Source organism: Tatumella sp. JGM118, assembly GCF_018257515.1.
GTDB lineage: Bacteria > Pseudomonadota > Gammaproteobacteria > Enterobacterales > Enterobacteriaceae > Tatumella > Tatumella terrea.
This window is the reverse complement of sequence record NZ_JAERJR010000001.1, coordinates 57,672-173,014: the sequence shown is the minus strand read 5'-3', so window position 1 is coordinate 173,014 and position 115,343 is coordinate 57,672. Positions and strand designations below refer to the sequence as shown.

Sequence of the window (115,343 nt, the reverse complement as noted above, 5' to 3'; positions counted from 1 at the left end):
ATGCCGGGCGCTTATATTGATATGGTGTGTAAAGTGTGTATAATTTATTCGTCAGCAGGGAGAACGGAGGGACGTTGAAAAGTTCAGAGCTGATAAAACTACTTGAGAAGAACGGCTGGCAACTTGAACGTGTCAGAGGCAGTCACCATCAGTTCAGCCACCCGTCAGTGTCCTATGTTATTACCGTCCCGCACCCCAGAAAGGATCTCAAGCCCGGTACGCTGAAACAGATACTCAAAGCGGCAAACCTTAAACCCTGACGGCACCCTGCTGCCTGATACCTGACGAGGTCACTATGTTATTTCCCGCCTTCGTGGAAGTTGATAAAGATAAGACAGCCAGTGGCTGGTTTCCCGATATTCAGGGATGCATCTTTGCCGGAGACACTCTCGAAGAGGCTTATGAGGATGCAAAAACCGCTATCTGCGCACATCTGGAGTTACTGGCTGATAAAGGATTGAGTCTGCCCTGTGCGCAACCTGTCGAATTCCATATGGCCGCGAGCCCTGACGACTATGAAAATGGCCGCTGGCTCTATGTCGATGTGAATATGGATAAGTTTGACGGACGCACTGAGCGTATCAATGTGACCTTACCCAGACGTCTCATAGATAAAATCGATAGTCTGGTGTCTTCGGATACCCGGTATCCCAGCAGAAGTGCCTTTCTTGCTGATGCTGCCCGCAAACAAATGACGAAGGTTTAATCCCTGTGCATGGGAGGATGGCTGTACTGCGCAACAACCTCCCTGACTGTCACATCGAATCGTTCACTCTCGAGTTCCACCCCTAATGCCTGGCGACCGCAGTGTAATGCTGCTTTAATAGTTGAACCTGATCCCATAAAGAAATCAGCCACCAGCTCACCGGGCCGGCTGCTGGCCAGGATAATATCCCGCAGCATATCCGCAGGCTTTTCACAGGGATGTTTACCGGGGTAATACGCAACCGGCGGGTAAGTCCAGACATCCGTATACGGCACGGCAATCGACACTACAAAATAGCGTCTAAGCGACTTGAGTATTTCTGAGCGTGCTTTGTATTCCGTGAAGAGTTCGTGGTAGTTGCGGTTCAGGATCCCGGCATTAGTCGTCTTTGTTGAAGTAAAAACGTACTCGCCGGCACTCTCTGCAAATAGTCTCTGCAGATTGAGATAATCCTCTTCTCCCGGCAGATACCACTGTTGCAGACTGAACCAGTGTGACGCAGTTTGTTTTCCCGTTCGCCTGACAATCTCACTGACACTCAGCCCGGCCTGACTTCTGGCATTGCGGAAATAACTAATCAGTGGAGCCATCACTCCGGCTCTCAGAGAACTGCTGCGGGTATTATTGCAGTCTGCTCTGTCCTGAAAAGGACCAGGGTAAGGTTCAGCAAACAGAATACGTTCGGTGGAGGGAAAGTAACTCCGCAGGCTTTCTTTACAGCAACCCTTCCAGCGGCCGTTAGGCTTAGCCCATATTATATGGTTCAGAACATTGAAGCGGCGGCGCAACATGAGTTCGATATCGGCACTCAGCCTGTGGCCGCAGAAAAGGTAGAGACTTCCCTCGGGCTTTAGTATCCGGGCAAACTCCCCCAGACATTTGTCCAGCCAACACAGATAATCCTCATCCCCCCGCCATTGGTGATCCCACCCTTCCGGTTTTACTCTGAAATAAGGCGGATCTGTCACAATCAGATCGACTGAATGCTCATCCATCCCGGCCATCACGTCCAGGCAGTCTGCATTCACTAATTCAGCGCCGGTCACACTTACAGTACGTTTCATAGATCAGCCAGCAAAATTTACTACCCACAAAAAATGAAAAACCCGCACAGTGGCAGGTTGTTAGAATGTTTTATCCTTATTTTATATGTAACCTTTTCGAGTATACGTTAAGTAAACCACTTCATGGCTAATTGTGCAATATTTAAACAAGGCGTATTATGAGTAACATCACATATACCATGTGATTCATAAAATTCCCTCGGTCAGATTTATGAATGATCACTTCGGAACCGCCTGTGATCTTCAGCATTATCCAAAAGCCTCTTCCTTGAAGCTATTTATCAGCAAGATATCTCATAGTAGTTAGTCCTGACTAGATTTAGGCCTGACTAGATTTAGGCCTGAACCGTAAATTGAATCTATGAAGGTGTGCTATCAGCATTGATATGAGAAGATTTGATGTAAATATTCAGTATAATGATGGTATCAAACTATAGTTTATGAGTCCCGATTTGAAAGCGATTGATTTATTTGCAGGTGCAGGAGGATTCTCACTTGCAGCCTTTGATGCAGGTATCGAGGTGCAGGCTGCGATTGAGCTTGATATGCTTGCTGCAGAAACCTATCACGTCAACCTTGTCGATAAATACCATGTCAAAACACATGTTTTTTCTCAAGATATTTATGATGTTGACATTGATGCACTAATGAAGTACCAGGGCATAAAACAGGGTGAGCTGGATATTTTATTAGGTGGTCCTCCTTGCCAAGGGTTTTCTGTGCATCGAATCAATGATGCAGGGAAAGATGACCCTCGCAATAACTTACTTTTCCGGTATTTTGATTTTGTCGAAAAGCTGCGCCCAAAAGCTTTTCTGGTTGAAAATGTTCCAGGTCTCCTATGGCCAAGACATGCAGAATATTTAGATACATTTATGTCTCTAATCGCAGAGCATAGATATGTCATTCCTGGTGGTACTCCTGTCATACTCAATGCTAGGGATTATGGTGTTCCACAAAATCGAAAACGGGCATTCATTCTTGCTATTCGTAACGATATACCTACTGAAGGCATGGTTTGGCCTCCAGTCGCAACGCATCATAAATCAGGTCCAAATCCGTGGCTTACTGCCTCAACTGTGTTCGAACGGCCTCCGGAGGATATATTGAGTATATTCAAAGAGCGCCTTATCGAAAAATATCATTTTCCTGCATTGGCTGCAGAACACTGTATTAGTGGATTAAACTGGGGTAAACCTCTTGTTGAAGATGATCCTTGTAATATCAGAATGAAGCATTCACAGGAAATGCTAAACCTGTTTGCTAAAACCCCTCTCCTTGGAGACAGGAAGGAGTCAGGTCGCCAGTTAGCATGCCACGTTGCCCATAATGGACATAAAGATGTATATGGGAGGATATATCCGCATACACCATCAAATACTATGACTACTGGGTGTTACAACCCTTCTAAAGGCCGCTTTGTGCATCCCTGGTTACCTCACGGTATATCTTTGAGACATGCCGCACGACTTCAGACGTTTCCGGATGACTATATATTCAAAGGTGGCTCGATGGCTATCGCTCGGCAAATTGGTAACGCAGTACCTGTGAAATTAGGTGTAACTCTCCTCGAGACTGTTAAAGCACAACTGACAAGCCTGTGAGATCGGGTTTCAAAACTAATCCAACGATGAACTACGACAAGAGAGGAATGTGAATCATGACAAGGCATGTCACTTTTCAGACAAAGGCCAGAACCATAGACCATCTAGGTCGAGAACAAATTGCCGACTGCCCTACAGCTATATCAGAGCTTTGGAAGAATGCTTACGATGCGTATGCGAAAGAAGTCAGTCTACATATATTTGATGGTGAAATACCTGTAGCAGCACTTCTGGACGATGGACACGGTATGAACCGTGAAGAGTTTGAGTCAAAATGGCTAACTGTTGGTACAGAGTCTAAAACAAACGGATTTTTCCCGCAGAAAACGGATCGAAATGGGTTATCTGAGCGACCTAAACAAGGTCAAAAAGGTATTGGGCGTCTGTCATCTGCTGCTCTCGGTCCATTATTATTGTTAATTTCAAAACGTGAAAATCAGGATTATGTAGCAGCTCTTATTGACTGGCGTTTATTCGAAAATCCTTTTTTATACCTCAATGATATCCGAATTCCAGTTCGTGAATTCAGTGACAAACATGAGATTGCTGAGGTCCTTCCTCTACTTTTCGACCAGATGATGGGTAATATCTGGGGAGAGCCAGATGATAGCTCCCGAAATATTCGTCTTAACGAAGCCTGGCAGGCATTTAGTAAACAGGAAAAATTAGATGGTTTGGAGCATTCTACTCAGCAGAGAATAGAGCAAACACTAATAAGCGATGTTTTTCGGGAAAATCAGTTCAACCAATGGTCTGTGTGGGCTGGGACATCCAGCCATGGCACAGCGATGTTTATAGCTGATATTCAATATGACCTTGCAATTCAACTTTCCACCTTGCCTTTAATGCAGGCGGATGATACAGAAAAAAGTAGCCGTGATAGATTCTTTCAGACATTATCTAATTTTACCGATCCCTTTACAGATGTGAATGAAAACAGGGTTAAAGATTTTTCATATAAGGTGATTAGCTGGCAAGGAGTAATAGCTCGTGAAATTATTTCACCAACACGTGAATTTGACCTGAGGGATTTGGAAGATCTTGAACATATTATAGATGGGCATGTGGATACTGAGGGATATTTTCGTGGGAGGGTAAAAGTTTTTGGTAATTGGATTGAAGATTACGTAATTAAGCCTAAGCAGGATTATAAAACTAGAAAAGACAGCGCATTTGGCGAATTTCATCTACGTATCGGAACTTTCGAAGTTGAGTATAAGTCGTCATCCCTTAATGCTGTACAGCATGCACACTTCAAAGAGCAGTCAGAACGATACGGCGGTTTTCGTGTTTACCGCGACGGGCTACGTGTAATGCCATACGGGCGCGTTGACAGTGATTATTTTTCTATTGAAGAACGTCGTTCAAAAAATGCAGGGCGCAGTTTCTGGTCTAATCGAAGAATGTTTGGCAGAGTAGCCATTTCACGTAAAGATAATCCTAACCTAAAAGACAAAGCAGGCAGAGAAGGGTTTATTGAGAACCGAGCCTCTAAACTCTTCCGTGAGATCGTTGAGAAAATCTTAATTGATTCAGCTGAATCCCTGTTTGGTAGTAAAGCGAAGGATCGTAAGACGATCATTGAAGATATTCAAGAGCAAAAAGAAAAATTGAAAGCCGAAGAGGACAGAACTAAGTTATTAACAAAAGAGCGTAAAAGAATTCGAACGGCAATGAAAAAAAATATAAATGACCTTACATTGATGGTATCAAACTTATATGATTTTCAGTCTAACTTAGCAAGCCGTATTAGATTAAATTCCCTTGAAGAACTACATGCTCTAAAGATTGCTACTGATAATTATGCTGAAACCATTCAGACATACTCGTTGAGTCCTGTACCAACAAATTTAGGCCGCTTAGAAGATGATTACCGAGCTTATCGAAAAGAAGAGCTTCGCTGTAAAGATATTATTCGTGAAATTACAATTGCCATCAACGAAGCCATCACCGAATCAACCCAAAAAACAGATTTTGAAAAAGCTCAAGAAGTATATCGTAGTAAGCTTTCCGCTATAAATAATTCTATAACACGATATTTTTCACTCGGAAAAGCTATGCTTTCTCGTCAACAGGGCGAGTTTGATAGGCTTGTGCGCGAATGCCGTGAACAGTACAAAATTAGCATGAAAGATATGCTGGAAGATCTGAAGTTAAGTAAAGTATCACTCGCGAGTGTACTAAATCGTCTTGATTCAGAACAGCAACGGATAGACATTGAGAATGCTCAGAAACTTTCACCATACGTTACGGCACTTGAACGAATAAACGAGCAAATTGACCTGGAAAATCTGGCTATACACAGTATGAACGAAACGACACGCCATCGTGATGAGGTCGAAAGATTACACTCTCTGGCGCAATTAGGTATCACGGTAGAGATTATAGGTCATGAACTTGAAGGGCTGGATCAAGAGCTTAATCATTCGCTGAAAGCTATACAGAAACATCCCCTTCAACCTGCTCAAAGCCAGCATGTTAAACAAGCCATACAAACTCAAAAAATGCTAATGGAAAAACTACGTTTTCTTTCTCCACTCAAGGTTTCAGGGAAAAAGGAAATTACTAATATAAGTGGAAATGATATTGAAAAATATATAAAAAGCTATTTCTCAACACAACTAGCTACAACCAATATCCAGCTAATCTTTAGCTCTTCATTTAGGAAATTAAATTTATTAGAGTTCCCCTCTCGAATTTATCCTGTATTTATTAATCTCGTTAACAATGCCATTTTTTGGGTAAAGAAAACAACTAATTCTCAACCGACAATCACTTTTGATTGCAAAGGTTGTGACGTTTGGATAAGTGATAACGGCCCAGGAGTGGATAGGGATGACTTATCCAATTTATTCACATTGTTCTTTACACGGCGCCTAAAAGGCGGGCGTGGTATAGGCCTGTATCTCTGTAAACAAAATCTGATGGCTGGTGGTCACACCATCCGTTATCAAAGCCAATCTATGCATGGTGAACCTAATGGAGCCCATTTTGTAATGACGTTTAAAGGACTTAAAAATGACTGATGTAGTAGCCAGTTATGAAGATCTTATAAAAGAAACCTTTATATCTCCAATTCGAAGCGTTACGGTAATTGATGATGAATATCCAACATTTTCATCATTATTAGAAGGTAATACTAATCTTTCAGATAAGAGGCCTAATACGTCATTGGATGATTCTAATGTTGATAGGCTACGTAAAATAATTCAGATGTGCCATGCAAAATATTGCTGGAGCATTGATATATTTGACGGAAAAACACCAGCTCTGGGTAGTAACGAAAAGAATCCATATTTAAAAGATGAGAATTCTATCCCCGCACATATTCACCACAGCGATCTAATCATTCTTGATTATCACTTAGACGGAGATAGTAATATCGATGATGGCAGTCGCGCACGGAAAATAATAAAATCCCTTGATAGTAACAATCATTATAATTTAGCGCTTATACATACCAAAGGAAATGATGGCGATATCAAAAAAGTATTCACTGATATCCTTCTAGAATTTTTTACTCTTGCCCCTTCTCATTTTTTGAATACTGATGAATCAATATCAGAAAAGATGGATGATTGGTTAGATGAAAATAATGAAGGGAGAGGTCACCTCTGGATTACTGATAATATTCCATTGCTGAATATATTGGAAGTTTGTAAACAATTCTCTTCTGAAAAGGATCTGAATCCACTTAACCCTGCATGCCCACTACATGCATTTTCTTCAGAAATAGATTCATTAGCTAAGGAAATAGGTTTAGATAAAACAGATCTGGTTCGCTGGCGATTAACTAAACAGCTTAAAGATTACCACATCCGTCAAGATAATTCCTCACGTACTGATCTGCAATGGAATTGGGATGAAAGTACAAATTTCATTAGTACCAGCAAAATATTTATTTCTGTTGTACGTAAAAGTACAAATAACCCAGAAGATGAATTAATTGGTTCTCTCAGTAAAGCTCTTTGTCATCATAATGCTTCACCTATGCAGCTTCTCATGGCTAGAATGCGTTACGAACTTGATGAGCGTGGAATAGGCCAAGCTACAGAAATAATGAACAATCGGTATGCTCAAGCTGGCTGGCTTTTTGATTTACTAAAGAACGGTGAGAGTGATTATGCACACGAGAAAGCTATAAACTTACACTGGGAACAATTAGCTAATGCATCTAGAGGAGAACTACGCCAGTTCTCAAAACGTATATTGGCTGCAGTGAAAAATAAGCACAACTCTGATGAAAAGACAATTGTTAAGTCTTTTTTCAAAGAGTGCATATCTAAAAGAGATTTAACTCTAGGACACCTCAACGCATACTCTTGCTCAATGCCAGTACGAAACACTCATCTTGTCACGGGTACAGTTCTGAACATTGATAATGAAATCTGGATCTGTTTGAGCCCCGCATGTGACCTGGTACCAGAACAAAGAACTAATACCTGGAAACATCGTATTGGTGATAATCACCTTGTTTTCAGAGCCGTAAAATTCGAAAAGATAGATTTATGCACAGCAAATAATAGAGCCAACAAAAATAATTATATTTATATAAATATAAATAACTCACCTGAAGCTTACTCTATCGGGGATAGTAACCCTCACTGGGATATTTTCTATGCGGCTGACCAAGGACGATTCATAGAAGATACTTCTTTGAGCTTACTTTCACCTAGAATGATAGACCAAGACGAAACACCTGAACTGGTGATGAAGCCCCTAAAAGCAACGGCCATATCAGAATTACGCTATGAGTACGCATTGAACCTTTTACATAAGTTTGGTGTTTCTCAAACACGTGTTGGCCTAGATTTTAGGGACCAAAATAGTTTGTGGAATTAGTATTATATTAAATATGGCGTGGGCATCGTATCATTGATGCGATGTCCAATCGTCACAATGAGCTCAAATCGCAAAATTATAATTTGATAAAAGTCATTTAATACACATCGTGTTCTCCCTGAGCCTTTTGTAAAACGGCCCATACAGCGCAAACTCTGCCACATTCAGCCAGCAGTCTATACGGCGTCTGCAGGTGGCCAGGCTAAGTTCAGGGTGCTGAGCTAAAAGCTCCTCCGCCATACGGCGTTTACTTTTACCATGACCATCGTAACGTTGGTGCAGGATCTCTATCAGCCCCGGGGACGATGAAAAAACCTGACCGACAATTTTATCTATCAGCAATGCCTCATCATCAGAGCAGAACGACAGCCGGCTGCTTAACCGCCCTTTCACGATCTCCTCCAGAAAGACCTTCAGTTCCTGTTTACTGATGCCAGCCGCACTGATTTCGGCGATGGCCCGGTTAAGAGCCTTTTTGGTCATGACCTCTGAGGCCAGTAACTGGTTAAAAATATTACCGCCCCGGTGCTGAGCGATATAAGACCAGCGGCCCCACATTTTTAAACGCCCCTGTACCCAGAGTCTGTCGAGTGTGTTCAGCCGGCATGCTTCATCATTCTTTGCCACTGCTGTCGGATAAATCATAATCATCTCCTCCGGTATTATTTATCGGCCGTTTTTATCACCCCGATGGCCATCGCCCGGTCCAGGAACCTGAACAGTAACTGCAGCTGCGTCCCGTTCTTCTCTTCGAATGCTGCTGTATCAGCATGCAGCCAGTGATGACATTCCCGGCACAGCGGTATCACAAACAGGTCGTGGGCTTTGGTTGCCGTTCCACCAAGACCATGCCCGGTAATATGATGCGGATCGTCTGCCTGCTTCCGGCAACCGAGACAGACCTGATGTTTTACCCACCCGGTATAGCGGCTGTTTTCCCAACGGCGACGTTTCGGTTTCAGCATCATTGCATCCGGGCTTTCCGGATCAGCCTGCAATGTCAGCATCGTCTCTGTCGGCAGCTCAGGTTCATCCGGTCCTGATAACTCATTGTCAGGTATCAGTCCCGACGGTCGTCCCTGCAGAGGTTCAGGCACAGTGGATATCATCAGTTGCGGCTGGCGAAACAGCGGCAACAGGTGAGGCCCGGGCCGGAACAGGACTATCCCGGTCAGTGGCGCCACATCAGGGGTCAGTAATACACGCATACTCAGTTCCTCCGCTCTCCCCAGGCCGATTATCTGAAACCGCCCGGGCTGCTGTAATCCACATCCTGATAACTCGCCCGGAACGGCTCACTGGCTGACGGTGCGCTCAGATCATCCCACTTATCGCGGGGTAGCCTGCCACGTGCGTTCCATCGGATTGCGCTGCTGAAATAACCCTCAAACTTACCGGCCCGGAAAAGCGTCCGTGGCTGCATGTAGTCGTACAGCCGGGTGCCGCGCCAGTGCTCATGCTTGTAGTCCACTACCAGCTCGAGATCACAGACGCTGTACCCCTCCCGCAGTCTTGCCCGGATATATTCCAGACTCGACCGTGATTTTTGGAAACGTGAAGCAGCGATCCGGTTCAGGTGGTTCAGAACCCTGATGGCATGATCAGTGATTTCAATTTCCGGGTCGGGTTTAGGCGAAACCGGACAAAGGGGTTTTAGATCTGATGGATCATGTTTTGAATTTACTGACGGATCGGGTCCGGTTTTCGGACGGTGAGAATGACGTTTTTTCGGGTTTTCTGAACGTTCAGATTTCGGACCCTGAGAATCTGACAGTCCGGATTCGGGACCCTGATACTCTGATGGTCCGATTTTCAGACCCTGAGGTTCTGACGGTCCGGATTCCGGACCCTGATTATCTGAGGGTCCCGTTTTCATACCCTGAGATTCTGACAGTCCGGATTCCGGACCCTGATGATTGTGCAGAGACTGGCAGCCTTTCTCTGCGGCTTTGCGCAGCTTCGCTACGTTCAGAATATACAGATTACTCATATTACGCTGGCCCAGCCGCCTTTCCTGTTTCTCGAGCCAGCCACCTCTGGCCAGCTCACTCAGCAGGGCAATCACCGTACTTCTCCCGGCACCCAGTTGTCTGGATATCGTATCTATCCCCGGAAACGCAATTCCCTCATCACTGGCATAGTCCGCCAGCCGCAGCATGATCAGCAGTTTGTTTCCTTTAAGCCCGGCGGCTGAACACCCGTCCCAAACATATGCCGATAATTTTACGCTCATCGCCCTATCCTCCCATCAGTTCGGAGGCATAACGCTCAGCTATCCACTGAATGCCTTTCCCTGTCACCCTGGTCTGTACGTAGGTATGTCCTGTTTCTGCCGCGCCGGTCTTTACGGTAAATAACCCGTCACGCTGACGAAGCGCATGCGGCAAAAGATTTCCGGATAGCCTGAATAACACTTTGTCACGCAGCAATGTCTCAATCATCAGTTTCTCAGGCATGTTGAGTATCTTCGCCGTCTCACGCAGGCTTTTAGCACCGCTGCTTTCCATATAGTGATCCACAAAAGCTACCTTACGGGCGTCTTCCTGGACCCTGTGTTCAAGCTCTGCATTTTTCTCAGCCATATCTGCCGCCATACGTAGCGCTTCCGGGAAAGAATGCGGTAGATAACTGAGACCCTCTTCAAGTTCACGCAGCCGGCGGATAATCTTCATTCTCAGCGGTACGCTGTAACCGGCAATCAGGCATTCCGTATGTTCACGGTCAAGTTCATACTCCCTGTATTGCTGCCCATTCTGGGGGTGTATCCAGAACCGGATATACCCCTCCGGCGATTCGCCGAGCTGTTCCAGCATGACCTCAATATCACGCATAACATGGCCATGGTGTTTACCGGTAAGGCGGGCAATTTCACGACTGCCCATACGAACGATTCGGCAAACTAACTCCGGTGGTGATGCCGGGACCGGCGTACTGTTCAGTTGCATTTCCATTGCATCCCCCTCCTGTTGTAAATACGAGACAGTGCTCTGGCACGTCCCTGATTACAGGGGATCCATTTGCCATGTAAACAACGTTCGTAGCAGTAGCGGGAATGACCTGAGGCAGGTGTAGTCCGCAGGCGCGGAAGGTAGGTCCGTTCGGTGAGTTGCTTCATGCGACACTCTCCCTATTCAGAGTTTATTCTCTGGTATCCGGTACGCCTTTATCCGGACATCTCCTGTTGCCGGCAATACTCCCGGCGTACTAGCGTAATGAGCTCCTTACTTCGGTAACATTTATCAGGATGGCTTCTCAGCTACACCATAGTGATGAGAAGCTGACTGCGGATCTGCTGCACTCAATTCAGGCCATAATCTTTGCCAGTCGTCAGGGTGTAACCCCTTCCGGCTAACTGCACCGTTGCTTTCCACCTCGAGCAAAACACACAGAGCTGCGCCCAGAGACTGTTTACAACTGATAGCTTTGCGCAGATATGAAAGTGAGGTTTTGCATCTGGCCGCGTAGTCCCGCTGGTGACTGAGGGTAAGTGAGTTTAGATATACCTTAAGTTCTTCCATGATCACTCCTTTGTAGAACTCCACTATATACTTTCAGGTATATAACTATCAATACTCAAAGGTCATTTACCTATAAGTAAGGACTAGTAAAATCTAACTTTATGAATATTGACAACATCCCCAGCATTTTTGAGTCTCGCAGACTGCGACTTAAAAAATTAGTAGATGATTTCGAAACCCAAAGGGCTTTCGCAGAGAAGGCTGGCCTGGACACGACTGTCGTTTCCCGCATGCTCTATCCCGTAGGGAAACCGAATCGCCGAAACATTGGCGAAAAAGCTGCACGGGAGATTGAAAAAGCTTTGAACCTGCCCATTGGATGGATGAATGGTTACGATCATAACCATAATTCAGAACAAGAAACGTCGGTTTCATGGAGTTCGAGCAAACGGTATCCGGTTATAGATTCAGGCCAAGCCGCTAACTGGCCTTTATCCAGAGAAGATTCAATGCATCAGCATCAGGAGCAATGGCTGGAATCAGATGCACAGATTACTGGTGATGGTTTCTGGCTACGGATTGAAGATGAATCAATGACTTCACCCTCCGGTGTTAGTATCCCCGAAGGAACTTACGTCCTCTTTGATACCGGTCGTGAAGCCCGGAACGGTAATCTGGTCGCTATCCGTATAAGTGACGATACAGCTGTCACTTTTAAAAAATTGATACTTGATGGGAGAAAAAAATATCTCAAGGCTCTGAACCCTATCTGGCCTTCTATTTCAGAAATTGAAGGTGAATATAGAGTCGTCGGAGTAGCTGTAGAAACAAAAATGAAACTTCTTTAGGTTGCGCCGGATAAAAAAGTAACAGATTAATCATGTCAATTTAGTGAAATTTTCCATGACCTGACATCAATGATTTTACTTACTCTAAAAATATAAAAATTTTTATTATCTAAAATTGATAACCTCATAATTTAAGAAGTTTGAAAAATACAAATTATATTTTGTATGCACATCAAAGGAATTATCAATGGCATTATACAGCATTGAAGACAAAGTAATCTCAGGCTTAAAAAAAACAAGCTATTCTGTTGAGGGTTTACAGGAACGTTACGACTTACAATTTGCAATAAAAAACAACATTTCAATTCTTGACCCTGACTGCCTTATTATCTCAGAAGAGTTTTCTGACTGGGAGGATAGCCGAAGAAGAATCGATCTGCTGGCTATCGACAAACAAGCTAACCTGGTAGTAATAGAACTCAAACGTGATGAAATCGGAGCGCATATGGAGTTGCAAGCATTGAGGTATGCAGCGATGATTTCTACTATGAGTTTTACAAAGGCTTGCGAATACTACCAACAGTATTTATATTCAAATAATATCGAAGAGAATGCTAAAGAAAAGATACTTGAATTTATCGATCTCGATGAGACTGAAATAACAGAATTCGGTAAAGATATCAGAATAATATTAGCATCATCGAATTTTGGAAAAGAGCTAACTACAACAGCTTTGTGGCTGAGAGATAAAGCTGTTGATATTAAATGCATCAGAATTACACCGTACACATTCAAAGGCAACGTCCTTATTAATGCAGAGCAAATAATACCAGTGCCAGAATTAGAGGACTATCAGGTTAAGTTTCGCGAAAAACGCATTGAGCAAACATCTATTAGTCAACGAACAGAAAAAGATTACTCACGATATAAATATAAAAACATGAAGTTAACCAAAGGAAGGCTTATGTTTAACTTATTTTACGACTGGATTAAAAAACATCAGCCTTACGACCTCAATGAAATAAAAGATAAATTATCGGGAATTTCATCACCAACAAAATTTTCCATTGCAGATGAAATACCGAGCCACAAAAAGGGAAGATTTAATTTAAACGAAGATGATTTAATTGAATTAGCTTCGGGGGAAGTGGTTGCCATATCAAATCAGTGGGGGATTGGAAATATCGATAAACCTTTAGAGTTTATGAAGAATGATGGTTTTATTTTCGAGAAAATAGAATCCTGATTATAAATCATCAAGTCTATAAAAAAAATGGTTCACTACAGAAAACCTTAGGTATAAGGTTATATTCATTAAGTGAAATATTCTTAAACAGAGCCAATACTGGTAGTTTGAAATCGCCTATCAATTGATACATTTGCAATCTTCAAGCAGGCTGATAAGCCTGCTTATCTTATCTTGTAAGAGATATGTTAAGACATACGAAAACAGCGTTCTTTCTGACTTATCTTTATTTTAATACCTTACAAACCAGCGCTTTTACCTATAAGTATTTTTAAATAAATTACCTATGGATAAACAAAGGGATAAATGTTATAAAATTATGGAAGTCACGTGTTACCAGGTTTAGGTTCGGATTTTGTTGAAGATCCTTCGTTTCGTTCTTCTAATTTTGCGTAATTCTTAAGAGGGGCTTGACAGATAAATATGCCCTATTTCGAAATTAAAGAGTTTCCATGCCAAGGATGATTTCAGTGAGTGAATGGGCACAGAATGGGTTCGGCAGCTCAGTCCCGGCCCGCAAACACTGCCACGTTATGCCAGAGCACGGGTGGTCGTCCCACCGGCTTTGAAAGTCGGTTCATCACTGACTGGTCGCAAGGAAGCAAGGTTTGCAGATGGGCAAGATCCATATTGCCGCCTGGTGCTCATTTGAAGGGATTATCGAAGATGGCAGCCAGACCCGGAACTCACGATATCTCTTTCCTTATCTTTATCGCAAATCAGATAAGCGCACCTTTCATATTTCCTGGAAATTTAAGCATCCCCTAACCGAAAGCTTTCATAGCCTCAGGTTTCCTAAGAAAGATGATTAAACGAACAGGGCCATTTTTGTGAAGGATGCTGATTAAATCAGGCGTTTCAGCAGGTTTAAGGGAGGATAATCATGATACAGATGCTGACACTGGAAGAATGGGCTACGGAGAAATACAAAAGCAACCCTCCGAGCCTGTCAACTCTGAGACGTTACGCTAAACAACAGCTCTTTTTGCCACCGGCAAGCAAACAAGGCCGGTTCTGGCGCGTTCGTGAAGATGCTGAACTTGTCGGGGAATTAAGCATGCCCGAAGTGCGGAGGAATGATTCTCCCCTGTTACTGAGGATTCTTACCGATGGCTGCCAGACCCCGTAAAAATAATGTCAGCATCCCCAACCTTTACCCCCTTTATAGCCGTAAGGTGAACAAGGTCTACTGGCGATATAAACATCCGGTGACGGGTAAGTTCCACACCCTCGGCAGCAATGAAGATGAAGCAAAAGCGATAGCTATCGAAGCGAATATTCGCCTGGCAGAGCAGCGCAGCCGGCAAATCATGGCGCTCACGGACCGCATATCTTCAGTAAAGGGCCACGGTATCAGTGTCAACGGATGGATCACCCGCTATCGGCAAATCCAGGAAGATCGGCTGACCAGCGGTGATATAAAACCGAATACCTATAAACAGAAAACCAAACCCGTGGCCCTGCTTACTGAAAAGTGCGGACAGCAGGGGATTGCTGATGTTTCTGTAAGGGATATTGCGCAGATCCTTGATCAATACCAGTCACAGGGGCAGCACAGGATGGCCCAGGTCATAAGATCCGTTCTGATTGATGTTTTCAAAGAAGCACAACATGCCGGAGAAGCTCCGCCGGGACATAACCCTGCCCTCGCCACCAGACAGCCCAGAATAAAAGTTACCCGCCAGAGACTCAGCCTCGAAGAGTGGCATAAGATTTTTGCCATTGCTGATAGACAGCATAAATACATGGGTAACGCCATGCTATTGGCAGTGGTCACAGGCCAGAGGCTGGGCGATATTTCCGGAATGAAATTCAGTGATGTCTGGGATGGACACCTGCACGTTGTTCAGCAGAAAACGGGGACCAGGCTGGCTATCCCTGTCAGCTTACAATGCGATGCTTTAGGGGTGACTCTGGATGATGTTATCAGGCGCTGCAGAGATTACGCCGTCAGTCCGTTCCTGGTTCATTACTTCCGTACGACCTCACAATCAGAACGGGGAGCACAGGTCACACCGAATACCCTTACCACAAATTTCAGTAAGGCCAGGAATAAAGCCAATATTGACTGGGGTGCAGGAACGCCGGCTACCTTTCATGAACAGCGATCATTGTCAGAACGTCTGTATAAAGCTCAGGGGATAGATACTAAAAATCTGCTGGGTCATAAATCACAACAACAGACGGATAAATATCACGACGACCGGGGAAAAGAATGGATCACTATAGCGATTTAGGACCGGGTTTTGATAACTCATTTTGATAATATTTTGATAACCCTTAGCACGCTAATAAAAAACGGGCTCTTTTCAGAACCCGTGCTTATGTATCGGCGGTGCGGCCGGATTACATATGGCTGATGATCGCATCACCAAACTCTGAGGATTTCAGCAGCTTAGCGCCGTCCATCAGACGTTCGAAATCGTAGGTAACGGTTTTGGCCGCGATGGCTCCTTCCATACCTTTAATGATTAAATCAGCCGCTTCGGTCCAGCCCATGTGACGCAGCATCATCTCCGCGGAAAGGATCACTGAGCCAGGGTTCACTTTATCCTGACCGGCATATTTTGGTGCGGTTCCGTGGGTGGCTTCAAACAGTGCACATTCGTCACCGATGTTCGCTCCCGGAGCAATACCAATCCCGCCCACCTGTGCTGCCAGCGCATCTGAAATGTAGTCGCCGTTCAGGTTCATACAGGCAATCACATCATATTCTGCCGGACGCAGCAGGATCTGTTGCAGGAAGGCATCGGCGATAACGTCTTTGACAATAATGTCTTTGCCGGTATTTGGGTTCTTAAAGGTCATCCACGGGCCGCCATCCAGCAGTTCGCCACCGAATTCTTCTTTCACTAACTGGTAACCCCAGTCTTTGAAAGCACCTTCGGTGAATTTCATGATGTTGCCTTTGTGAACCAGCGTCAGTGAATCGCGGTTATTCGCAATGGTGTATTCCACCGCCGCGCGCACCAGTCGTTTGGTGCCTTCTTCAGAACACGGTTTGACCCCGATACCACACTGTTCAGGGAAACGGATCTTTTTCACTCCCATTTCTTCACGCAGGAAGTTGATCACTTTATTCGCTTCTGCACTGCCGGCTTTCCATTCGATACCGGCATAGATGTCTTCAGAGTTTTCACGGAAGATCACCATATCGGTATCTTCAGGGCGTTTTACCGGGCTTGGGGTCCCGCGGTAGTAGCGGACCGGACGCAGACAGATGTACAAATCGAGTTGCTGACGCAGTGCCACGTTCAGGGAGCGGATACCGCCACCCACAGGAGTGGTTAATGGACCTTTAATCGCAACGCGGTATTCTTTGATCAGATCCAGGGTTTCCTGCGGTAACCAGACATCCGGACCATACAGCTCAACGGATTTTTCACCGGTGTAGATTTCAAGCCAGGAGATCTTACGTTTGCCCTGGTAGGCTTTCTCTACCGCGGCATCAACGACTTTTAACATTACCGGAGAAACATCAACACCAATTCCGTCCCCTTCGATATAAGGGATCACCGGGTTTTCAGGAACAACCAGTTTACCCTGATCCAGGGTGATTTTCTGGCCTTCCGCCGGAATAACAACTTTGCTTTCCATCAACCTCTCCTTCGAGCGATTTTATGTTAATGATTTGTAATATGCCGGGCCATGGTACTGCAATTTTCCGGCAATAGCATGCAAAAAAACCGAACCTGTCGGACGCTTTCCTGTGTCACGCATACTAAGAGTATTACCCCAAAAAGTGGCCGCTGATAAGTCTTTTATTCACTGCGCTCCGGATTAACCTTTTCAATTTGTGATGTCTGCCGCGGAAATCCGGCTCAGGGTAACTGCCCGAAAAACCGGCAGTTATTGTCTGTTTCCCTGTCTCTGCGGCTTTCTGTTGCTGTCTGCCCCTGCAGTTCAGGGTATACTGGCGCGATGATCCTTAAGAAGTAAAATTATGCAAAATAAATCCCGACCCGCACGACGTCCCCGGCGCCCTGCTGCCGTGGTCAAAGAGTCTGCCCCCCGCAGAGTGATACTGTTTAACAAGCCCTTTGATGTCCTGCCGCAATTTACCGATGAAGGTGGCCGCCAGACATTAAAAGCTTTTATTCCCGTCACGGGCGTTTATGCTGCCGGCCGTCTGGACCGGGACAGCGAAGGGCTGTTACTGCTGACCAACGATGGCAAGCTGCAGGCCCGCATGACACAACCGGGTAAGCGCACCGCGAAAATTTACTACGTTCAGGTGGAAGGTGAACCTGATGAGGCTGCTCTGCAGCGTCTGCGCGACGGTGTGGTATTAAAAGATGGCCTGACGTTACCGGCCGGGGTCGAAAAAGTGCCTGAACCGGAATGGCTCTGGCCCCGTCAGCCACCGATACGTGAACGTAAATCTATCCCGACCCAATGGCTGAAAATTGTTCTCCATGAGGGACGTAACCGGCAGGTGCGAAGGATGACCGCGTTTATCGGCTTTCCGACCTTGCGATTGATCCGCTATGCCATCGGCAGTTATACCCTCGATAATCTCGGCAACGGTGACTGGCGTGATGTGACCCCTGCGGTGTAAGCTGGCCGTTCTGTCCGGCACAGATTGCCGGAGCCCGTCACCTTTCACCGGGGGTCATTATGTTCAGCCCGCATATCACCGTTGCCTGTCTGGTCCATGCCGAAGGTCGGTTGCTGGTCGTCGAGGAAGACATTAACGGCAAGCCAACGCTTAACCAGCCCGCCGGACACCTGGAAGCGGATGAAACTCTGCTCCAGGCAGCCCGCCGGGAACTGTATGAAGAGACCGGTCTGCAGGCGGAACCGCAATACTTTCTCGGCGTTCATCAATGGATTGCGCCGGATAACACCCCGTTTATCCGCTTCCTTTTTGGCCTCGACCTGCCCTTTTGTGCGGAAACCACCCCGCTGGACAGCGATATTACCCGCTGCCACTGGCTGTCGCCCGGGGACCTCCTGGAGGCAGAGAACCTGCGTTCGGTGCTGGTCGCAGAGAGTGTCCGCCTCTGGCAACAGGGCGAACGCTATCCGCTCAGCCTGGTCTGTGCGTTCAATTGGCCGTCCGCCGGGGATGCGTAACCGCAGGCATCATGGTAGAATGTGCCGCCAGTTTTTCTTAAATGTGTCTTGTGTGAGTAGGTCATGTCTGACAATAGTCAAAAAAAAGTAATCGTCGGGATGTCCGGCGGCGTTGATTCCTCTGTTTCTGCCTGGTTACTGCTGCAGCAAGGCTACCAGGTTGAAGGCCTGTTCATGAAGAACTGGGAAGAAGATGACGGAGAAGAGTACTGTACCGCAGCCGACGATCTGGCTGACGCACAAGCGGTTTGCGATAAACTGGGTATCCGGCTGCATAAAATTAATTTTGCCGCTGAATACTGGGACAATGTGTTTGAACATTTCCTGGAAGAATATAAGGCCGGCCGGACTCCGAACCCCGATATCCTCTGCAACAAAGAGATCAAATTCAAAGCGTTTCTGGAATTTGCCGCCGAAGATCTGGGTGCCGATCTGATAGCGACCGGACACTATGTCCGTCGTCAGGATAAAGACGGTAAAAGCCAGTTACTGCGTGGCCTGGACAGCAATAAAGACCAGAGCTATTTCCTGTATACCTTAAGCCACCAGCAGGTTGCTCAAAGCCTGTTCCCGGTCGGCGAACTGGAAAAACCGGAAGTCCGCCGTATTGCGGAGGAACTGGATCTGATCACGGCACGTAAAAAAGATTCCACCGGTATCTGCTTTATCGGTGAGCGCAAATTTCGCGACTTTCTGGCCCGCTACCTCCCGGCACAGCCAGGCGTGATTGAGAGCACCGACGGACAGGTATTAGGCGAACACCAGGGGCTGATGTACCACACCCTGGGGCAGCGTAAAGGGCTGGGGATCGGTGGCCTGAAAGACAGTAATGATAATCCGTGGTATGTGGTGGATAAAGATGTTGCCGGTAACCGTCTTATCATTGCCCAGGGCGCTGAACATCCGCGTCTGATGTCTGTGGGCCTGATTGCACAGCAACTGGACTGGGTAGACCGTCAGCCGGTGACCGAACCGCTGCGTTGCACCGTGAAAACCCGTTACCGCCAGACCGATATTCCTTGTACCGTCACCCCGCTGTCCGATGACAGAATCGAGGTGCGTTTCGATGCGCCTGTTGCCGCGGTTACCCCGGGTCAGTCCGCAGTCTTTTATCTGGGCGACGTCTGTCTGGGTGGAGGCGTTATCGAACAACGCCTGCCGCTACCGATAGCGCAATAGCCTCCGGAGGCGCAGTGGCGAAAAATATATATGATATTACCCTGGCTCTGGCCGGGGTTTGTCAGGCAGCCCATCTGGCACAGCAGCTGGCGCATCAGGGTCATTGCCCGCAGGATGTTTATGAGGTTTCCCTCCGCAGTCTGCTGGATCTGAATCCGGCAGACACGCTGGCCGTGTATGGCAAAGACGAGTCTAACCTGCGTTTCGGGCTGGAATCCTTAATCGCCGTGCTTCATAATCCCTCCCGTCAGGGCGCTGGCGCCGAAATTACCCGTTATACCCTCAGTCTGCTGATGCTGGAGCGCAAGCTGCACAAAAACAGCAAAGCGATGACAGCGCTGAGCGAACGTATCGCCAATCTCGACCGGCAATTACAGTTTTATGAACTGGACTCAGAGACGATCACCGCGGCCATCGCCGGGATTTATGTGGATGTGATAAGCCCTGTGGGACCGCGGATCCAGGTCACCGGTTCGTCGGCTATTCTGCAGAACCCGCTGGTGCAGAGTAAAATCCGCGCCACCCTGCTTACCGGCATCCGTGCCGCCGTGCTCTGGCAGCAGGTGGGTGGCGGACGACTGCATCTGATGTTCAGCCGGTCACGCATCGTGGACGAAGCAAAACTAATTTTATCCCGTTTGTCGCCCGGCGTTTAACGGCGACAGCCTTACTGCTTTTACAATGATTCAGGAGTTGCACTGATGGAATTATCTGCACTGACCGCCGTTTCCCCGATAGACGGACGCTATGGGGAAAAAGTCAGCCCGCTGCGCGCAATTTTCAGTGAATTTGGGTTACTGAAATTCCGTGTTCAGGTTGAAGTTCGCTGGTTACAAAAACTGGCCTCAACCGCAGAAATCAGGGAAGTTCCTGCATTTGACGCCAACGCAAACGCTTTCCTTGACCAGATTGTCGACAATTTCAGCGAAGAAGATGCGGCGCGCATCAAAACCATTGAGCGCACCACTAACCACGATGTCAAAGCCGTCGAATATTTTCTGAAAGAAAAAGTCGAAGCGGTCCCTGCCCTGCATGCTGTTTCTGAATTTATTCACTTCGCCTGCACCTCTGAAGATATCAATAACCTGTCTCACGCCCTGATGCTGGAAACGGCACGCCGGGAAGTGATCCTGCCATACTGGAAGAAACTGACGCAGGCTATCGAAGGTCTGGCCGAAGAATACCGTGAACTGCCGCTGCTTTCCCGGACTCATGGTCAGCCAGCCTCTCCGTCGACGATGGGGAAAGAGATGGCGAACGTGGCTTACCGTATGGCCCGCCAGGTACGCCAGCTGGAGCAGGTGGAAATCCTGGGTAAAATCAACGGTGCCGTAGGTAACTACAATGCGCACCTGGCCGCTTACCCGGAAGTGGACTGGCATCGTCTGAGCGAAGAGTTTGTGACCTCTCTGGGGGTCCGCTGGAACCCTTACACCACACAGATCGAACCGCATGATTACATCGCTGAGCTGTTTGATTGTGTGGCACGATTCAACACCATTCTGATCGATTTCGACCGTGATATCTGGGGTTATGTCGCGCTGAATCACTTCAAACAGAAAACGATCGCCGGTGAGATCGGGTCTTCCACCATGCCGCACAAAGTGAACCCGATCGATTTCGAAAACTCAGAAGGTAACCTGGGCCTGTCCAATGCGGTATTACAGCATCTGGCGGCGAAGCTGCCGGTCTCCCGCTGGCAGCGTGACCTGACCGACTCAACCGTATTACGTAACCTGGGTGTCGGTATCGGCTATGCAGTCATCGCCTATCAGTCCACGCTGAAGGGTATTTCCAAACTGGAAGTGAATGCCGACCGCCTGCTGGAAGAGCTGGACCGCAACTGGGAAGTGCTGGCAGAACCGGTACAGACCGTGATGCGCCGTTACGGCATCGAAAAGCCGTACGAAAAACTGAAAGAGCTGACCCGTGGCCGTCGCGTGGACGCTAAAGGCATGCAGGAATTTATTGATAACCTGCCGCTGCCGGAAGACGAAAAAACCCGTCTGAAAGCCATGACGCCAGCTAACTACATCGGCCATGCCGTGAAACTGGTTGATGATCTGAAATAAGTCTGCCACGCAGACCGGGTTTCCGGTCTGCGTTAATCCCCTGTTTACTTCATTTCACGTATACTCCCCCCATAGTTTTTACTGCCTGCCTTTGAGGTTGTTATTATGCGTGTGCTGGTTATTGAAGATAATGCGTTACTACGTCATCACCTGGCTGTACAGCTACGGGATATGGGCCACCAGGTGGATGTGGCGGAAGATGCCCGTGAAGCCGATTATTTTCTGACAGAACATGAACCCGATGTGGCATTAATCGACCTCGGCCTGCCCGGTGAAGACGGGATGAGCCTTATCCGGCGCTGGCGGACGCAGGCGGTGAAACAGCCCATCCTGGTACTGACCGCCCGGGAAGGCTGGCAGGCCAAAGTGGAAGCCCTGGAAGCCGGTGCGGATGATTACGTCACCAAACCCTTTCATATTGAGGAAGTCGCTGCCCGCCTGCAGGCACTGATGCGTCGTAACAGTGGTCATGCTTCACAACTGATAGAATACGGCCCGTTTCAGGTCGATTTATCCCGCAAGGAACTCACCATCGCCGGTCAGGCCGTACGGCTGACGGTGTTCGAATATACCATCGTCGAAACGCTTATCCGTAACGCCGGAAAGGTGGTCAGTAAAGAATCGCTGATGCTGCAACTCTATCCGGATGCCGAGCTGCGGGAAAGCCATACCATCGATGTGCTGATGGGCCGCCTGCGTAAGAAAATCCAGCAGCTTCACGCAGGAGAAGTGATCACCACCGTCCGCAGTCAGGGCTACCGCTTTGAGTGCCGGTAAACACTGGCTGCCGTGGCCGTCGCGTCGGGGGCCGCTTTCACTGCGGGTCCGTTTTTTGCTGGCGGCGTCTGTCCTCGTGCTGTTCCTCTCTCTGTCTTACGGTGTGGTGGCGGTGTTCGGTTATGCCATCGGTTTTGATAACAATACCTACCGTGTGATGCGTGGTGAAAGTAACCTGTTTTTCACACTGGCACAGTGGCAGGATAATAAGCTGACCATCGCCAAACCCGAGCGTATCAAACTGAATTTTCCGACGCTGGTGTTTATCTATGATGAGCACGGGCGTCTGTTATGGCAGCTTCGCGATGTGCCGGAAATCCGTTCTGAGATCCGTCCCGGCTGGCTGATGAAGAGTGATTTCTACGAAATAGATACCAATAACCGCACCAGTCTGGAAGCCATCGGGGATAACCGCGAAGCCAGACAGAAAATGAGCCAGCTCGACAGCGACGATACCTTTACCCACTCCGTGGCGGTCAGCCGGTACGATGCCACACCCAGTTTGCCGGCCCTGACTATCGTAGTGGTAGACTCTATCCCCCAGGAACTGCAGCATTCCAATGTGGTGTGGATGTGGTTCAGTTATGTGCTGGCGGCCAATTTACTGTTAGTGATCCCCTTACTGTGGCTGGCGGCACGCTGGAGCCTGCGGCCTATCGGTCATCTGGCCGCCCAGATCCATGAACTGGAAACCAGTCAGCGGGAAAGCCTCGACCCGACGACGCCACAGGAACTGCGCAGTCTGGTTCGTAACCTTAATCTGCTGCTGAATAATGAACGTCAGCAGGGAATGCGCTACCACAATACGTTATCGGACCTGACCCACAGCCTGAAAACACCGCTGGCTGTCCTGCAGAGTACGCTGCGTTCTTTGCGCGGCGGCGCGGCTATCAGTGTTGAGGAAGCCGAACCGGTGATGCTGGAGCAAATCAGCCGTATCTCACAGCAAATCGGTTATTATCTGCACCGCGCCAGCCTGCAGGCAGACCATAATCCGCTACAGCGCGACCTGCACTCGGTACCGGCGCTCTCGGACAGTCTCTGTTCTGCCTTAAATAAGGTCTATAAACGTAAAGGGGTCGACCTGACGCTGGATATCTCCCCGGAGATCACTTTCTGCGGTGACCAGAATGACTTTATGGAGGTCATGGGGAATCTGCTGGATAACGCCTGTAAGTATTGCCTGGAGTTTATCGAGATCACGGCCCGGCAGACCGATACCGCACTGCATCTGTTTATCGATGATGATGGCCCCGGTATCCCGGACAGTAAACGTTACCTGATTTTCCAGCGCGGTCAGCGGGCGGATACACTGCGGCCGGGTCAGGGGATCGGTCTGGCGGTTGCCAGGGAGATCGTCGAACGCTATCAGGGCGATATTATTGCCCATAGCAGCCCGCTCGGCGGTACACGGATGGAAGTGATTTTCCGGCTCCAGCAGATGTAAATTGGCCGGACGCAACCGGCTGCGGGCTGATATACTGGCGCGATTACTTCAGAACAACAGAAGGCGTCTATGGACTACCCACTTTCAATTAACTGGCCGGAATTTCTGGCGACCTACTGGCAGAAAAAACCGGTCGTTATCCGCCAGGGCTTCGCCGGGTTTACCGACCCGATCACCCCCGACGAACTGGCCGGTCTGGCGATGGAAAACGAAACCGACAGCCGGCTGGTCAGTCAGCAAGGCGACAAATGGCAGGTCAGCCACGGCCCGTTTGAAAGTTTTGATCATCTGGGAGAAACTCACTGGTCGTTACTGGTTCAGGCGGTCGACCACTGGCATGCGCCGTCTGCCGCGCTGATGGCCCCTTTCCGTGCCTTATCTGACTGGCGGATGGATGACCTGATGGTCTCTTTTTCTGTGCCCGGGGGCGGCGTAGGCCCGCACCTGGACCAGTATGATGTGTTTATCATTCAGGGTAGCGGCCGGCGTCGCTGGCGGGTCGGGAATAATGTCCGGATGGAGCAGCATTGCCCTCACCCTGATTTATTACAGGTGAAACCCTTCGATGCCATTATCGATGAAGTGCTGGAGCCCGGTGATATCGTTTATATCCCGCCAGGATTTCCGCATGACGGCTATTCACTGGAGAATTCACTGAACTACTCCGTCGGATTCCGCGCGCCCTCCGGTAAAGAACTGCTGAGCAGCTTTGCCGACTATATGCTGGCGAATGAACTGGGCACACACCGGTACAGTGATCCGGACCTGCCACTGCGCGAGCACCCTTCGCAGATCCTGAGCGGTGAAACCGATCGCATTCGTCAGATGATGACGGACCTGATTAATGAACCGGCGACGTTCAGTCAGTGGTTCGGTGAGTTTATTTCCCAGTCACGTCATGAACTGGATGTGGCCCCGCCGGAACCCCCCTATCAGCCGGACGAAGTGCTGGAGGCCCTTCAGCAGGGGGAACCGCTCACCCGTCTGGGTGGATTACGGGTATTACAGTGCAATGATACCGTCTTTATTAATGGTGAGAGCCTGACCAGTGCCTGGCCTGATGCCCTGCATGCACTGGCCAATAAGCCCTCGCTGGAAGCGGCTGACTTTGCGGATGCCCTGGATGACCCCGCGTTCCTGAGCCAGCTGGCCGGCCTGATCAATTGCGGCTACTGGTATTTTGGTGACGGGGAAGAATAATCCCGCCCGCAAGCCGCAACGGCCACTTTACCGGCTGTTGCGGCGATCAGTGGCCTTCGCAGGCCAGCTCCGCGATACCGGCAATTAACTCCACGCTCTGTTCCATCATATCCAGCGATGCAAACTCATATTTACTGTGAAAGTTAAATCCCCCGGTAAACAGATTCGGGCACGGTAATCCCCGCCAGCTAAGGAATGCACCGTCTGTTCCGCCACGGATGGGTCTGATTTTCGGGCGGATCCCATTTTTTTCCATCGCACGCAGCACCAGCTCGATGACCTGCGGATGGGCCTCAATCTGGCTGCGCATATTGCGGTAGCTCTCATGAAAGGTGACCGACACGGTCGCTTTTCCACCGAAGGCCTGATTCATCTCTCCGGCGATCGTTTCCAGTGTCTGACGGCGTCCCGCGAAGGCCTTCCCGTCAAAATCGCGGATCAGATAATGCATTTCGGCTTTTAACGCATTCCCTTTCACAGAGTTCAGATGCCAGAAGCCCTGATGCCCTTCTGTTGCTTCCGGCTTCTCATTTTCCGGTAACTGACCATGGAACGCCCAGGCCAGCTCCAGCGCATTGATAAGTTTATCTTTAGCATACCCGGTGTGTGCACTCTGTCCGCAGATCCGGATAACGGCATCCCCGGCGTTAAAGTTTTCGTATTCAAATTCACCCGAACCGCCGCCATCGACGGTATAGGCCCAGTCGGCACCGAATGCCTGGATATCAAATAACGGTGCCCCCGCCCCGGTTTCTTCGTCAGGGGTGAATGCCACCCGGATTTTCCCGTGAGGCCGTGTTTTCAGCCTGGCCAGTGCCGTCATAATAGCCGCAATCCCGGCTTTATCGTCGGCACCCAGCAGGGTTTTTCCGTCGGTCGTGATCAGTGTATGACCATGCAGTTCATGTAATACCGGCATCGCTACCGGCGACAACACCTCATCGCCGATCCCCAACGCAATATCACCGCCGCGATAATTTTCCACCAGCTGGGGATGGACATGCTTGCCGGTAAAATCCGGTGCGGTATCCAGGTGCGCGATAAACCCGATCACCGGGGCTTTCGCCGTGGTATTGGCCGGCAGCGTTGCCATCAGGCAGCAATGGTCACTTAAGCTGATATCGACACACCCCAGCGACTCAAGCTGTGCTTTGAGTACCGAGGCCAGCAGCCACTGCCCTTCACTGCTGGGGACCTGCACGGCACGGCATTGTATTTTCGATTGTGTATCTATCTGAACATATTGTAAAAATCTCTCCAGTAATTGGTCCATAGTACCCTCCTCTTAAACCCGAAAGGTATTATTGCCCCCGCGACAGGGTTTTATTTTGTCCAGGGTCATAAAGCGTTCGGTTATTATTTTTAATTAGTTCTTTCCGGTCATTGTTAGCAGACTGCCGCCGGACCCGGGGTTTCCGCTGCGCCCCTGACGGGCAGATGCGCTGGCGACGGCCTGTTTCACTGGCAATCGGGGATAATTCAGGTATCATCCCGCGCTTAATTGTGGCAAGCCAGCCGGGCTGGTTTCGCTTATCTGCTCTCATTTCAACTGAGTGACTAAAATGACGCAAACATGCGCGCAACAGGCGCTGGTTACGCTTTCTGGCATCAGTAAAGCATTTGACGGAAAGTCAGTGATTTCTGACTTCGACCTCACCATCGGACATGGCGAGTTTGTGACCCTGCTGGGGCCTTCCGGCTGCGGTAAAACGACCATCCTGCGGCTGATTGCCGGACTGGAAAACGCAGATCAGGGGCAGGTCACTCTGGATGGCCAGGATATTACTCATCTGCCGGCCGAAAAGCGCCATATCAATACCGTATTTCAGAGCTATGCCCTGTTCCCGCATATGAACGTGTTTGATAACGTGGCGTTTGGTTTACGGATGCAGAAAACCCCTGCCGCCGAAATTACCCCGCGGGTTAACGAAGCCCTGGCGATGGTGCGCTTGCAGGAGTTTGCTGACCGTAAACCGTCGCAGCTCTCCGGTGGCCAGCAGCAACGTGTAGCGATCGCCCGTGCCGTGGTTAACCGCCCCAAAGTCCTGTTACTGGATGAATCCCTGTCGGCGCTCGATTACAAGTTACGTAAGCAGATGCAGAACGAGCTGAAAGCATTACAGCGTAAACTGGGGATTACCTTTATTTTCGTGACCCATGATCAGGAAGAAGCCCTGACCATGTCGGACCGGATAGTGGTCCTCAGGGACGGTAATATTGAGCAGGATGGCTCACCGCGGGCTATCTACGAGGAGCCGGCCAATCTGTTTGTCGCCCGCTTTATCGGGGAAATTAACCTGTTTGATGGCCGGGTGATCCGCACCGGGCCGGACGGCGCGACTCAGGTTGAGATCAGTGGTTACGAATATCAGGTACAGTGTCCGTTCCCGGTCAGCGCCGGAGATCGCGTCAATGTGCTGCTACGTCCGGAAGATTTGCGCATCGATGAAGTGCGTAATGCCGGCAGTGCTCAGGGGCTGACCGGATATATCCGTGAACGGAATTATAAAGGCAGCACCCTTGAGTCGGTGGTGGAACTGGATAATGGCCAGAACATTACCGTGAGTGAATTCTTTAACGAAGATGACCCTGACTTCGATTATCTGCTTAATCAGAAAGTGACCGTGAGCTGGGTCGATCACTGGGAGGTTGTATTGCCCTATGAAGCTGATGCGTAATCGCTTTCAGACTGTCGTTGTTACGGTGATCACCGGCTGGCTGGTGCTGTTTGTGCTGGCCCCGAACCTGATGATCCTGCTGGCCAGTTTTCTGACCCGCGATGACAACAATTTCATCCGCATGGTATTTACGCTGAGTAATTATCGCCGGCTGGCGGATCCGCTGTACATCGATGTCCTGGTGCATTCCCTGAATATGGCTTTTATTGCGACCGTCTGCTGTCTGCTGCTGGGTTACCCGTTTGCCTGGTGCCTGAGCAGTTTGCCGGCACGCTGGCGTCCGGTGATGCTGTTTTTACTGATCCTGCCCTTCTGGACGAACTCGCTGATCCGTATCTATGCGCTGAAAATTTTTCTCAGCGTCCGGGGCTGGCTGAATAATTTCCTGCTCTGGGCCGGGGTGATCGACCATCCGCTACGGATTATGTATACCCCCGAGGCGGTGATCCTGGGGCTGGTCTATATTCTGCTGCCATTTATGGTGATGCCGCTTTACTCCAGTCTGGAGAAGCTGGATAAGCCTTGTCTGGAAGCGGCCCGGGATCTGGGTGCCGGCAGGCTGCAGACGTTTATGCGGATAATTCTGCCGCTGACCATGCCGGGCGTGATTGCCGGGTGTCTGCTGGTATTTATCCCGGCGATGGGGATGTTTTATGTGTCCGACCTGATGGGCGGAGCCAGAAACCTGCTGATCGGTAATGTCATTAAAACCCAGTTCTTATCGCTCAGAGACTGGCCTGCAGGGTCCGCCACCAGCATCATTATGACGGCACTGATGGGGCTGATGTTACTTCTCTACTGGCGCTCGGCGAAGGCGATGAACAAAAAGATTATCGGGATTAACCGATAATTCCGGCCTCAGTGGCATGGGGAGGTCCGGAGATACCGGCCTCCCCTTTTGTTTGTCTGCATCCTCGGGCCTCTGCCGGGAGCGCACTGTCTGAGCGTCCTTTGACGCCTCTGCCCGTTTCAGCGTCAGAAGCAGGGCCGGTGGCGATGGGTAATAGAATGCTGGCGTGAGTTGTCCTGCGGCCTCTGCCGTGTACAACGCGGCCCGGCAGGCGGTGTTCATCAGTTAACTGCCGCTACTGATCGTGCTTTCGGATAAAATCGTGTAGAATGCGCGGCCTTATCAACTAACAGATGAATATACGCACTGTATCGAGGCAGGTGAGGCGAATACACGAGTGGTCAAAAATAACCTAACTTCGGGGCTTTTTCCCCGCCATCTCCCGGCTGAAACGGTCTTACGAGGGGGCTTCTTATGCTAATGCGCTGGCTTCGTAACGGCTTTATGTCGATCATTTACGCCTGGTTTTATATCCCGATAGCGATCCTGGTCATCAATTCATTTAATCAGTCGCGTTTTGGCATCAACTGGCAGGGCTGGACGACGAACTGGTACAACGTGCTGCTGAATAACTACAGTCTGTTACAGGCTGCCAGACACTCGTTACTGCTCGGCGTGACTTCTGCCACCTGTGCGACATTGCTGGGCAGTATGACAGCCGTCGCCCTGTACCACTATCGGTTCCGCGGTAAGCCACTGGTGAACGGCATGCTGTTTGTGGTGATGATGTCACCGGACATCGTGATGGCCATCTCCCTGCTGGTGTTATTTATGCTGCTGGGAATTTCGCTCGGTTTCTGGACGCTGCTGATTGCCCACATTACCTTCTGTCTGCCATTTGTAGTGATCACCGTCTTTTCGCGGTTACAGGGTTTTGATATTCGTATGCTCGAAGCCGCCAAAGATCTGGGGGCGAATGAACTCACCACCCTGCGTCGGATTATTTTTCCGCTGGCACTTCCGGCCATAGCGGCGGGCTGGCTGCTGAGCTTTACCCTGTCGATGGACGATGTTGTGGTCTCCTCCTTTGTGACCGGACCCACCTTCGAGATCCTGCCGCTGAAGATCTATTCGATGGTGAAGGTCGGGGTTTCTCCGGAAGTGAATGCACTGGCGACCTTACTGCTCTGCCTGTCACTGATTCTGGTGGCCTGCAGTCAGTGGCTGACACGTGATAAACATTAAAAGTTACCGAGGATAAAAATGAAAAAACTATCACTTTTACTGGTTGCTCTGACCGCAGCATTCACCCTGTCAGCCGCACGGGCAGATGACAGCAAAACGCTCTATTTTTATAACTGGACCGAATATGTGCCGGACGGACTGCTGGAGCAGTTCACCAAAGAAACCGGCATTAAAGTGGTTTATTCGACTTATGAGTCGAACGAGAGCATGTACGCCAAACTGAAGACCTGGAAAGATGGCGCTTACGACCTGGTCGTCCCTTCGTCTTATTACGTGGCGAAAATGCGGAAAGAAGGCATGCTGGCGCAGATCGATAAATCACAGTTGTCTAACTTCAAAAATCTGGACCCCGCACTGCTGAATAAGCCTTTCGATCCGAATAATGAATACTCAGTACCTTACATCTGGGGTGCGACGGCAATCGGTGTCAATACCAGTGCCATTGATCCTAAAACCGTCACCCGCTGGGCAGATCTTTGGAACCCGAAATACCGCCAGAGTATCCTGCTGACCGATGATGCCCGTGAAGTGTTCCAGATTGCCCTGCGTAAACTGGGTTATTCCGGGAACACCCGTGACCCGAAACAGATTGAAGCGGCCTATCAGCAACTGCGTCTGTTAATGCCCAATGTGCTGGCGTTTAACTCTGATAATCCCGGTAACCCGTTTATGGAAGGCGAAGTCAATCTGGGGATGATCTGGAACGGTTCCGCTTATGTGGCCCGTCAGGCAGGCACTCCGCTACAGGTGATCTGGCCTAAAGAAGGCGGAATTTTCTGGATGGACAACCTGGCGATCCCGGCCAATGCCAGAAATAAAGCCGGTGCGCTGAAACTGATTAACTTCCTGCTGCGTCCGGATATTGCGGCAAAAGTGGCGAAGACCATCGGTTATCCGACTCCGAACCTGGCGGCCCGTAAACTGTTGCCACCGGCCGTGGCGAATGATCCTTCACTGTACCCGCCAGCCAGCGTGTTACAGAACGGTGAATGGCAGGACGATGTCGGTGATGCCAGCCGTCTGTATGAAACCCTGTTCCAGAAACTGAAAGCAGGCGAGTAACCCGAAACCCCGCACCTGTTGCGGGGTTTTTATTGGTCAGACTGCGGGTCCGGCCGATGGTTCAGAATACTGAGCGGCATTGAACAGAAAAGCTTACTGATGCCGGGCCATACTCCTGAGCACGGGCTGCACCGGCCACACGCTGCAGAGCCGAAATAATTGACCGGTTTTACGCCGGCTATCGGCAAGGATCTCAGCCGTTACGTCATGCCAGGCCCGCCGACGCCGTTATCCCCGATCGGTATAAACAGGTTTTAGCCCCCTGAACATTCAGTCGTACAACAGGCTGCTTTTTTGCTACAGGGCGGTGGCGGATAAACGATTACCCGTGACGGCGCGGGGTTAACCGACGCAAAAAAACTGCACCTTACTTCGCCGGGTATCCGGCGTTTGGGGTGCAGTCAGCATCTTCGCGGGGGTATCGGCGGTACGGCGCGTTAACGTTTCAGAGAGCGGATCAGGTCGCAGATAAATTCCGGCACCAGTTCACTGGCGGGCCCGTAATGGCATTCGGCAAACTCTGAGGTCACCTGGCTGGGAACCAGATTCAGCTCTACCGTATGCGCTCCCTGCAAACGCGCTTCGTGAACAAAGCCTGCTGCCGGGTAGACATGTCCGGACGTTCCGATGGCGATAAATAGTGTGGCCTCTGAGAGTGCCTGATAGATGCGATCCATCTCCAGCGGCATCTCACCGAACCAGACAATATGCGGGCGCAGTACTGACGGAAACTGACAGCAGGTACAGCGATCATTCTCCGTGATATCCCCCGGCCAAGGGATCACCTGCCCCGTGTTTTCACAGCGCACTTTCAGCAGCTCACCATGCATATGAATAATACGCTGACTTCCTGCCCTTTCATGCAGGTTATCGATATTCTGGGTCACCAGTAACAGGTTATCTCCCAGCAGGGATTCGAGTTCAGCCAGCGCATAATGTGCAGCATTCGGTGAGATGTCTGCGGAGGCTAATTGCTGACGCCGCTGATTATAAAACTGCTGGACGAGTTGCGGGTCACGCTGAAATCCCTCAGGCGTGGCGACATCATCGACTTTATGCTCTTCCCACAGTCCGTCTTCGGCCCGGAAAGTACGGATTCCGGATTCCGCTGAAATCCCGGCACCGGTCAGTATCACCACTTTCGGCCGGCGGATCAGCGCCATGCGCTGTTCATTCTGGTCAGATTCGAAAATAGACTGACGTACCCGCAAATGTCTCTTACGTTTCTGTTTACGGAAACGGGTGATCCGGACGCGACGTCGCGGTGTTCGCATATCAATTCCTCTGCTGCATGTCTTCTGAAAGTTGCGGACTCTGCAGTCACAGGGATGCCATAAGGTAACCTGTGGCTGCCGGATTCCTGCAGAACACTGGCAGACCACAGGATAACCGGCTGCCAGCGCGGAGTAAGAATAACAGTTTTCTGCAGAGGCCTAAACCTTTCCCCGGCCGTTCCCTTTCCTGCCTCCCGCTGCAGAGCGCCTGTGCACTGCCCGAATCCCGGTCCGCCGGGCATGCCTCTGCGGCACCAGACTCTTCACTGGTGCCGTGTTCGTTCAATGCGCAGAGAGTCATCCCTTCTTGCCGGGAACGACTGTCCTGTTACGATAAGGGGAGTATTTCTGTAGGGCGGTTTTCCCGGGGCATTATTATCCTTTGGTGCCGTGTTCGCTTAATACACAGAGAGTCATCCCGTCTTGCCGTGAACGACTGTCCTGTTGCGATAAGGGGAGTATTTCCGTAAGGCGGGTCCCCGGGGTATCACTTTGCTCCGGAGCCGTGTTCGCTGAATGCTACGGTAATCCCCACCGGGGAGCCAAAAGACACTGCGCTGCCCCGGTAAGGAGGGTATTTCTGCCAGACGGCTTCCCCGCTTCACGGTTTACCTCAGTAAAGTTCAGCGGGGCCAGCGTTCTGCGGAAGGCGGGGCCGGTCTGACCGGCCGCCGCGCAGCCCCCCGGTCTTTAGTCGGGGGTTTCGGGTGAATGGCTCTTAGCTTCTCCGGGACGATGCTCTCCGCCGATGATTTCACCGAAGGGGCCGGTATTGAACTGATGTGGCTTTGACGTGGCTTGCTCTGTCTTCAACAGTGGCATCACCAGTTCGGCAAACCGGTGCGCCTCTTCGAGATGCGGATACCCCGAGAAAATGAATTTTGTGATACCGAGCGCCTGATACTCCCGGATACGTCCGGCGACCTGTTGAGGATCCCCCACCAGCGCAGTCCCTGCCCCGCCCCGGGCCAGTCCGACACCGGCCCACAGATGCGGGGCGATATACAGGTTATCCCGCGAGCCATTGTTCAGCGCACTCATTCTGGCCTGTCCGGTAGAATCCATACGGGCAAAAACTTTCCTGGCCGCAGCAATGGTGTCATCGTCCAGCCGGGAGATCAGGTCATCGGCCGCCGCCCGGGCCTCCTCTTCAGTTTCGCGGACAATGACATGCAGGCGTATCCCGAACTCCAGCTGACGGCCACGCGCCGCCGCCCTGGCCCGGACGTCCTGTATTTTCTCTGCCACCTGCGCCGGTGGTTCTCCCCAGGTCAGATAGGTATCCACCGACTCTGCCGCGACTTCCAGTGCCGGGTCTGACGAGCCACCGAAATAGAGTGCCGGTCCGCCAGGCTGCTCCGGGGGATACAGTAACTCTGCCCCTTCAACCCGGAGATGTTCTCCGCTGAAATCCACCTTTTCCCCGCGTAACAGCCGTGAATAGACCGCCAGAAATTCGCGGGTCACCTGATAACGCTGGTGATGATCCAGGTAAATACCATCGCCTTTATTTTCCACCGGGTCACCGCCGGTGACGACATTAATGATCAACCGACCGCCAGACAGACGATCGAGCGTCGCCGTCATCCTTGCGGCCAGTGACGGCGGTTGCAGGCCGGGGCGAACCGCCACTAGAAAGCGCAGCTGCCGGGTCAGGGGCGCAAGCGCCGCCGCGACCAGCCAGGCATCCTCACAGCTCTTTCCGGTCGGGATCAGCACACCGTGATACCCGAGATTGTCGGCGGCCAGGGCGATCTGTTGCAGATAGGCCAGGTCGACGGGCCGGCCTCCCCGGGAGGTTCCCAGATAACGCCCGTCACCGTGGGTGGGTAAAAACCAGAAAATTTTCAGACTGTCATTGGCCGTTTCACTCATTATCCTGTTCCTATATAACTATATGATAAATATATATAAAGAATTATTCGATTGGGGTATAAGTGAATAGCAGGATCTGTGCCAGCCGGAAGAAAACAGAAAAGTCATATAAATTAAGGTATTACAGTTTACTGTTCCCCGACACTCTGTTGTCACTGCAACAGAAGTCTGCCGCTCTCTGTTGCGAATGCAACAACTGACGGCCCCGGCCTCTCGCATAAGTCACGGCTCAGCGTTAATGTATTTTCCGTTTCCTCCGTACAGGATTAGGGCGATGAATGCTGACATCACAGAACTGAAAGACCCGGCGTCGCTGGCACTGAAGCATCTTCTCGACCGGCTGGCACCTTCTGCCGCCACCGTGCTGATCACCGGTGAGACCGGGACCGGTAAGGAAAGCGTTTCGCGTTATCTTCATCAGTACAGTCCGCGCCGGAACGGCCCTTTCCTGGCCGTGAACTGCGGGGCGCTCAGTGAAAATCTGGCGGAATCACAGCTGTTCGGTCATGAGAAAGGGGCATTTACCGGAGCCGCCCGCAGGCACATCGGCTGGTTTGAAGCGGCTGAGGGAGGAACTCTGCTGCTGGACGAAATCGGTGAGCTGAGCCTGCCGATGCAGGTCAGGTTACTGCGTGTTCTGCAGGAACGGGAAATCACCCGCCTCGGGTCACATCGCCCCGTGAAGGTGGATGTCCGGGTGATCGCCGCCACCCATGTCGATCTGCTTCAGGCGATAGAGCAGCGGCGTTTCCGTGAGGACCTTTACTACCGGCTGAACGTCGCCACCGTCTCCCTCTTGCCACTGCGTGAACGCCCTCAGGATATCCCGGTGCTGGCCCGCCATTTTATCGAAAAATATCGTCCTGCGACGGAAGAGGTCACTCTGAGCGACCCGGCGCTGCGTAGACTGCTACAGCATCCCTGGCCCGGTAATATCCGCGAGCTTGAAAATACCCTCCAGCGCCTGTTGCTGCTGGCTCCGGGGCCGGTTATTACGGCGGATCATCTTCCGCTGGCGGTCACCCCGCCCGCCGGGCAATGTGAAGATCACACGGCGTTGGGGCAACAGGTAGCCGCGTATTTACAGCGCGGTGAGCCGGATATCTATCAACGGGTCACCGATACACTGGTCCGTCAGGCCCTGCTGCAGTGTGAAAATAATCAGTCCCGGGCGGCGGCCCTGCTGGGGATAAGCCGCCATACGCTGCGTACCCACCTGGCCAGGCTCGGCGTCATCAAAGCGCGGCGTGTCCCTGCCGTCAGCCTTCCCCCGTCCGCAGGAGAGCAGGTGATCCGTATCGGCTATCAGCGCTTCGGTAATCTTGCGGTACTGAAAGCACGGCGGGCCGCGGAACAGGATGCGGCCTTCCGGCAGGGGATCCGATTGTGCTGGCAGGAATTTCCCGCCGGGCCGCAGATGTTACTCGCCCTCAGTCAGGGAAAAATAGATCTGGGCAGTACCGGTGAAGTTCCGCCACTGTTTGCTCAGGCCGGCGATGATCAGGCGGTTTACCTCGGTTTTCAGCCGGCATCACCGCAAAGTGCTGCCCTGCTGGTCCCGGCCGCCAGCCCGGTAGTCAGTATTGCCGGGCTGCGGGGGAAAAGGATCGCCCTGAACAAAGGCTCTAACGTGCACTACCTGCTGCTTCGTCTGCTGGAGGATGCCGGACTGTCGCCGGAGGATGTGGAAATGATCGACCAGCCTCCCGGTAACCCGCTCTCTGCCGGTGATCAGCAGGTCGCCGATGCCTGGATGATGTGGGACCCGATGCTGAGTGCGGCCGAAGCCAGCCGGCAATACCGGGTGATCGCTGACGGCACCGGGCGGGTAAATAACCATCATTTCTACCTCGCCTCGAGGGCCTTTATTGCCCGCTCAGGCGGCTTACTGCCCGATATCCTGCGGATACTGCGTGAGAACGGGGCCTGGACCGACCAGCATCCGCAACAGGCCGCGGCACTGTTAGCCAGGGAATACGGCATGGCTCTGCCGGATCTGTGGCAGGCCCTCTCCCGTTGCCGGCATACGATCACCGGGATGACGCCTCCGGTGATCCACCAGCAGCAGATGATCGCTGACCGGTTTTATGCCCTGGGGATGCTCAGCCGGCCTGTACGTATCCGCAGTGCCGTCTGGTCTGCCGGAAATCGTATTAGTTAATGATTTTATTCTATTAAATTACGCGGCTGACTTTTGCTATGGTGCCCTGACTGTCACTTATGCATGCTCAGGAAAAACTATGATGAAAAAACGTTTATCAGGCCTGCTGTCACTGATATTGCTGCCACTGGTAATACAGACCGCCCGGGCAGAAACAGCACCGCAAACCGTCAATATCGGCTATCAGAAAGGTAATATCTTCGCCCTGCTCAAATTTCGCGGATTGCTGGATAAAGATTTCAAACAACAGGGCATCAACGTCAACTGGATTGGTTTTACTGCCGGGCCTCAGATGCTGGAGGGGCTGAACGTCGGCAGTATCGATTTAGCCGCCACCGGCGATGCCCCCCCGGTGGTCGCCCAGGCGGCCGGGACACCGCTGGTTTATCTGGCACACTCCCCGGCGAATCCGCTGTCAGAAGCCATTGTGGTGCCGCAAAATTCTGCCATTAAAACGGTCGCCGATTTGAAAGGGAAACGGGTCGCCCTGAATAAGGGATCGGACGTGAACTATCTGCTGATTGCCGCACTGAACAAAGCCGGCCTGAGTTACCGGGACATTACCCCGGTCTACCTTGCCCCGGGAGACGCGAGGGCGGCTTTCCAGACCGGCTCGGTGGATGCCTGGGCCATCTGGGACCCTTATCTGGCGGAAGTGGAAACTGACGCCCATGCGCGGCAGATCACCAATGCTAACGGGTTAGTCCCGCACTACACCTTCTTCCTGGCAAGCCGTAAGTTTGCGGATACCTATCCACAGACCGCCCGGAAACTGATCGCGGAGATTAAAGACACCAGCCGCTGGGCCAATACCCATCAGGAAGAAAGCGCGACTATCCTGTCAAAATCGACAGGACTCGGGAAAAACATCTGGGAGAAAACGCTGGCGAGGGAAACCTTTGGCGCAGACAGAATGACCGCAGGGGTATTTGCTGAACAGCAGGTTGTGGCAGATTCACTGAAAAGTGCCAACGTCTTACCGGTGGCGGTTCAGGTCAGCCAGGCCACCTGGTCGGCCGATAAAAAATAGGCCCCCTGCCCGGCGCGACGGGCAGAAAGCCTGACTTATCAGCCCTGCCGGAGACACCGGCAGGGCTGAGTGTTACTGGCCGCTCAGTACCCGGGCCGGATCTATCCGGCTGGCACGACGGGCCGGATACCAGCTGGCCAGCAGGGTCAGTGCAATGGCGGTCACCAGTACCGACCAGACATCCACCCAGTGCAGTTCCGAGGGCAGGAAATCGATAAAGTAAATATCTCCGGACAGGAAGTGATGACCGGTCATTTTTTCCAGTCCGCGGATGATTGCGGTCAGATTCAGCGCCCCCAGTACCCCGACGATCACCCCGGCAATACTGCCGGCCAGCCCGGCCAGCAGGCCGTACCAGATAAACACGGACCGGATCAGCCGGTTACCGGCCCCCAGGGTACGTAGCACCGCGATATCACTGCTCTTATCCTTCACCGCCATCACCAGCGTCGAGACGATGTTAAAACAGGCCACCCCGATCACGAGGATCATTGCCAGATACATAATGGCGCGGATCATCTGAATATCGTGGTACATATAGCCATAGTTACTGATCCAGTTACGGATATAGACATAACTGTGGGTAACCTCGCCGGCAGAACGTACCAGACTGACCGCCTTAAACGGATCACTCATCTTCAGCGCAATACCGGTCACACTGTCGCCCATCTCCAGATAACGCTGGGCATCGGCCAGTGGTACCAGCGCCAGACTGTGGTCCAGCATACCGCTCAGTTGCAGAATACCTTCCACCTGCAGACGAATTCTCTTCGGCTGCATCAGCCGGTTCTGGCCGTCATTGTTCGGGATCATGATGGTTATCCAGTCACCGGTTTTCACCGATAAGGACTTAGCGATCCCGCCCCCCAGAATGATCTGCTGCTGACCGGCACGGAAGTCGGCCCAGCGGTTATTCTGCACAAACATCGGTAACGAACTGAGCCGTGTTTCTGCCTGCGGGTCAACGCCCTTGACCGTCAGGGCCTGGAGCTTACTGGCGCTTTCCACAAGCCCGGTAAAATTAATATAGCCTGCCGCCGCGGCAATCCCCGGCACCTGCTCAATCGGGGCAATCAGTTGCTGCCAGTTGGTAAATGGCTGATGTACCGGTTCAATTTCACCGTGGGGCACCACGCTGAGAATACGTTCATTCAGCTGACGCTCAAACCCGTTCATCGCACTGAGCCCGATGATCAGTACCGCCACGCCCAGTGCAATGCCGACCGTGGAAATAACTGAAATCAGCGAGACCATGCCACCGCGCCGGCGACCGCGGCTGAAACGAAAGGCCAGTAGCAGAGATAACGGAAGACGCATTACAACGCTCCTGTCAGGGTGACATCCGCAGTTAATTTCCCGTCACGCATTTCCATCTGACGGCTGAGCCGTTTTGCCAGTGACAGGTCATGGGTCACCACCAGGAAGGCTGTCCCCTGCGTCTGGTTAAGCTCACCCAGTAACTGAAAGATGGCATCCGCATTCCGCGCATCCAGGTTCCCGGTCGGTTCATCCGCCATCACCAGGCTCGGCCGGTTAACCAGCGCACGGGCGATAGCCACACGCTGCCGTTCGCCGCCGGAAAGTTCCGACGGACGGTGGGCTGCACGCGCCGCCAGCCCGACCGCAGCCAGCATTTCTGTCGCGCGTTGTAAGGCTTCTGTGCCTGATTTTTTGCCGATCAGCAACGGCATCGCCACGTTTTCCACCGCCGAAAAATCAGGCAGCAGATGATGGAACTGGTAGATAAAACCCAGTTCCCGGTTACGTAATTCCGCCTTCGCCGCCGCTGACATACGGTTCAGCGACTGGCCTTTAAACAGCACTTCGCCGGAGGTCGGCGAATCCAGCCCGCCCAGCAGATGCAGTAAGGTACTTTTACCGGAGCCGGAACTGCCGACAATCGCTGTCATTTCACCGGGTTGCAGGGTGAAGGAAACTTCTTTCAGTACGTCGGTCTGTACGCTGCCTTCCTGATAGCGTTTGCACAGCCGATCACATTGCAGTAACAGTGAATTATTCATAGCGTAGAGCCTCAGCGGGTTGTACGGCGGCGGCGCGCCATGCAGGATAAAGTGTTGCCAGCAACGCAACGATCATCGCCGTCACGGCGATAGTGACGACCTGCACCGGATTAATATCAACCGGTAATTCTGCCCCATCCAGGAACAGACCAATGACCGGTAACAGATGGTTCAGCTGACTGGCCAGCAGGACCCCGCCCAGAGTGCCGAGCAGTGCACCGGCAATCCCGGCACTGGCACCCTGTACCATAAATACGGCGGTGATCTGACGGCGTGTCAGCCCCTGAGTCTGCAGGATGGCCACTTCTCCCTGCTTTTCCATAATCAGCAGGCCGAGGGAGGTAATGATATTAAAAGCCGCCACCGCCACAATTAAGCTCAGCAGCAGACCCATCATATTTTTTTCCATACGCACGGCCTGGAACAGATCGCCCTTACGCTCGCGCCAGTCCTTCCACTCTAAGCCGTGCGCCAGCGTCTGCTGACTCAGCTGATCCACATCCAGCGGGTGGTCCAGCCACAGACGCCAGCCGGTAATATTACCGGCCGGATAATGCATGACCCGTGAGGCATCCTGCTGGTTGACCAGAATCTGATAGCTGTCGACTTCACTGTCGGCGGCATAGGTGCCCGCCACGGTAAAGATACGCTCGCTGGGGATACGACCGACAGGGGTGAACTGACTGACGGAAGGCACCATCAGGCGCAGACGGTCGCCGGGCTGAACCCCCAGCTGACTGGCCAGTTGTGCGCCAAGAATAATGCGGTAGGTCCCGGGCTGCAGATCATTCGCCGAGCCGGCCACCAGGTAAGGTATCAGCGGATCTTTTTCCTGAGGATTAATCCCCAGCATCACCCCGACCGCGACACTGTGGGCACTCTGCAGGACCACATCCGCCGTTGTCAGCGGTGCAATACGCGAGATCCCCTGCAGGTGCAGGCTGTCCGCCGGCACCTTCTGCGGATTGATACTGCCGCTGTCACTGGTGACCAGTGCCTGAGGCATCAGTCCCAGAATATTGCCTTCAAGCTGGCGTTCGAATCCATTCATCACCGAGAGAACGGTGACTAATGCCAGCACCCCCAACGTAATGCCGATGGCTGATAACCATGAAACAAACCGACCAAAACGGTCGGATGCACGTCCGCGCATATAACGCAGACCTATAAACAGAGCTACGGGTTGGTACATGAAATCCGTCCCGGACGGTTGCCTGAAATTCAGTATCAGGATGATAAAGGAGCCTGACCGTTAAGGAAACCCTGCCTCTCTGTTTGGCAGGTAAAGTTATCTGGATAATGGCCCTTTCCGGGAAAAATAATCGCTCACTGCCTGTTTTTTCACCATTAACGATTAAAATGACAGCGTGTTCAATGCGCTCTGCTCCCGCGCGGGCAGGAAAATGTTGTCAGGAAGATGATCCCCGCGACGTTCTGTGGAATCATAGCGGTCTGGAAAATCCGGAGAGAATGATTAGCCCATATGTCAGATAAGACAAGTTATTCGCTGCCCGTCAATGCCGGCGACCACCGTCAGCTGGGGCTATTAACAGGCGCGGCACTGGCCGCAGAGTGTGCCGATATTGCAGAACGCCATAACGGGCCACTGTTACTGATCACCAATGATATGCAGTCTGCCCTGCATCTGCAGGGGGAAATCCGTCAGTTTACAACCCTGCCCGTGAGCCACTTGCCTGACTGGGAAACCCTCCCGTACGACAGTTTCTCTCCTCATCAGGATATTATTTCGGAACGTTTAGCGACGTTGTATCAGCTGCCCGCCATGGAAAATGGGGTACTGATCCTGCCGGTCAATACTCTGATGCAGCGTGTCTGCCCGCATACTTTCCTGCAGGGGTATGCCCTGATGATGTCCCGCGGGCAGAAGATCTCCCGGGATTTGTTGCGTGAGCAGCTCGACCAGGCCGGTTACCGGCATGTGGACCAGGTGATGGAACATGGTGAATTTGCCATCCGTGGTGCCCTGCTCGACCTGTTCCCGATGGGCAGTGAACAGCCCTACCGGATCGATTTTTTTGACAATGAAATCGACAGCCTGCGTCTGTTTGATACCGACAGTCAGCGCACACTGGAGGAAGTGGAAGCCATTAATCTGCTGCCTGCCCATGAGTTTCCGACGGATAAAGCCTCGATCGAACTTTTCCGTACCCAATGGCGTGAGCACTTTGATGTGTTACGCGATGCCGGCCATATTTACCAGCAGGTCAGTAAAGGCACCCTGCCGGTGGGGATTGAATACTGGCAGCCGCTGTTCTTCTCTTCTCCGCTACTGCCGTTATTCGACTATCTGCCTGCCGGTACCCTGCTGTTAAGCTGTGGCGATATCCTGGCCGGCAGTGAACGATTCTGGCAGGACACCACTCAGCGTTATGAAAACCGTCGGGTGGATCCGTTACGCCCGCTGCTGGAGCCACAGACGCTCTGGCTGCCGCCGGAGACGCTGATGACCGCCCTGAAGCAATGGCCACTGATCCGGCTGTCCAGCGGGGAGGTCAAAGATAAAGCCGCCAATACGAACCTGAACTACCGCCCGCTGCCGGACATCAGCCTGCAGGCGCAGGCCCGTGAGCCGCTCGGCGCGTTACGCAACTTCATCGAATCCTTTGACGGCGCCATTATTTTCTCGGTGGAGAGCCAAGGACGTCGCGAACGGCTCCAGGAGCAGTTGAGTAAAATAAAAATCCGTCCGACCGGGATCGAGTTGCTGAACGAAGCCCGCACGCCCGGCTATTACCTGATGACAGGCCCGGCAGAACGCGGGTTTATCGATGATCTGCGGCAGCGTGCACTGATCTGTGAAACCGACTTACTGGGTGAACGGGTGATTCACCGTCGTCAGGACAACCGCAAAACCATTAACCCGGATGTGCTGATCCGTAACCTGGCCGAACTGCATCCGGGGCAACCGGTGGTTCACCTGGAACACGGTGTGGGACGTTACGCGGGAATGACCACCCTGGAAGCTGGCGGGGTAAAAGGTGAGTATCTGATGCTGACCTATGCGGGCAATGCCAGCCTGTATGTGCCGGTATCCTCTTTACACCTGATCAGCCGTTATGCCGGCGGAGCCGATGAAAATGCCCCGCTGCACAAACTGGGCAGTGACAGCTGGAGCCGTGCCCGGCAGAAAGCGGCGGAAAAAGTACGTGATGTGGCCGCTGAACTGCTGGATATTTATGCCCAGCGGGCCGCCAAAACCGGGTATGCGTTCAGACATCAGCGCGAAATGTATCAGAAATTCTGTGAGGGCTTCCCCTACGAAACCACCCCGGATCAGGGGCAAGCCATTAACGCTGTACTGAGCGATATGTGCCAGCCGCTGGCGATGGACAGGCTGGTCTGCGGGGATGTCGGTTTCGGCAAAACCGAAGTCGCCATGCGTGCCGCCTTCCTGGCCGTCGAAAATAATAAACAGGTCGCGGTGCTGGTACCGACCACCCTGCTGGCCCAGCAGCACTTCGATAATTTCCGTGACCGTTTTGCGGACTGGCCGGTGCGTATCGAAATGCTTTCCCGTTTCCGTACCACCAAAGAGCAGAATGCAGTGCTGCAGGAGGCCAGCGAAGGTAAAGTCGACATTCTGATCGGTACCCACAAACTGCTGATGAGTGATCTGAAATGGCATGATCTGGGATTACTGATTGTCGATGAAGAGCACCGGTTCGGGGTCCGGCATAAAGAGCGTATCAAGGCGATGCGGGCCGATGTGGATATTCTTACCCTGACGGCGACCCCGATCCCGCGGACACTGAACATGGCGATGAGTGGTATGCGTGACCTGTCGATCATTGCGACGCCGCCGGCCCGCCGCCTGGCGGTAAAAACCTTCGTCCGTGAATACGATGACCTGGTGGTGCGTGAAGCTATCCTGCGTGAAGTGCTGCGCGGAGGTCAGGTGTATTACCTGTATAATGATGTCGAAAACATCGGTAAAGCCGCAGAGCGACTGGCTGCCCTGGTACCGGAAGCCCGTGTCAGCGTCGGTCACGGCCAGATGCGTGAACGTGAGCTGGAGCGGGTGATGAATGATTTCCATCACCAGCGCTTCAATGTGCTGGTCTGCACCACCATTATCGAAACCGGTATCGATATCCCGAGCGCCAATACCATCATAATCGAACGAGCCGACCACTTCGGTCTGGCACAGCTGCACCAGCTACGCGGACGCGTCGGTCGTTCTCATCACCAGGCCTATGCCTGGTTGCTGACGCCGCATCCGAAAGCCATGACCACCGATGCGAAGAAGCGTCTGGAGGCGATCGCCTCGCTGGAAGACCTGGGGGCCGGTTTTGCGCTGGCGACCCATGACCTGGAAATCCGCGGGGCCGGTGAACTGCTGGGTGAGGACCAGAGCGGACAGATGGAGACGCTTGGCTTTACCCTGTATATGGAGCTGCTGGAAAATGCCGTCGACGCACTGAAGGAAGGACGTGAACCGTCGCTGGAAGACCTCACCAGTCAGCAGACAGAAGTGGAGTTAAGGCTGCCTGCCCTGCTGCCGGAAGAGTATATTCCGGATGTGAATACCCGGTTGTCGTTCTACAAACGTATCGCCAGTGCGGACAGTGAAGACGAAATACAGGAACTGAAAGTCGAACTGATTGACCGTTTCGGACTGCTGCCGGACCCTGCCCGCTATCTGCTGGATATTGCACGTCTGCGTCAGCAAGCGAAAGCACTGGGGATCCGGAAAATTGAAGCCGGAGAGAAAGGGGGGTACATCGAATTTGCTGAGAAAAACCATGTCGACCCTGGCTGGCTGATTGGTCTGTTACAGAAAGACCCGCAGCAGTGGAAGCTGGAAGGCCCGGTAAAACTGCGCTTTACCCGCGACCTGCAGGAGCGGAAGCTGCGTATCGAGTGGATCGCTGAACTGTTATTGCAGATGCAGCAGCACCGCCTGTAAACATAAAGCCCCCGCGGGGGCTTTATAACAACAGACGCTTAACTGCGGGTGCTATCGATGATCAGCTGTCCCCGGTTGTCCAGCGGGATACGGGTCCCCGGGTCTTTATCCATGCGGATTTTGCCCTGCTGGTCGCCTATCTTATAGGTCACATCATAGCCCAGTGTTTTTTCCTGCTTATCATAGACGGTCCTGCACTGCTGGCGTGTTGTGGTGTAGGTATCGCGGTTCTGTAAACCGGCCTGCGCCTGGTTGCCTGCGTAACCACCGGCTACCGCCCCGGCGACCGTTGCCAGTGTCCGTCCGTGACCTCCGCCGAACTGATGCCCCAGCACCCCACCCGCCACGGCGCCAAGCACCGAGCCGGCCAGACGGTTTTCATCCTGTACCGCGCGGCGGTGAACAACATTGACCGCATGGCACTCCTGACGAGGATTTTTGATCACCTCACGGATAGGCGTTGCCGACATCACCTGGGCGAACTCCGGATTACGATGGAACATGTTCACACCGGCCACCGACGCGATACCTAATGCCGCGACTATTCCGATTCCTACACCTGCAACCATTGATTTATTCACAGGGATCCTCCTGACTGATCGAATGACCACGCATTAACATAGTGAAGTTTCAGTAGATTACTGACGGCGTGCGTGTCCCGCCTTGTTGCTGGCAGTCTCGCAGAATCATCCGGGGGGCACTATCAGACAAAAGGAACAAATGGCTGTCGGCGTATCTCTCGCGACATTTTGGGACGCTTCTGATAAAAACCCCGGCCACAGACGGGCCGGGGGACGGGAGATAAAAATCAGTGCAGTTTCAGTTTCGGCCGGATGACCCGGTTGATGCTGCCGGACAGCATCATCAGCCCGGTCTTGAAGTAACCGTGCAAGGCTATCTGGTGCATACGGTAAAGAGAGATATACACCATGCGGGCAATCTTACCCTCAACCATCATTGAGCCACGCATCAGGTTACCCATCAGGCTGCCCACGGTGGTGAATCGGGACAGTGACACCAGGGAACCGTAATCTTTATAGACGTAGTCCTGCTGAGACTTCCCTTTACGGCGGGCAATAATATTTGCCAGCACCCGCGAGGCCATCTGGTGCGCAGACTGCGCACGCGGAGGCACAAATCCGCCCCCCGGTAATGCACAGGAAGCACAGTCACCGATGGCATAGATATCTTCATCGCGGGTAGTCTGCAGCGTCGGCGTAACCACCAGCTGGTTGATGCGGTTGGTTTCCAGACCGCCGATGTCTTTCATAAAATCGGGCGCTTTAATCCCGGCCGCCCAGACCATCAGGTCCGCGTAGATCTTCTCGCCGGATTTGGTTTCCAGTCCGTCAGCATCGGCCCGCGTCACCATGGTCTGCGTCAGGACATTCACTCCCAGCTTTTTAAGCTCCAGTTCTGCCGCGGCGGAGATACGTGGTGGTAATGCCGGCAGGATGCGTTCCCCGGCTTCCACCAGAGTCACATTGAGGGCTTCACCGCCCAGCTCTTTGTAACCATAGCTGTGCAGTTCTTTTACCGCGTTATAGAGTTCAGCGGACAGCTCAACCCCTGTCGCCCCGCCACCGACGATAGCGATATTCACTTTTTTCTGTGGCTGTGTCCCGGCACTGTATTTCAGGAACAGGTTCAGCATCTGGTTGTGGAACCGCTGCGCCTGATGCGGGTTATCCAGGAAAATACAGTGATCTTTGACGCCAGGTGTGCCGAAATCGTTCGATGCACTGCCTAACGCCATCACCAGCGTGTCATACGGCAGATCACGCTCTTCCACCAGTACCTGACCGTCTTCATCACGGATTTCGGCCAGACGTAGTTTTTTTTCTTCGCGGTTGATTTCTGTCAGAGTACCCAGACGGAAGGTAAAGTGATGATGATGGGCCTGAGCCAGATAACTGAGGGCATCGATGCCTTCATCCATCGAACCTGCCGCAATTTCGTGTAACAGTGGTTTCCATAAGTGTGTCTGATTTCTGTCGACCAGCGTTATCTCAGCTTTCTTATGTCTTCCGAGTTTATTGCCCAGTTGAGTCGCCAGCTCCAGTCCACCGGCCCCTCCGCCAACAATGACGATTTTTTGCACAGATGTAGTCAACTAAACCCCCCAAAATATCTGCTGCTAGTTGAACCAGGGTGATAATACCCTTAGCTAACATAAAGTTAAATTTTAAAATAAACGTCTGAATTCAGCATAACACGAGCCGGTGAACGGTTCCTACCAAAATGATAAGCCCGGAAAATAACCGCAGGGTGAGAGTGTACCGGCCGGCCGTCGGACCGGAAAAAACATCAGTAACGGACAAAAAAACATCGGGCTAAATATAAGGAAGGGTGATTTGTAACAGAGGGATCTCCGGCTTACTGAGACGGGTAAGCCGGAATAGCGTGGCGGCCGGGGTGATCAACGGCGGGCTTTTTCCTCCAGCCAGCGTTGCTGTAATGTCGCTAACTGCTGATGGTTCGCTTTCCAGCGCGATTGCTGTTGCAGGCTGGCGTAGCCGGGTGTGCCGCGGTGGAACAGGCGGGTCAGACGTTCGGCCGTAGTGTGTGGCAGGCGGTCGAGGACTTCAACGGCCCCGGCACGATGATTACAGACCAGGATAACATCACACCCGGCGGTCAGTGATTGCTGCGCCCTTTCAGGGTAAGAGCCCATCACTGCTGCCCCTTCCATCGACAGATCATCAGAGAAGATAACACCGGCAAAGCCCAGCTCCTGACGCAGAACGGTTTTCAGCCAGTACGATGAGCCGGAAGCCGGTTGCGGATCCACGGCCGGATAGATGACATGGGCGGGCATGACAGCATCCAGCCCCTGACGGCGGATAAGCTGGCTGAAGATCGCCATATCGTGTTCACGTAAGGTTTTTTCATCCCGTAAATCGATCGGCGTTTCTTTGTGTGAATCGGCCTGTACGGCCCCATGCCCCGGGAAGTGCTTGCCGGTGGTTTTCATGCCGGCGTCGTGCATACCGGCAATAAACTGTTCGGCCACTGACAGGGCTATCTGCGGGTTGTCATGAAACGAACGGTCACCGATCGCCGCACTGATATGGCCGATATCCAGGACCGGCGCAAAGCTGATATCGATATCCATCGCCGTCATTTCCGAAGCCATCTGCCAGCCCGCTTCTTTTGCCAGCTGACCGGCCTGGTGCTCATTTTCACTCAGCGCCGAAAACGACTGCATGGCCGGCAGTTGCGTGAAGCCTTCGCGGAAACGCTGGACGCGCCCGCCTTCCTGGTCCACGGCGATCACCAGCCGGGTATGGGACGCGGCACGGATCTGGCGAACCAGTTCAGCCAGCTGGTCCGGAGAGTGGTAGTTACGGCTGAACAGGATCACGCCGCCGGTCAGCGGATGCTGCAGCAACTCGCACTCTTCGCGGTCGAGTTCGTAGCCTTCCACATCCAGCATCAGTGGTCCGGGCAATGAAGTTGTCATAATACTTTTCCTAATCCGTGCGCAATAGTCTTGATTTAAAATGAGAGCGTCTGCCAGCTCTGACGGGCGAGCTGCCTGAGTTGCGGGTGTTCTGTCTGCTCTGCCCGTAACTGATACCAGCAGGCGGCCAGCAGGCTGAGCCACGGCCGCCAGTGACCGACCTGCCGGGCTAACCGTTGAGAAGAGATCCCTGACTGGCGGGCATAACAGGCTATCCAGTGTGATGCATGTTGCGGATCATTCATGGAAATGATGGCCAGATCAACCGCAATATCACCGTCGGCGGTATATTCCCAGTCGATAAAACGATACCCGTCACTCCCCTGCACCACATTCCCGGCGTGGAGGTCCATATGCACCGGCGCGAGGCGCAACGGCGCAGGTTCTCCCCGTTGTCGCAGGCGTCGCCAGTGACGGAGCCAGTGAATATGGTGCTCACGGCACAGCAGCCAGTACTGTTCCAGAAGCGAAGTTACAGAGAGCCGGTAACCGGTGAGTGGCTGGTGATGTAAGCGGATAAGCTGTGCCGTGATCCCGTAAGAGTGTTCAGAGAAGGTCTGCGGCGATAGCTCTTCCCCGGTTTGCCAGGGTTGTACTAACCAGTGCCGGTCAGCCGCCAGCGGCGGCAGTACCAGATGTCCGGCGGCCAGTTTTTTCAGCACCCGGTATTCACGCCGGCGGTCGACAAACGGCAAAGGCGGGCGCGGCTGCTGCCGGGCCACCAGCGTCGCGTCGGGAAGCGTGATTTTAACCGACTGACCGCTCAGCCCGGGAAGGGATAAAAAACACCCGGCAGAGAGACCGGCCGGGTGATGTTGACGAAGCAGCGCTGCCAGCGAGGGATCAATTGACGGCGTTGCCACTGCCGCTCCAGACAATCTCACCGGTCTGTACCAGCATGAGCTGCATCTGCAGTTTAGGCGATTTGGCATCCCCGCGTGCCGTGCTGTAAAGCACATATTGCGCATTCAGGTTACGCGCCAGGCCAATCGCTTTACTGCGCGAGTTGAGGCTGTCCTGCGGCGAAAGCCCCAGTGCCTGTTTAGCCTGGTTCAGCTGCGCTGTGGTGACCAGCGTAAACTTGCTGTTATTGCTCAGCGCCTGATTAATGGCCAGATCAGCATTGTCGCTCTGAATCGAGCCATTGGTGCTGTTCTTCAGGCGATCCACCAGCAATACGCTGCCGGGGGTGATGCCCGGGGTATTCATCATACTGCTGACCAGCGGCTGAACGCTGTTCTGCCAGTTGATGCTCTGTAGCTTTGGTGGCTGAGGCACTTCCTGCGGTTGTGGCTGTGTGATCTGTGGAGGTGTCGGCGGTGCCTGGATAGGCTGTTGCGTCTGTTGCGGCACTGGAGTCGCAGGCTGTGCCGGCTCTACCGGTGCAGGTTTCTGCGTCTGATTGATGACACACCCGGACAGAACAAAGGCAAATAATAACGGACTGCTGAATTTTATGCTGCGAATCACTTGAACATCCTCAGAGATAAAGAGACACACGGACCTGGCTGGCACTCAGGTTACCTGACCATGAAACAGCCTGACGATTCTGATGCGCGGGCACCACAATAGTTTCTGCCGGTTGTTCCGGTAAAATTTCCAGGCCTTTGTCATCGTACCAGAAGTAACGATAGTGCAGAGTGACCGGAACGTCACGATCATTATAGAGTATGACACTGGCTTTTTGCTGCCCGCTTTCACTGCTCAGGGTCGGCCCGTCAGTGGTGATACCGGCTGACAAGACATCGGCTTCCATCACCAGCGGCTGTGAAATACTGATCTGTGGCTGATGACCGCTGCAGGCGGTTAATAACAGCAACAGTGGCAGTGCAGATAAAACCGCTCGCATAGGGTCTCTCCGAATCATTACCGGGATAGCATCGGTCCCAGTACACGACCACCGACCAGGTGCATATGGATATGATAAACTTCCTGGCCACCATGGCGGTTACAATTGATAATCAAACGGTAGCCGTCTTCATCAATCCCTTCCTGTTTTGCAATTCCGGCGGCAACCGTCATCATCCGTCCCAGTGCCGGCTCATGCTCTGTCGTGAGGTCATTCACGGTCGGGATCAGCTGATTAGGGATAATGAGAATATGGGTCGGTGCCTGAGGTGAAATATCGCGAAATGCCGTCACCAGTTCATCCTGATACACCACATCTGCCGGTATTTCACGGCGAATAATCTTACTGAAAATAGTTTCTTCGGCCATCCATCGGTTTCCTGATTATCCGGTGTTCGCTGCTGGCGAAACACCCACAGTAAACAACATACTGTATAAGACTAAGTGTGAGTAGTTACCTGACTTTACATTATTTATTTGCAGGAAAGCCATAAAAATCCGGGCGTCGCCCGTCCGGAAAGTACGGGCTGACGTGGCGATTCCGCTTCAGCAGGGACATGTACCGTGCCACTGCTGGCCTCCGGAGAGATCTCAATAACCTCTTTAGCGTAGTCCGCTATCCAGGTTCAGGCTAACTTTTGCTCCCCGGACGCGTCACGGAACCCGCTGAACTCCCCGGGGGACGGTGACCAGCCTCCCCGCATATCGGCAGGCTGACCCGGGCGCAGAGGCCCCGACGCTCCCGGGTGCTGTCCCCGGTGTGACTGCCGTTATCCGTCGTGGCGGTTGCCGACCGGAGTATGGAACAGTCGGGAGAAGTTTTCGGTGGTCTGGCGGGCCAGCGTTTCTGTATCCACACCTTTCAGTTCCGCCACAAAGTCGGCCACATCACGGGTGAAGGCTGGCTGATTCTGCTTGCCACGATGCGGAACCGGGGCCAGATAAGGAGAGTCGGTTTCCACCAGAATTCTGTCCAGAGGGACATAGCGTGCGGCTTCACGTATCTGTTCGGCATTACGGAACGTGATAATTCCCGAGAAGGAGATATAGAACCCCATATCCAGTAATCTGGCGGCGGTCTCTTTATCTTCCGTAAAGCAGTGCAGCACCCCGCCGCACTCTTCCACTTTCTCTTCTTTCAGCAGTGCCAGAGTATCTTCCCGGGCATCGCGGGTATGCACAATTACCGGCTTATTCAGCTGACGTCCGATACGGATGTGGTGACGGAAAGCAATCTGCTGCTGACGCTGCTGCTCCGCCTCTTTCTCATAGAAGTAATCCAGCCCGGTCTCACCGAGGGCTATCACCTGCGGGTCAGCGGCCAGTGAGGCCAGACGTTGCGGATCGCACAGGGGATCCATATTCAGCGGGTGTACCCCGCAGGAAAATGCCACGTCGGGCCGGTCGCCGACGAAGGATTTCAGACGGCTGAATCCGTCCAGAGTGGTGGCCACCGCCAGCATAAAACGAACATCGCGCTCTGCGGCTTTACGGATAACGTCATCCAGAGAACTGTGATCTTTTTCATAATCCAGGCAATCAAGATGGCAATGTGAATCGACTAAAAACATATATTACTCTCTGAACATTCAACCAGGGCGCGACGGGAGGAACAATTGTTCCCAGTCCAGCAGCGCTTCTGTGATTAATAACTCGTGGTTAACCGCCGGGGTTTCCAGAATACGGTGGCGACACTGCTTCCAGAGTGCCAGGCTCTGATGCAGGGCCGGCAAAGAAATCACGCTGGCCAGCCGGGCAATCAGGGCCTGCTGGTCAGTATTTGTCATCCATTGCAGACTGTTCTGCTGATATTTCATGCAGTCCAGTAGCAGGCTCATCAGCCAGTGCAGGCGCAGGGCAACATCGTCCTGGCTCAGCTGGGGTAACAGAGACAAGCTGTCGTCCGGGATAGCCCCGGACAGCGTCTGACAGAATTGCAGACGCCGGGGCTGCAGCTCACCGTTCAGAAATTCCAGCGCGGCGGCAGGTGCCCCGGCTGCCAGTCTCAATGCCGTGGTGATGGCCGCGGGATCTGCCTGCACCTGTGAACTCAGCCAGTGCAGGCTCTGTTGTTCTGCAGGGATCGGCAGATGTAGTGTCATACAGCGGCTTCGCAGCGTGGCCGGTAGCGCAGACGGCTGATGCGTTCCCAGGAAAAACCAGCAATCTGCCGGTGGTTCCTCCAGCGTCTTTAACAGGGCATTCGCCGCAGCCCCGGTCAGCCGGGCCGCATCCGGAATATGGATCACCTTCGCCCCACCCTGCTGAGCAAAATGGTAAAGTTTGTCGGTCACCTGACGGATAGCATCCACCCCCAGCGATGACTTCCCTTTTTCCACCGCCAGCGAGTACCAGTCAGGATGGTTACGGGCCAGCATTAACTGACATCCATGACAGTGACCGCAGCTTTTGATGCCATCAGGCGCTGTACACATCAGCCAGCGTGAGATCCCCCAGACCAGCGCGTCATCACCCATACCAGGCAATGACTGTATCAGCAATGCATGATGCCCCCGCCCGGCCTGACAACGGGTGATCACCTGCTTATAAGGGGCATTCAGCCACGGATACCATTGCATCAGTTTTGTTCCGACAGCCAGCGGGTCAGGGTCTGGCGTAATGCCTCACTGACCTGTTGCGGCGTACCGTTGGCATCGACCGTCAGGATCGACGGGTCCAGGGCGGCAAGTTGCTGATAACGCGCACGGGTGCGATGGAAGAAATCCAGCGATTCCTGTTCAATACGATCCAGCGCACCGCGGCTACGCGCCCGCTGCAGACCCGTTTCCGGGGCGACATCCAGATACAGCGTCAGATCCGGAGCAAAATCGCCGAGTACGGTCTGACGCAGGCTAGCCATCAGCGCCGGGTCAAACCCCCGGCCGCCTCCCTGGTAGGCCTGCGAAGAGAGATCATGCCGGTCACCGATCACCCAGGCGCCGCGTGCCAGCGCAGGTTTAATGATGGTATCGACCAGTTGTACCCGTGCAGCATACAGCATCAGCAATTCTGCCTTATCTGTAATATCTTCACCGGTAACCCCTTCTTTAATCAGTGTCCTTAAGGCTTCCGCCAGCGGGGTTCCGCCGGGTTCCCGGGTAAAAACAATATCTGTCACACCATGCTGGCGAAGAACCTCCACCAGAAGATCACGGGCCGTGGTTTTGCCCGCACCCTCCAGACCTTCAATGACAATAAATTTATTTTTCATTGGCTGTATTCTTATCCTGTCCTTTTGCTGCCGGCCCGGTCTCAGTGACCGGCGGTTGCGCCCCGGGCGGGGTCTGTGCATCCTGAGTCTGACCGGCCGCACTTCCGGAAGGAGTCCCGGTAGCTTTCGCTTCTGCAGCCCGTTTGTCTTCAAGCGTACGCCAGACCTGAACCGCCCGGTTATGACTGGCCAGATTGGTCGTAAACGTATGACCGCCGCGACCGTTCGCGACAAAGTACAGGTAGCCGGTCATCAGCGGATGCGCTGCTGCCTGCAATGAGGCGATACTCGGAATAGCGATAGGGCCCGGAGGTAACCCGGCAATCACATAGGTGTTATAGGCCGTCGGGGTTTCCAGATCTTTACGGCTCAGGACCCCGCTATAGCGATCTCCCAGCCCGTAGATCACGGTCGGGTCGGTCTGTAATTTCATTCCCTGCCGCAACCGGTTAACAAAGACCGAGGCGATGATGCCCCGCTCCTCACTGACGGCGGTCTCTTTTTCGATCAGAGAGGCCATCGTCAGTAACTGGTTCTGATCTTTATACGGCAGACCGGGAGCACGGGTGTCCCAGACGTGACTGACTTCTTTCACCATCCGCTGATGCGCCTTTTCCAGCAGCGACAGGTCACTCATATGTGCGGTATAGAGATAGGTATCCGGATAAAACCAGCCTTCGGTATCCTCAGGGGACAGTTTAAGAGCCGCGGCGACGGTACTGAGCTGATCATCCTTCAGTTCATGACGCAGGTAAGGCGCATCACGCAAGGTTTTCAGCCATTCCGTCAGATGCTGGCCTTCGATAAACCGTACCGGAAACTGGGCTTCTTTGCCACTGGCCAGCAACTGCAGCAGCTGGCGGACGGTCATGCCGGGTGTCAGCCGGTAAGTACCGGCCTTAAAGCGCGCCAGATCCGGCTCCGCTTTCAGTAACCAGCCGAACCAGAAGCTGTCCGGGATAATTTTTTGCGCTTCGAGCTGTTGCTCAAGTGCCACGCGTCCACTCCCGGCCGGGAGGGTATAAATCGTCTGTTGTGAAATCAGCAGAGGCGATTCGGCCAGTTGCCGTGTTTTCCAGACACCGCCGGCGATCAGCGCACCGGCCACCACCACTAATCCTAAGGTAAATTTTATTTTTTTCTGCATGCTTAACCTGGTGAATAACAGAGCTCAGACAATCTGTGTGTCAGCGTTCCCGGAGAATAGGTCAGGGTATCGACCCGGGTCACCGGAACCACCGGCATCAACGAGTTACAGATAAAGACTTCATCAGCCTGCTGCAGGGCCGGTAAACCGGCCCGGACTTCCTGACAATCATATCCCTGCTCCGCCAGCAGGCGAATAAGATAACGTCGCATTGTACCGTTCACACCGGCTTCGTCTACCCGTGGTGTAAACAATTGCTCACCGCTGCGCCAGAATATATTTGCGCTACAGCATTCAATAATCCGGTCACGGCAGTCCAATACCAGCGCTTCCTCTGCGGCAGACTGATCGATAAACTGACGGATCATCACCTGTTCCAGCCGGTTCAGATGTTTGATCCCGGCCAGTACAGGATTGATCCCCAGACGCATCGGGCAGGTCAGCAGGCTAATCCCCTGCTTCCGCCACTGATCATATTGTGCCGGATAGGCCGCCACCGACACAAGGCGTCGCGGCTGGCTGCACCCGGTGCTGCTGTATCCCCGCCCGCCGGAACCGCGGGTGATGACCACTTTCAGTACCCCGCGCTGCAGCGTGGCGGCCCGCGCCTTCATCTCCTGCGCCAGTGTCTGCCAGTCGGTAAACGGGATCGTCAACCGTTCACAGCCCTCTTCCAGACGCTGCAGATGTGCCTGCAGACGGCAAATCTGACCTTCGAGGATCAACGCCGTGGTAAAACAGCCGTCACCGAACTGTAATCCCCGGTCGCTGACCGGCAGGGATTCTGTCTCATAACCATCGATCAATATCATCAGCTCTCCGGATAATGAATGAGGGACCTTGCGCTGGCCTCAGCTCAGGAGGCATCCTAAAAAAAAGGCCCGCATTGCGGGCCTCAGGCAGTCACTGAACCATCAGATCTTACGGAAAATCAGAGAACCATTGGTTCCGCCAAATCCGAAGGAGTTACACAGACTGTATTCCAGTCCGCTCACCTGACGGGCGGTGTGTGGTACAAAGTCCAGATCACAGCCTTCATCCGGATTGTCCAGATTCAGTGTTGGCGGAATCGCCTGGTCGCGCAGCGCCAGAATCGAGAAAATCGACTCAACAGCGCCCGCCGCACCCAGCAGGTGACCCGTCATTGATTTGGTCGAGCTGACCATCACTTTATCCGCTGCCGCACCAAACACAGATTTAACCGCCTGTGCTTCTGCTTTATCCCCGGCCGGCGTAGACGTACCGTGCGCGTTGATATAGCCGATTTGATCCACAGATAATCCGGAGTCACGTAAGGCGTTAACCATCGCCTGCGCAGCCCCTGCACCATCTTCCGGCGGTGAGGTCATATGGTAAGCATCGCTGCTCATACCAAAGCCCACCAGCTCAGCATAGATTTTTGCACCACGTTTCTTCGCGTGTTCGTACTCTTCGAGGACCACGATACCGGCACCGTCTCCCAGTACGAAACCGTCACGATCTTTATCCCACGGACGGCTCGCCGCCAGAGGGTCATCGTTACGGGTTGACAACGCACGTGCTGCACCGAAGCCACCAACACCCAGCGGGGTACTGGCTTTTTCAGCGCCACCGGCCAGCATGACATCCGCATCATCATAAGCGATCATTCGGGCCGCGTGACCAATATTGTGCACACCTGAGGTACAGGCCGTCGCAATACTGATGCTCGGTCCTTTCAGACCATACATGATGGTCAGGTGTCCGGCGACCATGTTAACGATGGTGGACGGTACGAAGAAAGGACTGATTTTACGCGGACCGCCACGGCTCATTGCAAGATAGTTATCTTCAATTAACCCCAGGCCGCCAATGCCGGAACCGATCGCTGCACCAATGCGCGGTGCGTTTTCTTCGGTGACAACCAGACCGGAGTCCGCCATCGCCTGCGCACCCGCTGCAATTCCATACTGAATGAATATATCCATTTTGCGCTGTTCTTTACGCGAAATGATATCTTCACAATTAAAATCTTTCACCAGACCTGCAAAACGGGTTGCATAGGCACTGGCATCAAAGTGGTCAATCATGCTGATGCCGCTCTGACCGGCAAGGAGAGCACTCCAGGTAGACTCTACGGTATTGCCGACAGGAGACAACATGCCAAGACCGGTCACAACTACACGACGCTTAGACAAGTTCGTCCTCCAGGGAGGGGGAAAAAAACACTAAGTGGGACGGACAAAAAACTCAGGCGGTCGAATGACCGCCTGAAGATATTCATTAGCCCTGATGGCTATTGATGTAGTCGATCGCTGCCTGAACGGTAGTGATTTTCTCAGCTTCTTCGTCTGGAATCTCAGTATCAAACTCTTCTTCCAGAGCCATCACCAGCTCAACGGTGTCAAGAGAATCGGCACCCAGGTCTTCTACGAAAGAAGCAGAGTTGGTCACTTCATCTTCTTTAACACCCAGCTGCTCAGCAATGATTTTCTTAACGCGTTGTTCGATATCGCTCATACTATTTAATTTCCTATCAAAACTCGCTTTCGCGACGGTTTTCGTAGTGTATAAAATGTTGAAAAAGATGCAACTAAAACCAATCTGGTCAAACCACGATTTGCTATATTTTGCGTTTTTTTGCACAAAAAAAGCAACTAATTTTCGCAGTTATCAGACCATATACATTCCGCCATTGACGTGGAGGGTTTCACCAGTGATGTAACCCGCCTCATCAGAGGACAAAAATGCAACGGCATTCGCGATGTCTGCAGGACTGCCCAGACAGCCTGCAGGAACTTCTGCAAGAATACCGGCCCGTTGCTCTTCATTTAGTGCTCGCGTCATGTCCGTCTCAATAAAGCCCGGAGCCACAACGTTTACAGTAATACCACGTGACGCAACTTCGCGCGCCAGTGATTTGCTAAAGCCAATCAAACCCGCTTTTGCTGCCGCGTAGTTTGCCTGGCCCGCATTACCCATTGTTCCAACAACTGAACCAATGGTAATGATTCGTCCGCTGCGTTTCTTCATCATAGCACGCAACACGGCTTTAGACAGCCTGAACACTGAAGTCAGGTTGGTCTCCAGGATATCCTGCCATTCGTCATCTTTCATACGCATCAGCAGATTATCACGGGTTACCCCGGCATTATTCACCAAAATATCAATTTCGCCAAATTCTGCGCGGATGTTTTTCAGTACAGACTCGACAGAATCAACATCGGTAACGTTCAGGGTCATACCCTTACCGTTCGCTCCCAGGTAAGCACTGATAGCTTCAGCGCCTTTATCACTGGTAGCCGTACCGATAACTGTGGCACCTTGTGCGATCAGTTTTTCTGCGATTGCTTTACCAATCCCACGGCTTGCGCCGGTGACCAGTGCAATTTTACCATCGAAGTTCATGATTATCCTCTTATTCTTTTACCAGCGCCGCCGTCAGGGACGCCGGGTCATTCACAGCAACGGCTGTCAATGAGTCCGTAATACGTTTGGTCAGGCCGGTCAGAACTTTGCCCGGACCCGCTTCAACTAACTGGCTCACGCCACGTGAAGCGATGAATTCAACGCTTTCGGTCCAGCGGACCGGGCTGTAAAGCTGACGCACTAAGGCATCACGGATAGCTTCCGGTGACTCTTCGCACTTCACATCCACGTTGTTGACCACCGGGACTGACGGGGTGTTAAACGTCAGATCCTGCAGAGCCAGCGCCAGTTTATCGGCTGCAGGCTTCATCAGTGCGCAATGGGACGGCACACTGACCGGTAACGGCAGTGCACGCTTCGCACCGGCGGCTTTACAGGCCGCGCCTGCACGTTCAACCGCATCTTTATCACCGGCAATCACCACCTGGCCCGGAGAGTTGAAGTTGACCGGTGAAACCACCTGCCCCTGCGCACTCTCTTCACAGGCCTGACGGATGGCCGCATCGTCCAGACCAATAATGGCCTGCATGGCGCCGGTCCCTGCCGGGACGGCATCCTGCATCAGTTTGCCGCGTAATTCTACCAGACGGATAGCATCCGCGAAATCCAGGACACCGGCACACACCAGTGCAGAATATTCGCCCAGGCTATGGCCGGCCATCAGCGCGGGGACGTCGCCCCCCTGCTCACGCCAGACACGGTAAATGGCCACGGAGGCCGCCAGCAATGCCGGCTGTGTCTGCCAGGTTTTATTCAGTTCTTCAGCCGGTCCCTGCTGAACCAATTGCCATAAGTCATAACCCAGAGCCGCAGAAGCCTCGGCGAACGTCGCTTCCACTGACGGATACTGTTCTGCCAGCTCAGCCAGCATGCCAACAGCCTGTGACCCCTGACCCGGGAATACAATTGCAAATTGTGTCATTTCGAGTTCCTGTCTATCAAAAACGAACTAACGCTGAACCCCAGGTGAACCCGCCACCAAAGGCTTCCAGCAGCACCAGTTGGCCTGGCTTAATACGGCCGTCACGCACGGCTTCATCGAGGGCCGTCGGCACAGAAGCGGCCGAGGTGTTCCCGTGACGGTCCAGCGTAACCACGACTTTATCCATCCCCATGCCCAGCTTTTTCGCCGTGGCATTGATGATGCGTAAATTCGCCTGATGTGGCACCAGCCAGTCAAGTTCCTGACGGTCAATATTATTCGCCGTCAGCGTTTCTTCAACGATATGAGCCAGTTCAGTAACGGCAACCTTGAAGACTTCATTACCTGCCATCGTCAGATAAGCCGGTTCTGCCGCCTCATCACGCGCCTGGTTAGGCAGCGTCAGCAACTGACCGTAATTACCGTCGGCATGTAAATGGGTAGAGATAATGCCCTGCTGTTCACTGGCACCCAGCACCACCGCTCCGGCACCGTCGCCGAACAGGATAACGGTACCGCGATCTGCAGGGTCCAGCGTGCGGGATAAGGTATCTGACCCGATCACCAGCGCATTTTTGACCGCGCCGCTTTTCACATACTGGTCGGCCACGCTAAGTGCATAGGTAAAACCGGCACAGGCCGCCGCCAGATCGAAGGCTGCGCAATCCCGGATCCCTAATTGCTGCTGGATCATACAGGCTGAGCTTGGGAAGGCATGTGACGACGAAGTGGTGGCGACAATGATAAGCCCGATGTCATTGGCATCGATCCCGGCCATCTGCAGCGCATTCTGCGCCGCGGTCACGCCCATTGTCGCGACCGTTTCATCGGCAGCGGCAATACGTCGTTCACGAATACCTGTCCGGGTGACAATCCACTCGTCTGAGGTCTCTACCATTTTCTCCAGATCGGCATTGGTGCGAACCTGTTGAGGCAGATAGCTGCCCGTACCAATAATTTTGCTAAACATCTAGGCTATGTCACTCCTGGCTAGTACTGTATCAAGCCGAACCGAAATTTTTTCAGGGATATTACGGATCACCGCCTGAATCGCGTGTTCGATGGCAACGGCGAAGGCTCGCTCACTTGCGGCACCATGACTCTTAATAACAATTCCGGGCAATCCTAACAGGGATGCACCGTTATACTGATCGGGGTCGATTTCGCCAAAACGCTTCATCAGACGTCCCTTCATACTACGGACAACCAGGTGACGCCACCATGATCGCTTCATTGTCTGTCCTGTCCCTGTCATCAGGGTCAGAAATGTTTTTATCACACCTTCCATAGTTTTCAGTGAGACATTTCCTGCGAAGCCATCACACACTAAAACATCTGTTTTGCCACTTAGCAAATCGCTGCCTTCCAGAAAACCGACGTAATTGAGTCCGTCGAGTAAGCGTATCCTTCTGGCGGCATCACGGATATGCCGTGGCCCTTTACTGGCCTCCTGCCCGATATTCAGCAGGGCAACGCGCGGGGTTTTTATCCCCATCACTTCTTCGGCCAGCACTGCGCCCATCATTGCAAACTGGACCAGCATGGTGCTGTCTGCGCTGGCATTCGCTCCCAGGTCCAGCAGCACGGTCCGACCCTGATGAATATGGGGAACCACTGAGACCAGCGCCGGTCGCTTAATATTGTCAAGCGGCCGTAATAACAAGGTGGCCAGCCCCATCAGGGCACCGGTATTCCCGGCACTGATGCAGGCATCAGCCCGCCCTTCTTTTAAGAGTTCCAATGCGATGCGCATTGAAGATCCGTGGCTGTGACGCATGGCAACGGAAGGTATAGCATCACTGGCAATAACCGACTCAGCCGGGACAATATGCACCCGCTGTCGTAACGCAGAATCCGCTCTGGCTAGTAATGGCTGAATTTCGTCGGGATAACCGACTAAAAGAAGTTCAAGTTGCGAATGTGAGGCCAGTGCCTGCAATGAAGCAGGCACCGTCACGGGAGGACCGAAATCCCCGCCCATGGCATCAACTGCCAGGGTCAAACGTGTCAAAGTAACGCCTTGCGTCGCAGCAAGAAATTACTTAGTGATGACCTTGCGACCACGGTAGTAACCGTCGGCAGTCATGTGGTGACGCAGATGAGTTTCGCCGGAAACTTTATCTACTGACAGAGTGGTAGTGGTCAGCGCATCGTGAGAACGGCGCATACCACGCTTAGAACGGGTGGGTTTATTCTGTTGTACGGCCATGGACCTTACTCCTATTACTTACGCTTTAAACTGGCTAATACGGCAAACGGGTTTGGTTTCTCTGCCTCTGCAGGCAATTCACCAAAGACCATATCCGCGTCGGACACTTCACAGTGTTCAGAATCATGCACCGGAACGACAGGCAATGCGAGGATAATTTCATCCTCGATGACCGCGAGCAAATCGATTTCGCCATACTCATCGACTTCAACTGGCTCGTAACCTTCCGGTAGCGCCTCCGCCTGTTCGTCATTACGGACAGGACTGAAGGTATAACTTACGTTTACAGTGTGCGGAAACGTGTTATTGCAACGCTGACAACGCAGGGTGACCTCAACTCCGGCCGTGCCCTTCAGCACCGCAAGGCGCTGGTTATCGATTGCAAAACTCATGGTGCATTCTACATCACTGTCCACACTCACAACTGAGGCCGCAATACGTTCCGTGAGTTCAGGAGTATAGACGCCATGATAATCAAGGCGTTTCTGAGCAGAACGGAGCAGATCCAGTGTCAGGGGTAATTTTACCTTTTGCATAGGGCGCGCATATTAACTTTGTAATGTCAGAGAGTCAAAGAAAAAGGCCGTTTTCAGGCATCTTTCACCCAATATTCGCATCCGGTGCGGCGGATAGTTTAAAATGAGAACGTTCAATTCGCTACAGATAATGAAAAAAATATGAAACAAGCACTGTTACTTGCATCCTCCTCCCCTTTTCGTCGCGCCATTCTCGAAAAACTTGGCCTGCCCTTTCAGTGGGCGGCGCCGGAAATTGATGAAACCGCACAGGACGGCGAAACCGCAGAACAGCTGGTGATCCGGCTGGCAAAACACAAGGCGCTGGCCCTGGCTGAGTCCTGGCCTGATACTCTTATCATCGGTTCTGACCAGACGGGTGTGCTGAACGGTCAGTTCCTCGGCAAACCTCACACAGAAGAACGCGCCATACAGCAACTGAAAGCCGCCAGCGGGAACACCGTCACTTTTTATACCGGACTTGCGGTCTACTGTTCACGGCGCCGTCAATTCTGGCAATGCTGTGAAACCTTTGATGTCACTTTCCGCTCGCTTACGACCGAGGAAATCGCGGGCTACGTCGCGAAGGAAAAGCCCTTACAATGCGCGGGGAGCTTCAAAGCGGAAGGGCTGGGGATCAGTTTGTTTGAAAAGTTACAGGGCAGAGACCCCAATACGTTGGTCGGGTTACCGCTGATTGCTCTCGGGGAATTTCTGCGTGACGCGGGCATCAATCCGCTGACAGATTAAGCCTCCCCGGAGGCCGCCGGGGGTGTTCCCCGGCAGGAAAGACGATTACGGTTTATCCTGACGCAGGATCGCCAGGCAACGACGCAGTTTTTCATCCATCGGCGCTTCCAGACGTAATGTTTCGCCCGTCGACGGATGGGTAAAGGTAATGGCGGCCGCGTGCAGGAAAAGCCGGTTGAGTCCGGTTTTCGCCAGCTGCCGGTCAAACTCACTGTCACCATAACGATCATCAAAGGCTATCGGGTGTCCGGCATGCAGAGTATGCACACGGATCTGATGCGTACGCCCGGTGATCGGGCTGGCTTTAACCAGACTGCCATGCTGGTAGCGCTCTTCCACTTTAAAACGCGTCTCAGACGGTTTCCCTTCACTGCTGACCCGCACCACCCGCTCACCGCTCTGTAAAATATTTTTTAACAGTGGCGCTTTCACCGATTTGGTATGCGATGGCCACTGGCCACGGACCAGTGCCAGATAATCCTTTTGCATCCCCTTCTCACGGAGCTGTTCATGCAGAGAACGTAATGCCGAGCGTTTTTTGGCGATCAGCAGGACGCCGGAGGTATCGCGATCCAGACGGTGCACCAGCTCCAGAAAACGGGCATCAGGACGCAAAGCTCGTAACCCTTCGATCACGCCGAAATTCAGGCCACTGCCTCCATGCACTGCGGTACCGGAAGGCTTGTTCAGTACCAGAATCGCTTCGTCTTCATAGATAACGGCCCGCTCCAGTTGTGCCACCTTGTCGAGCTTAGGGGAGACTTCAGGCGCTTCTTGCCCGGAGACCCGAACCGGCGGGATACGGATATCGTCACCTTCCTCCAGTTTATATTCAGGTTTGATCCGCTTTTTGTTTACCCGTACTTCACCTTTACGCAAAATACGGTAAATCATACTTTTCGGTACCCCTTTCAGAAAGGTGCGCAAAAAGTTATCGATACGTTGTCCGGCGTTTTCCGCCGTGATGGCGACAAATTGTACGCCCGGGTTCTCATTTTTCATGGGTGCAATTCTAAAGAGAGTTATTCCTGAGTGCTACTTTTTTGTCACCGGCCCGCGAGCACGCTGGTCAATTCATCAGCAATGCGTTTCCTTTTTGTCCTGTCGCCGGGGCTGCCTGTTCAGCAGATCAAATAAATAACAAATAAAGTGATCTTCGCAGTGAAAGTCACCTTGCTATATTAAGGTCAGCAATGGAATAATGCTCTGGTTTCTTTTTCCGGAAATCCGGAATAAAAGAAACATGAAGCAGAAATTTTTGCCGGATTAAACAGACACGCAGCAATGGCATAAGACGTAATGTTAACTCAGGCACTTAGCGGGCTGCGGGTTGTAGCCCGGACGTAGGGGGGGACCTGCCACTGTTTTTCATGCAGCTGACATCCTTCCGGTCGCGGTTTCGATGAGAAACCTCACCTCCGACATTATTTGCGCTCCTTTAGCGATCGACAGCCGTGAGGCTGACGTGATTGCAATAAGCCACGGAGCCATCGGTTTATTTTCGTCCGGGGCAATGATGCCCACAGCTGAGTCACTTATGAAAAAATGACGAGTACTTATAAATGAAAAGAATGTTAATAAACGCAACTCAGCAGGAAGAGTTGCGTGTCGCCCTGGTGGATGGACAGCGCCTGTATGACCTGGATATCGAAAGCCCGGGTCATGAGCAGAAAAAAGCGAATATCTACAAAGGTAAAATCACCCGAATTGAACCCAGCCTTGAAGCGGCATTTGTTGATTACGGTGCTGAACGTCACGGTTTCCTTCCTCTCAAAGAAATCTCCCGCGAATATTTTCCTGCCAATTACTCCATGCACGGTCGTCCGAATATTAAAGACGTGTTACGCGAAGGTCAGGAAGTCATTGTTCAGATTGATAAAGAAGAACGCGGTAACAAAGGCGCTGCGCTGACCACCTTTATCAGCCTGGCGGGAAGCTATCTGGTACTGATGCCGAACAACCCGCGGGCCGGTGGGATCTCCCGTCGTATCGAAGGTGACGATCGTACTGAGCTGAAAGAAGCGCTCTCCTCGCTGGAACTGCCGGAAGGCATGGGATTGATCGTACGTACCGCCGGTGTCGGCAAATCCGCAGAAGCTCTGCAATGGGATCTCAGCTTCCGTCTGAAACACTGGGATGCCATTAAAAAAGCGGCAGAAAACCGCCCTGCACCTTTCCTGATCCATCAGGAAAGTAATGTCATTGTCCGCGCCTTCCGTGATTACCTGCGCCAGGATATCGGTGAAATTCTTATCGATAACCCGAAAGTTCTGGAACTGGCACGTCAGCACATCGCTGCACTCGGCCGCCCTGACTTCAGCAGCAAAATCAAACTGTATACCGGTGAAATTCCGCTGTTCAGCCACTACCAAATCGAATCGCAGATCGAATCCGCTTTCCAGCGTGAAGTCCGGTTACCTTCCGGTGGCTCGATTGTTATCGACAGCACCGAGGCCCTGACGGCTATCGATATCAACTCCGCCCGTGCAACCCGCGGTGGTGATATTGAAGAAACGGCCTACAATACCAACCTGGAAGCGGCAGACGAAATCGCCCGCCAGTTGCGCTTACGTGACCTGGGTGGCCTGATTGTTATCGACTTTATCGATATGACCCCGGTACGCCACCAGCGTGCGGTGGAAAATCGCCTGCGTGAAGCGGTACGTCAGGATCGCGCCCGTATTCAGATCAGCCATATTTCACGCTTCGGCTTACTGGAAATGTCCCGCCAGCGTCTCAGCCCGTCACTGGGTGAGTCCAGCCACCACGTTTGCCCGCGTTGCAGTGGTACCGGTACAGTGCGTGACAACGAGTCACTTTCTCTGTCTATTCTGCGCTTGATCGAAGAAGAAGCGCTGAAAGAAAATACCAAAGAAGTTCATGCCATTGTGCCGGTCCAGATTGCCTCTTACCTGCTGAACGAAAAACGTGAAGCGGTTAATGCCATTGAAACCCGCCAGGGGGGTGTACGTACCATCATCGTTCCTGATGAGCGCATGGAAACCCCGCACTATTCGGTGCTGCGTGTACGTAAAGGTGAAGAGACTAAGACGCTCAGCTATCACCTGCCGAAACTGCATGAAGTTGAAATCGCATCTATTTCTGATGAAGAGCCGGCAGAGCGCCGTCGTCCGGAGCAACCGGCTCTGGCCGCCTTTGCCATTCAGGAAGCACCTCCGGCGGTCACAGAATCCGTGGCTGCTCAAAGTCGTGCCGCCGTGACGACCGGTAAAGAGCAGGAAACCCCCGCCAAAGCGTCATGTTTCTTCAGTCGTCTGGTCAGCGGGCTGAAAAATCTGTTTGGCGGCGCCACTCAGGATAAAGAAACCCCTGCGGCGACTGTGGCACCGGAAAAAGCAGCGACGCCGGAACGTTCCCGTGAAAATACCTCCGGTAATCGTAATGACCGCCGGACTAATCGCCGTAACAACAATAACCGTAACGAGCGTAATGACCGTAACGAGCGTAATGACCGCAACGAGCGTAATGACCGCAACGAGCGTAATGACCGCAATGAGCGTAATGACCGCAACGAGCGTAATGACCGCAATGAGCGTAATGACCGCAACGAGCGTAATGACCGCCAGACACGCAACAATGACCGAAACAGCGAGAACGCGAATAACCGTGACGATAATCGCCGTAACAACCGCCGTAATGCGGCTGCGACTGAGAATCGTGACACAACCGCTGAACCTCGTCAGCCACTGAGCGAAGAAGCCCGTCAGCAGCGTGAGCAACAGCGTCGCGAACAACGCGCTGAACGCCAGCGTCGTCGTCAGGAAGAACGTCGTCAGCAACAGGCCGATAACGCGGCAGAAAAAGCCGTCGTCGCCGCTCCGGAAACAGAGACAGAGCAACCGGCCCGTGATGAAGAACAGGTTCAGGTGACGGCGCGTCGTCAGCAACGTACGCTGATACAGAAAGTCCGCTATGTTTCTGCAGAGGATCAGGTGGCTGAAACGCCGGTCGTCGAAACCTCACCGGTCGCTCCGGAAGAGACTGCCAGCGAAACCAGCCATGAAGTGTCCGCAGACAGCCGCGACAATAACGCGAATATCCCGCGCCGTTCACGCCGTTCACCACGTCACCTGCGTGTCAGTGGTCAGCGTCGTCGTCGTTACCGTGATGAGCGTTATCCGCAGCAGTCACCAATGCCACTGGAGACGGCCGCAGCCTCCCCGGAAATGGCATCAGGTAAAGTCTGGATCCGTTACGATCTGCCGGCAGTTCAGGCAGAGACAGAAACACCGCATACGGCGACTGAAGTTGCTGAAGTTGCTCCGCAGACAGAAACCCGGGCTCCTGCAGTCACCGCGACGCCGGCAGAACCTCAGGCCTTACCTGAGCAAGCCGCGGATGTTGCAGAAACCAACGCCGTGGTGGCAGAGAAGCATGACGTTGACACCGTCACTCCGGTCAGCGAAGCCGAGGTTATCGATGTGACGGCTGTCGCCGAAGAAACACCGGCCGTCAGCCAGACCGACACAGAGGTGGCCTCCGCACCGGTCGCAGAACATGGGGTTGCTGAAACGATCGCGCCTGTTGAAGCCCCTCAGACTGAGCAGGCTGCAGTACCGCCGGCAGAAGCTGAAGAGCCATCACCGGTTCAGACGAACGTACCTGCACCGCAGGCCGCGATGACGGAAGCATCTGTTGAGACAGCAGAACCTGTTAAAGCAGCAGCGCCTGTTGAGACCGCAGAGCCTGTTAAGGCAACTGCACCTGTTAAGACAGCCGCACCGTCTGATAGCTCAGCCACTGCGCGTTACCGTTACCACGCAACGGCACCGATGACCAAAGCTCCGGCGCCGGAATGGCAACCGGAACCTCTGCCGCACAGCGATTGGGTCCGTCCTCAATACGCGTTTACCGGTAAAGGTTCAGCGGGTGGTCATGCTGCTACCCATCATGCCACCGCACCGGTGACGAAAACCGGCGAGTGATCCCTGGCGATGCCGGCCCTGTTGCCGGCCAAAAAAAACCTGACCTTGCGGTCAGGTTTTTTTTTACTTGCGGATTCAACGGTTAAGCTGAAACAGTGATAACTGTGTTATCTGACTGAAGGTTTTATAGCTGGCCTGTAATGCGGTCTGCTGCATCACATAGCGGGAAATCGATTCTGTGATATCGATATCCGTCAGCTGGCTAAGCTGATCACTCAGGATCACCTGCCGGTTCTGACGCTGATCCCCCAGGGTATCCAGTTCGGCAAGCTGCGTCCCTATTTCGGACCGGACACTCAGCACATTGTTCAGTGAATTATGCAGACCCCGGTTAACTTTGCCCATGGTCTCCTCAAACTGTTTCAGAACCTCATCACCCTGTCCACCCTGAGGCGTCTTAAGCGCCGTTATTGCCTCATCCAGCAGAGTAAAGACATTGGTTTCACTGGCCGACCCATCCGGCTCCGGAATGGCATTGCCGGTATGCGACATAAATACACTATCCCCCGGATGTCCGATGGTCATTGTGCGCTGGGCATCCACCTGCTGTGTAATGGCCTGGTCGCCCCCCTGATAAGTCACACCGTCATCACCACTGACAAACGGCGGCTGCTGAGTCTTGTAACCGGCAAAAATATACCGGCCATTACTGTCCTGTGTATTTGCCAGATTCACCAATTGATCACGGATATTCTGCAACTGGGTGGCAATCACCGCACGGTCATCATCATTCAGTGTCCCGGTGGTTCCGTAAATAATCTGTGTTAACGCCGACTGAAGATTATCACTCACATTCCCCAGCGCATTTTCTTCATTGCTTAAAGACTGGCCGGCGAAAGATTGTGCCATGGCATACTGTGCATCTTTGGTCTGCGTTTGTAAGATATTCAGCGCCTGAGAGGCCGCGATAGGGTCATCGGAGGGCTTTGTTACGCGTTTCCCTGTGGAGACCTGCATACCACTGGCGAGCCAGGCCGACTGGGACTTGCTGATACTTTGCATCTGTAACGAAAAGATTAGGTTTGTACTGAGTCTCATAAACACTCCAACATCGTCACAGTGACATTAGTTCCTGATATTGATAATGGCATCAAACAGCTCACCGGCAGTTTGCAGCACCCGGGTATTGGCAATGTAATATTGCTGATACTGAGTCAGTAATGAATACTCTTCATCCAGATTCACGCCGGATACCGACTGCTGACGCTGGGTTAACTGATCCACCACCTGCTGTCCGGTCTGACAGCGTCCTTCCAGGCTGCTGGTCTCATTACCCACAAAACTGACCAGTGAGCCATACGCCTCGGTCAGCGTGGATCCTCCCACGATGGGACTGTCCTGGAGTGCCAGCATCGCCTGTGCATTCCGGTTATCACTGGCCCCGCCGGGTTCTGCAGCTGCCGCTATCTGAGACCCGTCGGTGAGCGCCACATCAAATCCACGGGCCGCGCCGGCCAGCGGCCTTACCAGGAATGAATCCTTTTCTGCGGGATCACCGTTCACCGTGATATCAAGACCATCGATATTGAGATGAGTTTTCCCGTCGGCAGAAGTGACTTCCGGCATCAGGACCTGGTTATCCGATAAACGGGTCACAGTCCAGCGCCCCTGCTCCCATGAGACACGATAGTCGGAGGCTTTCAGTGCACTGCTGTCTGTGAAGGAGGCATCCAGCGTCGTATCTGACGTATTATTACTGTTACGGTATGTCTCCGGCTGTCCCATCGTAAAGAAATCGGTCCCCGGGTCGCCGTTACTGTCATACCCCTGATGTTGTACGATGTTCATCTGACTGGCGAAGGCGACGGTGAGTTGCCCCAGGCGGTTCTGCACGCTATCGAGATCCTCCCGCCGGAAAGCCAGTCCCCCCGACAGTGACCCGGAGGTAAACATTTTATCCGGTAAGCCGATGTCCCCGGCCAGCTTATCGGTATATCCCGGGATAAGACGGCCCGGATCCTCAGCGGAAGGCACCGCCTTCATTTCGGTACTCTGATTACCGTTGACCAGAGTCAGTCCGTTAGGTAAGGAAACCACCATGCTGTTGTCCTGCATACTGACATTCACCGCGGTGATATTATTCAGTTCGCTGACCAGCTGGTCCCTCTGATCCAGCAGGTTATTCGGGGCCTGACCGGTGGCTGAAAGTTTGGCGATTTGCTCATTCAGCGCCGCTATCTGAGAGGTATATTTATTTATGGCACTGACAGAGTCTTTTATCTGATTATTGACGGACGCTTGCTGATTATCCAGATATTGCTGGAAGGTTCTTATCTGTCCGGCCAGAGATTTGGCATCACTTAACAATGCCTGCCTGGCTGCCGGGTCTTCCGCATTATCAACCACATTCTGAATATTTTTAAAAAACTGCTGTAAGGCGTCCGACAGATCATTACCGTCCATCGTCAGCATGTTATCGATACCGGAGATCTGCGTAAACTGACTGTTCGCCGCACTGTTCTTCGCGCTGGCTTCCATTAACTGACGGCTGATCAGTTCATCGTATTGCCGCTGAACCCCGTCGACCCTGACACCGTTACCGTACCAGGCATTTCCGGACTGAGTACTGCCCGCCTGAGACATTAACAGGAGTTGCCGGTTATAGCCGGCCACTGTGTAGTTACTGATATTAAGGCTGGTGATCATCAGTGCAGATTGCGCTGCATTCAGCCCGCTCATGGCAGAGTTAATCAGACCGGACATAGTTGTCTCCGTAATTGTGCTGCCGGAGGCCAGGGATGGCCTTCCGGTCAGAGTGTTTCAGGATGCTTTAGGGTGTTATCGGTAATGTCGCGGCAATTCTTGAGAGGTGCTCAGAATAAATTGCTGAGATCTGCACTGACGGCTTGCACTGACATTGTTTGCAACTGACGGATCACCGTGATCAGTTTTTTTGCGTAGGCCGGGTCAGAGGCATATCCCGCCTTCTGTAATGCGTGTGCGGCTGATTCTGCCGTCACGGCACCGGTCACCGCGCGGTAACGGGGGTTTTCTGTAATAAGCCGGGCGTAATCTTCCAGCGCTTCGCGATAGGAGTGATAAACCCTGAAACTGTCACGCCGTTTTTCGGGTATCCCCTGATGATATTCGGTCGTCATGATCGCCGTGGTTTCTCCCTGCCAATGCGCGCCGGCTTTGATCCCGAACAGGTTAAAACTGGGCTGACCATCACGACGCAGGATTTGCCGCTGTCCCCAGCCGGATTCCAGCGCCGCCTGAGCCAGAATCAACTGGTGAGGGATACCACTGCGGGCACTGATTTGCTGTGCCGGTTGCCGGATACGGTTCAGAAACGACGTCATAGCTGCCGTCGGCTGCGGTAACGCCGGGATCACCTGGCGTAATGTGTCACGCAGTACCGCCGCCGGCGGCTGCACTGGCACGCGTAACGGCCCGAGGGGCATCGGACGGGTCCCTGCCTGTTCATCCGGTGCCACCGCGGGCTGCATTTGCTGTGCAATGAGTTTTGCCAGCCCCAACCCCAGACCCCGTTCGCCGTTTTGCCGGGCAATCTGCTCGTCATACAACGAGGTAAACAGCCGGCTCGGGGAACTGCCGGATAGCGTATCCCCCGGCAGGGTCTGTCGCATACTTTTCAGCATCATCTGCAGAAACACCCCTTCGAGCTGGCGGGCAACGGCCATCGACTGCTGACGCGGATGACGCGCGGCTTCACGTTTAAGCTTATCCAGTGAATGACTGTCAAAAGCCAGCGCCCCGGTGTCCTGTGTGATTTTCATCAGATGATCTCCAGCTTTGCCCGCAGACACCCGGCAGATTCCATGGCCTGCAGAATTGACATCAGCTCAATCGGTGTCGCGCCCAGAGTATTCAGGGCACGAACCACATTATTCAGGCTGGCGCTGGCCTTCACATGTTGTAATGTTCCGCCCTGCTGCCGCATATCTATTTGCGTTTCCGGGCTGACCACCGTCTGACCGCCGGCCAGCGGCGTATCCGGCTGGCTCACCCGGTCCTGGCGGTTAATGGTCACCGACAGATTCCCCTGGGCAACGGCACAGGTGCCAAGGATCACTTCCCGGTTCATCACCACCGACCCGGTACGGGAATTGATAATGACCCTGGCATCTTCCACTGGCACGGAGACTTTCAGATTCTGTATTGCTGCCAGCAGGCTGACCTGTGAGGCATGGGACGCCGACGCTTTGATTTTAACGGCACTGCCATCTTCCGCAGAAGCTGCCGGGTAACCTGCATACCGATTAATGGCATCCGATATGCGCTGCGCCACGGTAAAATCGACATCATTCAGTTCCAGCACCAGTTCATTACGGGTGCCGAAATCTGTCGGCAGTTCCCGTTCCACAATAGCCCCACCGGTGATCCGTCCGCCGTTAAGCTGATTGACCTGGACACTGCTGCCGCCGGCACTGGCCCCCGCCCCGCCGACCAGAATGTTGCCCTGGGCCAGCGCATAGACCTGATTATCCACGCCTTTTAGCGGAGTCATCAGCAATGTCCCGCCACGCAGACTTTTTGCATTTCCCATTGAGGAAACGACGACATCTATATTTTTCCCCTGATGGGCAAACGGAGGCAGCGTCGCTGTTACCATCACGGCAGCGACATTTTTCAGCTGGATATTGGTCCCGCCGGGCACGGTGATCCCTAATTGAGAGAGCATATTACTCATGGTCTGGGTGGTGAACGGGGTCTGGGTCGTCTGATCCCCGGTACCGTCCAGTCCGACCACCAGCCCGTAACCGATTAACTGGTTATCGCGGACGCCCTGAACCGTGGTCAGATCTCTGATACGTTCGGCATGAACGCTTAAAGAAAGAGAGCAAGCTAACAGTAAGCCGCTTAGCAGGCGCATCATTACAGGCATTTACTGGCCTCTTACATAGGTGAGATAGTCAGGAAAAAGCGTTGCAGCCAGCCCATCTGCTGGGCTTCATTGATATAGCCGTTACCCACATACTCAATCCGGGCATCGGCCACCGAGGTTGACACCACCGAGTTACTGGCGGTGATGGTACGCGGGTTGACTACCCCGGAGAAACGGATAAATTCAGTGCCCTGATTGATGGCGATCTGTTTTTCACCCACGACTTTCAGGTTACTGTTAGCCAGCACCTTTTCTACGGTGACCGTAATGGTCCCGGTAAAGGTATTATTCGCGGTCGCGCCTCCCTTACCATTGAAGTCATTCCCGCCGCTGCCATCAAAGTTCGTTTTATCGCCCCCCAGCAGACCGCTCAGGAGACGCGGAGTGGCAGATAGCCCAAAATTACTGCTGGCTTTACGGCTGGCATTGCTTGAAGAACTCTTACTGGCACTGACATTTTCCTGCAATACAATCGTCAGCGTATCGCCGATATTTCTCGGTCGTCTGTCCTCGAACAGGGGCTGATACCCGTAACTGAGCGGGGCGACGCCCTGAAAAATGGAGCCGTCTGCCGAGGGTGCCCCGGCCGCCGGAGGCTCTGCACTGGTTGCGCCTTTGACTAACGGTGTCCGGGGGATCAACGTACAACCTTCGGTCAGCAGCAGAAGTGCCGGGAGGATGCCACGGTAAAGTGCCGATCTCACCACAGTGTTACCTCCGTTTCTCAGACAAAAAACGGCCGATCACTGCCGGCCGGTAAGCGATGCCGGTCATAGCTGGGTCAGTCGCTGCAACATCTGATCGGACGTACTGATCGCCTTACTGTTAATTTCATAGGCCCGTTGCGTCTGGATCATCGTGACCAGTTCTTCCGCGACATTCACGTTGGAGGTCTCCACATACCCCTGATACAGCAGGCCGGCCCCGTTTTGCCCGGGGGTACTCTCGGTCGGCGCGCCGGAGGCCTGGGTTTCCTGATAGAGGTTTTCCCCCTGACTTGCCAGGCCCGCATCATTGATAAAGGTATTCAGGGTCAGCTGCCCCACCTGCGCGGCCTGGGTCTGCCCCGGTTGTGTGACACTGACCACACCGTCCCGGGACACGGTAATACTCAAGGCATTCGGCGGGATGGTGATCCCGGGCTGTACCTGAAAACCGGCGTTATTCACCAGTTGCCCGTTCTGATCGACCTGGAATGAACCGTCGCGGGTGTAGGCCGAACTGCCGTCCGGTAACAGCACCTGAAAATAGCCCTGACCATTAATCGCGATATCTTTCGAATTATCGGTTTTCGAGAGATTGCCCTGGCTATGCAGACGCTCGGTCGTGACCGGTCTGACGCCGGTCCCTATCTGTAACCCGGAAGGCAGCGTGTCCTGCTCCGAAGACTGCGTTCCTGGCTGACGTAAGGTCTGATACAGCAAATCTTCAAAGACCGCCCGTGAGCGTTTAAAGCCATTGGTACTGACGTTTGCCAGGTTGTTGGATATGACATCCATATTGGTCTGCTGAGCATCCAGACCGGTCTTAGCTATCCATAAAGAACGTATCATTGCTTTTCTGTTCCCCTTAGCTGGTGAATGACAGCAGCTGATTCGCTTTCTGTTCATTCTGGTCGACACTGCTGATTTCTTTCATCTGCATTTCGAAACGGCGGGCATTGCTGATCATCTCCACCATGGCGGTGACCGGATTCACATTGCTGCCTTCCAGCGCGCCGGGCATCACTTTCAGAGTCACATCTGCAGGTAGTACCGCACCCTGTTGTTGTGCGAGGCCGGGCGAAGGACGGAAAAATCCGTCATCCCCGCGTTGCAGCATTTTTCCGTCAGCCCTGACCAGTTTCAGCCTGGCGACCTGAACCGTGGCATTCGGCTGATCCCCCGGGTTGAGCGCCGTAATCGACCCATCGGTCGCGATAGTCAGACGGGCATTCTGAGGCAAAGCGATGGGACCATCCTCCCCGATGACCGGATGCCCGCTGATCGTCAGCATGCCCTGTGAATCGAGCTGCATATTCCCGTTACGGGTGTACGCTTCACTGCCATCGGCAAGCCGGACCGCCAGCCAGCCGGCAGGCTCCACAGCCACATCCAGCGGACGGTCAGTGTTATCCTGTTTTCCGGCAGACATATCGGCCCCCGGGGTGGACGCTGCCACCAGTGTCCGGGTCGGTAACGATAAGCCGTCGACCGGTACGGCCCGTAACGCCGACAGCTGGGCCTTAAAGCCGGGCGTGGAGACATTGGCGAGGTTGGCGGTGGTGATCGCCTGCGTCATCAGCGTCTGGCTGGCTCCCCCCATGGCGGTATAAATCGCATGATCCATGACGTTAAGCCCTTAATTACCGTAGATTGACCAGCGTATTGAGGATCTGATCCTGGGTTTTGATGGTCTGGGCATTGGATTGATAGTTACGCTGTGCAACGATCATATTGACCAGTTCTTTACTCAGGTCGACATTAGAGGCTTCGAGTGCGCCGGCGGTCATCGACCCCAGATTTCCGGTGTTCGCCAGGCCGATTAATGGCTGACCCGAGGCGCTGGTTTCAGCCCAGACATTGTCTCCCTGGGGTTGCAGCCCTTCCGGGTTAGCAAAGTTCGACAGGACAATTTGCCCCAGCAGTTGTGTTTTCTGATTGGAATACGCACCGGTGATGGTACCGTCATCATTGATCATATAACCGGTCAGTACGCCGGGGGCGAATCCGTCCTGGATCGGGTTACCGAAGGTAGAGGTGCCGGTATTTTGCTGCATACTGTTCAGCATACTCAGGCTGATCGATTGATCGGCAGCCGCCCCGTTGGCGCCCTGAATCACCAGCGTCTGCTGAGGGTCACTGGTCAGTACGCCGTTTTCATCAAATGTCATCTCAAAAGGATCACCGTCAATCCCGGTGGTGGAATCTCTCGGATTTACCGTCCACTTGTTATCCGCGTCTTTGACAAAATAGAGGTCCAGTTGATGAGCGTTCCCCTGGGAGTCAAATACCGTGATCGTGCTTTTCGCATTGAAACTGTCGACATTGGTCGGGTCAAACGGGGTGACTGACGGTATTTCATCGGTCGAGTTCAGATTCGCGGTCAGCGAGGCTTTGGTCGTGGCATTGGCCGGCATCTGAACGTCCGGAATAGTTAACGGCCCGGGGTTTGCGCCGGTCTGCACCACGGCGGGGATCCCGCTGGCCGGATACCCTGTCACATTCATCCCGGCAGTGTTCACCAGCTCGCGGTTAGCATTGAGCGAGAACTGACCGTTTCGTGAGTAATAGACATTCCCTGCCTGATCCGTCAGCCGGAAGAAGCCATTTCCGCTCAGTGCGACATCCAGCGCACGACCGGTTCCCGTTGTGGCACCGTCTCCAAAGTTCTGCAGTACCGCGGCGACTTTTGTCCCCAGCCCAATCTGTGAGGCGGCGAACATATCGGCAAAGGCTGCCGTGCTGGATTTAAAGCCTGAAGTCGCTGAGTTAGCGATATTATTCCCGATAACATCCAGATTTGCCGAAGCGGCGTTAAGCCCGCTGACGGCCTGAGAAAAAGACATAATGACTCCTGTGTCGGTTAAAGGATCTGACGGATCTGATCCAGTGTGGTCGTACCGTAATTACCTAAATCCAGCGTGGTCCCGTTGTCCCCCGGATTGACGCCATTCACCACGGCATAGCACAGGCTGGTGACATCGACCGGGGTATCCCCGTCGGTGGCCGTGAAACTCACGGTGTATTGTCCTGCCGGCACGGGATCCCCATCGTCGGTGGTACCGTCCCACTGAAAACTGTGTACCCCGGCAGTCATACTGCCGAGCTGCAGTGTGGCCACGGTGTTGCCGTCTTTGTCCTTAATGGTTGCCACAACATCCGAAGCACTGGCCGACGTCTCCAGCCCGAACGGGGTTGTCGTGGTGGTATCATCGCCCTCTTCCCCGGTTTTACCGGCCAGAATCACATCGCCCGGCACCATCACCCCATGGCCGATCAGCAGGGTATTTTGCATGGACTGACTGGTATTAATTTGTCCGGAAATGGAAGCCAGCGTCCCGTTTAACTTTTCGATACCACTCAGAGTATTGATTTGTGCCAGCTGAGACGTCAGCTGGCTGTTATCCATCGGATTCGTCGGGTCCTGATTCTTCAACTGAGCAATCAGCATGGTCATAAACTGATTCTGTAAATCCTCAGCGGACGTTCCGTCGCTGACCCCCGGACTCCCTGCCCGCTGCATCGAGGGCGAAGGCAAAATGCTGCCGACAGTGGCTGTGCTACTCATGGAACTCTCCGCTTACTGACCCAGGGTCAGTGTTTTCATCATCAGGCTTTTAACGGTATTCATCACTTCCACGTTGGCCTGGTAACTTCGTGACGCAGACAAGGTGTTAACGGTCTCGGCCACCACATCCACATTCGGCATACGGATATACCCGTTGCTGTCTGCCATCGGATCCCCCGGGGCATAACGCAACTTCATCGGTGAGGGATCATCGATGACCTGCGCCACATGCACCCCGCCAATACCGTTCTGCTGCACATTTTCAGGCCGGAAAATGACCTGTTTCGCACGGTATGGCTGGCCGTCCGGCCCGACCCGGCTTTCCGAGTTCGCCAGGTTACTGGCGCTGACATTCAGTCGCTGAGACTGTGCACTCAGCGCGGAGCCGGATATATCAAAAATACTCAGTAAGCTCATTGGCTTATCATCCTTGCATGACACTCATCATTTGTTTAATCCTGGCGGATAACAGAGTGAGATCGGTCTGATACCGGACACTGTTATCTGCAAACTGCACCCTTTCCCGGTCCATATCGACGGTATTACCGTCTGCTGCAGGCTGGTCCGGCACCCGGTACAGCAGGTGAGGCAATATCACCGGCCGGGCCACCGCCGGGATATGCTGACCCGCAGTCAGTGTCAGCGATAACGCAGGTTCAGCGGCCCGCCCCCGCGTAAGGGCCCGGGTCAGCTGAGCTGAGAAATCAATATCCCGTGCCTGATACCCCGGGGTATCCGCATTGGCAATATTCGACGCCAGCACCTTCTGCCGCAGCTCACGCAGGTTAATCGCTTCTCTGGCAAATCCCATCTCCGCGTCCAGTCTGTCGGACATAACTGCTCTCCGTTTTCCCGGTAACATGCCTGTAGAATACGCGGACAGAGGGCAGCGAAATCGGTGGAATAGCCGGAAAAAACAGGGTTATTTTGCTGTTTGAAGACGGCCAGGGGTGTTTAGAATTAATTGAAATACCAGACTATTTCCCGGTCACGCCTATGAATAAGAGCCTGATACTCTTTCTGATACTGTTATCCATCGGTGCATGGGCGGATACCCTGCCACAGCAGGTGACACAATTCTTCCGCCAGCGTGATCCGCTCTATGCCAGCCAGACAGAAGTGACCGTCCGTACCCCGGCCGGACAGTGGCCGGACTGCCCTGCGCCGGAATTTTCATTGCCCGGTAATAGCCGGCGTTGGGGAACCCTCACCCTTACGGCACAGTGCGGACGGTCAAGACATTTTCTGCAGGTTGTGGTGGCGGTCACCGGCACCTATTATGTGGCGCGCCAGAGGATCCCCCGGGGCAGCGAAGTCACTCTGGCACAACTCACTCCTTGTCAGGGCCGGCTGGACAGGTTACCGGCCCGGGTGCTGCTGGACATATCCTCCGCGCTGCCGGCCATTGCCTTACAAAATCTCAGTCCGGGAAAAGTGATACTGACCAGTCTGCTGCGTAAACCCTGGCGGGTACGCAATGGCGATAATGTGCGGGTGATTGTTCAGGGACCTGGTTTCAGTGCCGCCACGGCAGGTAAGGCTCTGAATAACGCGGCTACCGGCGACCAGGTCCGGGTCCGTACCCCGGCAGGGCAACTGATCGTCGCGACCGTTGATGATCAGGGCGTGCTGCAGGCAGCAATAAATTAACGCGTGATACGCTAATGTTTTGTTATCGGTAGCCGATATAACGGATACCCCCCGGGACTCCGGGCGCTCTTTCGGCAGTGGAGAAGTCACTTATGAGTATTAATAAAACACACGCGGTATCCGCTATCCGGCCCGCTGAACCACAACTGATGCAACGCGGCCCTGCCAGGCACCTGAAGCCCGGTGCCAGTGAACAGCCCTCCGCGGCAACTCACTTTACCCTGAGCCAGGCAATGACGGCACTCCGGACTCACTCCGGTCAGGATATTCGTTCAGAAAAGGTCGATGCCCTGCGTGAATCCATAAGCAGCGGCACTTACCGCGCCGACAGCAGTAAAATTGCCGCCGGATTACTGCGAACCCTGAGTGCAAACGGCCCGGATGAAGACTGATTTCCGCCCTCCGCTGCCGGATATATTATCTGATATGCAGCAATTACTCGGCTCACTGAAAGAGATGATGCTGGCAGAACAGCAACAACTGATATCCGCCCACCCGGACAGTTACCGGCTACAGAACCTGGCAGAAGATAAACAGGCTGCACTGAACACGCTGGACTATCTCGATAAACAACGGATGAACGCAGGCACTGCGGCCGGTCTGCAGGCTCCGTATCTGCGGGAGAGTGCATTACACGCCCGCTGGCAGCAGATCCATCTGCGGGTGACGGAATTACAGCAAATGAATCAGCACACCGCACTATTACTCCAACAGCAAATGGACCGGACCGCACAGGCCCTGACTCTGCTTCATCCGTTGCAGACACAAGCACTGTATGGGCCGGATGGCCAGGGGCGATAACCGCAGGTCTCTTCGCCCGCCGGAATCCGATGCCGGCCAGCCAGTCCTCCCTGCTGACGAGCCTTCCGCCGGAGCATCCCCGCTGCCCGCGTGCAATCTGAACCGCCCCTGCGCTCAGTGGCCTGTCGGACCTCTCCCGGCCCCCCTGTTGCCCGCAACCATCATCGCAGACCTGGTGTAACCCTGTCAGCACCTTACCCGCCCGAAAAAATACAGCCGGCAAACGCGCACCGGAGACTGTCCCGGCCATCCCTCAACAGTAAGCTATGCACTGCATGGAGGTCCGTATTCCCGTCACCGGCGACTGCCCCGGCCAGGACGCTGCGGAGGACTAATCCGGCTCCAACTCCGGCCATCCCTCAACAGTAAGCTTTGCAGTACATGGAGAACCGTATTCCCGTCACCGGCGACTGACCCGGCCAGGACGCTGCGGAGGACTCATCCGGCCATCCCTTCAACAGTAAGCTATGCAGTGCATGGAGGTCCTGTTCCGCGGTCATCAGAGGCTGACCGGACAGACCGGGAGTGAACGTTCTAAGCCCTCTCCGCTATATGCAAACAGAACGGGGAGCGACGTGGTGAATAGATCTCAGGCGGAAGACAGGACGGACACCAGGAAGGGATACTACAGAGAAGAAATAAGATTGACTGCAAGCTGGCGGATGCCGCTACGGCCCACCCTGAGCAGGGTAAGCCGTAGCGCGGTGATGATAAGTTACTGAACACTGCGGCGGGAAAAGTCCCTCAGACGGAAGCCAAAAGCCGCCAGGCTGGCAAAGTAGGCAAAACCGCCCAGCGCACACACGCCCATCAGGCGTAAAATACGCCAGACCATTTTGCCTTCACCCCAGGAGGGCATAAAGTGCAGCACGGCGCATAACACCACCGCCATAATGATCACCGCAAGGATAAGCCGGCTCAGAAAACTGTACCAGCCGGGCTGAGGCTGGAAGAAGTTTTTCTTACGCAGTTGCCAGAACAGCAGTGAGGCATTCAGGCAGGCGGCCAGACCGATAGATAAAGATAATCCGGCATGCTTCAGTGGTCCGATAAACATCAGGTTCATTAACTGTGTGGATATCAGGGTAACGATGGCAATTTTTACCGGGGTTTTAATGTCCTGACGCGAATAGAATCCGGGAGCCAGCACTTTTACCACGATCACCCCGACCAGACCGACCGCATAAGCCACCAGTGCATGCTGGGTCATCAATGCATCAAAGGCGTTGAACTTACCATACTGAAAGAGAGCTGAGACCAACGGACCGGCCAGGATACCAATGGCCACCGAACTGGGGATGGCCAGTAACAGACACAGACGCAACCCCCAATCCATCAGATGCGAATACTCTTTTAAATTACCGCTGGAAAAACTGCGTGATAATGACGGCAGCAGGATAGTTCCCAGCGCGACGCCCAGCACTCCGGAAGGAAACTCCATCAGACGGTCAGCATAATACATCCAGGAGACCGACCCGGAGGCCAGGAAAGAAGCAAAGATCGTGTTAATGATCAGGGAAATCTGGCTGACCGAGACCCCGAGGATCGCCGGTCCCATCTGCCGTAAAACACGCCAGACCCCGGTATCCTGCAGATTGATCCGCGGCAGGACCAGCATCCCGATTTTACGTAAATGGGGTAACTGATACCCCAGTTGCAGCACGCCGCCGGCGACGATAGCCCAGGCCAGGGCCATGATGTGAGGATGGAACCAGGGCGTGGCGACCAATGCAAAGAAAATCATACTGATGTTCAGCAGCGTCGGGGCAAACGCAGGCACCGAAAAGCGGTTCCAGGTATTCAGGATGGCGCCCACCAGCGAAGCCAGTGAGATCAGCAGAATATAGGGAAACGTCACACGCAGCAGTGACGTGGTCAGCGCAAATTTATCGGCGGTATCCGCAAAGCCGGGAGCCGTAATATAGATAACCCAGGGGGCGGCCAGCATCCCCAGCAGAGTGACTACGGCCAGCACCAGCGTCAGCAGTCCGGAGATATAAGAGACAAAAATACGGGTCGCTTCCTCACCCTGCGTATTTTTATATTCGGCCAGGATAGGCACAAAGGCTTGCGAGAATGCGCCTTCAGCAAAGATACGTCTTAACAGATTTGGCAGTTTAAATGCCACAAAGAACGCATCCGTGGCCATGCCTGCACCAAAGACTCTGGCGACGATGGCATCCCGGGCAAACCCCAGGATACGGGAAAATAACGTCATTGAACTGACCTGAGCCAGTGATTTGAGCAAATTCATAGTGTGTCTGACATCCTGCTATTTTGACATTTATGTCCCTTCCGGGAGATAACTCTCCCGGTGTGCCGGCGTTAGTCTACTGCCCCGGATAAAAATGACCAGTACTGTTTGTTACAAGGCATGATTCAGCGGTACTTGTCCGCCGTACCCTCTTTCCAGGTCAGGGCGGTAAGCACATGATCTTCCCAGACCCCGTTAATCAGCAGGTATTCCCGGGCATAGCCTTCTTTTTCAAATCCCAGCCGCGCCAGCAGGTTACCACTGCGCTGATTACGGGGCATATAGTTAGCCATAATGCGATGAATTTTCTGCTGACGCTGCATATAGCGAAGAGTCGATTGTAATGCTTCCTGCATCAGTCCTTGCCCCTGCCAGTTTTCACCCAGCGAATACCCCAGATAACAGGCATGAAAACATCCGCGTACCACATTACTGAAATTGGCAACGCCCATGACTTCTTCGCTGGCGGGATCCGTCAGAATAAAATAATAAGCCGCTCCCTGTCGTTGCTGTTCAGCCATGATCGATAGCCGCGTCTGCCAGCCGGACGGCTGAAAGTAGCTTTGGTCCCGGATAGGCTCCCAGGGCAGAAGATAGTCACGGTTACCGGCATAATAGTCTGCCATCCGCCACGCATCACGCTCGTTAATCAGGCGTACAACCATGCGATCGGTGGTCAGACTCACCCGTGGTGCCATACTGCGATATCCGAACATAAACGCTCCCTAAAATAGATCCCCCGGAGAATAGCGCCATCACGCGTTGCTCCGTGCCGGTGGCGGTGTAAGCCTGCTATGTTAAACCCGTCAGGCGGTTTATCCCATTAAAAACGCATCACTTTATGTGGCGAAGGATATTTCAGGCTGTCGCCCGCAGTGATCGTTGCCACGGTCCGGTATCGCCGGGAATATCGGACCCGCTGAGATATACACCCCGGCCGGAGTCAGGCAGAATGCCGGAGTCCGCCTAATAACATTCCCGGTAAGTGAGGAAAAATGCGTAAGGTTATTCTGTTTGTACCGTTACTGATCAGTGTTCTGTTACTGAGTGCCTGTGACCATCTGGCCCGCTATACCATTACGGAACAGGAAGTGAATCAGGCGCTGCAGAAACATGACAATTATGAGAAAGATATCGGTGTGAACGGCCTCGCCACCGCACATATTACCCTGACGGACTTACAGTCTGCCATCGGTCGTGAAGAACCCGGTAAGATGACCCTCTCCGGGAAAGCCAGTCTGAAATTACAGTCGCTGTTTGGTCAGCAGAACGCCGATATTTTCCTGAAGATGAAAGCCCAACCGGTATATAACCCGGAGCAGGGAGCCATCTATCTGCAGGATCTGCAGGTGACTGACAGCCAGGTCCGGCCGGACAAACTGCAACAGGCGGTTAATGCGCTGATGCCGGTGCTGAACCAGTCACTGCAGGACTATTTCAGGACACATCCTGCGTATGTTCTGAATGCAGATCACAGTACCGGGGAAGCCATGGCGAAAAAACTGGCACAGGGGCTGGAAGTCAGGCCGGGTGAATTAGTGATTTCACTCACCCGTTAAGGCCAGGGCAGTCATTTCTGCTGACGGCATCAATCACGCGAAAAAACATGTGCATTCCGGCGCGGGGAGCTTTATCCTTACTCCCCGGTTAAATCCCACCTTTATTCATTGACGCCGGAGCCCGATGCATGACTCTTCACCCAGATACAATCACTTTACGCCGCCCCGATGACTGGCATATTCATTTACGTGACGATGAAATGCTCAATACCGTCCTGCCGTATACCAGTGATGTTTTTGCGCGGGCGATCGTCATGCCCAACCTGGTGCCCCCGGTCACGTCCGTTGCCGCCGCGAAAGCCTATCGTGAACGTATCCTGGCCGCGACGCCAGCGGCACATCGCTTTCAGCCCCTGATGACTTGCTATTTGACCGACTCTCTGGACCCGGACGAAATCGAGACAGGTTTCAAAGAGAAGGTCTTTACGGCGGCCAAGCTTTATCCGGCCCATGCGACCACCAATTCCAGCCACGGTGTTACCAGTGTTCAGCATATTGCGAAGGTGCTGGAGCGCATGCAGGCTATCGGTATGCCATTACTGATCCATGGTGAAGTGACCGACGCCCATATTGATATTTTTGATCGTGAAGCACAATTCATTGATCAGGTGCTAATCCCGCTCCGCCGCCAGTTTCCTGAGTTGCGGATTGTGATGGAACATATCACCACCCGGGATGCGGCCCAGTTTGTCAGCAGTGAAGAACATCATATCGCCGCGACTATCACGCCGCAGCACCTGATGTTTAACCGTAACCATATGCTCAGCGGCGGCATCCGTCCGCATCTGTACTGTCTGCCAATCCTGAAACGTAATGTCCATCAGGAAGCCCTGCGTCAGGTGGTGGCCAGCGGAGATAGCCGTTTCTTCCTCGGGACAGATACCGCACCTCACCTGCGCGGACGTAAAGAATCCTCCTGCGGTTGTGCAGGGGTCTTTAATGCCCCGACAGCACTGTCAGCCTATGCCACCGTGTTTGATGAACTCGGCGCTCTGCAGCACCTGGAAGCCTTCTGTTCACTGAATGGGCCGCAATTCTACGGCCTGCCGGTCAATACCGATACCGTCACACTGGTCCGCAAACCCTGGACCGTACCGGAGACCATTCCGGCCGGTGACGATGTGCTGGTGCCTTTCCTGGCCGGTGAAACACTGAACTGGACCGTAGAGGCCTGAGCAGTATCAGGGGTTGCATTTCCCGCCAAAGCACTGTAAATATATACAGCACAAAACAGCCATCACTTCGGCTGTTTTACCGGATATTTCAGTAACGATTAAGCGTGTCATACGCCGTGCCGGGTGTCGCCATCCGGCTTTTTTATTCGTCTCAGCAGTAACCATTCTCTGTCAGTTTCCTGAAGACTGTCCTGCTGCCCTTGGCGTAGCCCGGTGCTCAAATCCCGCTAAAAGGCAGGCAGTCTTGTGTTGCAGGCGACACACGACCGGCCCCGGTAAACCGGAGAGCTCCCTGAATATTTTCCTGTCATCATCTTTGCTGTCTCAAATTCGTCACCCTGAATATGCGTGTTTTGCACAGCCATGCTATACTGGATCCACCTTCATTCTGTTAAAGAAGGTCGGATGTAAACCTCAACCTACACGTAGTCTAACGAGTAATCAGGAGGTTTTATGGACAGAGAGAAAGATGTTATTCAGACCCATTCCCTGGTTGGCTGGGATATCAGTACCGTTGATGTCTATGATGCCATGATGATTCGCCTGCATTCTTTATCATCCATGCAGCAAAGTGAAGAAGATGCCGATGTCGGCCCGACGTACTGGCTGACGACAGATGTCGCCCGGCAATTTATTTCGATTCTGGAAGCGGGTATCGCCAAAATAGAATCTGCCGAAAACAGCTCATCCCTACCGCTCAAACATTAATCTCTCATCTGACAGGCACCCTGACGGGTGCCTGATGTCTGCGGCATCACGTGCCCGCCCCGGTAAATTCTTCGTCTGACGATGGCATTAACACCTGCATTACCCCGTTTTTTATTCTCCCCCCTGCTCTGCTATGCTGCGTTATCTGTCTTCATTCAGGAGCTCACAGGGAATGATTTATGATCTGATCATCGCCGGCAGCGGGTCTGCCGGTGCGGCGGCCGGTTATTATGCCAGCAAGGCCGGTTTAAAGGTGCTGATGGTGGATGCCTTTCATCCGCCTCATACAGAAGGTGCCCACCACGGAAAGAACCGGCTGATCCGTTATGCCTACGGAGAAGGTGAAAAATATGTCCCGCTGCTGCTGCGCAGCCGGCAGCTCTGGCAACAGTTTGAAGCCGATGCCGGTGTGCGGCTGCTTCATCCCTGCGGCGTGCTGAATGCAGGCCCGCAGGATTCTCAGTTTATGACCCGCCTGGCGGAAAGTGCTGAGCGCTGGTCACTGCAGGCTGAACCTCTGAGCCCGCAGGAAGTCACCCAACGCTGGCCGGAAATTACGTTGCCCGCGCATTTTGCGGCGGTTTTTGAACCGGAGGCCGGTTATCTGTCCAGTGAACTGGCCGTCGAACACTGGATCCGCCTCGCCCGTGAGCAGGGGGCAGCACAGCTGTTTAACTGCCCGGTCACCGGTATTTCCCGCGACGGCGACCTGCAACAGGTGGTCACCGGCGAGGGAACCTTCCGCGCAACCCGCTTGCTTATCAGCATGGGGAGCCGGGTCAACGATTTTGTGGCGTCTCTGCCGGTCATCCGGACGCGGAAAGTCTTTGCCTGGTTTCAGGCCGATGGCCGATATAGCGAGAATAATCACTTTCCGGGCTTCAGCATCGGTCTGGACGACGGCAGCCATTATTATGGATTTCCGGCGCAGGATAATGCATTGAAAGTGGGTCGTCATGACGGCGGACAGCCCGGAGTATCAGACAATAAGGCCTTCCCTTTCGGCAGCTATCCTGAAGACGGTAGCGAATGCTTCGCCTTCCTGCGCCACTGCCTGCCGGGCGTCGGCGGGTGTTTATACGGGGAAAGCTGCAGCTATGATAACTCCCCGGACGGCGATTTTATTATCGATACCCTGCCAGAGAATCCGGGCTGCCTGGTCATCACCGGCTTAAGCGGACATGGGTTTAAATTCGCCCCGCTGCTGGGTGAAATTGCGAGTGAATTCGCCCGACAGGGCACCCTGCCGGAGACATTACGCCCTTTCTCTCTTAGCCGCTTTACCGGCTGACCTGCCCGGGGGGTCACCTTTGCCGGGGCGGAGCCGCCGCCCCGGGACACCGTCATGATTTCTTTATAAAAGCGTAATATGACTGTCACCGTCGCTTAATAGCATCCCTGCTGCTTCTGTTCTTCGGATCCTATTAAGGTTATGCCCATGAAAAAGCCAGACAGTGAACACCCTGAAAATACAGAGAAATCCCCCGCCGCAGAAGGTTTGACGCCGGATAATCCGGCCCGCCGCCGTTTCCTGGCCGGCGCTTCTGTTCTTGGCCTCAGTTCCGGTATTCTGCCGCTGGCGAATGCAGCCACAGGGACGGAAAACTGCACGGATAACCGGCTCCTGCTGAGTCAACTGCCACGTAAAGCGCAGGATAGCTTACTGCGGAAACATATTCGTCATGTGGTGGTGATCTATGCAGAAAACCGCAGCTTTAATAACCTGTTTGCCAACTTCCCGGGCGTAAAACACCCGCTGTCTGCCCTGAAAGCGGAAGACATCCGGCAACGTGACCGTAACGGAGACGTTCTCAGTCATCTGCCCCCGGTCTGGAAAGGGCTGGTGCCCAATGAACAGACTGTCAATCATACCCGTTACCAGGTGCCGGAAAACGCTGACTATATGCAGCAGCTACCAAATCAGCCCTTTGCCCTGAAAGGCCCCGGCGGTGAAGCCCTGCCCCAGGGGGTGATCACCCGTGATTTGTGGCATGTGTTCTATCAGAATCAGATGCAAATCAACGGCGGTAAAAACGATAAATTCGTCGCCTGGGCAGATTCCGGGGCGCTGACCATGGGCTATTACGGGGACAGTGCCTGGAATATGCGGCTATGGAACCTGGCCCGCGAATACACGCTGTGTGATAACTTCTTCCAGGGAGCCTTTGGTGGATCCTTTCTTAATCACCAGTATCTGGTCGCGGCGCGGCCACCGGTCTATCCGGAGGTACACCAGTCTCCGGCCAAAGATCAGGTCGCCACACTGATGAGCGATGACCCGGCAGATCCGCGCCTGAAGCCACTGGAGGACTCACCCGCCAGCGCACTGGACGGTATCCCGCGATTCGGGCCCAGCCAGATCACCCCCGACGGGTTTGCCGTCAATACGATGTTACCCCCGTACTGGCCATCAGGCAGCCGTGATAAAGCGAACCCCGCACTGGCCGATCGCTCCTCGCCGAAAACATTGCCGCCACAGACCCACCCGCATATCGGTAATCTGTTGTCAGCCCGTAATATCGACTGGGCCTGGTATGCCGGCGGCTGGCAGTTTGCTATCGACGGTAAGAAGGACAGTAACGATTTCCCTGCCCGTCCGGATTTCCAGCTGCATCACCAGCCGTTAAACTATTTTGCAGATCTCGGTCCGGAACACCCTGAAAACCGCCGCCAGCATCTGCGTGACGGCGGCCTGGGTGATACGGCAGAGACCAATAAATTCCTGGCCGATGCCGAGGCGGGCAAACTGCCGCCGGTGACCTTCTATAAACCGCAGGGCAACCTGAATATGCATGCCGGCTATTCCGACGTCGAGTCCGGTGACCGTCACATCGCTCATATTGTTGACCGGCTGCAGCAAAGCCCGCAGTGGGAGAATACGCTGGTCGTGATCACCTTTGATGAAAATGGCGGCTGGTGGGATCACGTTGCTCCGCCGAAAGGCGATCGCTGGGGGCCCGGCACCCGAATTCCGGCACTGGTGATTTCGCCTTACGCGCGCAAAGGTTATGTGGATCATACCCAGTATGATACCGGGTCGATACTGCGACTGATCAGCCGTATTTACGATCTTCCGCAGTTACCTGGCCTGAAACAACGTGATGACGCTCTGGAGAAAAACGGGCATCCGCCGATGGGTGACCTGACCGGGGCTCTGGAATTCCCTGCCTGAGTTCTTCGGGGCACGGAGATAAAAAAGCCTGACATTGTCAGGCTTTTTTGGGTTATTCCCCGCCGTCTTTCACCGGCTGCGGAATGGTCATCCGTAACACGCCACGGGATTTATTAAAGATTTTGTTGCTGGTTTCACGGCCGGCACGGCGTAACCGCTGTTCTTCCGGCGGAAGCTGCGACTCTTCCATACACATCGGGCTGCAACAGCCATGATATTTTTCAGCACAGGCCGGACACTGGATAAATAGCAGGTGGCACCCGTCATTGATACAGTTCACATGAGTATCGCAGGACGTCCCGCACTGATGGCAATGCGCTAAAACATCGTCAGAGATCCGCTCGCCCATCCGTTCATCAAAGACGAAGTTTTTACCTTTAAAACGAACCGGTAAACCTTGCTCCCGTGCGCGACGGGTGTATTCGATGATCCCGCCTTCGATATGATAGACATTATCGAACCCACTGTGGCGCATCCAGGCACTGGCTTTTTCGCAGCGGATCCCGCCAGTGCAATACATCACAATTTTTTTGTCTTTCTGTTGTTCCAGCATTTCGACGGCCATCGGTAACTGGTCACGGAAGGTATCCGCAGGAATTTCCAGTGCATTGTCGAAGTGGCCGACTTCATACTCATAATGGTTACGCATATCCACGAAAACCGCATCCGGATCATCCAGCATCTGGTTGACCTCATCCGCTTTCAGATATTCGCCGACATCGGCGGCATCGAAGGTTTCATCTTCGATACCATCCGCCACAATGCGTTCCCGCACTTTAAGGCGTAACACCCAGAAGGATTTACCGTCATCATCCAGAGCAATATTCATGCGTAACTGATCCAGGGCCGGATCGAAATCATACAGTGCCTGCTTCATCGCTTCATAACGACTTTGCGGAACGCTGATTTGGGCATTAATCCCTTCACGGGCAACATAAATACGCCCGAAAACATTCATCGCTGTCAGCGTCTGGTAGAGCTTATCGCGAAAGGCCTGCGGGTCTTCAATTCGGAAATATTTATAAAATGAGACGGTGGTACGTGGCTCAGTTTCAGCGAGCATGCGCTCTTTGAGCTCTTTATTGGAAACAAGGTTGTGTAACACTGGCATGGTGTTCATTCCTGTGAGTTATACGAAATTCTGAAGGGGCAATATCATACCCGAATTATCCGCCCGGCAAAACGATAGCTCCGCAGTGTTTTCACTTTGCAGCATAAAAAGCAGAGTAAAATCACCGCAAACAGGATATAACATTTTAGATAATGTTAAAAAATGGCACAATAACAGGAAAATTGTAGAGAGGAACCTTCTCTGCCCGGGAAATGGAATGTGGGAAAACAATAAAATGACACAATTGCCTGAATTTAATCGCAGCCTTCTTCATCCCCGTTATTGGATCACATGGCTGGGTATCGGAATACTCTACCTGGTGGTTCTGTTGCCCTATCCGGTGCTTAATTTTCTGGGCACGAATCTGGGCCGGCTGTCGATGCGTTTTCTGAAAAGCCGCGTTGATATTGCACGTCGTAACCTTGAACTCTGTTTTCCTGACATGCCGGAGGCTGATCGTCAGGCGCTGTTAGTGCATAATTTTGAATCTGTCGGCATGGGACTGATGGAGACCGGTATGGCCTGGTTCTGGCCGGACTGGCGGATTAAAAAATGGTTTGCGGTGTCCGGACTTGAACATATAGATAAGGCGCTTCACGATAAGCGTGGCGTGTTACTGATCGGTATTCATTTTCTGACGCTTGAACTGGGTGCGCGTATTTTTGGGATCTACAACCCGGGTATCGGGGTTTACCGCCCTAATGATAACCGGCTGCTTGACTGGCTGCAGACCTACGGACGGATGCGCTCCAATAAATCGATGCTGGATCGTAAAGATATCAAAGGGATGATCCGTGCCCTGAAGAATAACGACATTATCTGGTATGCCCCGGATCATGATTACGGTCCGCGCGCCAGTGTGTTTGCCCCCCTGTTTGCCGTGGATAACGCGGCCACCACCCGTGGCAGCTATATGCTGATCCGCACCAGTCACCCTGCGGTGATCCCGTTTGTTCCGCGCCGTCTGCCCAACAGACGGGGGTATGAAATGGTGATTTTACCCGATGCCAGCGACGATATGCCGCTGAGTGATGAGCTGGCGACGGCTGCCCGTATGAATCAGATCGTCGAAGAAGGTATTCTGCTGGCTCCCGACCAGTATATGTGGCTGCACCGCCGCTTTAAGACCCGCCCTGAAGGGGAACCTTCGCTCTACTGAGTGCCCACAGCCCCGGCGTTTTTTCTGATCGCCGGGGCCAGTATTAATTTTTTCCCTCCCCTTTATCCCTGACTGATTTGATCTATGCTTTAGGTTCCTGCACACCTAACCGGAGCACTTATTATGGATCTTTACAGTACCTTGTCGGAAGCAATTGAAGCCGCACGCGAAACATTTCTGGCAAACTTTCCGGACTCTGACAGCGAACCGGATATCCGGCAGTTTTCACTACAAAAATACGTGATGCAGGAAGGCGAAACCCGCTGGCAGGCAGAGTTTTCGGGTGAAGAAGAGACAGAAACCGGCGAATGTCTGCCATTGCTGTTCGACGAAGCGGCACAGTCCGTCTGGTCCGGGGATTTTGACCCGCAGGAGCTGCTGCAGGAGTGGTCAGAGGAAGATACGCTGCATGAATGGGACGATGGCGAATTCCAGCTAAGCCCGCCGACCGATACTGAAGAAGGGCTACGTGCTGCCGAAGAGTGGACGGATGATGACAGTGAAGCTGAACGCTGGTAACCCCGGCGTTACCTTACTCAGTCATAACTGCCGTGTTTGGCGTCCACCGGCAACAATAGCGTGTCGACGATGAGGGATAACGGCAGGTCAAGTACCGTCAGATAACGCCACGCCCCCTCACGCATATCCCACTGAACGCCGGGATAATACTGGTGACCGTTTCCCTGACCGGGAACCGTCCGGCTGATAATGCTGCCGCATCCCGTCAGCATTATCATGCTGACGGTTAAGATTAAAAATTTCATTATTTCTGTCACCTGTACACGTTAACGGACCGATGCCTGGTCTGGCCTGTTTTGGCCCCTTTTATGGAAAAGGAACCCGCCGTTTTTGCCCTGTTTTTATTAACTCCCTGCCGACGGTCAAAATCTCCCCTGAATCTTACCCTTCCGACCGGTTCTCTCTGACTGCCCGGGGATTTTCGTGCCAGCAGATCTGTTGACCTCCCCGCTTCGCCTGCGGACAGAATACTCACCTGCCGGCATCGGGGGCTACAAACATCGGAGGCCACAAAGTAATACGAATTAACGGCAATAACAGCCACTGTCTGTCTTCCTGTGTTGCCGCAGATTCCGGGCAGGGTTACCACGAGCGCCGGGAATTGCCGTGAGATAAAAAAACCTCCGTCATGATGAGGGAGGTTTTTCAGCAGGGTCGCAGTCAGCGGTTACCGTTGCGGCAACACCTCCGGGGAGAGTGCCATTTTCTGGTAACTGCTCAGCCACTGATGATATTTCTCACCGGACTGCCACAGACGACTATGCACACGGGCCAGCACGACCGGGTCACTGATTATCTGTAAACGTTGTTCACGTCCCAGTTTTTCAGGGGCCTCGCTCAGTGCCTGATCAACCTGACGGTCACGGGCATGGTCAAGTAACTGACTCTGTTTATGTCGTGACGTTGCCAGGGCTGTCGCCAGCGCATTGAAGGCTGGGTTAAACACCGCATGCATAAAGCCATCAGACAATGCGCGGCGATGGTTCAGTGTCAGATATTTATCCGTATCCACCAGTTCCTGTGGCGGCGCATATTCTTCCGGGATCAGGAACAGTTTTGCCCGCCGGGATTTCAGGCCCAGGGTAGCCCTGCTGGAGAATGCCGAGACAAAAGGCGACAGGATCAGCGAGAAGACGATCGGTGCCAGCCACCACAGGAAGTTGAGGTTCAGCCAGCCCATTCCGGTCGCCCAGACAATACCCAGTACCATCTGCATGCCATGGCGGGCAAAGGCTTCGCTCCACGGGGTCGCATCATCATCACGCTGTGGTGAGTTCCAGACGGCTTTCAGACCGAGGAAGGCACTGACGACGAAGACCGTATGGAAAAGCATACGGACCGGGGCCAGGAGTACCGAAAACAGCATTTCCAGCATCAGAGAAATAAAGACGCGGAAAGCTCCCCCGTAAGGTTTTGAGCCTTTACACCAGATTAAGATGACACTTAACAGCTTAGGTAAAAACAGCAACACCAGCGTGGTCGAGAACAGAGCGATGGCCAGTTCCGGACGCCACTGCGGCCAGACCGGGAACAACTGCCGGGGCTGCAGGAAGTACTGCGGTTCCATCAGGGTATGAACGACCTGAAGTGCCGTGGACAACGCCAGGAACATAAACCATAGCGGAGCCGAAAGGTAGGACATCACCCCGGTCAGGAAGACGGCACGGTGTACCGGGTGCATCCCTTTCACCAGGAATAACCGGAAGTTCATCAGGTTACCGTGACACCAGCGACGGTCGCGTTTCAGCTCATCCAGCAGGTTAGGTGGCAGTTCTTCATAAGAACCGGGCAGATCATACGCAATCCACACACCCCAGCCGGCACGACGCATCAGTGCCGCTTCCACAAAGTCATGGGACAGGATGGAGCCGGCAAACGACCCTTCCCCTGGCAGCGGTGCCAGTGCACAGTGCTCGATAAAGGGTTTCACGCGGATAATCGCATTGTGTCCCCAGTAATGGGATTCCCCCAGCTGCCAGAAGTGCAGACCTGCGGTAAAGAGCGGTCCGTACACACGGGTAGCAAACTGCTGACAACGGGCGTAGAGCGTATCCATCCCCGAGGCTTTCGGCGATGACTGGATGATGCCGGCATTCGGATTAGCGTCCATCATGCGGACAAGTCCGGTGAGACATTCACCGCTCATCACACTGTCGGCATCCAGTACTACCATATAGCTGTACTGGCTGCCCCAGCGACGGCAGAAATCATCGATGTTACCGCTTTTACGTTTTACGCGACGACGACGACGACGGTAGAAAATTTTACCGGCGCCACCCACATCCCTGACCAGCTCCATCCAGGCTTTCTGTTCAGCGACCGCGATATCGGCATCATAACTGTCACTCAGAATGTAAACGTCAAAGTGTTCTGCGTTACCGGTGCGTACCACCGATTCCCAGGTTGCCCGCAGCCCTGCATAGACGCGCTCCACATCCTCATTACAGATAGGCATGATCAGTGCAGTACGGTGCTCCGGATTCAGGGGCTCATCACCGGTGGTGGAGTAAGAGATACTGTATTTATCTTTACCCATCATCAGCTGTACGAAGCCCATCAGTGCGGTCCAGAACCCGGCAGAAACCCAGCAGAAAAGGATAGCGAACAGGATCAGTATTCCGGTTTGCAGCACATAGGGCAGTAACTGCAGAACCGATTGCTGCCAGTTCTGGCTCATCAGCTCTGAAGGATCGATCAGCGCCCAGCCCTGGTAAGGCAGAATAGTTTTCATATACCAGGTCGCGACCACTGTCTGCGCAAGTGTCAGGAACAGCAGAATATAACGACGTACAGATCCGACAAAACGCCACTTTTCTTCGGCGATGCGGGCATCGATGCTTTCCTGATCACGCGGATGGTGTGCTTTCGAGCGACCCAGCAGCTTGTTCCACAACCGGGTCACCGGGTTGGTTTCCCACGCGTCCGGGTACATGCCGGCACGTTTCACCGGCGGCATCGCCTTCAGCGTGGTGCGCCCGAGGTCATCCTTTCCGAACTGTTTGCCTTCATCCAGCGCATCCGGCCAGGCCATCTCAATACGGGAAGAGACCGAGGTTAGAGGGGCATCATCCTCACGACTGCTGGCCGCAGTGTCGTGACCCAGCTGGTGCTGGAATCCGGCAAAATCTGTTCCGGCGGATGCACGAAGCGTCGCCTGCTCCGCCGCAGGAAGCGGCAGAGCGTCGACATATTTTTCGGGGGTAAAAGTTGATTTATTCATTGGCTGGTAACTGATAGCTCCATGTTTCCGTCAACGTTTTATCGCCACTGACTAAAGCAGCGCGCATTTCAGTGGTCTTTTTCGGGTCTTTAACCCGCAGACGCAACACCAGGCGCCAGCCTTTAGTGACCGGATTGTACCGGACGCTTTGTTCCACCACCTCACCGTTGTCACCGATACTGACCTGAGGCGCGATCTGAGTATCCTGTGGCAGTTTACTCATGGCTTTGCCGGCAAAATCGACGATAAAGGCAATAGAACCGTCCGGCTGACGCACCAGATTAGATTGTTTCACATCCCCGGCAGAGCGGAGTGTGTCGGCGACCCAGGCAACATTTGGTGAATGCAGCTGAGCTTCATCACGGGTAAAATGTAAGCGATAATTAAAGTCGGTTTCTTTACCTGGCTCAGGCATTTTTTCCGGAGACCAGAAAGCGACGATATTATCGTTGGTTTCATCATTGGTCGGAATTTCGACCAGCTCCACATGGCCCTTGCCCCAGTTCCCCAGCGGCTCTACCCAGCCACTCGGACGCTGGTCATAACGGTCATCCAGGTCCTGATAATGGCTAAAGTCACGGTTACGTTGTAACAAACCAAAACCTTTCGGATTTTCAAGCGTATAAGTGCTGACTGCCAGCCGTCTCGGATTATTCAGCGGACGCCAGATCCATTCACCGTTACCGTTATGAATAGAAAGTCCATCTGAATCGTGTAACTCGTTACGGTAATTCAGGGTCGGCGACGGCTGGTTAGCCCCGAACAGGAACATACTGGTCAGCGGAGCGATACCCAGTTTCCCGACATTATCGCGCAGGAAAATTTTAGAATTAACATCTACGGTGCTTTCTTTACCCGGATGCAGTACAAACCGGTACGCACCGGTCGCCCGCGGGGAATCCAGCAATGCGTAGATCACCAGCTGCTTATCCTGAGGTTTAGGACGCTGGATCCAGAATTCTTTAAAGCGCGGGAATTCCTCACCGGACGGTAATGCGGTATCAATGGCCAGACCCCGGGCGGACAGACCATAGACCTGCCCTGCCCCGATCACACGGAAATAGCTGGCACCCAGGAAACTGGTGATTTCATCTTCTTTATTTTTGCTGTTCAGCGGATAGAGCACTTTAAAACCGGCGAAGCCGAGGTTTTTGACCGAATCAGCATCATGCTGGATCGTGCCAAAGGTGAAATCATCCGGGCTGTATTTTATTTCACGCACAGAATTCGCCGTGACTTCATTTACTTTTACCGGAACATCAAAATACATCCCTTCAGGATAGAATTCGAGTTTGAAAGGGGTACGTAATTTTCCCCAGTAAGCTTTATCACGTTTGTACTGGATTTGCTGATAGTCAGCATATTTCAAATCACGGAATTGTGAGGGCAGATTGCTTTTAGGCGCTTCATAACTTTGACCTGCCAGAGACTTTGCTTCTTTTGCAACATCATTAAGATCGAATGCCCAGCTATTGCTTGCATACATTGCCAGCATCACTGCGGCACTTGCCAGGTGCATTTTCATCAGCCCTGATTTTTTTTGTTCTTTATTGAGCACATCTCCCCCTTTCGTGCGTGTGCCTGAGAAATCGCTTTCATAGTAATGGATTCTTAAGGATTCTGACAGCGGCCCCGAAAGAATGTCAGCATTATCCTCCTGAAAAGCTTTTTTTCAGAATCTTTAACGAAACCCGTCAGGCTGCTTACATGTCTGATACAATTATAGTACGACTTTTCTTAAGCTTACTGCCGAAAAGTTCTAATTTATCAGATGAGTGCTTTTATGACCCCCGTAAAACCTGAACGTGAGTATTTTCTGGATTCCATCCGTGCGTGGCTGATGCTACTGGGTGTGCCATTCCATGTGTCTCTGATCTACTCCAGTCAGCAATGGACAGTGAACAGCGCAAATGCGTCACTCTGGCTGACCCTGTTTAACGAATTTATACACTCATTTCGCATGCAGGTGTTTTTCGTTATTTCAGGTTATTTTTCTTATATGCTCTACCTGCGTTATCAGCCCTTACGCTGGCTGAAAGTCCGTGCTGAGCGGGTCGGGATCCCTTTTCTGGCCGCCATTCCATTGATCACCTTGCCGCAGTTTTTCATGCTGAAAAATCTGTCGGCGAAATTTAGCGGCTGGCCGGAATACTCTGCCTATCAGCGTTATAACACCCTGGTCTGGGAACTGATTTCACATTTATGGTTCCTTTTGGTGTTACTTCTGCTGACCGCCAGCGGAATGTTTATTTTTGCGGTACTAAAAAAACACCAGCAACGGCTCTCACAACTGACCCTGACCTGGCCACGTATTTTTGTGGCCCTGGCCTGCCCGGTCGTGGTCTGGGGGCTGTTTCGTCGCCTGCTGCTGTGGCAGGCTCCGCAGTTACTGATGGACGGGCTGTTTAATATCGCGGTGATGCAGACCCTGTTTTATCTGCCGTTCTTTGTGCTCGGGGCCATTGCCTGGACAAACCCGGCAGCAAAAGCCCTGTTTGTCCGCCCTCACCCGGTGTTATGGACCGGGGCCGTCGTACTGTTTATCGCCTACCACTTTAACCAGCAATACAGCGCCGGAGATGGCTGGCTGTATGAACTGGATGCCCTGATTTCTACCGGGATGGGGCTGTGTATGCTGAATGTATGTTACAGCTGCGGTCACCGCTTTCTTAACCGTGCATCACCCCGCATTTCCTATCTGGTGAATGCATCGCTGTTTATTTACCTGGTGCACCATCCGCTGACGCTGATTTTTGGCCTGTTTGTCATGCCCCATATCCCGGGCGATACCACAGGCTTCTTCACCGGATTGCTGTTTGTCTTCGGGCTGTCGTTCCTGCTCTATGAAATCCACCGCCGTATTCCGGTATTGCGTTTCTTATTCTCGGGTAAAAAATAGAGCCTCTGTTGCCTGTCGGCCGCGCCGGCTGGCAGGTAACAGACTCCGTCCACTGTCACGTAACGATTTACCGTATGAGTCAATACCCTGTATAAAGACCTCCTGACATAAAAAAATCACCTGCAACAACGATAAAGAGCTTAACAAATGGATCAGGAATCACATTCTCACTCTGCGACACAACATGCCGTGGATCCCCCCGGCATATTATCTGTATTACGCCAGCCGGCGTTGCTGACCCGCGAATCACTGGCCGGTATTGTGACCGCACTCGCTTTAATCCCCGAAGTCATCTCCTTTTCTGTGGTAGCCGGAGTGGATCCGAAGGTTAGCCTGATAGCCTCTGTGGTGATCTGCCTGACCTTATCACTGATCGGAGGTCGCCCGGCGATGGTAAGTGCAGCCGCTGGCTCGGTCGCCCTGGTGATCGGCCCGATGGTCCATCAGCACGGCATCGCCTATCTGCTGCCGATGGTCTTGCTGGCGGGGATACTGCAGATAATCTTCGGCCTTGCCGGGCTTTCCCGGATGATGCGTTATATTCCCCGTTCAGTGATGACCGGGTTTGTAAACGCATTAGGTATATTGATATTTTTTGCCCAGGTCCCCCATGTCTGGAAGCAGTCACCGCTGGTGCTGCTCTTTTTTGTTCTGACACTGGCAATTGTGCTGCTGTTGCCGCGACTGACCACCAAAATACCGGCACCGCTGGTGGCTATAGTGATGATTACCGCGATTGCCTGGGGAATGGGGTATTCTCTGCCAAACGTCGGTGACGAAGGCCCGATGAGCAGCGGACTACCGGGACTGACACTGTTGCAGGTGCCGCTGAATATGCAGACCTTGCAGATTATCTGGCCAACGGCAATCAGTGTCGCGCTGGTCGGACTGATCGAGTCTCTGCTGACGGCAAAACTGGTGGACGACCTCACCGATACCCACTCGTCCAAACGAAAAGAAGCCACCGGACTTGGCGTCGCCAATATTCTGGCCGGTTTTTATGGCGGCATCGCCGGCTGCGCAATGATAGGTCAGACCGTGGTCAACGTGGAGTTAGGTAAGGCGCGCAGTCGCGTTTCCACTGTGGTGGCCGGGATAGTCCTGCTGTTGCTGGTCAGTGTCCTGAGTCAGGTGATGGCACATATCCCGATGGTGGTTCTGGCCGCCATTATGATGGTGGTTGCGGTGAAAACACTGAACTGGCATAGCGTGAAACCGGCCACATTACGGCGTATTCCCTTATCCGAGACATTAATTATGCTGGCCACTGTTGCCATCACGGTATGGAGCAGTAATCTGGCCCTGGGTGTAGTGAGTGGCGTGCTGCTGGCTATTTTGTGGTTTGCACGACGTCTGAGTCATGTTATCACCGCCGACCGCCAACTGTCGGACGACAACAAAACCGCGCACTACAAAATTCATGGCCCGTTATTCTTTGCCAGCAGTAATGATCTGTATGAGCATTTTGACTACGCGAATGACCCTGAACATGTGGAAATAGACTTATCTGAAGCCATGATCCTCGACGCCTCTACCGTTGCGGCGCTGGATGCCATCGAACAACGTTACCAGCGTTATCACACCCGGGTAACGATCACCGGCCTCGAAGGACAAAGTAAAGTTATCCATCAGCGACTGACCGGTAAGCTGGACTGACAAATATTCTCTCCCGGTGCCCTCACGGGCACCGCCCTTCAGACCCCCTCTTCAGCATTCGTATCCCTGAGGTTGCCGTATAATTGCGCGGTTGGAAGGGATCTCCTTTCACGATGAGGACGGGTTTACAGGCTACGCCCGCGCCGGACATCCTTATTTCACAGCGTATTTGCGCGGCGTTGTGACTCTGCTCCGTGGCGATGAACGTTGCACAGACCCCTCTTCAGCATTCGTACCTCTGAGGTTGCCGTATGACTACACGGTTAGGGGGGATCTCCTTTCACGATGAGGACGGGTTTACAGGCTACGCCCGCGCCGGATATCCTTATTTCACAGTGTATTTGCGCGGCGTTGTGACTCTGCTGCCCCGTGACTCTCTGTTTCAAAATATTTACCGATATGCGCTCCCCCTTCCTCAGCACCTGTTGGTCTGTGTGGTCAGCGGATCCGTTTTACCGGCGTTGTAGCGGCAGTCATTTCCTGTTCCTGAACCGGGGGCCCTTCCGGGCCGAAGATCATCGGGTTTGCAGGGCGATTTCCTTTGATACAAATCCACACATTTTTTCCGGAATTAGCCAGATTCCGGTCTAACATTAATAAGAATGTTCTGTTACGCGAGTCACTACACCCCGGGCAGTCCTCCGTGACCACAGGCAGAGGGAAGACGGTCTGTGCCAGTGTTTGCCGTTCACGAAGATCAGCACAATATTTCCTGCTGTTTTTCAGAAAGATATTTCTCTGACAGACGACTCTCTGCCGCAGGCTGACAACGCTTTTGCTGCCATACCGGTGTTAACAGGGGCTGTAATATTAACAAAAAGTGCGATCCCTGCGTAGCTGGACATTAATTTATTTAACATTTACGTTTCTTTTAGCTATAGAATGTGACTTTAATCACATGTAGCGTTACAGATGTGGAATATTTATGAAGCAAAATTTTGAGCCATTGTCGTCTGATATATCCGGGATTGGAACCGGTTCCAGCAGGAGGGAGTTTCTCCGTTCTGCACTGATTATTTCTGCCGCCGGCCTTGCTGCCTCACTGCCATTACAGAGTTTCGCCGATAGCGTCATTCATGGCCGCGACGCGGCGCGGGATTTTATCCGCGTGTCGCAAACTATCACTGAACATAAGCATATCAGTCCCCAACTGGCTTCACGTTTTCTGGGGGCTTTCAGTCAGCGACACCCGCAATTTAACAGCAAAATTGCCCGTCTGGCCGCAGTGATCCAGTCTCCAATGTCGGCCGCTGACTTTAAACAGCAAGCGGTCGCCGCCGGGTTGGGCAATTTTCTGCAGGACATTATCACTGCCTGGTACACCGGCACTATCGGCGATGACTACAAGGGCACCCTGGTCGCTTATAAAGACGCCCTGATGTATGCCACGGTCAGCGACGGACTGGTGGTTCCCACCTATTGCGGCAATGGCCCGCTATGGTGGACTGCCCCGGTACCGGACCCGCTTGATCCTGAATTAATCGATAACCTGTAATTGCACCCTGATAAAAAAAAGAACGCATACGATGAAAAAACCTGAATTTACTGCCGGCGGCGATGCCTCCGCAGATATTGTGATTGTGGGCTCCGGTATTGTTGGCGGAATGATTGCAGACAGATTAGTCAGCCAGGGATACTCGGTACTGGTACTGGAAGCCGGTTTACGGATTAGCCGTGCGCAGGCGGTTGAAAACTGGCGAAATATGCCATTTGCTAACCGTGCAGGTTCGGATTTTCAGGGGCTGTATCCTCAGTCTCCGCTGGCCCCGGCTCCGCTCTACTTCCCGCCGAACAATTATGTCAATGTCACCGGGCCGAGTGCCGGTAGCTTCCAGCAGGGCTACCTGCGGACCGTCGGCGGTACCACCTGGCACTGGGCTGCATCATGCTGGCGCCATATGCCCAGCGATTTCGTGATGCAGAGTAAGTATGGCGTCGGGCGCGACTGGGCGATAACGTATGATGAAATGGAACCCTGGTACTGTGAGGCAGAGTATGAGATTGGTGTGGCCGGCCCCAGCGATCCGGCGATGCAGTCCCCGCGTGAGCGCAGCAAACCTTATCCGATGGAAATGGTCCCCTTCGCCCACGGGGATGCCTATTTCGCCAGCGTCGTAAACCCGCACGGTTATAACCTGGTGCCGATCCCTCAGGGACGCAGCACCCGCCCGTGGGAAGGCCGACCGGTCTGCTGTGGTAATAACAACTGCCAGCCTATCTGCCCTATCGGTGCGATGTATAACGGTATCCACCATATTGAACGTGCCGAGCAGAAAGGCGCTGTCGTTCTGGCTGAATCGGTGGTGTATAAGATAGATACCGATGGCAATAACCGTGTGACGGCCGTCCACTGGCGCGATAACCAGGGCGCATCACACAAAGCGACAGGGAAAGCCTTCGCACTGGCCTGTAACGGTATAGAAACCCCACGCCTGCTACTGCTGGCCGCCAATAAAGCCAACCCGAACGGGATTGCTAACAGCTCGGATATGGTGGGACGTAACATGATGGACCACTCCGGTTTTCACTGCAGCTTCCTGACAGAAGAACCGGTATGGCTGGGCCGTGGGCCTGCTCAGAGCAGTTGTATGGTCGGTCCGCGTGATGGCGATTTCCGCAGCCAGTATTCGGCTAACAAAATGATCCTGAATAATATTTCCCGCGTGGTGCCCGCCACCAAACAGGCTCTGGCGAAAGGTCTGGTTGGTAAAGCGCTGGATGAAGAAATTCGTTACCGCTCTATCCACGGGGTAGATATCTCAATCAGTCTGGAGCCGCTGCCGGACCCTGAAAACCGTCTGACACTCAGCAAGACACGTAACGATCCGCATGGCCTCGCCTGCCCGGATATCCATTACGACGTCGGCGATTATGTGCGTAAAGGCGCGACGGCAGCCCATGAGCAGTTAGAACACATCGGTTCACTGTTTAATGGTAAAGAGTTCAATATCACCACCAGTCTGAATGCGAATAACCATATTATGGGCGGAACCATTATGGGTAAATCGGCCAAAGACGCGGTGGTGGATGGTAACTGCCGTACCTTTGACCATGAGAATTTATGGCTGCCAGGCGGCGGTGCGATCCCGTCAGCCAGTGTGGTGAACAGTACCCTGAGTATGGCCGCATTAGGTCTGAAGGCCGCTCATGATATCTCTCTGCGCATGAAGGAGTTCGCATGAAACGTTCCTTCTCCGTCAAAATGAGTGCGCTGGCCTTAGTGTATGCCGGATGCCATCTGATGACAGCCAGCGCGGCCGATATTGACCAGTCACTGTTAACTCAGGGGCAGCAGGTGGCTACCGCCTCAGACTGTCAGGCCTGTCATACCGCCCCCGGCAGTAAAACCGCCTTCAGCGGGGGGTATGCCATCGCCTCACCGATGGGGGCCATCTACTCCACCAACATTACTCCGGATGTTGTCACCGGGATCGGCCATTATACCGAGGCGCAATTCTCAGATGCGGTCAGACACGGTGTCCGTGCCGATGGGGCACAACTTTATCCCGCCATGCCTTATACCTCTTACCGGATGATGACCGACAGTGATTTACATGCCCTGTATTACTACTTTATGCATGGCGTAAAACCCGTCGACCAGAAAAACACCCCGACAGCCCTGGCTTTTCCGTTCAGTATCCGTTTCAGTATGAAAATCTGGAACCTGCTGTATGCCGACCACAAAGATTACCAGACAGATCCGCAAAAGAGCGCGGAATGGAATCGTGGTAACTATCTGGTGAATGGCCTGGCGCACTGTGATACCTGCCATACGCCACGCGGTTTTATGATGAATGAGGTCAGCAGCCAGCCTCTGGCCGGTGCCCCCCTGGGCAGCTGGTATGCGCCGAATATCACCTCCGATAAAATCAGCGGGATCGGGGGCTGGAGCGATGACGAGATCGTGCAATACCTGAAGACCGGACGTGTTGCCGGAAAAAACCAGGCCGCAGGGGGGATGGCTGAAGCAGTGGAACACAGCCTGCAATACCTGCCGGACAGCGATCTGCATGCTATCGCCACCTACCTGAAACAGACACCCCCGATACGCACAGAGGGTGAGACGCAGGCCGCCTACAGCTATGGTTCCACGGCAGTCAACGTGGACAATGAAGTCCGCGGCAAGGCGCCCTACAACGCCCGCAATTCGGTGATCTCCGGCGCAGCCCTGTTCAGTGGTAACTGTGCCAGCTGCCACCAGCCGGACGGTGCCGGTAGTCAGAATCAGGCTTACCCGTCATTATTCCATAATACGGCGACCGGCATGATCCATCCGCAAAACCTGATCGCAACGATCCTTTACGGTGTTCAGCGGACGACCAACGGTCATGAGGTATTGATGCCGGGCTTCGGCTCTACCTCTTCTTATGTGGATCACCTGACCGATCAGCAGGTCGCCGACATCAGTAACTATGTCCTGCATAACTTTGGTAATCCTTCGGTCACCGTTCAGGCCGGTGATGTCGCCTGGGTTCGTAAAGGGGGGCATCCGCCTGCGCTGGTCTCATTGCAGCCTTATATGGTCCCTGCCATTGCCGTCGTTCTGGTGATCGTTATTCTGCTGATCATCGGCTTACGATTACGGCGTAACCGCCGCCACTAGTATCATCCTGTTTCGGGGGGCTAACGCCCCCCTCTTTTTTACCCCCTCGTCAGCTGCCATTGTTGCCGGCAGGCTGCGGTTTGCGCCGGTGAGGCGAGGTAAACTTTAGGTAGCGAACAATTCAGATAGAGGGTGCGGTTTTGTACCCTCTTGCCTGGCGTCACAACCAGCAGATATTTCAGCATCTCTTTTGACAGCCTGTCCCGCAGCCCTGCGGGCAGGACATTCCCCGCACGATCCTTTTGTATCAGCGTCCGGTAAAAATAGCGTCTGAGCATGACCGGCATGGAAATATCCAACATAATCAGTCCGGTTGCCCGCGCGAGCCGGGCTTCAAGATAACGGGTATAATTTCCCTCCATTACCCAGCATTCCTGCTGTATTGCGGCCTCATGCAGCGCTAAAAACTCCGCTTCAGGACGCTCCTGCCAGCGGGTTCCCGGCCGGTGAAACAGCTGATCCAGATGTATGACCGGTGCGGCTGTTTTTTCTGCCAGCGCGAGGGCTAACGTGGATTTCCCGCTATTTGACGGCCCTAAAATACAGATACGTGGCCCAAGTTCAGTCAGAGGAAGAAAGGTATCGGTTGTCATTACTCACTCAGCAGCTATCCGGGGAAAATCGTCACACAGCGCCGCCGGCCAGAGAAGAGGAAGATGGCCTCCGCTTTACAGGCGCGACGGGCTGGCGTGCAGAGCCACTCAGATTACGTGAATACGCGTAACGGGTAAAGACGGATACCGTCACCGGCAGGCACTGGCGGAAGCCTGTGAATTCAGGGGCTTCGCAGACGCCAGCGGGTCAACGGATAAAATCCTGTCCGCCCGGTACCGGAGCGGACAGAAGGAGCCCCCGTAACGGGGGTGGGACGGAAGGCTATTGCGTCAGCTGCTGTTTCAGTTGCTGCTGAGTGAGATTACTTAAAAACAGACTGCTGCCTGGCTGGAACAAACGCGCTTTATCCAGATTGCCTGCGATGACCGGGTCAAAACCGGCTTTTTCCACCAGCTGTGAGACGGTATTCAGCGCCTGTTTATCATCTCCTGCCAGCGGGATGGCGAGTTTCGCGCCTGAGCGGTGTGCCTCTGAACTGAGGGTATAGGCCGCTACCGAGTTAAAGCCACGCACCAGATGCGCCCCGGGGAATAATCCGGCACTGTAACGCCCTACCCCCTCTTTAAGCGCATCGTCGGCTACCTGCCCATCCCTGCCGGGATAAGGGTTGCTGACGTCCAGCACAACTTTACCCTTCACACTGGCACCAATACTCTTAGCCAGCGAAGGTAACGCGCCGTACGGGACGGCCAGGACGATGATGCTGGCTTGCTGTGCCGTCTGTCCGACACTCGCCGCACTGGCCTGATGCCCCAGTTCAGCCACCTGCTGTTTCAGAGCCTCCGGATGACGCGAACTGAGGATCACCGGATAGCCGGCTTTACTCCAGAGTGTGGCGAGCGTACCGCCCATTTGCCCCGCACCGATAATACCAATGGACGGTAACGACGCCGCCCGGGCGGTGGCCAGAGAGGCAATGACTAACAGACCTGCACTCAGTAATGATTTAATTCCTGACACGGGACCTCCTGTGAAGATGACATTATGCCTGTTGCCAGAGTGACATTAAGGGTTGTGGCTGACCACTGACCGGGTCCTGATGAGGGTAAGGTAAGGTGGCTATCCGCTGACGCATCGCGGCTGTGGGGGCCGAGCGACAGATATCCCAGTGCTGGTCCGGCGGATAGGCCCCGATCACCAGAAAATCGTCACTGCTGCCTAAATTGCAATGTCCGGTGCCGGCGGGTAGCAGGGCTACATCCCCGGCATGAACCGTCACGGTCTTCCCGCCCGGGCCACCCAGCATCAGCCGGGCCTCCCCGCCGACAAAGCCTAAAACCTCATGGGCAGTGCTGTGGTAATGATGGAAGTTAAATACCCCGGCAACCCACTGCGGCGGCCAGCCATTGTGCGTCAGCGCCTGTTCTGATTGCTGTGTCACATCACCGGACAGCGAGAGTGCCTGGCGGTAGAGAAGCACCGGCAGGTGCGGGTTATTCGGTACCCAGCCATTAGCAGACAACATAAAATGTTGCGGTGCCACCGGCGAGGCAGACTCACCCCGTGCCGCCGCCGCAAGGATCAACGGCGAACTGACGGCGATCTGAGTCATTAAACGTAAAAAATCTCTTCGGGAATCGATCTGCATTTTTTCCCCCCGGGTTGATTTATCTCAGGACAATTCAGGTAAACACCTGAAGATGAAGTGTCGCAGTAACGTTGTCTGTTCCAGGTATAAAAGCCAGGGGACCTTTTGTAAACCCGGGGAATGGCGCAGAGGGACGCCGGAGAGGGTAAAAAAGTGACAAAATATTTCACCGGTCAGGCCCCCTGAGGAGCCTGCCGGCAGAGGCTTAATCGCGGTGTTTCAGCAATAATGAGCACTGATAAACCACCAGCCCGAAGATACCGAGCGCTCCGCCCACCCAGGCGGTGGAGGTCCATCCCAGGCCGGCATTAATGATCATGCCACCAAAAAAAGCCCCCAGCGCATTAGCAATATTGAGTGCGGAATGGTTCATGGCCGCCGCCAGCGTCTGTGCCTTACCTGCGACATCCATCAGACGGATTTGCAGACACGGGATCAGTACCGAGGTTGTGCCGATCAGAAACGTCACCAGTAACCCGCTGGCAATATGGTGGGCCATCAGTGGAAACAGCGCCATCACGACCAGATTCCAGACCAGTGCCACGGTAATGGCTTTGGTCACACTCCAGTCCGATAAACGTCCGCCCGCCATCATGCCTGCAACCATACCCAGACCGAAAGCCGCCATGACCCAGGGGATCTCTTGCTGAGGCAATCCTGATTCATGGGTGAGAGTCGGGTTAATATAACTGAAGACCGCAAACATCCCGCTGAAACCGGCGGCTCCGGTCAGCAGACTCAGCAGAACGCGCGGGGTTTTCAGCGCCGTCAGTTCCTGTAAAGGATGTGCTGACGGGTCCCCCTTGCTGTAAGGAATGAAGCCGATAATCATCAGCACACTGATCACCGCGCAGATGCCCACAAACAGGAAAGCATAATGCCAGCTAAGATGATGCCCTACCCAGGCGGCAAGCGGAACACCCAGCAACGTCGCGATCGTAAGGCCGGTCATCATACGGCCAATGGCTTTTCCGCGCTGTTGCGCCGGAACCATGGAGGCCGCCACCAGTGAGGCGACACCAAAATATGCGCCGTGCGGCAGACCACTGATAAACCTCACTGCGATAAAACTGAGATAGCCCGGGGCAAAAGCACTGGCCAGGTTGCCGGCAGCGAAGAGAGTCATCAGGAAAATCAGTAAGCGCTGGCGTGATATTCTGGCGCCCAGGACCGCAATCAGCGGCGCACCGACCACGACCCCCAACGCATAGCTGGTAATCGCATTCCCGGCAGTCGTGACCGACCGGCCCAGCCCGTGAGCCACATCCGGTAACAGTCCCATAATGACAAACTCACCGGTACCGATAGCAAACCCCCCGAGAGCCATTGCCAGTAACGCGAGACCGACATGCAGGTTTTTTTGTTGATCCACGAACACTCCAATACATTTTATTAATATTTACTAAACATTTTTACATACATTCATCAGTAAGGAAAAACCTTACCTCCGCTATTATAGCCACACTTTTTGCCATCCTATGCAGGTCAGCCAGATTCATGTCAGAAACGCTTAATAAAAGAACGCAGTCCGTCTCCGGGGTAGCCCTGCTGGTCGCCGGCGCCTTTTTTATGGAGTTTCTGGATGGAACGGTGATCACGACGGCCCTGCCGTACATGGCCACCACGTTTGCCGTAGACGTCACCCGGCTCAATCTGGGGATCAGTGCCTACCTTCTGACGCTGGCGGTGCTGATTCCGGTCAGTGGCTGGATAGCCGACCGCTTCGGTGCCCGTAATGTTTTTTCGCTGGCATTGGTTATTTTTACTTTATCCTCTGTGCTGTGCGGACTGGCAGACAGCCTGCCACTGTTTGTCGCCATGCGGATCCTGCAGGGGGTCGGGGGTGCCTTAATGGTGCCGGTGGGGAGACTGGCCGTCTTAAAAAATACGCCCAAACACCAGCTGATCACGGCCGTTGCCACCCTGACCTGGCCTGCATTGATCGCGCCGATCATCGGCCCACCGCTGGGCGGATTGATTACCACCTGGTTGAGCTGGCGCTGGATTTTCTTCCTGAATTTACCGCTGGGGTTCATCGCTTTTCTGCTGGCGCGCAGGCTGATGAAAGCGCCGTTTGAACCGGAAAAAAGGCCCTTTGATATCCCCGGCTTTATGTTGTCGACCCTCTCGATGGTAGCTTTCGTCTGCAGTATGGAAATGGTCTCCTCATCATTGCCCTGGTATCTCCCTGCGGGGTTACTGTTGCTAAGTCTGTACGGATTCCGGCTGAGCTTCCGCCATATGAAGCGGGTTCCGTTTCCGATGATCGCGATGCAGGCACTGACCATTCCTACCTTCAGGGCGACGCTTGCCGGAGGCTTTCTGTTCAGAGCAGCGATTTCCGCCATCCCTTTTTTGCTGCCGTTACTGTTTCAGATGGGTTTTCATCTGAACGCCTTTCGTTCCGGATTACTGGTGCTGGCCGTCTTTGCCGGTAATCTGCTGATTAAACCGTTCACCACGCCCATCCTGCGAAAGTACGGTTTTAAAACCGTACTGACGGTGAACGGTTTCCTGAATGTCGGCGGAATGCTGGCCTGCGCGTTTTTCACCCCGCAAACGCCTCACTGGGCGGTACTACTGGTCCTGTTTACCGGCGGAATGTTCCGTTCTCTGCAGTTCACCGCCATCAATACCCTGGTATATTGTGATGTTCCAAAGGCACAGATGAGTCACGCCAATGCGCTGTTCAGCACCTCATCACAACTCTCTATGGGGGTGGGAATTTCTTTTTCTGCGCTCTGCCTCTACCTGGCCGATAAACTCAGCCGGACTTCGGCGTATCTTTCGCAGTTACCGGCCATCAGCTATCGTCTGGCTTTTGTTGCCCTGGCCCTGCTTTGCCTGGTCGCGATGGCGGATATTCTGTTACTGGATAAACAGGCGGGCAGCCAGATAACCGGTAAAACAGACCGGCCGGGCTGAATTTCAGGAAACCGGGTATCGTTCGGAGGCAGGTCAGAGGGTCGATACCCACGACCGCACTTGACGTTCGCGAAATATCCGTCGGTATTGCCGCCTGCCCCACGGTCACCCGGCAGAAAAAGACTCTCAGACCCGGGCTTATCTTTCAGCCTGGCCATTGCGGCACAGAGGCCTGATCAGACAGGGGATGATGAGCTGCCCGCGGATGCCGTCCGGGCATCATTTTCCCGTGACTGTCTTTCCGTGCAACGCCCGGCAGGGTGCTATCAGCGGGCAACCCGGCGGTATGCCTGCCGGCAGAACAGGTGCAGAGGAAGGCCTGCCGCTCACGCCGGGCGGATGCCCCGGCCTTCTCTTTATGCGGGTGACTGCGACTAACTGTAGTAGTAATCCCGTCCGTTATTCCGCATAAACCAGCCGGTTAATGCCATCCGTTCGGAATGAGTCGGTTTGACCTCGTGCAGGATCTGTTCAGACAGGAAGCAAATCATGCTGCCGGCGACCGGCTCTATCATGTGTTCCCCGTCAGGCAAATGCAGACAAAGTTGTCCCCCGTCCTGCGTCTGCCAGTTCTGATTAATATACACAATAAAAGTAATGGCCCGGCGCCGGTCGTTGGCGAAGCAGTCGTAGTGGGGTTTGTAATACGCCCCTTGCGGATAACGGGAAAAATGGCCTTCGAAATCATTCAGCCCCAGATAAAATTCCCGGTTCAGCAGTACACGCAGCTCTTCCACCAGCGCCAGATAACGCCGGATAGCAGGATCCTGTTCATTACTATCAATCCAGCTGATGCTGTCAGAACGGATCGACTCATTAATAATATTTTTTAAGCCATTACCAATGCCTGCCTGCAGGAAAGTCCGGCTGTGGCAAAGCGCAGCCAGTTCTGAAACCCACTGCGGGTCCAGAACATTTTGCTGGTAGTACCAGCCCTGGTCACAAACTTGTTGAATTAACGCCTGATAATCCGGCATAGCGCCCTGCCATCTCTCATACTGAACTGTGGCAGGAGTATACCGGAGTGATCCCCGGTCAACCACAGGATTCACTGACCGGGCGCACTTTGCTGCGGGATAGCAGCGGGGACAAAGAAAAAACCCGGGGTGACTGACAACGGAACGCCCCCGGCCAGGCCCCGGGCCCTTTCGCACAAGCCTGGGCGGGTACTTCTCAGAAACCCCGTACAGACAGTTATCGCGGGGGTCTATTTTTTTGCCACCGCAGGAGAGATATGCCCCTCCACGACCGGTGCGGGCTGGCGCGAGATACCGGCATAGATGGCCGCTGCAATACCCACGCCGATAAACCAGCTAAAACTGGCCAGCGGATGTAACACCGGAATAAAGCTCATCAGCAGGCATAAAGCGACAGCGGGCACCAGCGCCAGAATGGCTTTCGGGTTAACGCCACGCGCATACCAATAACGGCCGGCAGGCGAGTCATTAAAGAGTTCATCGGTGTTAATCTGACTCTGGTTGACCCGGTAAAAGTCGCATAACAGGACACCGAAGATCGGGCCGATAAAAGAGCCCAGCACATCAAGGGTATAGTGGATAAGCTCCGGCGAATGGAACAGATTCCACGGGGTCAGCACCACAGATCCGACAGCGGCGATCATCCCTCCCATGCGGAAACTGATCTTCTGTGGTGAACAGTTTGAAAAATCGAACGCCGGCGAGACAAAGTTTGCCACGATATTAATGCCGATGGTCGCAATGATCATGGTCAGTAACGCGACCGCCATCGCCACCCCGCTTCCCACATTCGCCACCGTTTCGATAGGGTCTGTGATCATCCTGCCAAATAACGAATGAGTCCCCGAAACAATCACTACCGTAATAATAGAAAACAGCAGGAAATTAAACGGTAACCCCCAGCGGTTTCCACGACGGATATCGTCCATGCTGCCGGCATAGCGGGAAAAATCGCCAAAATTCAGTAACGGGCCGGAGAAATAGGAAACGACCAGGGCCACTGCTGACACCATCTGCCAGACCTGTTCACCGCCGGATAATTGCTTTTCAGCCAGTGTCAGCGAGATGCCCGAAAAACCGGTGCGGGAAATAATCCAGATAGCCAGGGAGAGCATCACGATGTATACCGCCGGGCCGGCAATATCGATAAACCGTTTGATAGCATTCATCCCATGCCAGAAAACCAGCGCCTGCAGCACCCACATCACGGCAAAACAGCCCCAGCCTAAGGCAGACAAACCGAGAAAATGCATCTTCGTCATCGGGGCCAGTGCAGGCCAGAATTTCAGCAGAACCAGCATCAGGGCATTGGATGCCAGCCAGGTCTGAATACCGTACCAGGCAAAGGCAATCAGCCCGCGGATCACCGCCGGAATATTCGCGCCAAACACCCCAAAGGCCTGCCGGCAAACGACGGCAAAAGGAACGCCGCTCATCTGGCTGGGTTTAGCGACCAGATTGGCAAACCACTGGACAATACAGATGCCCGCCAGCAGACAGACCAGGACCTGCCATCCCGCCAGCCCGAGAGTAAAGAAACTGGCGGCGACCGCATAACCGCCCATGCTGTGAACATCTGACATCCAGAAAGAAAAAATATTATACCAGTTCCAGTGCTGGTCTCTGACCGGTGCCAGATCATCGTTGGTCAGCCGCGGGCTATAGCCCGGCTTGCTGTGCCCCGTGAGGTGTGGTTCCTTTTTTTTTGGCATAGCTGAAGTCCCCTGTCGAGATACTGATAAGAAATGTCTCTGACAGCCTGCAGGATCCGGACCACTTTTATTTTTTGTATACAAAAACATAAAAAAAAGTATACCTTGTCAGAAGCAGATACTCAGGAGATGACTATGTTGAACAGCACGCTTTACCGCGAAGGCACAGACGGGCAGGAGAAAGAGCAGCAGATCCGCGAGGCATTAATCAAAGCTATGGTGGAACATCAGCTACTCCCCGGCAGCAAACTGCCGGAAGAAGCGCTGGCTGAAGCCTTCGGTATCAGCCGGACCGGTATCCGGAAAGTCCTCACCCGCCTCGCTACGGTGCAAATGGTGAATATGATGCCCAAAAAAGGGGCATATGTGGCGAATCCTTCGGCGGAAGAATCCGCGATGATTTTTAAAAGCCGGATGCTGATTGAGCTGGGAAACCTTCCTGAAGTGATCCGCCGGTTGAATGAAAAAGATATTGCCGGGCTGGAGGAGATTCTGGCGCAAGAGCATCGTGCCAGTCATGACAGGGATATGGCCGCCGCTATCCGCTACTCGGCCCTGTTTCATACCCGTCTGCATGCGGTGGCCGGAAACACGGTGCTCAATGACATTATCACCAATCTGACATTACGTTCTTCGCTGGTGATTGCCGCCTGGGGAAGCCAGTGGCAACAGGGATGTAACGAGTCAGATCATCAGCAACTGCTGCATGCCCTGCGTGAAAAAGATCTGATGGCCCTGTCGGCACTGATGCAGCAACACTTCGGGAATATTACCGGCAGCCTGAATTTTAACCGTAAAAAATCCCCGACCCCGGATTTCCGTAAATTATTTTCCTGTTGATGCCGGAGAGACAAACCATGCCAGATTATTGTATACAATTAATTAATCCGAATACCTGTCAGACCATGACCGAAAAAATGGCCCGGGCAGCCCGCGAGGCCGCCCCGGCTGACACCCGGATCCTCGCGGTGAACCCACAGGCAGGGGTAGCATCCATCGAAGGGCATTTCGATGAGGCGATTGCGGTCACCGGCGTGCTGCAACAGATAGCGGCGGGACGCCAGCAAGGGGTCGATGGTCATATCATCGCCTGTTTCGGTGACCCGGGACTGCGGGCTGCCAGAGAACTGGCCACGGCCCCGGTGGTCGGCATTGCGGAGGCGGCGATGCATATGGCCACCCTGGTGGCGACCAGGTTCAGTATTGTCACTACCCTGCCACGCACGGTGATCATCGCCAGACACCTGTTGCAACAATACGGATTCAGTGACCACTGCGCCTCCATCCGTACCATCGAACTCCCCGTGCTGACTCTGGAGCAACAGGAGGCTGTGGCTCTGGAAGAGATCCGCCGCCAGTGTCTTGAAGCCATCAGGCATGACCACTGTGGAGCGATTGTGCTGGGCTGCGGCGGCATGGCCGGTATTGCCCGTGAACTGACGCGGGAAACAGGTGTACCGGTCATTGAGGGGGTCAGTGCCGCGGTCAGACTGGTGGGGTCCCTGGCCTCTCTGGGACTGACCACCAGCAAGCACGGGGATTTTGATTATCCCCTGAAAAAGCCGCTGACCGGCATCTTTGCCGGTATGAATCCTTTCTGAACCGTTCAGGTGCCGGAGGTTGCGTCAGGGCGATCGCCACTTTATGCTTAAGGTATCGATCACCGCCCTGATGAATGCAGGGCATGTTTGCAGTAAAGCAGACCGGCTTACCGCGTCTGTTCTGATAAATGAGGATCATCATGGTTGCGTCATCTGTCTCTGATAAAGCTCTGACCCTGGGTCATGGCCCGGCACTGCTGGAAGTTTTTCTGGAACCTACCTGCCCGTTCTCTGTCAGGGCCTTCAATAAGCTGAGCGGATTAGTCAGCCTGGCAGGCGAAGACCAGCTCTCCGTCAGGATCTATCTGCAGTCCCAGCCATGGCATATGTTTTCGGGCGTGATTGTCCGCTGTATTCTGGCGGCAAAAACGTTGCCGGAGGGGAACGCCGCCGCCCTGAAAATCATGCAGGCCGTCGGTGAACACCGTGAGGAATTCGAATTCGAGGATCACTGCCGTGGCCCGAATATGACCACCACGCCGCAGCAGATTATTGAACGTATCGAAAAATACAGCGGGATCCGCGTCAGCGAGGCTTTTGATAAACCGGAACTGCAGCAACTGATTAAGTGGCACTGCAAATATTCCCGTCAGAACGGTATTCATGTCTCGCCGACATTTATGATCAACGGCTTAATTCAGGCCGATATGGGCAGTGGCGAGGAAATCAGTCAGTGGGCGGAGAGGATCCGTAACGCGTGATAACGCCGCGGTGAATATTGCCGGTATTCACCGCCATTTTGCCCTCCTCCGGAAATACTTTCGCAAATTTTTTTATTACTTTGATGCAAATCACACTTTTGTGTTTCTTCGCAAAGGCGTAAGATGGTGTTTATCACCCAATTCCTGTGTGGAAATATCCCGGATGCTCCGTTAATTCAAATACCCCCAGGGTTACCTGTTTTCAGGTGACAACAGACGACGTGTGCCCTAAAGGCAGCCTGCAATTATTTTAAATAACGATTTAATATAAAAAATGCATAATTCATTACTTTTCCGGCTTCGTTTTGCCTGCAAAACGACTTTTGCCCTTGTGATGGCGTTGGTCATGAGTTTTGTCCTGCAACTGGACACCCCGAAATGGTCGATGATGACAGTGGCAATCATTGCGGCATCCCCCGCTTTCGCCTCCGGCGGTGAGCCGATGACCGGTGTGCTGAGATTCCGGGGCTTTCTGCGGCTTATCGGTACCGCTATCGGCTCTGTCGGGGCGGTGGTGATTATCTGTGGCTTGTCACGGGCGCCGGTACTGATGCTACTGGCCTGCTGCCTCTGGGCCGGTGTTTTCTCCTGGGTGTATACCGTCGTTAAACAGGAAATTTCTTACGCCTTCGGTCTGGCCGGATACTCCGTCTTTATTATTCTGGTCACCGCCTGGCAGGACCCGCAGGCCGCCCCGCAGATCGCTATTTACCGGTCACTGGAAATATCACTCGGATTGCTGTGTATTATATTTTCAGATTTACTGTTTCTTCCCCGGAGTATTAAACCGCAGATACGACGGTTTATTGATGAATGCCCGCTGGCATTATTCCGGTTAATGAGTTGCTGCTTTACTGCCAGTAATGAACAGGAATTTGAAGAACGTTTTAAACTTATGCTGGAAGAATGCAAAAAATTTAATGCCATGCGTCAGGTATTAAAAATGGAATCAACTCATAATAATCCGTTACTGCATCAGCGGTTAAAGGGGATTAACGGTCTGATGTTTCATCTGTGTACTCTGACTTATGAAACCTGGCAATATTTTCAGCAACAACCCGAAAAGCGCAGTTCCAGCTGGTATCTGTTATTTAATCATCCTGTCACGGACAACACGGCCCTGGCGCAGAAAATCCATCAGTTTACCCTGCTCATCCATCAGCTTCCTGCCGGCCATACGCCTTATGCACTCTCCTCCTGGATCAAAGGTCTGAAAGAGTTACGCATTCTTTGCACCGGCGTGCAGTCCAAAGTTCCGCTGCATGAAGTGGAAAAAGAGATCATCAGCCGTTATGCGATTAATGCCGCCGCCTCGGTACAGAAGTCACATGCACTGATCAACGGCCTGCGCACCTTTCTGACCGGGCTTGTGGGGTGTTGTCTGTGGCTGACCACCACTTCTTCTGCGATCACCGGATTCCTGATTATTTCGAGTATCGTCTCAACCCTGGCAATGCGGGCCGAAAACCCGCGCAAACTCGCCATGGATTTTATCTACGGCATGATTTACATCCTGCCGATCAGCCTCTTCTATTACCTGGTGGTGGTGCCGTCCACACAACAAAGTTTTCTGCTGCTGATCATTGCCATCAGTCTGCTGGTATTCTTTTTCTCCCTTTGCGTTCAATGGAAGATCCCTGGCAGCGCAGCGTCCCTGATGTTTATTTTTAACCTGATCCCGATCACTAACCCGGAAACGTTCAACTTTAATCACTATATGGATAGCGCACTGGGGCAGATCCTCGGCGCGGTCGTCACCCTGACCATTATCTGGCTGATCCCGGATTTAAGTAAGAGCACCCTGTCGACGGCCCTGCTACGTAATATTCTGACCACGTCACTGCAAACGCTGACGACTAACCCTAAACGCCGTAAAATCAGCCGTCTGAGTGCGTTATACGATGATTTGCTGCTGCTGATCACCATGGACAGCCGTAAGCTGATGCGCTACCGGCTGGGCATTAATCTGATCATTATTTACCGGCGGATTACCGCGCTGAATATTCCCAACCTGCAGACCCTCTCTGATTTTCACCAGCAAATCCGTGAGGCGGCCAATGATCTGTCTCATCAGCGGATGGCCATCCAACGGGAACGTGCCTACCTGAAACTTCAGCAACTACTCCATGAGTATCTGCTGGTGATCCGTATTCTGCCGGAGCCTGAAAAAATAACGGTGGTGGTCAATGACCTGCAAAAACTGCTCACACAATACCGGGGTGAATTGCTAAGCCGTTAACCGTCTGCCCCCGGCCCGGCGGGCGACCCACCCGCCGGACTCCCGTGAAAGACCCTCCCTGAATTGTGAAATTCATCACAACATTTAACCTCGCCGTTATATATGCTGACATACTGATTTTAAAGGTTTTTCCCTGCGACTCTCCTGTTAATAAGGGGTTTTATGTTATCTGATTATCTGAATAATGACCGAATCCGCGTTTGTGACCGGCTGGATAACTGGCAACAAGCCATTGAGCTGGCAGGAGAGCCGCTGCTCCGTGAAGGGGTGATTAGCCGCCGCTATATTGAGGAAATTATTGCTGAACACCGGCGAACCGGCCCTTATTATGTGCTGGCACCGGGTGTCGCCATGCCACACAGTCGCCCCGAAAACGGATCCCACGGTATCGGCCTGTCCCTGCTGGTCGTGAAAGACGGTGTGGCGTTCGGCAGTGACGGGAACGATCCTGTCCGGCTCAT

The 115,343-nt window shown here is 53.3% G+C and carries 103 protein-coding genes and 1 pseudogene (1 of these 104 only partly in view); 48 read left to right on the top strand and 56 right to left on the bottom strand.

What is annotated here, in order from left to right; genetic code table 11:
• Window positions 1–74: 74 nt before the first annotated feature.
• Complete coding sequence (locus JK223_RS00805) at window positions 75–260, top strand: type II toxin-antitoxin system HicA family toxin (protein WP_212712319.1); 186 nt, start codon at window positions 75–77, stop codon at window positions 258–260.
• 35 nt (window positions 261–295) lie between these two features.
• The gene (locus tag JK223_RS00800; protein ID WP_212712318.1) at window positions 296–706 is read left to right on the top strand and encodes a type II toxin-antitoxin system HicB family antitoxin; all 411 of its coding nucleotides are present in this window, start codon (window positions 296–298) and stop codon (window positions 704–706) included.
• Here JK223_RS00800 and JK223_RS00795 read toward each other — a convergent pair.
• Window positions 703–1,770, bottom strand: a complete 1,068-nt coding sequence (locus JK223_RS00795) for a site-specific DNA-methyltransferase (RefSeq protein ID WP_212712317.1) — start codon at window positions 1,768–1,770, stop codon at window positions 703–705. The two genes, JK223_RS00800 and JK223_RS00795, sit on opposite strands and share 4 nt — an antisense overlap.
• A gap of 452 nt (window positions 1,771–2,222) precedes the next feature.
• On the opposite strand from JK223_RS00795, the gene JK223_RS00790 reads away from it, so the two are divergent.
• Genes JK223_RS00790 through JK223_RS00780 form a run of 3 tightly spaced genes read left to right on the top strand, consistent with a single transcriptional unit; the run spans window position 2,223 to window position 8,216 of the window.
• A complete protein-coding gene (locus tag JK223_RS00790) occupies window positions 2,223–3,374 on the top strand; it encodes a DNA cytosine methyltransferase (RefSeq protein ID WP_212712316.1) in 1,152 nt (383 codons plus the stop codon).
• Window positions 3,375–3,430: 56 nt separating this feature from the next.
• Window positions 3,431–6,400 carry an ATP-binding protein gene (locus JK223_RS00785; protein ID WP_212712315.1) on the top strand — a complete coding sequence of 990 codons (2,970 nt, stop codon included), beginning with the start codon at window positions 3,431–3,433 and terminating at the stop codon, window positions 6,398–6,400.
• The gene (locus tag JK223_RS00780; RefSeq protein WP_212712314.1) at window positions 6,393–8,216 is read left to right on the top strand and encodes a response regulator receiver domain; all 1,824 of its coding nucleotides are present in this window, start codon (window positions 6,393–6,395) and stop codon (window positions 8,214–8,216) included. The genes JK223_RS00785 and JK223_RS00780 overlap by 8 nt, the downstream gene beginning before the upstream one ends.
• 93 nt (window positions 8,217–8,309) lie before the next feature.
• Here the strand turns inward: JK223_RS00780 and JK223_RS00775 are convergent, their stop codons facing one another.
• From JK223_RS00775 to JK223_RS00760, 4 genes and pseudogenes are all read right to left on the bottom strand, one after another.
• Window positions 8,310–8,861: a DUF1133 family protein gene (locus tag JK223_RS00775; protein ID WP_212712313.1), complete on the bottom strand. Its 552-nt coding sequence runs from the start codon at window positions 8,859–8,861 to the stop codon at window positions 8,310–8,312.
• A 17-nt stretch (window positions 8,862–8,878) separates the two neighbouring features.
• Window positions 8,879–9,214, bottom strand: a pseudogene (locus tag JK223_RS17095) (DUF968 domain-containing protein); the annotation flags it as partial.
• Between the two features lie 239 nt (window positions 9,215–9,453).
• On the bottom strand, window positions 9,454–10,449 hold the full coding sequence (locus JK223_RS00765) for a conserved phage C-terminal domain-containing protein (RefSeq protein WP_212712311.1): 996 nt from the start codon (window positions 10,447–10,449) through the stop codon (window positions 9,454–9,456).
• A gap of 4 nt (window positions 10,450–10,453) precedes the next feature.
• On the bottom strand, window positions 10,454–11,167 hold the full coding sequence (locus tag JK223_RS00760; protein WP_212712310.1) for a phage regulatory protein/antirepressor Ant: 714 nt from the start codon (window positions 11,165–11,167) through the stop codon (window positions 10,454–10,456).
• Window positions 11,168–11,835: 668 nt separating this feature from the next.
• Here JK223_RS00760 and JK223_RS00755 point away from each other — a divergent pair.
• From JK223_RS00755 to JK223_RS00735, 5 genes are all read left to right on the top strand, one after another.
• Window positions 11,836–12,522 carry a LexA family transcriptional regulator gene (locus tag JK223_RS00755; RefSeq protein WP_249213395.1) on the top strand — a complete coding sequence of 229 codons (687 nt, stop codon included), beginning with the start codon at window positions 11,836–11,838 and terminating at the stop codon, window positions 12,520–12,522.
• A 187-nt stretch (window positions 12,523–12,709) separates the two neighbouring features.
• Entirely contained in the window at window positions 12,710–13,708 is a 999-nt protein-coding gene (locus tag JK223_RS00750; protein WP_212712309.1) for a hypothetical protein, read from the top strand.
• A 614-nt stretch (window positions 13,709–14,322) separates the two neighbouring features.
• Window positions 14,323–14,520 carry a phage integrase Arm DNA-binding domain-containing protein gene (locus JK223_RS17090; protein ID WP_371813007.1) on the top strand — a complete coding sequence of 66 codons (198 nt, stop codon included), beginning with the start codon at window positions 14,323–14,325 and terminating at the stop codon, window positions 14,518–14,520.
• A 71-nt stretch (window positions 14,521–14,591) separates the two neighbouring features.
• Window positions 14,592–14,837, top strand: coding sequence for an excisionase (locus tag JK223_RS00740; protein WP_029989306.1), 246 nt, complete (start codon window positions 14,592–14,594; stop codon window positions 14,835–14,837).
• Entirely contained in the window at window positions 14,818–15,945 is a 1,128-nt protein-coding gene (locus JK223_RS00735) for a phage integrase Arm DNA-binding domain-containing protein (protein WP_212712308.1), read from the top strand. Before JK223_RS00740 ends, JK223_RS00735 begins: the two co-directional genes overlap by 20 nt.
• Before the next feature lie 109 nt (window positions 15,946–16,054).
• Here the strand turns inward: JK223_RS00735 and icd are convergent, their stop codons facing one another.
• Window positions 16,055–17,305 carry an NADP-dependent isocitrate dehydrogenase gene (gene icd, locus JK223_RS00730; protein ID WP_212712307.1) on the bottom strand — a complete coding sequence of 417 codons (1,251 nt, stop codon included), beginning with the start codon at window positions 17,303–17,305 and terminating at the stop codon, window positions 16,055–16,057.
• A gap of 346 nt (window positions 17,306–17,651) precedes the next feature.
• On the opposite strand from icd, the gene rluE reads away from it, so the two are divergent.
• The 8 genes from rluE (at window position 17,652) to JK223_RS00690 (ending at window position 25,459) form a co-directional block, all read left to right on the top strand.
• A complete protein-coding gene (rluE, locus tag JK223_RS00725; protein WP_212712306.1) occupies window positions 17,652–18,266 on the top strand; it encodes a 23S rRNA pseudouridine(2457) synthase RluE in 615 nt (204 codons plus the stop codon).
• Window positions 18,267–18,325: 59 nt separating this feature from the next.
• Window positions 18,326–18,784: an NUDIX domain-containing protein gene (locus JK223_RS00720; protein ID WP_212712305.1), complete on the top strand. Its 459-nt coding sequence runs from the start codon at window positions 18,326–18,328 to the stop codon at window positions 18,782–18,784.
• A gap of 63 nt (window positions 18,785–18,847) precedes the next feature.
• Window positions 18,848–19,963 (top strand): tRNA 2-thiouridine(34) synthase MnmA, encoded by a 1,116-nt coding sequence (mnmA, locus tag JK223_RS00715; RefSeq protein WP_212712304.1) that lies wholly within the window; start codon window positions 18,848–18,850, stop codon window positions 19,961–19,963.
• A gap of 14 nt (window positions 19,964–19,977) precedes the next feature.
• The gene (hflD, locus tag JK223_RS00710) at window positions 19,978–20,619 is read left to right on the top strand and encodes a high frequency lysogenization protein HflD (RefSeq protein WP_212712303.1); all 642 of its coding nucleotides are present in this window, start codon (window positions 19,978–19,980) and stop codon (window positions 20,617–20,619) included.
• A 45-nt stretch (window positions 20,620–20,664) separates the two neighbouring features.
• A complete protein-coding gene (gene purB, locus JK223_RS00705; protein ID WP_212712302.1) occupies window positions 20,665–22,035 on the top strand; it encodes an adenylosuccinate lyase in 1,371 nt (456 codons plus the stop codon).
• 105 nt (window positions 22,036–22,140) lie between these two features.
• Window positions 22,141–22,812: a two-component system response regulator PhoP gene (gene phoP, locus JK223_RS00700; protein WP_212712301.1), complete on the top strand. Its 672-nt coding sequence runs from the start codon at window positions 22,141–22,143 to the stop codon at window positions 22,810–22,812.
• The gene (gene phoQ, locus JK223_RS00695; RefSeq protein ID WP_371813005.1) at window positions 22,799–24,259 is read left to right on the top strand and encodes a two-component system sensor histidine kinase PhoQ; all 1,461 of its coding nucleotides are present in this window, start codon (window positions 22,799–22,801) and stop codon (window positions 24,257–24,259) included. Before phoP ends, phoQ begins: the two co-directional genes overlap by 14 nt.
• 69 nt (window positions 24,260–24,328) lie before the next feature.
• Window positions 24,329–25,459, top strand: coding sequence for a cupin domain-containing protein (locus JK223_RS00690; RefSeq protein WP_212712300.1), 1,131 nt, complete (start codon window positions 24,329–24,331; stop codon window positions 25,457–25,459).
• Window positions 25,460–25,505: 46 nt separating this feature from the next.
• Here JK223_RS00690 and pepT read toward each other — a convergent pair whose 3' ends face one another.
• Window positions 25,506–26,732 carry a peptidase T gene (pepT, locus tag JK223_RS00685; RefSeq protein WP_212712299.1) on the bottom strand — a complete coding sequence of 409 codons (1,227 nt, stop codon included), beginning with the start codon at window positions 26,730–26,732 and terminating at the stop codon, window positions 25,506–25,508.
• Between the two features lie 289 nt (window positions 26,733–27,021).
• Here pepT and potA point away from each other — a divergent pair, with 289 nt between their 5' ends.
• The 4 genes from potA (at window position 27,022) to potD (ending at window position 31,234) form a co-directional block, all read left to right on the top strand.
• On the top strand, window positions 27,022–28,137 hold the full coding sequence (potA, locus tag JK223_RS00680) for a spermidine/putrescine ABC transporter ATP-binding protein PotA (protein WP_212712298.1): 1,116 nt from the start codon (window positions 27,022–27,024) through the stop codon (window positions 28,135–28,137).
• Window positions 28,121–28,987: a spermidine/putrescine ABC transporter permease PotB gene (potB, locus tag JK223_RS00675; protein ID WP_212712297.1), complete on the top strand. Its 867-nt coding sequence runs from the start codon at window positions 28,121–28,123 to the stop codon at window positions 28,985–28,987. The genes potA and potB overlap by 17 nt, the downstream gene beginning before the upstream one ends.
• A gap of 414 nt (window positions 28,988–29,401) precedes the next feature.
• Entirely contained in the window at window positions 29,402–30,172 is a 771-nt protein-coding gene (potC, locus tag JK223_RS00670; protein WP_212712296.1) for a spermidine/putrescine ABC transporter permease PotC, read from the top strand.
• A gap of 18 nt (window positions 30,173–30,190) precedes the next feature.
• Window positions 30,191–31,234 (top strand): spermidine/putrescine ABC transporter substrate-binding protein PotD, encoded by a 1,044-nt coding sequence (gene potD, locus JK223_RS00665; protein WP_212712295.1) that lies wholly within the window; start codon window positions 30,191–30,193, stop codon window positions 31,232–31,234.
• 437 nt (window positions 31,235–31,671) lie between these two features.
• On the opposite strand, the gene cobB is transcribed toward potD, so the two are convergent.
• Both cobB and ssuD read right to left on the bottom strand, forming a co-directional pair.
• Window positions 31,672–32,508, bottom strand: a complete 837-nt coding sequence (gene cobB / locus JK223_RS00660) for a Sir2 family NAD+-dependent deacetylase (RefSeq protein WP_212712294.1) — start codon at window positions 32,506–32,508, stop codon at window positions 31,672–31,674.
• Window positions 32,509–33,198: 690 nt separating this feature from the next.
• Window positions 33,199–34,383 (bottom strand): FMNH2-dependent alkanesulfonate monooxygenase, encoded by a 1,185-nt coding sequence (gene ssuD / locus JK223_RS00655; protein WP_212712293.1) that lies wholly within the window; start codon window positions 34,381–34,383, stop codon window positions 33,199–33,201.
• Between the two features lie 274 nt (window positions 34,384–34,657).
• Here ssuD and JK223_RS00650 point away from each other — a divergent pair, with 274 nt between their 5' ends.
• Together JK223_RS00650 and JK223_RS00645 are read left to right on the top strand one after the other, a co-directional pair.
• Window positions 34,658–36,544, top strand: coding sequence for a sigma 54-interacting transcriptional regulator (locus JK223_RS00650; protein ID WP_212712292.1), 1,887 nt, complete (start codon window positions 34,658–34,660; stop codon window positions 36,542–36,544).
• Between the two features lie 82 nt (window positions 36,545–36,626).
• Entirely contained in the window at window positions 36,627–37,574 is a 948-nt protein-coding gene (locus tag JK223_RS00645) for an aliphatic sulfonate ABC transporter substrate-binding protein (protein ID WP_212712630.1), read from the top strand.
• Window positions 37,575–37,646: 72 nt separating this feature from the next.
• On the opposite strand, the gene lolE is transcribed toward JK223_RS00645, so the two are convergent.
• From lolE to lolC, 3 genes are read right to left on the bottom strand one after another with little or no spacing between them, the layout of a single operon-like run.
• Window positions 37,647–38,891 (bottom strand): lipoprotein-releasing ABC transporter permease subunit LolE, encoded by a 1,245-nt coding sequence (gene lolE / locus JK223_RS00640; RefSeq protein WP_212712291.1) that lies wholly within the window; start codon window positions 38,889–38,891, stop codon window positions 37,647–37,649.
• The gene (gene lolD, locus JK223_RS00635; protein WP_212712290.1) at window positions 38,891–39,595 is read right to left on the bottom strand and encodes a lipoprotein-releasing ABC transporter ATP-binding protein LolD; all 705 of its coding nucleotides are present in this window, start codon (window positions 39,593–39,595) and stop codon (window positions 38,891–38,893) included. Before lolD ends, lolE begins: the two co-directional genes overlap by 1 nt.
• Window positions 39,588–40,787, bottom strand: a complete 1,200-nt coding sequence (gene lolC, locus JK223_RS00630; protein ID WP_212712289.1) for a lipoprotein-releasing ABC transporter permease subunit LolC — start codon at window positions 40,785–40,787, stop codon at window positions 39,588–39,590. The genes lolD and lolC overlap by 8 nt, the downstream gene beginning before the upstream one ends.
• Before the next feature lie 291 nt (window positions 40,788–41,078).
• Here lolC and mfd point away from each other — a divergent pair, with 291 nt between their 5' ends.
• Window positions 41,079–44,522, top strand: a complete 3,444-nt coding sequence (mfd, locus tag JK223_RS00625; protein WP_212712288.1) for a transcription-repair coupling factor — start codon at window positions 41,079–41,081, stop codon at window positions 44,520–44,522.
• Between the two features lie 38 nt (window positions 44,523–44,560).
• Here the strand turns inward: mfd and JK223_RS00620 are convergent, their stop codons facing one another.
• The 20 genes from JK223_RS00620 to yceD all read right to left on the bottom strand — a co-directional run bounded on the left by JK223_RS00620 (window position 44,561) and on the right by yceD (window position 61,245).
• Complete coding sequence (locus tag JK223_RS00620) at window positions 44,561–45,103, bottom strand: glycine zipper 2TM domain-containing protein (RefSeq protein ID WP_212712287.1); 543 nt, start codon at window positions 45,101–45,103, stop codon at window positions 44,561–44,563.
• Window positions 45,104–45,330: 227 nt separating this feature from the next.
• Window positions 45,331–46,623, bottom strand: coding sequence for an NAD(P)/FAD-dependent oxidoreductase (locus tag JK223_RS00615; protein WP_371813026.1), 1,293 nt, complete (start codon window positions 46,621–46,623; stop codon window positions 45,331–45,333).
• A gap of 318 nt (window positions 46,624–46,941) precedes the next feature.
• The gene (nagZ, locus tag JK223_RS00610; RefSeq protein WP_212712285.1) at window positions 46,942–47,985 is read right to left on the bottom strand and encodes a beta-N-acetylhexosaminidase; all 1,044 of its coding nucleotides are present in this window, start codon (window positions 47,983–47,985) and stop codon (window positions 46,942–46,944) included.
• 35 nt (window positions 47,986–48,020) lie between these two features.
• A complete protein-coding gene (locus tag JK223_RS00605) occupies window positions 48,021–48,848 on the bottom strand; it encodes a phosphotransferase (RefSeq protein ID WP_371813001.1) in 828 nt (275 codons plus the stop codon).
• Complete coding sequence (gene lpoB, locus JK223_RS00600; protein WP_212712283.1) at window positions 48,829–49,455, bottom strand: penicillin-binding protein activator LpoB; 627 nt, start codon at window positions 49,453–49,455, stop codon at window positions 48,829–48,831. Before lpoB ends, JK223_RS00605 begins: the two co-directional genes overlap by 20 nt.
• Window positions 49,456–49,465: 10 nt before the next feature.
• Window positions 49,466–49,834, bottom strand: coding sequence for a YcfL family protein (locus JK223_RS00595; protein ID WP_212712282.1), 369 nt, complete (start codon window positions 49,832–49,834; stop codon window positions 49,466–49,468).
• A 17-nt stretch (window positions 49,835–49,851) separates the two neighbouring features.
• Entirely contained in the window at window positions 49,852–50,202 is a 351-nt protein-coding gene (hinT, locus tag JK223_RS00590) for a purine nucleoside phosphoramidase (protein ID WP_212712281.1), read from the bottom strand.
• 401 nt (window positions 50,203–50,603) lie between these two features.
• Entirely contained in the window at window positions 50,604–51,404 is an 801-nt protein-coding gene (locus JK223_RS00585) for a metal-dependent hydrolase (RefSeq protein ID WP_212712280.1), read from the bottom strand.
• Window positions 51,405–51,422: 18 nt separating this feature from the next.
• Window positions 51,423–52,412, bottom strand: a complete 990-nt coding sequence (locus JK223_RS00580; protein WP_212712279.1) for a DNA polymerase III subunit delta' C-terminal domain-containing protein — start codon at window positions 52,410–52,412, stop codon at window positions 51,423–51,425.
• Window positions 52,412–53,044, bottom strand: coding sequence for a dTMP kinase (gene tmk / locus JK223_RS00575; protein ID WP_212712278.1), 633 nt, complete (start codon window positions 53,042–53,044; stop codon window positions 52,412–52,414). Before tmk ends, JK223_RS00580 begins: the two co-directional genes overlap by 1 nt.
• Entirely contained in the window at window positions 53,034–54,191 is a 1,158-nt protein-coding gene (mltG, locus tag JK223_RS00570; RefSeq protein WP_212712277.1) for an endolytic transglycosylase MltG, read from the bottom strand. The genes tmk and mltG overlap by 11 nt, the downstream gene beginning before the upstream one ends.
• A gap of 2 nt (window positions 54,192–54,193) precedes the next feature.
• Window positions 54,194–55,003, bottom strand: a complete 810-nt coding sequence (gene pabC / locus JK223_RS00565) for an aminodeoxychorismate lyase (RefSeq protein ID WP_212712276.1) — start codon at window positions 55,001–55,003, stop codon at window positions 54,194–54,196.
• A 102-nt stretch (window positions 55,004–55,105) separates the two neighbouring features.
• Window positions 55,106–56,347 carry a beta-ketoacyl-ACP synthase II gene (gene fabF, locus JK223_RS00560; RefSeq protein ID WP_212712275.1) on the bottom strand — a complete coding sequence of 414 codons (1,242 nt, stop codon included), beginning with the start codon at window positions 56,345–56,347 and terminating at the stop codon, window positions 55,106–55,108.
• Between the two features lie 85 nt (window positions 56,348–56,432).
• Entirely contained in the window at window positions 56,433–56,669 is a 237-nt protein-coding gene (gene acpP / locus JK223_RS00555; protein ID WP_025901771.1) for an acyl carrier protein, read from the bottom strand.
• A gap of 153 nt (window positions 56,670–56,822) precedes the next feature.
• Window positions 56,823–57,557 carry a 3-oxoacyl-ACP reductase FabG gene (gene fabG, locus JK223_RS00550; protein ID WP_212712274.1) on the bottom strand — a complete coding sequence of 245 codons (735 nt, stop codon included), beginning with the start codon at window positions 57,555–57,557 and terminating at the stop codon, window positions 56,823–56,825.
• Window positions 57,558–57,567: 10 nt separating this feature from the next.
• Window positions 57,568–58,500 (bottom strand): ACP S-malonyltransferase, encoded by a 933-nt coding sequence (gene fabD / locus JK223_RS00545; RefSeq protein ID WP_212712273.1) that lies wholly within the window; start codon window positions 58,498–58,500, stop codon window positions 57,568–57,570.
• Window positions 58,501–58,516: 16 nt separating this feature from the next.
• Window positions 58,517–59,470 (bottom strand): beta-ketoacyl-ACP synthase III, encoded by a 954-nt coding sequence (locus tag JK223_RS00540; protein ID WP_212712272.1) that lies wholly within the window; start codon window positions 59,468–59,470, stop codon window positions 58,517–58,519.
• Window positions 59,471–60,511: a phosphate acyltransferase PlsX gene (gene plsX, locus JK223_RS00535; protein WP_212712271.1), complete on the bottom strand. Its 1,041-nt coding sequence runs from the start codon at window positions 60,509–60,511 to the stop codon at window positions 59,471–59,473. It abuts the gene before it with no gap.
• Between the two features lie 27 nt (window positions 60,512–60,538).
• Complete coding sequence (gene rpmF, locus JK223_RS00530; RefSeq protein WP_025901766.1) at window positions 60,539–60,709, bottom strand: 50S ribosomal protein L32; 171 nt, start codon at window positions 60,707–60,709, stop codon at window positions 60,539–60,541.
• Between the two features lie 14 nt (window positions 60,710–60,723).
• On the bottom strand, window positions 60,724–61,245 hold the full coding sequence (gene yceD / locus JK223_RS00525) for a 23S rRNA accumulation protein YceD (protein ID WP_025901765.1): 522 nt from the start codon (window positions 61,243–61,245) through the stop codon (window positions 60,724–60,726).
• Window positions 61,246–61,386: 141 nt separating this feature from the next.
• Here yceD and JK223_RS00520 point away from each other — a divergent pair, with 141 nt between their 5' ends.
• Window positions 61,387–61,974 carry a nucleoside triphosphate pyrophosphatase gene (locus JK223_RS00520; protein ID WP_212712270.1) on the top strand — a complete coding sequence of 196 codons (588 nt, stop codon included), beginning with the start codon at window positions 61,387–61,389 and terminating at the stop codon, window positions 61,972–61,974.
• Between the two features lie 45 nt (window positions 61,975–62,019).
• On the opposite strand, the gene rluC is transcribed toward JK223_RS00520, so the two are convergent.
• Window positions 62,020–62,976 (bottom strand): 23S rRNA pseudouridine(955/2504/2580) synthase RluC, encoded by a 957-nt coding sequence (rluC, locus tag JK223_RS00515; protein WP_212712269.1) that lies wholly within the window; start codon window positions 62,974–62,976, stop codon window positions 62,020–62,022.
• Window positions 62,977–63,536: 560 nt separating this feature from the next.
• Here rluC and rne point away from each other — a divergent pair.
• Window positions 63,537–66,920: a ribonuclease E gene (gene rne / locus JK223_RS00510; RefSeq protein WP_212712268.1), complete on the top strand. Its 3,384-nt coding sequence runs from the start codon at window positions 63,537–63,539 to the stop codon at window positions 66,918–66,920.
• 75 nt (window positions 66,921–66,995) lie between these two features.
• Here the strand turns inward: rne and flgL are convergent, their stop codons facing one another.
• The 11 genes from flgL to flgB all read right to left on the bottom strand — a co-directional run bounded on the left by flgL (window position 66,996) and on the right by flgB (window position 76,873).
• Window positions 66,996–67,958: a flagellar hook-associated protein FlgL gene (gene flgL, locus JK223_RS00505; protein WP_212712267.1), complete on the bottom strand. Its 963-nt coding sequence runs from the start codon at window positions 67,956–67,958 to the stop codon at window positions 66,996–66,998.
• A 27-nt stretch (window positions 67,959–67,985) separates the two neighbouring features.
• The gene (flgK, locus tag JK223_RS00500) at window positions 67,986–69,623 is read right to left on the bottom strand and encodes a flagellar hook-associated protein FlgK (protein ID WP_212712266.1); all 1,638 of its coding nucleotides are present in this window, start codon (window positions 69,621–69,623) and stop codon (window positions 67,986–67,988) included.
• Between the two features lie 110 nt (window positions 69,624–69,733).
• Window positions 69,734–70,660, bottom strand: coding sequence for a flagellar assembly peptidoglycan hydrolase FlgJ (gene flgJ / locus JK223_RS00495; protein WP_212712265.1), 927 nt, complete (start codon window positions 70,658–70,660; stop codon window positions 69,734–69,736).
• The gene (locus JK223_RS00490; protein ID WP_212712629.1) at window positions 70,660–71,760 is read right to left on the bottom strand and encodes a flagellar basal body P-ring protein FlgI; all 1,101 of its coding nucleotides are present in this window, start codon (window positions 71,758–71,760) and stop codon (window positions 70,660–70,662) included. Before JK223_RS00490 ends, flgJ begins: the two co-directional genes overlap by 1 nt.
• A gap of 20 nt (window positions 71,761–71,780) precedes the next feature.
• Window positions 71,781–72,476 carry a flagellar basal body L-ring protein FlgH gene (locus tag JK223_RS00485; protein ID WP_212712264.1) on the bottom strand — a complete coding sequence of 232 codons (696 nt, stop codon included), beginning with the start codon at window positions 72,474–72,476 and terminating at the stop codon, window positions 71,781–71,783.
• A gap of 63 nt (window positions 72,477–72,539) precedes the next feature.
• Window positions 72,540–73,322, bottom strand: a complete 783-nt coding sequence (flgG, locus tag JK223_RS00480) for a flagellar basal-body rod protein FlgG (RefSeq protein ID WP_212712263.1) — start codon at window positions 73,320–73,322, stop codon at window positions 72,540–72,542.
• A gap of 16 nt (window positions 73,323–73,338) precedes the next feature.
• Window positions 73,339–74,097 carry a flagellar basal body rod protein FlgF gene (locus JK223_RS00475; protein ID WP_212712262.1) on the bottom strand — a complete coding sequence of 253 codons (759 nt, stop codon included), beginning with the start codon at window positions 74,095–74,097 and terminating at the stop codon, window positions 73,339–73,341.
• Window positions 74,098–74,113: 16 nt separating this feature from the next.
• Window positions 74,114–75,316, bottom strand: a complete 1,203-nt coding sequence (gene flgE, locus JK223_RS00470) for a flagellar hook protein FlgE (RefSeq protein WP_212712261.1) — start codon at window positions 75,314–75,316, stop codon at window positions 74,114–74,116.
• 17 nt (window positions 75,317–75,333) lie between these two features.
• Window positions 75,334–75,993 carry a flagellar hook assembly protein FlgD gene (locus JK223_RS00465; protein WP_249213413.1) on the bottom strand — a complete coding sequence of 220 codons (660 nt, stop codon included), beginning with the start codon at window positions 75,991–75,993 and terminating at the stop codon, window positions 75,334–75,336.
• A 57-nt stretch (window positions 75,994–76,050) separates the two neighbouring features.
• On the bottom strand, window positions 76,051–76,455 hold the full coding sequence (flgC, locus tag JK223_RS00460) for a flagellar basal body rod protein FlgC (protein WP_212712259.1): 405 nt from the start codon (window positions 76,453–76,455) through the stop codon (window positions 76,051–76,053).
• 7 nt (window positions 76,456–76,462) lie between these two features.
• Window positions 76,463–76,873: a flagellar basal body rod protein FlgB gene (gene flgB, locus JK223_RS00455; RefSeq protein ID WP_212712258.1), complete on the bottom strand. Its 411-nt coding sequence runs from the start codon at window positions 76,871–76,873 to the stop codon at window positions 76,463–76,465.
• A 161-nt stretch (window positions 76,874–77,034) separates the two neighbouring features.
• Here flgB and flgA point away from each other — a divergent pair, with 161 nt between their 5' ends.
• The 3 genes from flgA (at window position 77,035) to JK223_RS00440 (ending at window position 78,489) form a co-directional block, all read left to right on the top strand.
• Window positions 77,035–77,688, top strand: coding sequence for a flagellar basal body P-ring formation chaperone FlgA (gene flgA / locus JK223_RS00450; protein WP_212712257.1), 654 nt, complete (start codon window positions 77,035–77,037; stop codon window positions 77,686–77,688).
• 92 nt (window positions 77,689–77,780) lie between these two features.
• Window positions 77,781–78,080, top strand: coding sequence for a flagellar biosynthesis anti-sigma factor FlgM (gene flgM, locus JK223_RS00445; RefSeq protein WP_212712256.1), 300 nt, complete (start codon window positions 77,781–77,783; stop codon window positions 78,078–78,080).
• Window positions 78,070–78,489, top strand: a complete 420-nt coding sequence (locus JK223_RS00440) for a flagella synthesis protein FlgN (RefSeq protein WP_256437037.1) — start codon at window positions 78,070–78,072, stop codon at window positions 78,487–78,489. Before flgM ends, JK223_RS00440 begins: the two co-directional genes overlap by 11 nt.
• A gap of 715 nt (window positions 78,490–79,204) precedes the next feature.
• Here JK223_RS00440 and murJ read toward each other — a convergent pair.
• Window positions 79,205–80,743, bottom strand: coding sequence for a murein biosynthesis integral membrane protein MurJ (gene murJ, locus JK223_RS00435; RefSeq protein WP_212712254.1), 1,539 nt, complete (start codon window positions 80,741–80,743; stop codon window positions 79,205–79,207).
• 125 nt (window positions 80,744–80,868) lie between these two features.
• Window positions 80,869–81,459: a ribosomal protein S5-alanine N-acetyltransferase gene (rimJ, locus tag JK223_RS00430; protein ID WP_212712253.1), complete on the bottom strand. Its 591-nt coding sequence runs from the start codon at window positions 81,457–81,459 to the stop codon at window positions 80,869–80,871.
• A 279-nt stretch (window positions 81,460–81,738) separates the two neighbouring features.
• On the opposite strand from rimJ, the gene JK223_RS00425 reads away from it, so the two are divergent.
• The 5 genes from JK223_RS00425 (at window position 81,739) to acpA (ending at window position 87,357) form a co-directional block, all read left to right on the top strand.
• On the top strand, window positions 81,739–82,302 hold the full coding sequence (locus tag JK223_RS00425; protein ID WP_212712252.1) for a lipoprotein: 564 nt from the start codon (window positions 81,739–81,741) through the stop codon (window positions 82,300–82,302).
• A gap of 128 nt (window positions 82,303–82,430) precedes the next feature.
• Entirely contained in the window at window positions 82,431–83,477 is a 1,047-nt protein-coding gene (gene pyrC, locus JK223_RS00420; protein WP_212712251.1) for a dihydroorotase, read from the top strand.
• Between the two features lie 453 nt (window positions 83,478–83,930).
• Window positions 83,931–84,185: a biofilm formation regulator BssS gene (gene bssS, locus JK223_RS00415; RefSeq protein ID WP_212712250.1), complete on the top strand. Its 255-nt coding sequence runs from the start codon at window positions 83,931–83,933 to the stop codon at window positions 84,183–84,185.
• Between the two features lie 172 nt (window positions 84,186–84,357).
• Window positions 84,358–85,476 carry an N-methyl-L-tryptophan oxidase gene (gene solA / locus JK223_RS00410; RefSeq protein ID WP_212712249.1) on the top strand — a complete coding sequence of 373 codons (1,119 nt, stop codon included), beginning with the start codon at window positions 84,358–84,360 and terminating at the stop codon, window positions 85,474–85,476.
• 147 nt (window positions 85,477–85,623) lie between these two features.
• Window positions 85,624–87,357 carry an acid phosphatase gene (acpA, locus tag JK223_RS00405; RefSeq protein ID WP_212712248.1) on the top strand — a complete coding sequence of 578 codons (1,734 nt, stop codon included), beginning with the start codon at window positions 85,624–85,626 and terminating at the stop codon, window positions 87,355–87,357.
• Window positions 87,358–87,409: 52 nt separating this feature from the next.
• Here acpA and JK223_RS00400 read toward each other — a convergent pair whose 3' ends face one another.
• Window positions 87,410–88,468, bottom strand: a complete 1,059-nt coding sequence (locus JK223_RS00400) for a rhodanese-related sulfurtransferase (protein ID WP_212712247.1) — start codon at window positions 88,466–88,468, stop codon at window positions 87,410–87,412.
• A gap of 235 nt (window positions 88,469–88,703) precedes the next feature.
• Here JK223_RS00400 and JK223_RS00395 point away from each other — a divergent pair, with 235 nt between their 5' ends.
• The gene (locus JK223_RS00395; RefSeq protein WP_212712628.1) at window positions 88,704–89,627 is read left to right on the top strand and encodes a Kdo(2)-lipid IV(A) acyltransferase; all 924 of its coding nucleotides are present in this window, start codon (window positions 88,704–88,706) and stop codon (window positions 89,625–89,627) included.
• A 123-nt stretch (window positions 89,628–89,750) separates the two neighbouring features.
• A complete protein-coding gene (locus tag JK223_RS00390; RefSeq protein ID WP_212712246.1) occupies window positions 89,751–90,146 on the top strand; it encodes a MysB family protein in 396 nt (131 codons plus the stop codon).
• A 17-nt stretch (window positions 90,147–90,163) separates the two neighbouring features.
• Here JK223_RS00390 and JK223_RS00385 read toward each other — a convergent pair whose 3' ends face one another.
• The 3 genes from JK223_RS00385 to JK223_RS00375 all read right to left on the bottom strand — a co-directional run bounded on the left by JK223_RS00385 (window position 90,164) and on the right by JK223_RS00375 (window position 94,894).
• Window positions 90,164–90,391: a YceK/YidQ family lipoprotein gene (locus JK223_RS00385; protein WP_212712245.1), complete on the bottom strand. Its 228-nt coding sequence runs from the start codon at window positions 90,389–90,391 to the stop codon at window positions 90,164–90,166.
• 422 nt (window positions 90,392–90,813) lie between these two features.
• Window positions 90,814–93,366, bottom strand: a complete 2,553-nt coding sequence (mdoH, locus tag JK223_RS00380) for a glucans biosynthesis glucosyltransferase MdoH (RefSeq protein ID WP_212712244.1) — start codon at window positions 93,364–93,366, stop codon at window positions 90,814–90,816.
• On the bottom strand, window positions 93,359–94,894 hold the full coding sequence (locus JK223_RS00375) for a glucan biosynthesis protein G (protein ID WP_212712627.1): 1,536 nt from the start codon (window positions 94,892–94,894) through the stop codon (window positions 93,359–93,361). Before JK223_RS00375 ends, mdoH begins: the two co-directional genes overlap by 8 nt.
• A gap of 255 nt (window positions 94,895–95,149) precedes the next feature.
• Here JK223_RS00375 and mdoC point away from each other — a divergent pair, with 255 nt between their 5' ends.
• The 5 genes from mdoC (at window position 95,150) to JK223_RS00350 (ending at window position 102,524) form a co-directional block, all read left to right on the top strand.
• Window positions 95,150–96,265: a glucans biosynthesis protein MdoC gene (mdoC, locus tag JK223_RS00370; RefSeq protein WP_212712243.1), complete on the top strand. Its 1,116-nt coding sequence runs from the start codon at window positions 95,150–95,152 to the stop codon at window positions 96,263–96,265.
• A gap of 147 nt (window positions 96,266–96,412) precedes the next feature.
• A complete protein-coding gene (locus JK223_RS00365) occupies window positions 96,413–97,921 on the top strand; it encodes a SulP family inorganic anion transporter (protein ID WP_212712242.1) in 1,509 nt (502 codons plus the stop codon).
• Between the two features lie 925 nt (window positions 97,922–98,846).
• Complete coding sequence (locus JK223_RS00360) at window positions 98,847–99,416, top strand: sorbitol dehydrogenase family protein (protein ID WP_212712241.1); 570 nt, start codon at window positions 98,847–98,849, stop codon at window positions 99,414–99,416.
• Between the two features lie 31 nt (window positions 99,417–99,447).
• Entirely contained in the window at window positions 99,448–101,103 is a 1,656-nt protein-coding gene (locus JK223_RS00355) for a GMC family oxidoreductase (protein WP_212712240.1), read from the top strand.
• A gap of 20 nt (window positions 101,104–101,123) precedes the next feature.
• Window positions 101,124–102,524 carry a cytochrome c gene (locus JK223_RS00350; RefSeq protein WP_371813024.1) on the top strand — a complete coding sequence of 467 codons (1,401 nt, stop codon included), beginning with the start codon at window positions 101,124–101,126 and terminating at the stop codon, window positions 102,522–102,524.
• 38 nt (window positions 102,525–102,562) lie between these two features.
• Here the strand turns inward: JK223_RS00350 and JK223_RS00345 are convergent, their stop codons facing one another.
• From JK223_RS00345 to JK223_RS00330, 4 genes are all read right to left on the bottom strand, one after another.
• Complete coding sequence (locus JK223_RS00345) at window positions 102,563–103,117, bottom strand: AAA family ATPase (protein WP_212712238.1); 555 nt, start codon at window positions 103,115–103,117, stop codon at window positions 102,563–102,565.
• A gap of 283 nt (window positions 103,118–103,400) precedes the next feature.
• Window positions 103,401–104,099, bottom strand: a complete 699-nt coding sequence (locus JK223_RS00340; protein WP_371812995.1) for an NADPH-dependent F420 reductase — start codon at window positions 104,097–104,099, stop codon at window positions 103,401–103,403.
• Window positions 104,100–104,121: 22 nt separating this feature from the next.
• Window positions 104,122–104,691, bottom strand: a complete 570-nt coding sequence (locus JK223_RS00335; protein WP_249213394.1) for a cupin — start codon at window positions 104,689–104,691, stop codon at window positions 104,122–104,124.
• Window positions 104,692–104,932: 241 nt separating this feature from the next.
• Window positions 104,933–106,099 (bottom strand): MFS transporter, encoded by a 1,167-nt coding sequence (locus JK223_RS00330; RefSeq protein WP_343867657.1) that lies wholly within the window; start codon window positions 106,097–106,099, stop codon window positions 104,933–104,935.
• Window positions 106,100–106,224: 125 nt separating this feature from the next.
• On the opposite strand from JK223_RS00330, the gene JK223_RS00325 reads away from it, so the two are divergent.
• Window positions 106,225–107,652, top strand: a complete 1,428-nt coding sequence (locus JK223_RS00325; protein ID WP_212712236.1) for an MFS transporter — start codon at window positions 106,225–106,227, stop codon at window positions 107,650–107,652.
• 374 nt (window positions 107,653–108,026) lie between these two features.
• Here the strand turns inward: JK223_RS00325 and JK223_RS00320 are convergent, their stop codons facing one another.
• Both JK223_RS00320 and JK223_RS00315 read right to left on the bottom strand, forming a co-directional pair.
• Window positions 108,027–108,629: a 2OG-Fe(II) oxygenase gene (locus tag JK223_RS00320; protein ID WP_212712235.1), complete on the bottom strand. Its 603-nt coding sequence runs from the start codon at window positions 108,627–108,629 to the stop codon at window positions 108,027–108,029.
• A 230-nt stretch (window positions 108,630–108,859) separates the two neighbouring features.
• Window positions 108,860–110,341, bottom strand: a complete 1,482-nt coding sequence (locus JK223_RS00315; RefSeq protein ID WP_212712234.1) for an NCS1 family nucleobase:cation symporter-1 — start codon at window positions 110,339–110,341, stop codon at window positions 108,860–108,862.
• 135 nt (window positions 110,342–110,476) lie between these two features.
• Between JK223_RS00315 and JK223_RS00310 the strand changes: the two genes are divergently transcribed.
• The 5 genes from JK223_RS00310 to JK223_RS00290 all read left to right on the top strand — a co-directional run.
• Window positions 110,477–111,181 carry a GntR family transcriptional regulator gene (locus JK223_RS00310; protein ID WP_212712233.1) on the top strand — a complete coding sequence of 235 codons (705 nt, stop codon included), beginning with the start codon at window positions 110,477–110,479 and terminating at the stop codon, window positions 111,179–111,181.
• 17 nt (window positions 111,182–111,198) lie between these two features.
• On the top strand, window positions 111,199–111,942 hold the full coding sequence (locus tag JK223_RS00305) for an aspartate/glutamate racemase family protein (RefSeq protein WP_212712232.1): 744 nt from the start codon (window positions 111,199–111,201) through the stop codon (window positions 111,940–111,942).
• A 140-nt stretch (window positions 111,943–112,082) separates the two neighbouring features.
• Window positions 112,083–112,643 (top strand): thioredoxin domain-containing protein, encoded by a 561-nt coding sequence (locus JK223_RS00300; protein WP_212712231.1) that lies wholly within the window; start codon window positions 112,083–112,085, stop codon window positions 112,641–112,643.
• A gap of 274 nt (window positions 112,644–112,917) precedes the next feature.
• The gene (locus JK223_RS00295; protein ID WP_212712230.1) at window positions 112,918–114,882 is read left to right on the top strand and encodes an FUSC family protein; all 1,965 of its coding nucleotides are present in this window, start codon (window positions 112,918–112,920) and stop codon (window positions 114,880–114,882) included.
• A 162-nt stretch (window positions 114,883–115,044) separates the two neighbouring features.
• Window positions 115,045–115,343, top strand: partial view of a PTS sugar transporter subunit IIA gene (locus JK223_RS00290; protein WP_212712229.1) — the 5' portion only. The gene runs 142 nt beyond the window's last position; 299 of the gene's 441 nt are visible here — the first part of the coding sequence; its start codon is at window positions 115,045–115,047; its stop codon lies off the right edge, out of view.

Excerpts from the sequence above, each read along its gene's own strand:
- flgB (WP_212712258.1), bottom strand. The coding sequence starts at position 76,873 with ATGTCCGACAGACTGGACGCGGAGATGGGATTTGCCAGAGAAGCGATT.
- JK223_RS00310 (WP_212712233.1), top strand. The coding sequence starts at position 110,477 with ATGTTGAACAGCACGCTTTACCGCGAAGGCACAGACGGGCAGGAGAAA.
- JK223_RS00390 (WP_212712246.1), top strand. The coding sequence starts at position 89,751 with ATGGATCTTTACAGTACCTTGTCGGAAGCAATTGAAGCCGCACGCGAA.
- flgG (WP_212712263.1), bottom strand. The coding sequence starts at position 73,322 with ATGATACGTTCTTTATGGATAGCTAAGACCGGTCTGGATGCTCAGCAG.
- JK223_RS00650 (WP_212712292.1), top strand. The coding sequence starts at position 34,658 with ATGAATGCTGACATCACAGAACTGAAAGACCCGGCGTCGCTGGCACTG.
- cobB (WP_212712294.1), bottom strand. The coding sequence starts at position 32,508 with ATGCGAACACCGCGACGTCGCGTCCGGATCACCCGTTTCCGTAAACAG.
- pepT (WP_212712299.1), bottom strand. The coding sequence starts at position 26,732 with ATGGACCAATTACTGGAGAGATTTTTACAATATGTTCAGATAGATACA.
- purB (WP_212712302.1), top strand. The coding sequence starts at position 20,665 with ATGGAATTATCTGCACTGACCGCCGTTTCCCCGATAGACGGACGCTAT.
- JK223_RS00320 (WP_212712235.1), bottom strand. The coding sequence starts at position 108,629 with ATGCCGGATTATCAGGCGTTAATTCAACAAGTTTGTGACCAGGGCTGG.
- JK223_RS00645 (WP_212712630.1), top strand. The coding sequence starts at position 36,627 with ATGAAAAAACGTTTATCAGGCCTGCTGTCACTGATATTGCTGCCACTG.
- tmk (WP_212712278.1), bottom strand. The coding sequence starts at position 53,044 with ATGAAAAATAAATTTATTGTCATTGAAGGTCTGGAGGGTGCGGGCAAA.
- JK223_RS00780 (WP_212712314.1), top strand. The coding sequence starts at position 6,393 with ATGACTGATGTAGTAGCCAGTTATGAAGATCTTATAAAAGAAACCTTT.
- mltG (WP_212712277.1), bottom strand. The coding sequence starts at position 54,191 with ATGCAGAAAAAAATAAAATTTACCTTAGGATTAGTGGTGGTGGCCGGT.
- rluE (WP_212712306.1), top strand. The coding sequence starts at position 17,652 with ATGCAAAATAAATCCCGACCCGCACGACGTCCCCGGCGCCCTGCTGCC.
- bssS (WP_212712250.1), top strand. The coding sequence starts at position 83,931 with ATGGACAGAGAGAAAGATGTTATTCAGACCCATTCCCTGGTTGGCTGG.
- JK223_RS00595 (WP_212712282.1), bottom strand. The coding sequence starts at position 49,834 with ATGCGAGCGGTTTTATCTGCACTGCCACTGTTGCTGTTATTAACCGCC.
- potD (WP_212712295.1), top strand. The coding sequence starts at position 30,191 with ATGAAAAAACTATCACTTTTACTGGTTGCTCTGACCGCAGCATTCACC.
- flgL (WP_212712267.1), bottom strand. The coding sequence starts at position 67,958 with ATGAGACTCAGTACAAACCTAATCTTTTCGTTACAGATGCAAAGTATC.
- JK223_RS00735 (WP_212712308.1), top strand. The coding sequence starts at position 14,818 with ATGGCTGCCAGACCCCGTAAAAATAATGTCAGCATCCCCAACCTTTAC.
- JK223_RS00465 (WP_249213413.1), bottom strand. The coding sequence starts at position 75,993 with ATGCAGCGGGCAGGGAGTCCGGGGGTCAGCGACGGAACGTCCGCTGAG.
- flgJ (WP_212712265.1), bottom strand. The coding sequence starts at position 70,660 with ATGAAAATCACACAGGACACCGGGGCGCTGGCTTTTGACAGTCATTCA.
- solA (WP_212712249.1), top strand. The coding sequence starts at position 84,358 with ATGATTTATGATCTGATCATCGCCGGCAGCGGGTCTGCCGGTGCGGCG.
- JK223_RS00400 (WP_212712247.1), bottom strand. The coding sequence starts at position 88,468 with ATGCCAGTGTTACACAACCTTGTTTCCAATAAAGAGCTCAAAGAGCGC.
- lolD (WP_212712290.1), bottom strand. The coding sequence starts at position 39,595 with ATGAATAATTCACTGTTACTGCAATGTGATCGGCTGTGCAAACGCTAT.
- acpA (WP_212712248.1), top strand. The coding sequence starts at position 85,624 with ATGAAAAAGCCAGACAGTGAACACCCTGAAAATACAGAGAAATCCCCC.
- mdoC (WP_212712243.1), top strand. The coding sequence starts at position 95,150 with ATGACCCCCGTAAAACCTGAACGTGAGTATTTTCTGGATTCCATCCGT.
- rne (WP_212712268.1), top strand. The coding sequence starts at position 63,537 with ATGAAAAGAATGTTAATAAACGCAACTCAGCAGGAAGAGTTGCGTGTC.
- JK223_RS00720 (WP_212712305.1), top strand. The coding sequence starts at position 18,326 with ATGTTCAGCCCGCATATCACCGTTGCCTGTCTGGTCCATGCCGAAGGT.
- potA (WP_212712298.1), top strand. The coding sequence starts at position 27,022 with ATGACGCAAACATGCGCGCAACAGGCGCTGGTTACGCTTTCTGGCATC.
- fabG (WP_212712274.1), bottom strand. The coding sequence starts at position 57,557 with ATGAACTTCGATGGTAAAATTGCACTGGTCACCGGCGCAAGCCGTGGG.
- fabD (WP_212712273.1), bottom strand. The coding sequence starts at position 58,500 with ATGACACAATTTGCAATTGTATTCCCGGGTCAGGGGTCACAGGCTGTT.
- icd (WP_212712307.1), bottom strand. The coding sequence starts at position 17,305 with ATGGAAAGCAAAGTTGTTATTCCGGCGGAAGGCCAGAAAATCACCCTG.
- rluC (WP_212712269.1), bottom strand. The coding sequence starts at position 62,976 with ATGAAAAATGAGAACCCGGGCGTACAATTTGTCGCCATCACGGCGGAA.
- flgA (WP_212712257.1), top strand. The coding sequence starts at position 77,035 with ATGAATAAGAGCCTGATACTCTTTCTGATACTGTTATCCATCGGTGCA.
- JK223_RS00755 (WP_249213395.1), top strand. The coding sequence starts at position 11,836 with ATGAATATTGACAACATCCCCAGCATTTTTGAGTCTCGCAGACTGCGA.
- JK223_RS00295 (WP_212712230.1), top strand. The coding sequence starts at position 112,918 with ATGCATAATTCATTACTTTTCCGGCTTCGTTTTGCCTGCAAAACGACT.
- JK223_RS00440 (WP_256437037.1), top strand. The coding sequence starts at position 78,070 with ATGAAGACTGATTTCCGCCCTCCGCTGCCGGATATATTATCTGATATG.
- JK223_RS00795 (WP_212712317.1), bottom strand. The coding sequence starts at position 1,770 with ATGAAACGTACTGTAAGTGTGACCGGCGCTGAATTAGTGAATGCAGAC.
- pabC (WP_212712276.1), bottom strand. The coding sequence starts at position 55,003 with ATGATATTGATCGATGGTTATGAGACAGAATCCCTGCCGGTCAGCGAC.
- JK223_RS00350 (WP_371813024.1), top strand. The coding sequence starts at position 101,124 with ATGAGTGCGCTGGCCTTAGTGTATGCCGGATGCCATCTGATGACAGCC.
- pyrC (WP_212712251.1), top strand. The coding sequence starts at position 82,431 with ATGACTCTTCACCCAGATACAATCACTTTACGCCGCCCCGATGACTGG.
- JK223_RS00475 (WP_212712262.1), bottom strand. The coding sequence starts at position 74,097 with ATGGATCATGCGATTTATACCGCCATGGGGGGAGCCAGCCAGACGCTG.
- JK223_RS00740 (WP_029989306.1), top strand. The coding sequence starts at position 14,592 with ATGATACAGATGCTGACACTGGAAGAATGGGCTACGGAGAAATACAAA.
- flgM (WP_212712256.1), top strand. The coding sequence starts at position 77,781 with ATGAGTATTAATAAAACACACGCGGTATCCGCTATCCGGCCCGCTGAA.
- JK223_RS00365 (WP_212712242.1), top strand. The coding sequence starts at position 96,413 with ATGGATCAGGAATCACATTCTCACTCTGCGACACAACATGCCGTGGAT.
- JK223_RS00585 (WP_212712280.1), bottom strand. The coding sequence starts at position 51,404 with ATGTTTTTAGTCGATTCACATTGCCATCTTGATTGCCTGGATTATGAA.
- phoP (WP_212712301.1), top strand. The coding sequence starts at position 22,141 with ATGCGTGTGCTGGTTATTGAAGATAATGCGTTACTACGTCATCACCTG.
- ssuD (WP_212712293.1), bottom strand. The coding sequence starts at position 34,383 with ATGAGTGAAACGGCCAATGACAGTCTGAAAATTTTCTGGTTTTTACCC.
- JK223_RS00580 (WP_212712279.1), bottom strand. The coding sequence starts at position 52,412 with ATGCAATGGTATCCGTGGCTGAATGCCCCTTATAAGCAGGTGATCACC.
- potC (WP_212712296.1), top strand. The coding sequence starts at position 29,402 with ATGCTAATGCGCTGGCTTCGTAACGGCTTTATGTCGATCATTTACGCC.
- rpmF (WP_025901766.1), bottom strand. The coding sequence starts at position 60,709 with ATGGCCGTACAACAGAATAAACCCACCCGTTCTAAGCGTGGTATGCGC.
- JK223_RS17090 (WP_371813007.1), top strand. The coding sequence starts at position 14,323 with ATGGGCAAGATCCATATTGCCGCCTGGTGCTCATTTGAAGGGATTATC.
- murJ (WP_212712254.1), bottom strand. The coding sequence starts at position 80,743 with ATGAATTTGCTCAAATCACTGGCTCAGGTCAGTTCAATGACGTTATTT.
- JK223_RS00540 (WP_212712272.1), bottom strand. The coding sequence starts at position 59,470 with ATGTTTAGCAAAATTATTGGTACGGGCAGCTATCTGCCTCAACAGGTT.
- JK223_RS00315 (WP_212712234.1), bottom strand. The coding sequence starts at position 110,341 with ATGCCAAAAAAAAAGGAACCACACCTCACGGGGCACAGCAAGCCGGGC.
- mdoH (WP_212712244.1), bottom strand. The coding sequence starts at position 93,366 with ATGAATAAATCAACTTTTACCCCCGAAAAATATGTCGACGCTCTGCCG.
- JK223_RS00355 (WP_212712240.1), top strand. The coding sequence starts at position 99,448 with ATGAAAAAACCTGAATTTACTGCCGGCGGCGATGCCTCCGCAGATATT.
- flgK (WP_212712266.1), bottom strand. The coding sequence starts at position 69,623 with ATGTCCGGTCTGATTAACTCTGCCATGAGCGGGCTGAATGCAGCGCAA.
- mfd (WP_212712288.1), top strand. The coding sequence starts at position 41,079 with ATGTCAGATAAGACAAGTTATTCGCTGCCCGTCAATGCCGGCGACCAC.
- JK223_RS00395 (WP_212712628.1), top strand. The coding sequence starts at position 88,704 with ATGACACAATTGCCTGAATTTAATCGCAGCCTTCTTCATCCCCGTTAT.
- JK223_RS00335 (WP_249213394.1), bottom strand. The coding sequence starts at position 104,691 with ATGACTCAGATCGCCGTCAGTTCGCCGTTGATCCTTGCGGCGGCGGCA.
- JK223_RS00425 (WP_212712252.1), top strand. The coding sequence starts at position 81,739 with ATGCGTAAGGTTATTCTGTTTGTACCGTTACTGATCAGTGTTCTGTTA.
- JK223_RS00305 (WP_212712232.1), top strand. The coding sequence starts at position 111,199 with ATGCCAGATTATTGTATACAATTAATTAATCCGAATACCTGTCAGACC.
- flgE (WP_212712261.1), bottom strand. The coding sequence starts at position 75,316 with ATGTCTTTTTCTCAGGCCGTCAGCGGGCTTAACGCCGCTTCGGCAAAT.
- JK223_RS00385 (WP_212712245.1), bottom strand. The coding sequence starts at position 90,391 with ATGAAATTTTTAATCTTAACCGTCAGCATGATAATGCTGACGGGATGC.
- JK223_RS00750 (WP_212712309.1), top strand. The coding sequence starts at position 12,710 with ATGGCATTATACAGCATTGAAGACAAAGTAATCTCAGGCTTAAAAAAA.
- hinT (WP_212712281.1), bottom strand. The coding sequence starts at position 50,202 with ATGGCCGAAGAAACTATTTTCAGTAAGATTATTCGCCGTGAAATACCG.
- lolE (WP_212712291.1), bottom strand. The coding sequence starts at position 38,891 with ATGCGTCTTCCGTTATCTCTGCTACTGGCCTTTCGTTTCAGCCGCGGT.
- JK223_RS00520 (WP_212712270.1), top strand. The coding sequence starts at position 61,387 with ATGAAACAAGCACTGTTACTTGCATCCTCCTCCCCTTTTCGTCGCGCC.
- JK223_RS00785 (WP_212712315.1), top strand. The coding sequence starts at position 3,431 with ATGACAAGGCATGTCACTTTTCAGACAAAGGCCAGAACCATAGACCAT.
- yceD (WP_025901765.1), bottom strand. The coding sequence starts at position 61,245 with ATGCAAAAGGTAAAATTACCCCTGACACTGGATCTGCTCCGTTCTGCT.
- JK223_RS00300 (WP_212712231.1), top strand. The coding sequence starts at position 112,083 with ATGGTTGCGTCATCTGTCTCTGATAAAGCTCTGACCCTGGGTCATGGC.
- mnmA (WP_212712304.1), top strand. The coding sequence starts at position 18,848 with ATGTCTGACAATAGTCAAAAAAAAGTAATCGTCGGGATGTCCGGCGGC.
- JK223_RS00690 (WP_212712300.1), top strand. The coding sequence starts at position 24,329 with ATGGACTACCCACTTTCAATTAACTGGCCGGAATTTCTGGCGACCTAC.
- JK223_RS00345 (WP_212712238.1), bottom strand. The coding sequence starts at position 103,117 with ATGACAACCGATACCTTTCTTCCTCTGACTGAACTTGGGCCACGTATC.
- JK223_RS00360 (WP_212712241.1), top strand. The coding sequence starts at position 98,847 with ATGAAGCAAAATTTTGAGCCATTGTCGTCTGATATATCCGGGATTGGA.
- JK223_RS00490 (WP_212712629.1), bottom strand. The coding sequence starts at position 71,760 with ATGATGCGCCTGCTAAGCGGCTTACTGTTAGCTTGCTCTCTTTCTTTA.
- rimJ (WP_212712253.1), bottom strand. The coding sequence starts at position 81,459 with ATGTTCGGATATCGCAGTATGGCACCACGGGTGAGTCTGACCACCGAT.
- JK223_RS00760 (WP_212712310.1), bottom strand. The coding sequence starts at position 11,167 with ATGGAAATGCAACTGAACAGTACGCCGGTCCCGGCATCACCACCGGAG.
- potB (WP_212712297.1), top strand. The coding sequence starts at position 28,121 with ATGAAGCTGATGCGTAATCGCTTTCAGACTGTCGTTGTTACGGTGATC.
- JK223_RS00325 (WP_212712236.1), top strand. The coding sequence starts at position 106,225 with ATGTCAGAAACGCTTAATAAAAGAACGCAGTCCGTCTCCGGGGTAGCC.
- lolC (WP_212712289.1), bottom strand. The coding sequence starts at position 40,787 with ATGTACCAACCCGTAGCTCTGTTTATAGGTCTGCGTTATATGCGCGGA.
- acpP (WP_025901771.1), bottom strand. The coding sequence starts at position 56,669 with ATGAGCGATATCGAACAACGCGTTAAGAAAATCATTGCTGAGCAGCTG.
- JK223_RS00800 (WP_212712318.1), top strand. The coding sequence starts at position 296 with ATGTTATTTCCCGCCTTCGTGGAAGTTGATAAAGATAAGACAGCCAGT.
- nagZ (WP_212712285.1), bottom strand. The coding sequence starts at position 47,985 with ATGACAACTTCATTGCCCGGACCACTGATGCTGGATGTGGAAGGCTAC.
- flgC (WP_212712259.1), bottom strand. The coding sequence starts at position 76,455 with ATGAGCTTACTGAGTATTTTTGATATATCCGGCTCCGCGCTGAGTGCA.
- JK223_RS00765 (WP_212712311.1), bottom strand. The coding sequence starts at position 10,449 with ATGAGCGTAAAATTATCGGCATATGTTTGGGACGGGTGTTCAGCCGCC.
- JK223_RS00775 (WP_212712313.1), bottom strand. The coding sequence starts at position 8,861 with ATGATTTATCCGACAGCAGTGGCAAAGAATGATGAAGCATGCCGGCTG.